At 62.0% G+C, this 115,343-nt stretch carries 81 protein-coding genes (1 of these 81 cut by a window edge); 41 read left to right on the forward strand and 40 right to left on the reverse strand.

Annotated elements, in window-relative coordinates; translation table 11 throughout:
• Nucleotides 1-374: 374 nt before the first annotated feature.
• Both J3361_RS14825 and J3361_RS14830 read right to left on the reverse strand, forming a co-directional pair.
• Nucleotides 375-12,836, reverse strand: coding sequence for a filamentous hemagglutinin family protein (locus J3361_RS14825; protein ID WP_207965213.1), 12,462 nt, complete (start codon nt 12,834-12,836; stop codon nt 375-377).
• A gap of 279 nt (nt 12,837-13,115) precedes the next feature.
• On the reverse strand, nt 13,116-14,297 hold the full coding sequence (locus tag J3361_RS14830) for a substrate-binding domain-containing protein (RefSeq protein WP_207965214.1): 1,182 nt from the start codon (nt 14,295-14,297) through the stop codon (nt 13,116-13,118).
• Between the two features lie 499 nt (nt 14,298-14,796).
• Here J3361_RS14830 and J3361_RS14835 point away from each other — a divergent pair, with 499 nt between their 5' ends.
• Both J3361_RS14835 and J3361_RS14840 read left to right on the forward strand, forming a co-directional pair.
• Nucleotides 14,797-15,303: a toxin-activating lysine-acyltransferase gene (locus tag J3361_RS14835; protein ID WP_207965215.1), complete on the forward strand. Its 507-nt coding sequence runs from the start codon at nt 14,797-14,799 to the stop codon at nt 15,301-15,303.
• Nucleotides 15,300-15,473: a hypothetical protein gene (locus J3361_RS14840; RefSeq protein ID WP_207965216.1), complete on the forward strand. Its 174-nt coding sequence runs from the start codon at nt 15,300-15,302 to the stop codon at nt 15,471-15,473. The genes J3361_RS14835 and J3361_RS14840 overlap by 4 nt, the downstream gene beginning before the upstream one ends.
• Before the next feature lie 325 nt (nt 15,474-15,798).
• Here J3361_RS14840 and gspF read toward each other — a convergent pair whose 3' ends face one another.
• The 7 genes from gspF to gspG all read right to left on the reverse strand — a co-directional run bounded on the left by gspF (nt 15,799) and on the right by gspG (nt 24,136).
• Nucleotides 15,799-17,010, reverse strand: coding sequence for a type II secretion system inner membrane protein GspF (gene gspF / locus J3361_RS14845; RefSeq protein ID WP_207965217.1), 1,212 nt, complete (start codon nt 17,008-17,010; stop codon nt 15,799-15,801).
• Nucleotides 17,010-18,428, reverse strand: coding sequence for a type II secretion system ATPase GspE (gene gspE, locus J3361_RS14850; protein WP_207965218.1), 1,419 nt, complete (start codon nt 18,426-18,428; stop codon nt 17,010-17,012). Before gspE ends, gspF begins: the two co-directional genes overlap by 1 nt.
• A gap of 169 nt (nt 18,429-18,597) precedes the next feature.
• Complete coding sequence (gene gspD, locus J3361_RS14855; RefSeq protein WP_207965219.1) at nt 18,598-20,964, reverse strand: type II secretion system secretin GspD; 2,367 nt, start codon at nt 20,962-20,964, stop codon at nt 18,598-18,600.
• Nucleotides 20,961-21,530 carry a type II secretion system protein GspM gene (gspM, locus tag J3361_RS14860; RefSeq protein ID WP_207965220.1) on the reverse strand — a complete coding sequence of 190 codons (570 nt, stop codon included), beginning with the start codon at nt 21,528-21,530 and terminating at the stop codon, nt 20,961-20,963. Before gspM ends, gspD begins: the two co-directional genes overlap by 4 nt.
• A complete protein-coding gene (gspL, locus tag J3361_RS14865) occupies nt 21,523-22,695 on the reverse strand; it encodes a type II secretion system protein GspL (protein ID WP_207965221.1) in 1,173 nt (390 codons plus the stop codon). Before gspL ends, gspM begins: the two co-directional genes overlap by 8 nt.
• Nucleotides 22,692-23,678, reverse strand: coding sequence for a type II secretion system minor pseudopilin GspK (gspK, locus tag J3361_RS14870; protein WP_207965222.1), 987 nt, complete (start codon nt 23,676-23,678; stop codon nt 22,692-22,694). The genes gspL and gspK overlap by 4 nt, the downstream gene beginning before the upstream one ends.
• Nucleotides 23,679-23,686: 8 nt before the next feature.
• Complete coding sequence (gspG, locus tag J3361_RS14875; RefSeq protein WP_207965223.1) at nt 23,687-24,136, reverse strand: type II secretion system major pseudopilin GspG; 450 nt, start codon at nt 24,134-24,136, stop codon at nt 23,687-23,689.
• Nucleotides 24,137-24,284: 148 nt separating this feature from the next.
• Between gspG and gspI the strand changes: the two genes are divergently transcribed.
• Nucleotides 24,285-24,659, forward strand: a complete 375-nt coding sequence (gspI, locus tag J3361_RS14880; protein ID WP_207965224.1) for a type II secretion system minor pseudopilin GspI — start codon at nt 24,285-24,287, stop codon at nt 24,657-24,659.
• 131 nt (nt 24,660-24,790) lie between these two features.
• On the opposite strand, the gene J3361_RS14885 is transcribed toward gspI, so the two are convergent.
• Complete coding sequence (locus J3361_RS14885; RefSeq protein WP_207965225.1) at nt 24,791-25,234, reverse strand: type II secretion system protein N; 444 nt, start codon at nt 25,232-25,234, stop codon at nt 24,791-24,793.
• 117 nt (nt 25,235-25,351) lie between these two features.
• Here J3361_RS14885 and gspH point away from each other — a divergent pair, with 117 nt between their 5' ends.
• Together gspH and J3361_RS14895 are read left to right on the forward strand one after the other, a co-directional pair.
• A complete protein-coding gene (gene gspH, locus J3361_RS14890) occupies nt 25,352-25,804 on the forward strand; it encodes a type II secretion system minor pseudopilin GspH (protein ID WP_207965226.1) in 453 nt (150 codons plus the stop codon).
• Nucleotides 25,801-26,412: a type II secretion system protein GspJ gene (locus J3361_RS14895; RefSeq protein ID WP_207965227.1), complete on the forward strand. Its 612-nt coding sequence runs from the start codon at nt 25,801-25,803 to the stop codon at nt 26,410-26,412. The genes gspH and J3361_RS14895 overlap by 4 nt, the downstream gene beginning before the upstream one ends.
• Nucleotides 26,413-26,760: 348 nt before the next feature.
• On the opposite strand, the gene J3361_RS14900 is transcribed toward J3361_RS14895, so the two are convergent.
• Genes J3361_RS14900 through J3361_RS14910 form a run of 3 tightly spaced genes read right to left on the reverse strand, consistent with a single transcriptional unit; the run spans nt 26,761 to nt 28,914 of the window.
• Complete coding sequence (locus J3361_RS14900; protein WP_207965291.1) at nt 26,761-27,702, reverse strand: FecR domain-containing protein; 942 nt, start codon at nt 27,700-27,702, stop codon at nt 26,761-26,763.
• Nucleotides 27,703-27,739: 37 nt separating this feature from the next.
• Nucleotides 27,740-28,285: a sigma-70 family RNA polymerase sigma factor gene (locus J3361_RS14905; RefSeq protein WP_207965228.1), complete on the reverse strand. Its 546-nt coding sequence runs from the start codon at nt 28,283-28,285 to the stop codon at nt 27,740-27,742.
• The gene (locus J3361_RS14910; RefSeq protein WP_207965292.1) at nt 28,282-28,914 is read right to left on the reverse strand and encodes a secretin and TonB N-terminal domain-containing protein; all 633 of its coding nucleotides are present in this window, start codon (nt 28,912-28,914) and stop codon (nt 28,282-28,284) included. Before J3361_RS14910 ends, J3361_RS14905 begins: the two co-directional genes overlap by 4 nt.
• A 205-nt stretch (nt 28,915-29,119) precedes the next feature.
• Here J3361_RS14910 and J3361_RS14915 point away from each other — a divergent pair, with 205 nt between their 5' ends.
• A complete protein-coding gene (locus tag J3361_RS14915; protein ID WP_207965229.1) occupies nt 29,120-29,470 on the forward strand; it encodes a hypothetical protein in 351 nt (116 codons plus the stop codon).
• A gap of 126 nt (nt 29,471-29,596) precedes the next feature.
• Here the strand turns inward: J3361_RS14915 and J3361_RS14920 are convergent, their stop codons facing one another.
• The gene (locus tag J3361_RS14920; protein WP_207965230.1) at nt 29,597-30,037 is read right to left on the reverse strand and encodes a carboxymuconolactone decarboxylase family protein; all 441 of its coding nucleotides are present in this window, start codon (nt 30,035-30,037) and stop codon (nt 29,597-29,599) included.
• Between the two features lie 195 nt (nt 30,038-30,232).
• Here J3361_RS14920 and J3361_RS14925 point away from each other — a divergent pair, with 195 nt between their 5' ends.
• The 3 genes from J3361_RS14925 to J3361_RS14935 all read left to right on the forward strand — a co-directional run bounded on the left by J3361_RS14925 (nt 30,233) and on the right by J3361_RS14935 (nt 32,786).
• Nucleotides 30,233-31,666: a PLP-dependent aminotransferase family protein gene (locus J3361_RS14925; RefSeq protein WP_207965231.1), complete on the forward strand. Its 1,434-nt coding sequence runs from the start codon at nt 30,233-30,235 to the stop codon at nt 31,664-31,666.
• 120 nt (nt 31,667-31,786) lie between these two features.
• Nucleotides 31,787-32,080, forward strand: coding sequence for an antibiotic biosynthesis monooxygenase family protein (locus J3361_RS14930; RefSeq protein ID WP_122566412.1), 294 nt, complete (start codon nt 31,787-31,789; stop codon nt 32,078-32,080).
• Nucleotides 32,081-32,381: 301 nt separating this feature from the next.
• The gene (locus tag J3361_RS14935; RefSeq protein ID WP_207965232.1) at nt 32,382-32,786 is read left to right on the forward strand and encodes a cupin domain-containing protein; all 405 of its coding nucleotides are present in this window, start codon (nt 32,382-32,384) and stop codon (nt 32,784-32,786) included.
• Between the two features lie 184 nt (nt 32,787-32,970).
• On the opposite strand, the gene J3361_RS14940 is transcribed toward J3361_RS14935, so the two are convergent.
• Nucleotides 32,971-37,839 (reverse strand): NAD-glutamate dehydrogenase, encoded by a 4,869-nt coding sequence (locus J3361_RS14940; RefSeq protein ID WP_207965233.1) that lies wholly within the window; start codon nt 37,837-37,839, stop codon nt 32,971-32,973.
• A gap of 428 nt (nt 37,840-38,267) precedes the next feature.
• On the opposite strand from J3361_RS14940, the gene J3361_RS14945 reads away from it, so the two are divergent.
• Complete coding sequence (locus J3361_RS14945) at nt 38,268-38,621, forward strand: hypothetical protein (RefSeq protein WP_186704901.1); 354 nt, start codon at nt 38,268-38,270, stop codon at nt 38,619-38,621.
• 206 nt (nt 38,622-38,827) lie between these two features.
• On the opposite strand, the gene J3361_RS14950 is transcribed toward J3361_RS14945, so the two are convergent.
• Complete coding sequence (locus J3361_RS14950) at nt 38,828-40,981, reverse strand: WG repeat-containing protein (protein WP_207965234.1); 2,154 nt, start codon at nt 40,979-40,981, stop codon at nt 38,828-38,830.
• A gap of 233 nt (nt 40,982-41,214) precedes the next feature.
• Here J3361_RS14950 and J3361_RS14955 point away from each other — a divergent pair, with 233 nt between their 5' ends.
• The 7 genes from J3361_RS14955 to J3361_RS14985 all read left to right on the forward strand — a co-directional run bounded on the left by J3361_RS14955 (nt 41,215) and on the right by J3361_RS14985 (nt 50,008).
• Nucleotides 41,215-42,240: a LacI family DNA-binding transcriptional regulator gene (locus J3361_RS14955; RefSeq protein WP_347709631.1), complete on the forward strand. Its 1,026-nt coding sequence runs from the start codon at nt 41,215-41,217 to the stop codon at nt 42,238-42,240.
• Nucleotides 42,241-42,391: 151 nt separating this feature from the next.
• Entirely contained in the window at nt 42,392-43,174 is a 783-nt protein-coding gene (locus tag J3361_RS14960) for an AP endonuclease (RefSeq protein ID WP_207965235.1), read from the forward strand.
• Nucleotides 43,167-44,177, forward strand: coding sequence for a sugar kinase (locus J3361_RS14965; protein ID WP_207965236.1), 1,011 nt, complete (start codon nt 43,167-43,169; stop codon nt 44,175-44,177). The genes J3361_RS14960 and J3361_RS14965 overlap by 8 nt, the downstream gene beginning before the upstream one ends.
• A gap of 55 nt (nt 44,178-44,232) precedes the next feature.
• The gene (locus J3361_RS14970) at nt 44,233-45,528 is read left to right on the forward strand and encodes an MFS transporter (protein ID WP_207965237.1); all 1,296 of its coding nucleotides are present in this window, start codon (nt 44,233-44,235) and stop codon (nt 45,526-45,528) included.
• A 15-nt stretch (nt 45,529-45,543) separates the two neighbouring features.
• Nucleotides 45,544-46,521, forward strand: a complete 978-nt coding sequence (locus J3361_RS14975) for an NAD(P)-dependent oxidoreductase (protein ID WP_207965238.1) — start codon at nt 45,544-45,546, stop codon at nt 46,519-46,521.
• 565 nt (nt 46,522-47,086) lie between these two features.
• Nucleotides 47,087-48,259: a YcaO-like family protein gene (locus J3361_RS14980; RefSeq protein ID WP_243458883.1), complete on the forward strand. Its 1,173-nt coding sequence runs from the start codon at nt 47,087-47,089 to the stop codon at nt 48,257-48,259.
• Nucleotides 48,260-48,292: 33 nt separating this feature from the next.
• Entirely contained in the window at nt 48,293-50,008 is a 1,716-nt protein-coding gene (locus J3361_RS14985) for an ATP-binding cassette domain-containing protein (RefSeq protein ID WP_207965239.1), read from the forward strand.
• Nucleotides 50,009-50,255: 247 nt separating this feature from the next.
• On the opposite strand, the gene J3361_RS14990 is transcribed toward J3361_RS14985, so the two are convergent.
• Nucleotides 50,256-50,624 (reverse strand): DUF6124 family protein, encoded by a 369-nt coding sequence (locus J3361_RS14990; protein ID WP_207965240.1) that lies wholly within the window; start codon nt 50,622-50,624, stop codon nt 50,256-50,258.
• A gap of 586 nt (nt 50,625-51,210) precedes the next feature.
• On the opposite strand from J3361_RS14990, the gene J3361_RS14995 reads away from it, so the two are divergent.
• The 9 genes from J3361_RS14995 to J3361_RS15035 all read left to right on the forward strand — a co-directional run bounded on the left by J3361_RS14995 (nt 51,211) and on the right by J3361_RS15035 (nt 63,818).
• Nucleotides 51,211-52,170 (forward strand): MoxR family ATPase, encoded by a 960-nt coding sequence (locus J3361_RS14995; protein WP_039589986.1) that lies wholly within the window; start codon nt 51,211-51,213, stop codon nt 52,168-52,170.
• Nucleotides 52,171-52,179: 9 nt separating this feature from the next.
• Entirely contained in the window at nt 52,180-53,124 is a 945-nt protein-coding gene (locus J3361_RS15000; protein WP_207965241.1) for a DUF58 domain-containing protein, read from the forward strand.
• Nucleotides 53,121-53,615 carry a DUF4381 domain-containing protein gene (locus J3361_RS15005; RefSeq protein WP_207965242.1) on the forward strand — a complete coding sequence of 165 codons (495 nt, stop codon included), beginning with the start codon at nt 53,121-53,123 and terminating at the stop codon, nt 53,613-53,615. Before J3361_RS15000 ends, J3361_RS15005 begins: the two co-directional genes overlap by 4 nt.
• Nucleotides 53,608-54,687 (forward strand): VWA domain-containing protein, encoded by a 1,080-nt coding sequence (locus J3361_RS15010; RefSeq protein WP_207965243.1) that lies wholly within the window; start codon nt 53,608-53,610, stop codon nt 54,685-54,687. The genes J3361_RS15005 and J3361_RS15010 overlap by 8 nt, the downstream gene beginning before the upstream one ends.
• Complete coding sequence (locus tag J3361_RS15015; RefSeq protein WP_207965244.1) at nt 54,684-56,420, forward strand: tetratricopeptide repeat protein; 1,737 nt, start codon at nt 54,684-54,686, stop codon at nt 56,418-56,420. The genes J3361_RS15010 and J3361_RS15015 overlap by 4 nt, the downstream gene beginning before the upstream one ends.
• Nucleotides 56,417-58,054: a BatD family protein gene (locus J3361_RS15020; protein WP_207965245.1), complete on the forward strand. Its 1,638-nt coding sequence runs from the start codon at nt 56,417-56,419 to the stop codon at nt 58,052-58,054. Before J3361_RS15015 ends, J3361_RS15020 begins: the two co-directional genes overlap by 4 nt.
• 282 nt (nt 58,055-58,336) lie before the next feature.
• Entirely contained in the window at nt 58,337-59,581 is a 1,245-nt protein-coding gene (locus J3361_RS15025) for an exonuclease SbcCD subunit D C-terminal domain-containing protein (protein ID WP_207965246.1), read from the forward strand.
• Nucleotides 59,578-63,219, forward strand: a complete 3,642-nt coding sequence (locus J3361_RS15030) for an AAA family ATPase (protein WP_207965247.1) — start codon at nt 59,578-59,580, stop codon at nt 63,217-63,219. The genes J3361_RS15025 and J3361_RS15030 overlap by 4 nt, the downstream gene beginning before the upstream one ends.
• On the forward strand, nt 63,216-63,818 hold the full coding sequence (locus tag J3361_RS15035; protein WP_207965248.1) for a glutathione S-transferase: 603 nt from the start codon (nt 63,216-63,218) through the stop codon (nt 63,816-63,818). Before J3361_RS15030 ends, J3361_RS15035 begins: the two co-directional genes overlap by 4 nt.
• Before the next feature lie 144 nt (nt 63,819-63,962).
• Here the strand turns inward: J3361_RS15035 and J3361_RS15040 are convergent, their stop codons facing one another.
• From J3361_RS15040 to J3361_RS15075, 9 genes are all read right to left on the reverse strand, one after another.
• Nucleotides 63,963-64,220, reverse strand: coding sequence for a hypothetical protein (locus tag J3361_RS15040; protein ID WP_207965249.1), 258 nt, complete (start codon nt 64,218-64,220; stop codon nt 63,963-63,965).
• Complete coding sequence (locus tag J3361_RS15045; RefSeq protein WP_207965250.1) at nt 64,217-64,420, reverse strand: hypothetical protein; 204 nt, start codon at nt 64,418-64,420, stop codon at nt 64,217-64,219. Before J3361_RS15045 ends, J3361_RS15040 begins: the two co-directional genes overlap by 4 nt.
• Before the next feature lie 115 nt (nt 64,421-64,535).
• Nucleotides 64,536-64,661: a hypothetical protein gene (locus J3361_RS29710; RefSeq protein ID WP_256587218.1), complete on the reverse strand. Its 126-nt coding sequence runs from the start codon at nt 64,659-64,661 to the stop codon at nt 64,536-64,538.
• A 175-nt stretch (nt 64,662-64,836) separates the two neighbouring features.
• Entirely contained in the window at nt 64,837-65,016 is a 180-nt protein-coding gene (locus J3361_RS15050; RefSeq protein ID WP_018611529.1) for a hypothetical protein, read from the reverse strand.
• A gap of 159 nt (nt 65,017-65,175) precedes the next feature.
• Complete coding sequence (locus J3361_RS15055) at nt 65,176-66,348, reverse strand: lactonase family protein (protein WP_207965251.1); 1,173 nt, start codon at nt 66,346-66,348, stop codon at nt 65,176-65,178.
• Entirely contained in the window at nt 66,335-66,631 is a 297-nt protein-coding gene (locus J3361_RS15060) for a DUF5629 family protein (protein WP_207965252.1), read from the reverse strand. Before J3361_RS15060 ends, J3361_RS15055 begins: the two co-directional genes overlap by 14 nt.
• A 218-nt stretch (nt 66,632-66,849) precedes the next feature.
• Nucleotides 66,850-68,430 (reverse strand): aldehyde dehydrogenase (NADP(+)), encoded by a 1,581-nt coding sequence (locus tag J3361_RS15065; protein ID WP_207965253.1) that lies wholly within the window; start codon nt 68,428-68,430, stop codon nt 66,850-66,852.
• A 13-nt stretch (nt 68,431-68,443) separates the two neighbouring features.
• Nucleotides 68,444-69,436, reverse strand: a complete 993-nt coding sequence (gene araD1 / locus J3361_RS15070) for an AraD1 family protein (RefSeq protein WP_207965254.1) — start codon at nt 69,434-69,436, stop codon at nt 68,444-68,446.
• A 159-nt stretch (nt 69,437-69,595) separates the two neighbouring features.
• Complete coding sequence (locus tag J3361_RS15075; protein ID WP_207965255.1) at nt 69,596-70,918, reverse strand: MFS transporter; 1,323 nt, start codon at nt 70,916-70,918, stop codon at nt 69,596-69,598.
• A gap of 193 nt (nt 70,919-71,111) precedes the next feature.
• Here J3361_RS15075 and J3361_RS15080 point away from each other — a divergent pair, with 193 nt between their 5' ends.
• The 5 genes from J3361_RS15080 (at nt 71,112) to J3361_RS15100 (ending at nt 88,352) form a co-directional block, all read left to right on the forward strand.
• Nucleotides 71,112-72,848, forward strand: coding sequence for an IlvD/Edd family dehydratase (locus J3361_RS15080; RefSeq protein WP_207965256.1), 1,737 nt, complete (start codon nt 71,112-71,114; stop codon nt 72,846-72,848).
• A 221-nt stretch (nt 72,849-73,069) separates the two neighbouring features.
• Nucleotides 73,070-73,795: a FadR/GntR family transcriptional regulator gene (locus tag J3361_RS15085; RefSeq protein WP_207965257.1), complete on the forward strand. Its 726-nt coding sequence runs from the start codon at nt 73,070-73,072 to the stop codon at nt 73,793-73,795.
• Nucleotides 73,796-73,908: 113 nt separating this feature from the next.
• Nucleotides 73,909-78,591, forward strand: coding sequence for a DUF6543 domain-containing protein (locus tag J3361_RS15090; protein WP_207965258.1), 4,683 nt, complete (start codon nt 73,909-73,911; stop codon nt 78,589-78,591).
• Between the two features lie 164 nt (nt 78,592-78,755).
• Complete coding sequence (locus J3361_RS15095; protein WP_207965259.1) at nt 78,756-83,471, forward strand: DUF6543 domain-containing protein; 4,716 nt, start codon at nt 78,756-78,758, stop codon at nt 83,469-83,471.
• 156 nt (nt 83,472-83,627) lie between these two features.
• Entirely contained in the window at nt 83,628-88,352 is a 4,725-nt protein-coding gene (locus tag J3361_RS15100) for a DUF6543 domain-containing protein (protein WP_207965260.1), read from the forward strand.
• A gap of 123 nt (nt 88,353-88,475) precedes the next feature.
• Here J3361_RS15100 and J3361_RS15105 read toward each other — a convergent pair whose 3' ends face one another.
• From J3361_RS15105 to J3361_RS15140, 8 genes are all read right to left on the reverse strand, one after another.
• Nucleotides 88,476-90,851, reverse strand: coding sequence for an RND family transporter (locus J3361_RS15105; RefSeq protein ID WP_207965261.1), 2,376 nt, complete (start codon nt 90,849-90,851; stop codon nt 88,476-88,478).
• A 43-nt stretch (nt 90,852-90,894) separates the two neighbouring features.
• Nucleotides 90,895-91,947 (reverse strand): YCF48-related protein, encoded by a 1,053-nt coding sequence (locus tag J3361_RS15110; RefSeq protein WP_207965262.1) that lies wholly within the window; start codon nt 91,945-91,947, stop codon nt 90,895-90,897.
• Between the two features lie 358 nt (nt 91,948-92,305).
• A complete protein-coding gene (pepN, locus tag J3361_RS15115; protein ID WP_207965263.1) occupies nt 92,306-94,963 on the reverse strand; it encodes an aminopeptidase N in 2,658 nt (885 codons plus the stop codon).
• Between the two features lie 13 nt (nt 94,964-94,976).
• Nucleotides 94,977-95,807, reverse strand: a complete 831-nt coding sequence (locus tag J3361_RS15120) for a DUF2797 domain-containing protein (RefSeq protein WP_207965264.1) — start codon at nt 95,805-95,807, stop codon at nt 94,977-94,979.
• On the reverse strand, nt 95,804-96,064 hold the full coding sequence (locus J3361_RS15125; RefSeq protein ID WP_207965265.1) for a DUF1315 family protein: 261 nt from the start codon (nt 96,062-96,064) through the stop codon (nt 95,804-95,806). The genes J3361_RS15120 and J3361_RS15125 overlap by 4 nt, the downstream gene beginning before the upstream one ends.
• 45 nt (nt 96,065-96,109) lie before the next feature.
• On the reverse strand, nt 96,110-96,982 hold the full coding sequence (locus J3361_RS15130; RefSeq protein WP_207965266.1) for a rhomboid family intramembrane serine protease: 873 nt from the start codon (nt 96,980-96,982) through the stop codon (nt 96,110-96,112).
• Nucleotides 96,979-97,953 (reverse strand): metallophosphoesterase, encoded by a 975-nt coding sequence (locus J3361_RS15135; protein WP_186704978.1) that lies wholly within the window; start codon nt 97,951-97,953, stop codon nt 96,979-96,981. The genes J3361_RS15130 and J3361_RS15135 overlap by 4 nt, the downstream gene beginning before the upstream one ends.
• A complete protein-coding gene (locus J3361_RS15140) occupies nt 97,950-98,840 on the reverse strand; it encodes an NAD(+) kinase (protein ID WP_003180647.1) in 891 nt (296 codons plus the stop codon). Before J3361_RS15140 ends, J3361_RS15135 begins: the two co-directional genes overlap by 4 nt.
• Nucleotides 98,841-98,945: 105 nt before the next feature.
• On the opposite strand from J3361_RS15140, the gene J3361_RS15145 reads away from it, so the two are divergent.
• Nucleotides 98,946-99,911, forward strand: a complete 966-nt coding sequence (locus J3361_RS15145) for a DUF1853 family protein (RefSeq protein WP_207965267.1) — start codon at nt 98,946-98,948, stop codon at nt 99,909-99,911.
• A gap of 105 nt (nt 99,912-100,016) precedes the next feature.
• On the opposite strand, the gene J3361_RS15150 is transcribed toward J3361_RS15145, so the two are convergent.
• Nucleotides 100,017-101,300 carry an arsenic transporter gene (locus tag J3361_RS15150; protein WP_207965268.1) on the reverse strand — a complete coding sequence of 428 codons (1,284 nt, stop codon included), beginning with the start codon at nt 101,298-101,300 and terminating at the stop codon, nt 100,017-100,019.
• 226 nt (nt 101,301-101,526) lie between these two features.
• Nucleotides 101,527-102,084 (reverse strand): NAD(P)H-dependent oxidoreductase, encoded by a 558-nt coding sequence (locus tag J3361_RS15155; RefSeq protein ID WP_207965269.1) that lies wholly within the window; start codon nt 102,082-102,084, stop codon nt 101,527-101,529.
• 185 nt (nt 102,085-102,269) lie between these two features.
• Here J3361_RS15155 and J3361_RS15160 point away from each other — a divergent pair, with 185 nt between their 5' ends.
• Together J3361_RS15160 and J3361_RS15165 are read left to right on the forward strand one after the other, a co-directional pair.
• A complete protein-coding gene (locus tag J3361_RS15160) occupies nt 102,270-102,521 on the forward strand; it encodes a hypothetical protein (protein ID WP_186704870.1) in 252 nt (83 codons plus the stop codon).
• An 85-nt stretch (nt 102,522-102,606) separates the two neighbouring features.
• A complete protein-coding gene (locus J3361_RS15165) occupies nt 102,607-103,500 on the forward strand; it encodes a LysR substrate-binding domain-containing protein (protein WP_207965270.1) in 894 nt (297 codons plus the stop codon).
• Here the strand turns inward: J3361_RS15165 and J3361_RS15170 are convergent.
• The 4 genes from J3361_RS15170 to J3361_RS15185 all read right to left on the reverse strand — a co-directional run bounded on the left by J3361_RS15170 (nt 103,466) and on the right by J3361_RS15185 (nt 106,706).
• Nucleotides 103,466-104,080 (reverse strand): GNAT family N-acetyltransferase, encoded by a 615-nt coding sequence (locus J3361_RS15170; protein WP_092145943.1) that lies wholly within the window; start codon nt 104,078-104,080, stop codon nt 103,466-103,468. The two genes, J3361_RS15165 and J3361_RS15170, sit on opposite strands and share 35 nt — an antisense overlap.
• 323 nt (nt 104,081-104,403) lie before the next feature.
• On the reverse strand, nt 104,404-105,168 hold the full coding sequence (dnaQ, locus tag J3361_RS15175; RefSeq protein WP_207965271.1) for a DNA polymerase III subunit epsilon: 765 nt from the start codon (nt 105,166-105,168) through the stop codon (nt 104,404-104,406).
• Nucleotides 105,169-105,404: 236 nt separating this feature from the next.
• On the reverse strand, nt 105,405-105,857 hold the full coding sequence (rnhA, locus tag J3361_RS15180) for a ribonuclease HI (protein ID WP_003180633.1): 453 nt from the start codon (nt 105,855-105,857) through the stop codon (nt 105,405-105,407).
• 90 nt (nt 105,858-105,947) lie between these two features.
• Complete coding sequence (locus J3361_RS15185) at nt 105,948-106,706, reverse strand: methyltransferase domain-containing protein (protein ID WP_207965272.1); 759 nt, start codon at nt 106,704-106,706, stop codon at nt 105,948-105,950.
• A 65-nt stretch (nt 106,707-106,771) separates the two neighbouring features.
• On the opposite strand from J3361_RS15185, the gene gloB reads away from it, so the two are divergent.
• The 7 genes from gloB to J3361_RS15220 form a co-directional block, all read left to right on the forward strand.
• The gene (gloB, locus tag J3361_RS15190; protein ID WP_207965273.1) at nt 106,772-107,539 is read left to right on the forward strand and encodes a hydroxyacylglutathione hydrolase; all 768 of its coding nucleotides are present in this window, start codon (nt 106,772-106,774) and stop codon (nt 107,537-107,539) included.
• A 99-nt stretch (nt 107,540-107,638) separates the two neighbouring features.
• Nucleotides 107,639-109,087: a transglycosylase SLT domain-containing protein gene (locus J3361_RS15195; protein WP_207965274.1), complete on the forward strand. Its 1,449-nt coding sequence runs from the start codon at nt 107,639-107,641 to the stop codon at nt 109,085-109,087.
• 269 nt (nt 109,088-109,356) lie between these two features.
• Nucleotides 109,357-111,186 carry an extracellular solute-binding protein gene (locus tag J3361_RS15200; RefSeq protein WP_207965295.1) on the forward strand — a complete coding sequence of 610 codons (1,830 nt, stop codon included), beginning with the start codon at nt 109,357-109,359 and terminating at the stop codon, nt 111,184-111,186.
• Entirely contained in the window at nt 111,183-113,036 is a 1,854-nt protein-coding gene (locus J3361_RS15205; protein ID WP_207965275.1) for an extracellular solute-binding protein, read from the forward strand. Before J3361_RS15200 ends, J3361_RS15205 begins: the two co-directional genes overlap by 4 nt.
• A gap of 4 nt (nt 113,037-113,040) precedes the next feature.
• The gene (locus J3361_RS15210; RefSeq protein WP_207965276.1) at nt 113,041-114,114 is read left to right on the forward strand and encodes a microcin C ABC transporter permease YejB; all 1,074 of its coding nucleotides are present in this window, start codon (nt 113,041-113,043) and stop codon (nt 114,112-114,114) included.
• Between the two features lies 1 nt (nt 114,115).
• A complete protein-coding gene (locus tag J3361_RS15215; RefSeq protein ID WP_207965277.1) occupies nt 114,116-115,135 on the forward strand; it encodes an ABC transporter permease in 1,020 nt (339 codons plus the stop codon).
• 1 nt (nt 115,136) lies between these two features.
• Nucleotides 115,137-115,343, forward strand: partial view of an ABC transporter ATP-binding protein gene (locus J3361_RS15220; protein WP_207965278.1) — the 5' end (the start) only. It continues 1,404 nt past the right edge of the window; the window shows 207 of its 1,611 coding nt (coding positions 1-207); the start codon lies at nt 115,137-115,139; its stop codon lies off the right edge, out of view.

Consider the following 115,343-nt stretch of genomic DNA (forward strand, 5'->3'; position numbering starts at 1 on the left):
TGTGTCGTACCCAAAGCTTGAGTCCACCCAGTAACCCTGTGGGAGCGAGCCTGCTCGCGAAGGCGGTGGACCTGCTGGCATATATGTTGGCTGTGCCGCCGTCTTCGCGAGCAAGCCCGCTCCCACAAAGGGGGCCTGTGTCGTACCCAAAGCTTGAGTCCACCCAGTAACCCTGTGGGAGCGAGCCTGCTCGCGAAGGCGGTGGACCTGCTGGCATATATGTTGGCTGTGCCGCCGTCTTCGCGAGCAAGCCCGCTCCCACACTGAGACCTGCGGTGCATGCAAAAGCTCATGAACACCGCAGCCCCCCTTGTGGGAGCGGGCTTGCTCGCGATGGGGCCAGCACTGCCAACATCACCGCAAGCTGAATTCCCCTACAAACTCAACCGCCCCCGCTCCTCCTCCGTCAGCCGCTGGCGGCTCTGTTCATCCAAAGGCCCCGCGCCCAGGACCTGGACCGGGCTGGTCGGGTCGTAGGCCCGTGGGGATTCGCGGCTGGCGCCATCGCGGGACGGGGCCAGTTGCTCGGAGCCAAAGCTCACCACCTGCACGGTGAACACCGACGCCTGGTTCTGCCGCGCGGCGTTCTGTTGCTGACGGGCCACATCCTCAGCCGCCTGCGTCGCCGAAGACGCCGCCGAACTGGCCGAGGTGATGGCCCCGGTGTTCACCGAAGCCGCCAGCGGCACGCCAGAGGATTTGCCCTGGGTCTGGATGTTGGCCGCGTTCACCACGGTCAAGGCCGCGATGTTGACGTTGCCCGACACCCGGATCCCCGCCTCGCCCGCATCGATGGTGCCCAACGGCGCGATCAGGTCGATGTCTCCCGGCGTCACCTCGGCGATCGGATTGAGGGTGGCAATACCCGCGCCCGTACTCGGCACCGATGGCGACAAGGTGACGTTGCCCCAAGTGTCATACACGCGCCTTGGCGGCGTGTAGACCACCGTCGTCTTCGAACCACGCCCGGCGTTGATATCGCCCCCGGCCGACCAGCCGAGGATCGAACCGCCAAAGGTGGTCATGATCCGGCTCTGGCCCAGCAAAATGCTGCCTTGGGCGTACAACTGAATGTCACCCTGGCCCTGGGTGATGACCCCGGCCGAGGCCGGTGGCGCGTCACCTTCGATCCCGAATACCTGCTGCCCGCCCGGGGTCAGCACCTGGATATCGCCGCCAAAGTCGGTGTGGATCCCCGAACCGCCGTAGAGCGTGATGTCACCGTCGTAGCGAATGGTGTTGCCCGCCACATCCTTGCTGGGGAACAGCGCGGCAATCGCCTCGCGCCCCCGGCGGTAACTGCCACTGCGCTCGCCACCGACGGTGTTGTATTCGCGCCCCCCGGCCTTGAGTTCGGCGAAGTAGATCTGCCGGGCGAAGACGTTCTGCTGTTCCGTCGGCAGGCCGGCGAAAAACGCCAGGGCCTGGTCTTCGCCAGCGCTGTAGCCGAAGCGTTGACTCAGCCACTGGTTCAGTTCGCCGCGATAATCTTTCAGCGCCGCGCCCGGCTGCAGGTAACGCGCCAGCAAACCCCGATAGTTCGGCCCCTGGGGGCCAGCCCCGGCAATCAGCGCGATCGAGGCACCACCGTCACGGACCTGCGCCCCCGGGTCGACATTGCCAATGCTGTTGAAGCCGCTCTCCTGGTATAGCTGCCCCACGCCCGGGCCCGACCCGTACAGGTTACGCCCGGCACTGACCTCCAGCAGGCCGGGACCGGCAATATTAAAGGTGCTCAGGCGGATGTCGCGCCCAGCGGAAACCTGGGAAATTTCATCGCTTCGACTGTGCACGATCAAGTTACCGGTGGATTGCCCGCCAGCCGAACCACTGACGGCAGCAGGCACATCAGTCGCGGTGTTCAACGGCAAGCCGGAGTTGACAATGTCACGCCCGGCCATCACCCGCAGCGGGCCACTGCCCTCGTAGCGCACCTCGTCACCCGACGCTGGATAACGAATCACTTCGCCGGTCCGCAGGCCGACGATATCGCCCTTCACCGCATAAAAACGCACCGGCTCGCGCCGGGTATACGGCTGGACGCTGAAGGTATTGGCGCCAAAACTGAATAACGGGAATTCGCTCGGCGCGACATAGACACCTGTGCCGTAATTATCATAGTTCGGATTGCTGTTGATCCCGCTGTAGCCGGCGAAGGCCGGGCGCAACGGACTGGACAACAGGGCCGGATCGGCCCCCGACTGCGTGACCGCATAACCGCCGGCATAAATTGAATCGGCGGCGATCAGCTGCAACTCGGCATTGGCCGAGGGCGCGGTCATCAACGAGAACCCCGATGCCACGTCACTGACGCCACGGGCCGATGGTCCGTAGTAAAGGCTGCCATTGGCGGCGACGGCCCGCAGGATCGAGGGGTAGACAAAACGTCCGCCGGAGACTGAGGCATTGAGACCGGCCAGTTTTTCAATGGCGACGATGGGCGTCAGGTTACCGCCGACACTGAACAGGTCGATGGCGGTATTGCCGGTCCACAAGGAGAATTGGCTCAGGCCGCCGCCACTGCGATAGGCACCTTCGCGGTCGGTGTAGCCGGTGGAGTTCTGCATCAGCACTCGTCCCGGATCGCCCACTCCCTGCAACACCAGGTCGCCACGGCTGTCCAGGCTGACGCCGGCATCCCCCGGCATCAGGGTCACGCCGCCGCGAGCGGTGGCCATGGTGGAAACGTAAGCGTCATAGGCCCGAGACTCTTTCGGATCCTGGAAAACGCCATAGCTGCCGTAGGTCAGGCCCAACGCTCCGATCGCTCCAGCCTGCAACTGCAATGAACCGCGCAGGTTGGCCAGCATCCCGTTCAGATCAGCCGCCGCGCTGACACTCTCTCGTGCCGCCTGGGAAGGGTTGAGTTCACCGCCGATGCGCAACCGCAGGTCGCCGCCACCGGTCAACACCAGGCTGCCATCGGCGGCAACCCGGCCACTGCTGCCCACGGCCAGCACCAGCCCCTGGCTGCGCTCCACATCGGCGCCCAGGACACCGAGTTGTTGGGAAATCAAGCCGGCGTCGCCGCCCACATCGACGCTCAGGTTGCCGCCGCCCAACGTGCCGATCCCGGTAAAGCCCGTCAGGTAGGGATCCCCTGCCTCGGTGGAAGGCTGCTGGGCGAAGGTGCCGAAGTTGATCCACCAGGCGGTGGGGATTTGCGTGGCCGGATCGGCCGTGGTGCCTGTGCCTTGGCGCCATAACCAGTTGCCCATTGCCGCAGACGTGTTCTGTGCCCCACTGCCGACGTTTCTCTTGGAGAACGAATCGCCGTGCAGGTCACCGCCCACCGTCAGCTTGAGGTTACCGCCTTGCTCCGGGTACCAGGCCTGGTAAGCGCCATCGGTGGTGAGCGATTCATAGGCCGCACCCGCAGCACCCAGCACACTGCCATCGGGCTGTCGGCCACGGGCCTGCTGATAGGGGTCGTTGGCGCCCGGCGCCAACGAGGCCGACTGGGTGCCGGCGGTGTAGACCCCGAACAGCGACCGCATAGTGAAATCACCGGCACTGAGCAGTTCCAGATCGCCGGTCCCGGTGCGCAAGACACTGAACAGCTGGCTGCCGGGAGTGACCTTGGTGCGGATCGGCTCCGGAGGGTTGTCGGGAACCACAGCCAACACGCACCAGTCAGGAAACCAGGTGCAGAAATCCAGCGCATCAGGCGGCACAGGCTCCCCTGGTACACCATAATTGTTGGTCGGAGACCAGACCAAAACCGTTTTGGGCGGTGCTGGGATACATTCACCTGGAATCCAGGTGCAAAAATCCAACATATCGGGTGGTACGGGCTCTCCTGGCACGCCGATATTGCTGCCTGGCGCCCAAACCAACCCCGTTCCGCCACCCCCTCCGCCACCGCCACCGGTCTGCTCGCGCTTGGCCAGGTAATGCCCATCGGCCAATTGCAAATTGCCCGCCTCTGCATGAGGGCGGGTGATGCGGGTATCAGCCGCCTCGGTATCGGCCCCCGCCACCCAACGCATCGACCAGGATTGCGAGCCGTCCGGCAGCAGGCTTGCGACCGCCCAATTTCGGCCCTGGATACCGTTATCGACCGGGCGCAATTCGATCAGGTCGACCCCCTCGGCCAGCTTGACGTCGGTACCGGAAGGAATCAGCGCGCCGGAGCCCAACGCCAGGGCGCTACGCAACGTCAACCCGCTGCCCGGCACTGCGACCCCCTTGGGCCAGGTGCCGTCCTGGACGGTAATGCCCATCGGCAAACGGGTACCGGCTTCCAGGCGCGTGTCGACCGGCAAGCTGACCGCCTCTTTGAGCAAGGTGCCGGCGGCATACAGGAGGTTGCCGCTGGCATCGCGGATGGCGGCCTGCAACAGCGTACCCGCCGGCAGGTTCAGTGCCTCGCCCAGGCTCAGCGTGGTCGGCAGCTCGAGCCCCGCCGGCAGGCTGACGCCCTTGAAGGGCACGTCATAGTTGAGCAGGCTACCGGCCGGATACAAGGTGCCCTCGGCCAATTCGACACCGGCCCCCGGCACCACCAGGTCGGCACCGAACGGCTGTTTCCCAGCGATCAGCAACCAGCCATTGCCATCGGTGCGCACCGTCGGGTCGCCAGCCTCCGGCGGCGCGAAACCATCGTTGATGCTGCCATAGATGTTCAGGTTGCCGCCGGCACGCACGACCAGGTTGCCCGCCTCGCCTGAGCCATAGACATCGGTCTTTTGCGTATGGCGGTTGAGGCTGGCGTAGCGATAACCGGACAGGTCCAGGTCACCCTCCACCACCAGGTCGCCGTCCGGTGTCTTGCTGAGGATTTCCACGCCGGGCCGCAGGTGCAGCGCATCGGCGTAGGCGGCATTGTTCAGCCCGGCCAGTTTGCCATTGAGCAGATTGCCATTGACCAGCGCGGCCTTGATGAACGCCTCGCTGTCATTGTGTTTGTCGTTCAGGTATCGCTGATCGATCACTTGATAAGGCCACCCATCCACCGCCGGCGCGGTGCCGTCACGGGCATCGGTATAACGAGCAATCGCATTGACGTTGATGGAACGCGCGCCGAGCACCGACACGTTGCCGGAGGCATCGATGGCGATATCGCCGTACCGTGGATCATCGACCCGCAGCCGCGGGGCATTGAGCTCCAGGGTGCCACGGGCCCGGCCGTCATATTGTCCCGGGCCATTGCCCAGCGGCGCCCCGGTGCCGTGGCGCAGGTCCAGGCGCGCACCGCGGGCCAGGGTCAACTGGCCGTCCCCGGAGTTGAGTTCGATCAGCGCCCGGTTGGGGCTGTCGATGATTTTGCCGTAGCTGTCGACCCGCAAGATGCTGCCGTGGGTATCGAGCAGCGCGCTGCCGGCGACGGTCAGCCCGTGTTTCGCCGCCAGACGGATACTCCCGACCGCTTGCCCGCTGGCATCGACAGTGCCGAGCACGGTCAGGCTGCCGTTGTCCACTGAGACATTGATGGCATTGGCCTTGAGTTCGTTGCCGATCACCAGGTCGCCTTGCTTGAGTTGGAAGCTGCGCGAGCCAAACACTTGGTCACGGTTCAGCCGCCCGTTCAGCGCAGCGAAATCCCCCAGGGTTTGCCCGCGCAGGTCCACCGCGCCGCTGGCATAGGGCACCAGGGTGCCGCCGGCGTTATAGGTGCCGGTGGCGGAACCGAGGATGCGGCCTTGCAGGTCGATCAGGCCGGCATCGGGGTCGAGGGCGATCGCACTGAGCAGGCCGGCGCGGTTGTTGCGGGCGCTGAGGTCGACGGTCGAACCGGCGGCCTGACGGATATTGCCGGTGCGGCTGTCGAGGAACAGGTCACCGCCCCAACTGTATTTGCGCACATCGTTGAGCACCACCTCGCGCCCGGCCAGGTCGATCCGGGCGTTGTCACCCAGCACCACGTCACCGCTGGCGCCGAGGGTGAGCTTGCCGCTGGGCAGGCGGACCGTGCCGTCGAGCAACAGGCTGCCGGCCTGTAGCTGCAACTCAGCCCCCAGCGCCGCGTTGTCGACGGCTGCGGCCGACACCCCGGCAATGCCCGCCACCGTCAGCGCGCCACCGGCGGTGATGCGGTTGACCGAGCCTGCCTCGCCGGTCCACAGCGGTGTGTTCACCCGCAGGTCGCCGCCGCTGTAGCTGTAGCCTTTGCCGCTGACATAGTCGCCACGGGACTGGTACACCTGCAACGCGCCTTTGTGGTTGGCGGTGATGCGCTGGCTGGCGGTGAGGTTGACCTGGCTGAAGCCCAGCGTGAGGCGCTGCGGGTTGTCGAGGTTGTTGGCCTGGGCATTTGGGCCGTAACCGAATTCCAGCACCTGGGCCTGGATATCCAGCACCCCGCTGCCGTTGCCAGGTCCGGCCAGCAGCGGCGCGCCGGCCGGCGTCAGCGCACCGTTCCACACCAGGGTGCCGGTGCGAATGCTGGCATGGTCACCGGCCGCGCCGTAGCCGTAGATCGCCGGCGTGCCGAGGACCAGCCGCTGGAGGCTGGACTTGCCCGTCAAGGGGTCCAGGGTGCTGAGCTCGACGCTTTCGTAGAAGTTCACCGAATCCCGGGCATTGAGCACCAGGTTTTCCAGGGCGGGCGCGCCCTTGAGGCGATCGCCGCGCAGCAGGCGGTCAAGCACCTGCTGGTTGAGGGTCAGCCCCTTGGGCAGCGCCTGGCGTTGTTGGGCCGCCGCCAGCGCCTGGGCCGAACCGATGTTGATCGCGCCCACCGCCAGCGTCAGGTTGCGCGTGCCGAAGCGCACCGACTCATCGAGGTTGAAGACATTGTCGGTCGCCGCGGTGATGGTGCCTTGGGAATAGAGTTCGGTGGTGCCGCTGCAATGGCCGGTGTCGCATTGGCCGATCAGGATCGAGCCCGGACCTCTTCCCGAAGCGCCCGCAGAGGGCGGCAGCACATCGAGCCAGCCGTTGGACACCGCCAGCAAGCTGTTCAGGCCCGGATCGTAGACGAAACCGCTGCGGGAATCGAACGGTGCGCTGCCTTGGCCCAGGGTATTGATGCTCGCCCCCTGCTCGACCACGATGGCACCGGCCTTGACGTTAGTGGCTAGGAACACCTCACCGGCCTTGAGGCTGCTGCCCTGGCGCAGAACGATGTCGGACAGCGTCGAGTTGAAGGTCACCAGATTGCCGCCCTGGCCGTAGATGACGCCGGGCAGCATCCCGATCGACAGGCGCGGAGCCTGTAGAGCATTGAGCGCCTGATCATGGAGCGAGGCACCGGCGAACCCCGCCGTGGCCTGTTGGCCGACCGGCAGCACTTCGAGGCGGGTGGCGTCGGCGAAAATGCCGACGCTGCCGCCCAGGCCGCCCTCGGCCGGTTTGAAACGGGCTGTTCCGTTGAATCGGAATGTCTCGGCAGGGTCGCCCACCCCTTTGAACTTGAGCTTGAGGGTCTTGCCATCGGCCTCGATCATCGGCCGCGGCACGCCTTTGAGCGTGGCGTCGGCCTTGGCGAACGCTGCGTAGCCGGTTTCGTTGTATTGCGAATAACGCCGCAGCACGGCCGCCGAGGTCAGAATCACTTGGCTGGACAGCGCATCGCGAATATTGCTGTGGGCAATCGACAGCCCTCCCGAGGTGGCCCAGGAGCCGTTGCGCATGGCCAGGCTGCTGGCCATTTTTCCGCTGCCAGCCAGGCCATTGAGTTCGACCCGGAACGCTCCCGGCAACAAGGCATAAGTCGAGGGCAGCAAGGTGTAGGTGCCCGCCGGCAGGCCTGGAACACCCGCGTCCAGGGTAATGCGCTGGCCGATCAGCGGATCGCGCGCCCCGGTCTCCCCTGACGGCGGCGCATAGCCGCGCTGGTCGCCGGGGACGATGGCGTACACCGGGTTGGTGTCCAACCCCGGCAGTACCAGGCTACCGTCCGCACCGATCTGCACCAACGGGTTGTAGCGCGCGTCGGTAGAGCCGCCCCGCCCGGAAATGAAACCGGCGCCGGCCAGTTCGCCGCCACCGGACAGATCCAGCACGGCACCGGGTTGCACATCAATGCTGTGGCCGGTCATGGAGACGCCCACCGACAACACGTTGACCGACGTGCTGCCCCCCGCGCCGATCAATTGGACGTCCTTGCCGTTGTAGCGATAGGACAAGCCGTCGACCGTGCCGCCATAAGGCATGTTCAAACCGGCCCCACTGACCGACGTGACACTGCCCGGCAACAACTTCAAGGTCTGGATATCGCCCCCTTCTTCGCCCAGGCTGAGCAGCCCCAACGGCGCCCGCAGCACGCCGCCCTGCAATAAGGTGCCGGCGTCCAGGCTCAGCGAACCGAACACCGAATACGGTTGGGCCGGCAACGTGTCGGTGGTACGCCCGATCCGCAGGGTCGAGTCGGCGGTGGTCTTGACCCGCGCCGTGGCCCCCGTGGTCGGATAGATCTGCGCCGCCAGCAGGGTCAGGTCGGCGTTGCTGAGCAGTTGTGTGGCCGTACTCTCGATATTCAGCGGCGAGCCGCCAAGAAAACGCAGGTCGCCCCGGCTGCTCAACTGCGCCTGGGCAAAACCGCGGCGATCGATCTCCAGGGCCGGGCCCTGCTGGCGCGCCAGCACGCCATGGGCGCCCAGGGTCAGGACGTCGCGCAGGTCCAGCAGATCGGCATTGACCTGCAATTGGGCGGCACTGTCCTGCACCGACAGGCCACCCTGGATGGTCGGGCGCACATGCACGTCGGCGCCTCGCGCCGCGGCCCCGGCCAGACGCACATAAGGGGCGTTCAAGGCTATCCGGCTGTCACCCGGCGCGCCCTCGGCCAGCGCCAGGGAGCCGGTATAGATTTGCAGGCTCTGCGCCAGGTTCAGGTTCACATCACCGGCGAACGACAGGATGCCGTTGCTGAGCAAGGTCAGGTTGGCGAACCCGCCGCGGCTGACTTTATCGACGTCCAGGCGGCCCTGGCCGTAGCTCATCAGGCCATCGGTGGCAGCGCTGCCGGTGCCCCGGGACAGGATCAACTCACGCGGCACCCGCACCTGATCGTCCACCGTCGAGCGATCGTACAGCGGGGTTTCCAGCGCCACCGACAGGCTGCCACCGGCAGCGCCGACACCGCCGGAAGCCGCCTGGAACTCGCCGTCCAGACGCAAGCCATTGTTCGAACTCAAGGCGATGCTGCCGCCCGCGCTGCTCAGCGTCGTGGCGCCTTGGCCACGGATATCCAGCTCGGCCTGGGCGCCGTTGGCCAACAGCCGCGCGCCCTGCTTCACCACCACGAACAGGTCCGGCGCGCTGGCCGTGCCTTTGTCGGTGTCGACGCTGCCACCGATGACAATGCTGCCGGCGTCATCCACCCGGCCGTAACGCCGGTCCTGGGCATCCACTGCCGTGACCGCGCGGGCCGAGACGTCCAACAGTGCATGCTCACCCAACAGGATCGAACGCTGATGGGGACGTTCGACCACCGGAATATCCGCCAACCCCGCCGGCTTGATCTGGGTCAGCAGGATTTTCCCGCCCCAGGCATCGAGTTGCCCGTCGACGCTCAACTGACCGACGCTGGCCAGGCTCAGAGTGCTGCCTGGATCGACACTGATCCGCGCGCCCGTACCGACCACCAGCGCCGCCGTTTCCCGCTCGCTGGCGGTGGACAGGATGCTGCCGGCCTGCAGGCTCAGGTTCGCGCCCTTGCGCTGGCTCAACACGCCTTTGATCGCATCCTGCTGGTACAGCTCAGGGGTCCAGAGCGACAACAGCGTCTGCGGGTCACTGCCGGTCGCTGCGTCCTGAAGGTTATCGCCAAAGTGGTACACCGGCATGCTGACGTCCAGCTGGGTGCCATCGCTGACGGTCAGTCCCTGGTTACCGGTAATGTCGTAGGCCGAGAAGCCCTTGTTGAAGAAGTCATTGCCCAACACCAGGCCGGCGTCGGCGTCCGCCACTGGGTGGTCGCTGAGGGTCACCTTGCCGGCCTGCACGCTCAGGCGTCCGCCGCCATTGACCCCATGGCCGCGCAGCTCACCGTCGAGGCTCAGCACCCCGTCGCCGGCGGACGTATTGGCGTTGGCCGCCAGGGTCAGGTTACCGCCCTTGCCACCCCGTTGCTTGCCATCGGCCAGCAGCGCGGCGCCCGATGAAACATCGATCAGGCTGCCGTCCGCCAGCGTCAGGTCGCCGCTGCTGCGCAGGGACACGTTGCCGCCATTGAGGAACGGCAGCGCGCTGCTGTCATTCGGATTGTGCAGTTGATTGCTCCAGAGGCCACGGGTATCGAGGGTCACGCCGTTGCCCAGGCGAACGGCGGCACGACTGCCGTCAACGGCATCGATCCGGGTGTCCTCGATTCGGGCGCTCTCACTGATTTGCTGCAACACGTTGCCCAGGGCAATCTCGCCGCCCCGCGCCGTCAGGTTGGCGTCGACCTGGACCTGCGGCCCGTACAGGGTAATGCTGCCGGCCGGCGCGACCTGCAGGTCTCCTTCGACCTTTATGCTGCCGGTGGCGGCGATCTTCACGGCGCCCAGGCCGAAGCCGTTGAGCTGTTCACTGTTCAGGTACAGGCGGCCTTCGCGCCCCTCGGCCACGGTGTCCTGGAGCCCCACTCCGGCCGCAAGGGATTGATCCTCGGTCCCGAGGACGATGTCCTGCAGCGTGCCGGCATTGGCGCGCAAAGCGTATTGCAGGGTACCGCTGCTTTTCACGTAGTAAGGCACGTAATTGCCAACGATCAGTTGCGCGCCACGGGCCACCGCCTTCGCCGACTGGTTGTAACCGTCCAGCCCGACCTGGGCGGCCTGCACCTGGCGGTCGCTCTGGAAGGTGTCGCCGACCACCTGGCCTTCCAGCACGGCGTTGCGCGTGCCGATCACCAGGGAGCCGGCATCGCGACCGACGCTGTAGCCCTGCTCGAAACGCTCCCGGGGGGCGATCAGCGGACTGTAGTAGAACCGGCTCTGGCCCCAACGCGTACTGTGATCCTCGTAACCCTGGTACACCCCTTCATAGAGGATGTCGCCAGGGGCTCTGGAGATTTCATACAGTCGCCCGTTCGCACCCTTGAGCCAGCTTTGCTTGACCATGCCGGACTGCACATCGAGGGTGCCGCCGGACAGGTTGATCTGCGAGCCCTTCTGCGTCACCACATCGTTACCGCTGAAGGACACCGTACCGCCCTGGGCCATCCACTCACCCACGCTGTGCACGCGGGTGCCCAGGTAGCCGCCGACCTCCAGCAGGCCACCGGCGGTGTACCAGCGATCCGTCGCGTAGCCGTTGGTGCCGGCGGGCACGAACACCAGGTCGCGGGTGTCGACCCACACGTCCTTGCTGTTCAGGCCGCCCTTGTCGCGGTTACCGGGGGCGTCGCGCTGTTCGTTGCCCTGGACGTTGATCTTGATGCTGTTGGATTCCATCGCCACCTTGACGCCCAACGCACCGGACACGTCGATGACCGCGCCATCGCCGACCCGACTGCGCTGGGTCGCGCGGACGCCGACCTGGCCACCGCTGGCGAGGGTGATCGAGCCTTTCTGGAAGTCGACGGTGCCGGCGCTGTCGATGGCGATCAACGACTGGTCGCGGCGATAGCCGTCGACCGCGACGATAGGCGAAGTGTTGGCACTGGGCGGTTGCAGCAGACCATTGCGCTGGCTGTCCAGGGCACTGCTGCTATCGAGCAGGATCGCACTGGTGGCGCCCTCGCCCAGGGTCACGCTGCGACTGGCGGTCAGGTGCAGGGTGCCGCGTGAATCCACCGAGGTACTGGCCAGCGCCACGCCGTTTTGCCGCACGTCCTGGCCGGTCAGGCTCACGTCGCCCAATGCTGCCTGCAGCAGGCCGCTGTTGCTGACTTCGCCCGTGCCGCTGGCGACCACTTGATTGCCGCGCACCGATGATTGCGCGTTACCGTCGGTGCCTTGGCCTTTCTTGATCACGAAATCACTGCCGGCGGCCAGCGCGACCTGGCCCTTCTGGGCGCTGATGGTCCCGGCATTGTCCACTTCGTTGCCCAGCAACAGCACATAACCGCCACCGGCGGTGGAGCTGGCAGGCGCGTGGGTTTCGATCCGCGCGCCCTGCTCGACCCGCACCTTGCCGCCGGCGTTGGTGAAGGTCGGCGCCGCGCCGGGGCTGTACAGGCCATTGTTCTTGAACTGGTTGTCGTCGAACGCGGTGGCGGCCGCCACCAGGTTGCGCACGTTGATCTGGCTGCTGCCGCTGAAAACGATGCCGTTCTGGTTGAGGATCAACACCGTGCCATTGGCCTTGATCGCACCTTGGACCTGGCTCGGCGCGGTCGCGTTATTGACCCGGTTGAGCACCGCCCAGTCGGCGTTCTGCTGGAAATTGACGGTGGTATCGCGCCCGACGTTGAAAGTGTCCCAGTTGATGATCGCCTTGTCGGCCGTCTGCTTGATCGAGACCTGGGTCTTGCCGCCCGCCTCGGTCTGCACCGGCGCCTCGACGTTGCTGAAGACCGGTTTGCCATCGGCGCCGATCACCAGGTTCAGGCCATTGCCACCCAGGCCGTTATGAATGGTTTGCGGGTTGGCGAAGGCTGACGCACGGCCCGCCGCCTGCAAGGCCTGCTGCGCGGCGATCGCCGCCACCGTGTTGTTGAGGTTGCTCAGCGAACGCTGCAATTGCTGGTTGGCGGTCTGCTGTTGCGCCAACGGTGGCGGCGCGCCTGGAACCTGCCCGCCCGGGCGAGCGGCATGGGTGGCCTGGGCCGCGCCCTTAGCGGCAAACCAGCTCGAACTGAAAGCCGCCGGCTGCGCGGCCTGGGCCGTGCCCGTGAGCACCAGCAAACCAATGGCCTGGGCCAGGGGAGTCAGGTACAACGCGCCCTGCTCCAGTACCGAGCGAGAGGATCCAGGGGCGAAGCCGCGAGGCGTCGGTTTCGAAGTTTTTTTAGACAGACGCATCACTATCCGATCCTTTTCCCAAAGCACAGAGTTAGGTCACACAGCCGCCCCGAGGTGGCCGTATCGATACCTGATAGGCGGTTACAACGGTGCGCGACCGAACGCTTGTCATACAAAGTTCATCTGCGTGCCGGCCGGGCAGCGAAATCATCTGGAACAGCGAAGCGCGCAAGGTTTCCAGGCGCAGAAAAACAACATCGGCAGCGCCAACCTGGCCGCTACCGATGCTGTTTTCAGAGTGGCCACATCCTGTGGCCTGAGCGGCTCCCTGCGTGCGGCTTACAAACGACCTTTGCCGTTGCAGACGCTGATGTTGGCGATATCCAGGCCGTCGCCATAGGCGTTGTCGAGGAAGGTTTTCTTGATTTCGCCAGCCAGGTTGGTCGGTGTTGCGCTGGTGCCTGGGACGATGGCAAAGGCGTGGGCGTTGATGACGGTGTTTTTGGTGCCGGTGTACAGGCTGGTCAGGAAGTTGCGGATGGCGGTGGCATCGGCAGCGGTCTTGTAGCACTGACCCACGAGCAGGTTGGTGTAACCCACGATCGGGTACTGGTTGGCGCCTGTGGGAACAGCGGTGTCATTGGCGGCGGAACCGAAGGTAGGGACCCACTTCAATGGGTTGGCACGATCGGCAGCGGTAGCCGGGACTGGAGCGGTACCCAGGGCGGCGGTGGTGTTGGCCAGGCTTGGCAGTGGCGCGGTGCCGGCGGCTACGGCGTTTTTGCTGACGCGAGCAACCACGGCGTTGTTGTTCGGAGAAACAAAGTCAGGGCTGACATAACCGATGGCGCCATTGGTGGCGTTGACCGCGGTCACTACGTCAGCACTGCCGGCAACGGCTTGCCAGTTGGCAGGCTCGGCACCCAGGTTGGCCGAGGTAAAGGTGCTGCTGACGCCGAACTTGGTAGGGCAGGAATCATTCAGGAAACGGGCGAACAATTCAGTGGTGCCGCTGCTGCCGGAACGGTAGATGACCTTGATCGGGGTGGCGTCGCTGTTACCCAGGATCGGGCCCCAGGTGGTCACGGTGCCGGAGAAGATGTTGCACAGTTGGGCGCCGGTCAGTTGCAGGGTGGTGGTGCCGGTTTTCTTGTACGGGACGGTGACCGAAGTGCCTACCGATGGAATCTGGATCAGTTTGCCGAAGGTGGCACCGAAGGCGTTGTTGTAGTTGGTCAGTTCAGTCTGGCTGATGACCGAGTCGCTACCGGCGAAGTCAACCGGGGTACCGGCAGGCTGGCTGATCGAAGCGGGTGCGTTGGTCAGGAAAGCCGTCTTGCCGGCGCCGCTGCCGACACCGGTGTAGCTGAAGTCTGTCGGCAACAGACGTGGCAGAGGCGAAGCGCCGTTGTAGAGTCTCTCAGGCAGGGTGGCACCGCCACCGACAACCGCGGCCATCGATTGGGCCGAAGCCAGGGCGGCTACTGCCAGGGACGCTGCGATCATAGTGCGCTTAAACATGAAGAATCTCCTTTCATCGTGTTCGTACGTAGGTTGAGTGACGCATGCTTGCCGTCATGGCGCTCGGTCCTGTGCCGATGGCGATGGGGTGAGGCCATGGGTTAGAAATTCGCAGCTTCCGGTGACAGATAAAGGAAAAAACCTCGGGAGTTGAGGGCTGTTTTCAGGATGTTTTTCTCGGGTGTTCGAGGGCTCTGGACCGTGGGTTCAGGCGGATTTTTCAGGGGGACGGCAAGAGCTGGCCGTGGAGATGGCGGCGCAGGGTTGCCGGGCGGCGGAAGATGACAGAACGAGGAACCCGAGTTTGGCAACGGGGAGGCTCGGGAGGTGAGGCTATACAGGAAAAAACTTAACGATGAACCCCTACACCTGTAGGGTCGTCAGCAATCGGTTTTCGACGCTAATGTATCCATCAATAGTTCCCACCATGCTTGTGCAGCTGGAATTCTCGTGGCATCCGGGAGCGTCGGATGGAGTCACTAAGGCTAGGAGCCTTTTCATGTCAATGACAAACCGTTTTCGTCTGGTTACTCAGTGCCTAAACAACACTATTGAAAAGAAGGCCGCAGCACTCGGCTATGCCAACTTGATTATGTTCATGTGTAGCCGTTCTCATACGTTTCAGATGCGTACACTGCATTTTTGGTTGGTGCCCGCGATTGATCATCAGCAGATTGTGTTTTTCTTTGACTCCACAGCAAGGCCTATGGGCTATGTTACGTGGGCATATCTGGCACCGGATGCTGAGCAGCGAATGCTGACGGATCCCAACTTTCTGCTGCACCCGTCGGAATGGAATGAAGGGGGGCGGACGTGGATAATCGATTTTTGTTTTCCCAGTGGCGGCGCTAAAGATGCCATCAGTACCTTAAAGACAATATTTCGAAGGAACAATATTCCTCAACTGTTTTGGGCACGCAGGAATTTTGATTTCACAATCAAGAAAACCGGATGCTATAGCCTGTCGAAATCATCGACGGACGGGCTGAGCGTATCAACCTCATGAAAAAAATAATTGCCATCCTAGCTTCATTATTGTTCGGCATTTCTATAGGTGTGATCGCTGATCACTGGGAGTTAAATTTATATATTAAAGGCTTGGCCATTGGACTTGCAGTACATGCATCATTTCGTTTTTTTGGAATTAATCAAAAAAGATTAAACAAACACAACTGAAATTTATTCATTTAAAGGCAGGACATCGACATGAGAGATCTCACCGAAGAAGAACAACTTATGATTTTCGGCGCAGGCGACACCATTGTCTCAGCAGAAACGGTAGGAGCGTCAATCGGAGCAGGTGTTGGAAGTAGATTCGGAGGCGCAGGCGCCGCAGTGGGTGGCATTGTAGGCGGGGCGGTGGGTAACTTTGTGGGTGGTCTCTCCAACGTCAAGCCGATGCCTAGGAGTCAGATTCCTGTCGCTGGAATACCTCCAGCAGGAAGTTTTGGTGGTTTTGGTGGTCTTGGGGCAACCGGAGCGTAGTTTCAGCGTTGACGATTCATTGAACCAACTGGTTGATCTCAATGATCGGCAACAACACCGCCATGACAATGACCAGCACCACGCCGCCCATGACCACGATCATCAGCGGCTCCAACAGTGCGGTCATGCCCATGGCGCGGCGTTCGATGTCGCGGGACAGGGTTTGCGCGGCGCGTTCGAGCATCGGTGGAAGGCAGCCGGTTTTCTCGCCGCTGGCGATCAGGTGGATCAGTACCGGGGGGAAGACTTTTTCCACCCGCAGCGCCGCCGCCAGGTTGACCCCTTCGCGGACCTTGGCCGTGGCCTCGCTGACGCTCTGGCTCAGGCGTTCGTTGGACAACGTCTGGCGTGCGGCCTCAAGGGCTCGCAGCAACGGCACCCCAGCGCCGCCGAGAATCGCCAGGGTCGAGGCAAAACGCGCGGTGTTGAGGCCCAGTACAAAACGCCCGATCAGCGGTAGGCGCAACACCCGTGCGTGCCAGTTCAACCGTGCCGTCGGTTTGCGCAGGTACAAGCGCCAACTCCAGAAGCCTCCGGCCAATACGCTAAAACACAACCAGCCCCAGGCACGGATGAAGTCACTGGCGGTGAGCATCGCCACGGTCAGCCCGGGCAGATCCTGGCGGGCCTGGGAGAACGCACTGACCACCTGGGGCACCACATAGCTGAGGAGGAAAATCACGATGGCCACCGACACCAGCCCCACCACCCCGGGATAGATGAACGCCGTGAGAATCTTGCCCCGCAAGTTGTTGCGCTCTTCGATGTAATCGGCCAGCCGCTCCATCACCTGGGCCAGGTCACCGGACTCTTCGCCCGCCGCAATCAGCGCCCGATAGATTTCCGGAAAGTCCCGCGGCCGCGCCGCCAGGGCTTCGGCCAGGCGCATGCCGCTGCGCACATCGGCGCGCACCGCGCTCAGGGTCTGGGCGATGTGCTTGCGCTCGGCCTGCTCCACCGTGGCGCTCAACGCGGCTTCCAGCGGCAAACTGGCACCCAGCAGGCTCGCCAGTTGCCGGGTGGCCCAGGCCAGGTCGTTGTCCGAGAGCTTGGCGCTGAACAAACCACCGCCGCTGGCCTGCGCCGTGTTGCGCTCGAGCTGCACCTGCAACGCGGTCAAGCCGCGACTGCGCAACAGATTGAAAGCGGCGCCCTGGCTGTCGGCTTCCAAGTGCCCAGACTCGATTTTGCCCTGGGCGTCGGCGGCCTCGAAACGGTAGCGATTCATCAGGCGTCCCGTGTTACGCGCAGGATTTCTTCAGGGGCCGTGGTGCCACTGCGCACCCAACGCTCGCCATCCTCGCGCATGCTGAACATGCCAGCCTGGCGGGCGGCGGCGCGCAGTGCCTGCTCCCCTGCCCCTTGGTGGATCAGCGTGCGGATGTCGTCGTCAATGCAGAACAACTCATGGATGCCAGTGCGTCCGCTGTAGCCGGTCTGGTTACACGTTGGGCACCCCACCGGACGCCAGGTGCCGGGCGTCGCCGGGTCGGGTTGCTTGCACTGCGGGCAGAGCCTGCGCACCAGTCGCTGGGCCAGCACGCCGAGCATCGACGAGGCCAGCAGGAATGGCTCGACGCCCATGTCGATCAAGCGGTTGATGGCCGACACCGCGTCGTTGGTGTGCAACGTCGCCAGCACCAAGTGACCGGTCAGGGAGGCCTGCACGGCGATTTGCGCGGTTTCCAGGTCGCGGATTTCACCGATCATGATGATGTCCGGGTCCTGGCGCAGGATCGCCCGCAACGCCAGGGCAAAAGTCATGTCGATCTTGGCGTTGACCTGGATCTGACTGATGCCCGGCAGGTCGTATTCCACCGGGTCTTCCACGGTGAGGATGTTATGGACGCTGGCGTCCAGCCGGGCCAGGGCGGCGTAGAGGCTGGTGGTCTTGCCACTGCCGGTGGGGCCCGTGACCAGGACGATGCCGTGGGGCTGGCGGATGAGGTGATCGAGCTTGCCCAGCACGCCCGGGTCCATCCCCAGGGTCTCCAGTTGCAGGCGTCCGGCCTGTTTGTCCAGCAAGCGCATTACCACCCGCTCGCCATGACCGGTGGGCACCGTCGAGACGCGGATATCGATCGGTCGCCCGGCCACCCGCAGGGCGATCCGGCCGTCCTGGGGCAGGCGTTTTTCGGCGATGTCGAGCTGGGCCATGATCTTGATCCGCGACACCAGCGCGCCGTGCAGGGCCTTGCGCGGCGAAACCACATCCCGCAGGGTGCCGTCGACCCGGTAGCGCACCACTGAATGGCTTTCGTAGGGTTCGATGTGGATGTCGCTGGCCTCGTCCCGGGCGGCCTGGGTCAGCAAGGCGTTGATCATGCGGATCACCGGCGCGCCGTCCTGGGTGTCCAGCAGGTCGGTGATCTCGGGGATGTCCTGCATCAACCGGTCGAGGTCGACTTCGTTTTCCGCCGCGCCCACGACTGCGGCAGCGCTGCCGGTGTCGGCATAGGCGCTGTTGAGCAAGCCGTCGAGTTCCTCGTCGCGCACCCGTTCCAGCCGCACCTCGCCGAACTGACGGCGCACTTCACTGATGGACCAGCCCGGCGTGGACGGGCACACCATCAACACTGCGCCGTCTTCGGACTGGCGCAACACCAGGCGCTGGGCCTTGGCCCAGGCGTATGGGAGAGTGTTCATGGGGACAACCCCTCTATGACTGATATGCACCCCGTGGCGAGGGAGCTTGCTCCCGCTGGGTTGCGAAGCGACCCCAAACAGGTTGAATGCGATCTGCCTGACGCACCGAGGCGCCAGGTTTCGGGTCTGCTGCGCAGCCCAGCGGGAGCAAGCTCCCTCGCCACGGTGCTCATTGACCAACCGGCTCCGTTGCCGGCACCGCCTTGATCACCGCCCTGGGCGTTTGCAAGCTCACCGGCGCGGCGGCGGGGATCGCCCGGGCCGAGGCTGGCAGTTGCGGGGTTTGCACGTCCGGCAGTGCCCAGCTGCGCTCCGGTTGCAGCAAGCCTTGGGCACGGCGCATGAAGTCGTAGCGGTTGAGGGTGATGCCGCGGCCCGCCGCCGTGTCGCGGATGATATAGGGCCGCAGGAACACCATCAGGTTGGTCTTGGTCACTTGGCGCCGTTCGTTGCGAAACAACGCACCGATCCCAGGAATCGTCGACAGCCACGGCACCGCGTCGTTGCTCTGGGTGTAACCGTCCTGCAGCAGCCCGCCCAGGACCATGATCTGCCCGTCGTCGAGCAGGATGCTGGTGTCGATGGCGCGCTTGTTGGTGACGATGCCCGTGGTGCTCGAAGCGCGGTTGTCGACGCTGCTGACTTCCTGATAGATATCGAGCTTGACCGTCCCCCCTTCGGAAATCTGCGGTCGGACGTTGAGCTTCAAACCCACCTCCTCACGGGTCACGGTCTGGAACGGGTTGTTGCTGGTACCGCCCCCACCGGTGACGTAGCTGCCGCTGACGAACGGAATGGTCTGGCCAACGAAAATGCTCGCCGCTTCGTTGTCCAGGGTCAGCAGGTTCGGCGTCGACAGCACGTTGGTGCCGCCCTTGCTCTTCAAGGCCCGGGCCAGGACCTTGAGGTCGAGGATCTTGCCGATGCCGGGAATGTCCACGGTGCCGTTGACCAAGCCCAGGTTCAGGCCCTGGGGCAACACGTCGATGCTGGTCTTGCCATTGAGGTTGAGCCCCGTGCCGCCGAGGTTGACCCCGCCGATCACGCCGCTGCCGCCAAGGTTGCCGGTCTGCCATTGCACACCGAACTCGCTGGCGTCGTCCTCGCCGACCTCGACAATCAGGCTCTCGATCACCACTTGGGCGCGACGCTGGTCCAGCAGGTCGATGACTTCCCGCAGGTTGCGGTACAGCGGGTCCGGCGCGGAGATCAGCAAGGTGTTGGTGGTGGCGTCGGCCTGGATGGTCACGCCGCCGGCGCTGAAGGCGGTGCCCTGCTCACTGTTCGTCGACGTCGTGCTGGGGGAGCCGTTGCTGCCCTGGGCGTAGCCATTGCCGCTGCTCGACACACTGCCGCTGGTGGTGCTGCTGCTGCCGTCGCCACTGCTGCCCTGCCCGCCCTGGCCGTTGGTGCTGGCGCCCATGCCGCTGAGCACCGAGCGCGAGTTGTCGTTGCCCTCGCCTTCGCTTTCCCCGGTGAGCAAGCCGCGCAGGGCCTGGGCCAGTTTGCCGGCCTGGGCGTTGCGCAGGTACACCACGTGCAGGTTGCTCGGGTTGTTCTGGGCGTTGTCGAGTTTGTAGATCAGGTTGCGCGCCAGCTCCGTGCGCTCGGGGCTGCCGGCGCGAATGATGATGGAGTTGGAGCGCGGGTCGCCGATCACGTTGATCTTCTGAGTCTGGTCGCCGCCCTGGGTTTCCAGCAGGTCAGAGACCATTTGCGCGATGTCGACGGCGATGCCGTTGTGGATGGGCACCACGTCGGTGTCGATGGCACTGGGGGTGTCGATGCCTTCGATGAGCTGCGCCACCCGCGACAGGTTCTCGGCGTAATCGGTGACGACAATGGTGTTGTTGCCCGGGTAGGCATTGATCGGGTTGTTCGGTGACACGATCGGCCGCAACACCGGGATCAGGTTCACGGCGTTTTCGTATTGCAGGCGGAAGGTGCGGGTCAGCATGCCGTTGCCGGCCGGTTTGTCGGCGCTGTAGATCGGCCCACCCAGCAGCTTGGCATCCGCCTCCGGCACCACCTGGGCCACACCGCCGACGTCGACCACGCTGAAGCCTTGCATGCGCAGCGCGGCCAGCAGCATGTCGTAGGCCTGGTGGGCCGGGACCTGGCCCTCGGAGACCAGCGTCAGGTTGCCCTTGACCCGCGGGTCCACCAGGAACTGTTGGCCGGTGGAACGGGACAAGGCCCGCACCACCGCCTGGATGTCCGCCTCGACGAAATTCAGCGTCACCGGTTGATCCCCCAGGGGCGTGCGCGCCGACGCATTGCCGCGCGGCTCTCGGGCACGGGCGGTGAGGTCGACTTGATGCCGCACCGCCGGCTTGCGTTCACGCAAGTCCTGGGCCCGCTGGCGATCGAGCAATGCATCGCCGCTGCGCTGGGTACTCCCCAACGGAATCCCCAGTTCGCTGTCCACCAGCAACGGTGGCTGCGACGCGGGCGGCGTGCTGTTGCAGGCACTCAACGCCAGCAACAACAGCGGTGCAGCCTTGCGCCAATGACGTGGGTATCGGGCCCCTTTCATGAAGCTTCCTTAGCGCTGTGCGCCTGATCCATGCGAACGGTTCCGGACAATGTGCCGGTGTTGTTGTCGTGGTTGTCGAGGGTGTCGGTATTGGCCGGGACGGAACGCTGCAAACGAGCCTCGATCACCTCCAGGGAGAATTGCCGTGGGTTGCCCAGCAGCCAACTGATGACCGCCTCCGCCGGGGCCTGGTCGAACGTGAGCTGCCAAGCACCGGGGCCCTCGGACGTTTGCAATTGGTAGTGCTGGCTCAAGCCGCTGGCGTCCAGGCTCTGGCGCAAGGCGGCTTCGAGGGGCTGGTCTTGGGCTGGCCCCGCGACGTCACGCAACAGCACCTCAAGGGCTTCGGTCTGTGAGCGCAGCTTCGGGGTTTCGGCTTGCCAATAGGCGATGGTCTTCAGCGGCGGCTGGATCAGTGCGAGCCAGACCAGACAGCCACCCAGCACCAGCGCAGCCAGGGCCACGGCGGCTTGTTCGCGGGCGGCAAGCCCCTGCCAGAAGGTGCGCAATTGCGTGCGAAAGGTTTGCCAACGGACCCGCGCCAGGGCCAGGGTGTGCTTATTCATCGTCGGCGTCCGGGGTTTCGTCGGGGGCGTCCTGGCCCGCTGGCGCCACGCGTAGGACCCAGCCCTGGTCGACGGCGGCGATGTCGATGCCGGCCTGGGCCAGGGGGATTTTCCAATCATCGTCGGCGGCGGGCTTCTGCGCCTCGGCCACGACATTCAGGCGCAACTCACCGTTATCGAACGCCAGCGCCTGGACATTGCCGCTCATGAACGGCATGGCGCTGCCAGCCTGCTGCACCAGGCTGGCAAAGCGTTGGGCCGGGTCAGTCGCCGCGCCGCTCTGGCGCGCTGCGATTTGCTGGCGCGCCTGCTGCAGTGGGTTGAGGATCACCGGCAATTCGGGAAACGCCTGCTTCACCCGCTGGCTCATCTGCGCCTTGAGCCGTTGGCCCTGGGCCGCTTCGCGGGCGGCGTAGAGGTTCAGCCCGACCACCCACACCGCCAGCGCTGTCGCGCAGATCGCCGCCGCCCGGCCCCAACCACCGCGCTCGGCCGCGCTGCGGGACAGGCCGGCATGCAAGCCCCAGCCCGGCGTCGGGCCAATCCAGCGTTGGCTGTCGGCCAAGATGTCGAGGGAAGATTGCGGTGGAACTTTGCCCACCCAATGCAGCCCGCTCCCCATTTCCAGGAGCCACTCGTCCAGCGCCGCTTCCTGCAACGGTTGCACCACGGCGTGCTGAACGCCATAGCGCACCAGCAAATGATCGTCCTCGATGCAGGCCACCGGCCCCGACAGCACCGGCAAGGCGTAGGCCGCCGGGTAGAGGCCGCGCAGCTTCATGCCGGCCTGGTGCACAAGCCGCCCGAGATTGGCGAGGGATTCACGGTCCAGCCAGGCGATCTGCACCTGCCCATCAACGTCGCGCGGGCTGTGGGCCACCTGCATGTGCTCACTGGCACCGAGCATCAGGGCCTGGGCCGCGCACGTCACCGCTGCGGTGATCTTGGCCGCCGGCAACAGCGGCAACTCCAGGCGAGTCAGCAAGCTGTCGCGGGGATGAAGGAAGCATTCCACTGATAGATTTTTACTGCCCTGGCCCAACGCCCGCAGGCTGCTTTGGCCTTGCTCACGGACCTGGCCCTGGCGATCCAGCCAGGCAAACGCCACCACACTGTCGAGATCCAGGCTGCCCAGCGGCGCCAGGCCGATGCGCAAGCGCGTCATACGCCCACCCTTGACCAGATCACCTGGGGCAAGCGGTCCTCGCTGCGTTGCAGCAACGCCTCCAGTTCGACCCGGCGCTGACCACTGCGCGCCTGGCCCCGCAGGCGAAACCAGTCGCTGGTGATACCGACCTTGACGTTGGCGGTGTCCAATTCGGGCATGCGCAGGCGATTGACGAAATCCCCGCGGTTGATAAACCAATGGCCACCGTCGCGTTCCCTGACCAGCGCCTCGGCCCGTTGCAGCGACAGCCCCGGCACGTAGGCGGCCAACACCGGGGCGCTGGCGGTGTTGCCGTTGATCCAGGTGTTGGCCGGCAAGATCGTCACGTACGGCGCCAGGGTGTCCAGCAACCGAGGGGTGACGCCCTTGACGCTGCGCAAGTCTTGCAAGGTGCGCAGCATCGGGCGCGTTGGTGAAAGCGGCTTGTTGGCGGCCAACGGCGACGTTTCGCGGCCACTGTCGAATGTGTTGCTCTCTGGCGCCTGGTCCGACCGCTGCGGATTCAACAGCCGCGGATACGCCTCGACCACCCTTTCGACGATGCGCGTGCGGACCGTCGCGGCCACCCCAAGCTGCGCACACAGGCGCTCGAAGGCGCGCACCTGCTCCTCATCCACGCGTTCATTGGCAACGAGGTTGCGCAGGTTGAACTTGCCTTGTTCGTCCTCCAACTGGCCTTCGAACGGCGTGTCGATCTGAGCCGAACCGGGCATCACGATGGGCTTCGCCCAGGGCTGGCCGAAACGCGTCAGGGGATCGCGTTGACGGGCGTCCCAGAGCAACTGGCGACTCAGTTGCAAACCACCCTGCAAGCGCGCCGTACCTTGGACGCGCAACTGTTCGGCCTCCAGACTGCGGGTGAACAGGGTCTGGCGGGTCAGCATGCCGCCGGCGATCACCGCTACTACAGCAGCGATCAGCAAGGCACTGATCACCGCCATGCCGCGCTGCTTCGCCGCGAGGGGCGAATCCGTTCGCATCACGGCCCTTATAACTGCCAGGAGCCAATATCGGCATTCACGCCGTCGCCGTCAGGCTGGCCATCGGCCCCCAGGGAAAAGATATCGACTTCGCCGTTGGCACCGGGGTTGAGGTAGTTATAAGGGCGACCCCATGGGTCGTTGGGCAGGCGTTCGAGATACGAGCGCCAGGTGCCGTTTTTCGCATCGGCCGGTTTCTCCACCAGCACCTTGAGCCCCTGGGTCATGTTCGGGTAACTGCCGTGGTCGAGGCGGTACAGCTTCAAGGCTTGCATCAGGCCGCCAATGTCTTGCTTCGCCGCCGTTGCCCTTGCCTGGTCGGGACGGTCAAGCACCTTGGGCACCACCATCGCCGCCAGGATACCGAGGATCACCACCACGACCATGATTTCGATCAGGGTGAAACCCAACTGCCCGCGAGGGCCTTGGGAACGGGCGTTGTAACGGGCGATCTGCATCTCGACGGTCCTTCGCTGGATTCGATTCGAGGCGCAGTGTTGCAAGAAAATATGTCAGTGATATTGAAATTGCTCAGGAGCTTGCGTCGTCAATCGGTCACGAACGCTGGCTAGCCTTGAAGGCTGCCCTCGCCCTCGAGCCCGTGCCATGCCACGCCCTGCTCCGCAAGCCGGCTTCACCCTGATCGAAGTGCTGGTGGCCCTGGCGATCATTGCCGTGGCCATGTCGGCCGCCGTGCGCGTGGCTGCCGTGATGACCCAGAGCAACGGTTTGCTGCGCGACAAGTCCATCGCCCTGCTCACCGCCCGCAGCCAACTGGCGCAGTTGCGTCTGGAGGGCGGTTTTGCCCCCGGCTCCACAGTGTTCGAATGCGACCAGGGGCGCTTGCTGCTGCGCTGCGAACAGACCCTGCGCCCGGCGAAAAACGGCCGGTTGCTGCGGGTTGAACTGAGCGTGTCGGACCGCGCCCGTGAAGCACCGCCGTTGGCGCGGTTGGAGACGTTGGTCAGCCGGGAGAAATAAGGAGAGGCAATGCGATCCCCTGTGGCGAGGGAGCTTGCTCCCGCTGGGCCGGTCCGACGCCTCGGGCGAAGCGGCCCCAAGATCCTGCGGTCGCTGCGCAACCGAGCGGGAGCAAGCTCCCTCGCCACAGGTCAGCGCTGATTTTCGGGGTGGGTCAGCGAGGGCAAACTCACTGAATCCGGCAACCGCGCCAGGACCAGCCGGGTCTGTTCGTTGCCGCGCTCGATGACCACCGCCTGCGCCTCGATCGCCACCAAGCGTACCCCCTGGGCCACACGCTCACCCACCAGGAAACTGCGCGGCGGTCCGTCGTTGAGGCTGAGGATCGCCACGTCGGCGCGGCTGCCGGCCATCACGCCGCTGACCTTGATGTCCACCGGTGCCGGTTGGTTGGAGAACCATTGCAGCGCCGGATTATCGGAACGCTCGGCCATGCGTTGCGGGGCGACGTCCGGCGTGCGCGACTCGGCCGACGTGAGCAGCAGCGACGACCAGGTCGCCACCCCGGCCAACGCCGCCAACACGCCCACGACCTGGACGATTTGCGCCGGGGACACACGTTCGATGAACGCCATGGCCTGAATCTCCTTGTCTTGATTCCAGCTTGCAGCGTACGTGGCAATTCTCTCCGTTTTATTTCACATCCTTATCATCTTCACCGTGCAGGATGACGCTCACGCAAAGGAGCGCCCATGAACCTCGGCAAGCAACGCGGCTTCACCCTGATCGAACTGATGGTCGTGCTGGTGATTGTCGGCATCGCCAGCGCCGCCGTGAGCCTGAGCATCAAGCCGGACCCGTTGAAATTGCTGCGCCAGGATGGCGAACGGCTGGTGCAGCTGTTGCAACTGGCCCAGACCGAGGCTCGCAGCGATGGGCGGCCGATTACCTGGCGCTGGGACGCCAAGGGCTTTGGCTTCAGTCGCCGCGCCGATCGAGGCGCCGGGCTCGATCGCTTCAAAGATGACCCGCAACTGCGTCCACGGCGCTGGCAGAGCCCGTCGATGGAGGTTCGCGTGGAGCCCAGGCAGCGGGTGGTGCTGAATGCCGAATGGATCGGCGAGCCCTTGCAGATCCGTTTGTCGGACGGCCAGAACAGTCTCACCGTGCAACGCAGTGCCGCCGGGCGGGTGCAGCTCCAATGAGCGCGCGGGAGACCGGCTTCACCTTGCTGGAAGTGATGGTGGCGATTCTGCTGATGGCGGTGGTCAGCCTGATCGCCTGGCGCGGGCTGGACAGCGTGACTCGGGCCGACAGCCATTTGCAGGCCAGCACCGAGCAGACCGAAGCGTTGCTGCGCGTCTTGAATCAACTGGAACGCGACGTTGACCTGCGCGCCAGTATCGAGCTGAGTGAACCAGTCAAGCCCGGCGTCGACGACCAGCCCTCCACCGCCCCGCCTGCCCTCACCGTACGCAGCACCGAGGGCCGGGGCTTTCGCTTGGATGTGATCCGCGTGGCGGCGGCCCAGGAAGGCGAGTTGCAACGGGTGCGCTGGTGGCTCAAGGGCGACACGCTTTACCGCGCCCAAGGCCAGGCCCGCAATCGCTACCCCCTGCCCGCACCCGGCCCGGGCGTGGCGGTGCTCAGCGACGTCAGCGACGCCGGGCTGCGGTACTGGGACACGGAAAAAGGCTGGCGCAAACTCAGCGGCAACCGCCAGGAAAACCCCGCGGGCATCGAGATCAGCCTGACTCGCCAGACGCCTCAGGGCGTAGAAAAATATCGACAGGTGCTTGGACCGCTGGAGTAGGTAGTTATTGGACCCTAGCACTGGTCCTTGTGGGAGCGGGCTTGCTCGCGAAGAGGCCTGTAGGCTCGACATCAATGTCGACTGTGATGCCGCCATCGCGAGCAAGCCCGCTCCCACAGGGTTAATGGGTGATCTCAAGCCCTGGCCACCACACAAATCCACTGTGGGAGCGAGCCTGCTCGCGAAGAGGCCTGTAGGCTCGACATCAATGTCGACTGTGAGGCCGCCTTCGCGAGCAAGCCCACACACAGGGTTAATGGGTGATCTCAAGCCCTGGCCACAACACAAATCCACTGTGGGAGCGAGCCTGCTCGCGATGAGGCCGGCCCAGGCACTGCGGGGCGAGGCTCAGCTCAGCACCACCACCCCACCCGGCAATTCGGTGCATTTGGCGCCGTAGGCATCGCGGATCAACAGCGCCACGCCCGCCAGTTGGTCGAGGCGAAAGCGTGCCTGGACCTTGCGCTGGCCCAACTCGCGGTTGAGCAGCAGCAACATGCCGGGGCGATAGCGGTTGATTTCATCGATGACGCTGGTCAGGGTCGCGTCGTTGAACACCAAGACCTGCTCACGCCAGGCAACGGCCGCCGACACATCGGCACGCTCGGGAGTGCCCACCTGGCGCGGGTCATAGGTCAACTGCATGCCCGGCTCCAAACGAAACCGCTGGCCTTGCACCTCGACCTGCACCACGCCCTCCAGGCAAGTCGCGCAGACACTCTGATCGGTGTAGCGGATGTTGAAGCGTGCCCGGGCGGCGCTGATCCAACCGGCGCCGGCCTGGACGCTAACCACCTGGGCACCGCGCCCCTGCACTTCAATCTCGCCACTGAGCAATTCCAACCCTTGCCCGCCATCGGCCAGCGAACGGTAGCTGAGGCGAGTCTGGGTATTGAGTTCCAGGCTGACGCCCTCGGCCAGCTCCACCCGGCGCTGTTCGCCGACATCGGTGATGTAGTCGGCCCCCAGCCCGGAGATACCGCCGGGCACCGTGGCGCGGATCAACAGGAACGCCGCCGATGCAGCGATTGCCCCACCCAACAACGCCCGACGGCCGAAATGCCGGGGCGCCTGCAATGCGGTGGCGGCGGGTTGCAGCCCATGCCACAACGCCTTGGCCTGTTCAAAAGCTTGCGCATGTTCGGGGCTTTGCCCGCACCACTGGCGCAAGGCCCGGGCGTCGGCCACGGTGGCGCGTCCCGAGGTCAGCAGGATCAGCCAGTCTCGGGCCTCGCTGGCCAATCTGGCCTGGGGCGTGGCGTCAGGGGAAACGATGCTGAAGATGTTCAAGCGCACACACACTCATGAAAGGGTCGGGTCTCTACTCTCAAGACGGTTTTCCCGCGCCGGGACCGAACCGCTGAATGACTTTTCTTTCCAGGCGCAGGGCACAATGCCCCAACGCCGCCTTGATTTCCTTCTCCACCATACGGGTGGAAATACCGAAGCGCTGGGAGATTTCCAAGTGCGGCGCTTCTTCCAGGCGGGCGGCGATGAAAATCCTGCGACGCCGCGCCGGCAGTTCATACAAGGCCTTGAGCAACGTCTGCAACTCCTTCTGCCCACCCACCACTCGTGCCGGGTCCAACGCTTCATCCGAGACCTGCAGCAACTCCTCGACTTCATCCCCGGTGAGCAAGCGTGCATCGGCCTGCCGACGGTCAGCGGCAATGTTCAGGGCCATGCGATACAAATAGGCATTGGGCTGGGCAATGTCCGACGTGTCGACCATGCGATCGACCCGCAGGTAGGTTTCATGCAGCACATCGTTGGCCAGTTCCTCGGAGCCCAAGCGCCGGCGCAAGCGCACCCTGAAATCCTCATAAGAGGTGAGGAACAGCTTCACCAACGGGCTGCGGCCGATGTCTTTCATCGCCCGGACACCCCTTCCCCTGTTGTGCATTCCATGCTTCTTCCTGATGAGTCGGGTAACAAAAGCAGGGTCACCGGCTGGCGTAGCGAACTGGGCGCCGGGCGGTCGATCCTGAGGTTTTGCAAACTGTTGACCAAGGCCTTGTCACGCAGCAGGTCGCCCGTGGAGCTGACCAGGCGGCTGTGCTGGACCACGCCGTCCCGGCCGATCCACATTTGCAACACCGCCCGGAAGCTGCCTGGGCGGGTCAACGGTGAACGACATAAATTGCGCTGGATGACCATCTGGATGGCTGCCGCGTAGTTACCGTCACTCAAGCCCGGGCCAACGCCGGGAGGCAGCGGCACCTCGCGGACCCGCACCGGCTGCAACGTGAACGCGTCCGCCCGGGCATAATGCGCCGCCAGCCCGGTGCCGCTGAGCAACACCCGCAACCCTTCGGAGGGCGTGAACCGCCCCTGCACACCCAATGTATGACGCTGGTCCGATAGCTGCTGGTCGACCAGCACGGCCATGCCGGTAAAACGACTGAACTGTTCCAACGCCGTGGTCAATTCCTGGGGCGCGATGTCCAGGTCTACCCAGTCGACTGCCTGGGCCGGCCCGGTCAGCAGACACAGCAACACCACCAGCCACCCCAAGGGCGCCCTGATCAATCCACGCCCGCGTCCGCCCCCGGCTCTGCCCTGCTGCACGACTGACGTATCCGTTGAAAATCGTCATCCTGAGGGGTGTTTATGAATGTCGTATGACAACTGATACAAATCCTCCAGGCCGCACTAGACTGATGCCCTGACAACGAACCGTCTTGCATGGCGGGCCAGGAGGTCGGTGATGAAACAGTGGACGAAAAGAGTGGCGGGCCTCGGGTTGCTCATGGCCATGCCCTGGGCCCAGGGCGAAGAGGCCCCGGGCTGTATCGAGGTGACCATCGGTGGCTACAAGACGCCCGACTACAACTGCCTGAGCCGGCAGATGGGCAATGACCCCGAGGCCGCAACCGCAGCGCAACGGGCCCAGGAGGCCATGAACGTACCGGTCAACGAACGCGCGCCGAACAGCGTCGGCCTGGCGACCCCGGCGGCCACGGGGGTGCGCATGGGCAATACGTTTGGCACCTCGGTCAAGCCCCAGCGGCCGCCGGTACCGGCCAACACCTCACCGCTGCCCAATGGAAATAAATAGAGGGACACGACAGACCTGCTCTGTGGGAGCAAAGCTTGCTCGCGATCCAGGCAACACGGTCCGCCAGATTCACCTCATCATCGTTCATCGCGGGCAAGCCTTGCTCCCACAGTTGGCTTTCGCGGATCACCCCCCCGGGCTCTGGCGAAAACTCACCGCCAACCGGTTCCAGCTGTTGATGGTGCTGATCGCCAGGGTCAGGTCCACCAGTTCCTCCTCGCTGAAGCAGGCCTGGGCCTGGGCGTAGACGTCGTCGGGGACCTGGCTTTGGGCCAACAGCGTGACCGCCTCGGTCCAGGCCAGGGCGGCGCGTTCGCGGGCCGAGAAGAAACCGCTGTCGCGCCATACCGCCACCGCGTAGAGCCGTCGTTCGGTCTCGCCCTGGCGTCGCGCCTCCACCGAATGCATGTCGGTGCAGAAGGCGCAGCCATTGAGTTGCGAAGCGCGGATCTTGATCAGGTGCAGCAGCGCCGGTTCAATACTCAGGCGACTGGTCAGGGCTTCCAGGCCGATCATGGCCCTCATCGCCCCAGGGGATGCAGCGTAGTAATCCAGACGCGGGCTCATGGCGGGCTCCGTGGCGTTCGAGCGTTCCACGGTAGGCCCTGGGGTCGGTCAATGACAGGTCCAATTCGGCGAAAAAAACGGAGACAAGTCCAATCGACGGGATTTTCCCCACGCAACTTCTACGCAATCGCACAATGCGGGTAATCTTGCGCTTTTGACGCTGGCCGCCGACCAATCGCCCAGGAGCTTGCGGGTATGGAACTTCATGTTGTCATCAACGGCCGCAAGGACCTGTCGGGCCAGTTGTATCAACAATTGCGCAGCGCCATCGAGAGCGGCCGCCTGGCCGCCGGCACTCAACTGCCGCCCAGCCGCCTGCTGGCCGAGCAACTGGGTGTCTCGCGCAAGACCGTTTCCGACACCTACGCCCAACTGACCTACGAAAACTTCCTCACTGGCATTATCGGCAAAGGCACCTACATCAATGCGCGGCCGGCCAAAGTGGTACGCAAGCAAAGCCACCGCGAACTGGCCGGTGCCGATGTCGTCGAGGCCTGGCGCACCATGCCCGACCTGATGCGCCATCCCACCCTCGAAGGTGCGCTGCGCTACGACTTCATCGGTGGCGCCACCGGCAAAGGGCAGTTTCCGCTGGACGACTGGCGGCGCTGCACCGCCCACGCGCTGCGCCAGATCGCCAGCGCCAAGGGCTTCTACAGCCAGCCCGAAGGCCTGCCGGCGCTGCGCAATGCCATTGCCCGGCATATCGCGTTTTCCCGCGGGGTCAATTGCCAGGACGAAGACGTCGTGGTGTGCAACGGCGCGCAGCAAGCCCTGGACTTGATCTCGCGGGTATTGACCCGTCCCGGCAGCCTGGTGGCCATGGAAGACCCCGGCTATCCGCCGGCGCGGTTGCTGTTTGGCTCCCAGGGCGCCACGGTGGCCGGGGTGCCGGTGGACGATCAAGGCCTGCGGGTGGACCTGATCCCCGACGGCACGCGGTTAATCTACGTGACGCCTTCCCACCAGTTTCCCCTGGGCATGCCCATGAGCCAGGCCCGCCGCGAGGCGTTGCTGGCGCGGGCCTATGAGTTGGGGGCGATCATCATCGAAGACGACTACGACAGCGAATTCCGCTACGAGGGTCGGCCCGCCGACTCACTGCAAAGCCTGGATGAGCGTGGGATCGTGGCGTACGTCGGCACCTTCTCCAAGACCCTGTTGCCGGAGCTGCGGCTTGGCTACGCGATCCTGCCACCGGCGATCCTTGAAGCCGTGATCCTCGCCAAGCGCCTCACCGACCAGCACACCTCCACCCTGCCCCAATGGGCGCTGGCCAAGTTCATCGCCGAAGGCTGCCTGCTCAAGCACATCCGCCGCTGCCACACCCTGTATGCCGGGCGCCGCGAGCGGATCCTGGCGCGCATGGCCGGGGACTTGTCACCCTGGTTCGAGGCCGTGCCGACCACCGCGGGCTTTCATATGGCGGTGTTGTGCAAGGTGCCGATGGACCTGGCGCTGGTGATCGAGCTGGCGAAAAAAGCCGAGGTCGGGCTCTACAGCCTCGAGGGGTTTTTCAATGATGTTCCCGTACGACCGGGCCTGTTCTTCGGTTTCGGTGCGATCGAAACCCTGGACATCGATATCGCCCTGGACCGTTTGCGCAACATTCTGCAGCAGGTGGCTTGAGAATTGGACTGGGCATTTATCCGCCCATTGGCTGTTTGAGCCTTGCGCCGCCAGGCCTATCCTGCACGGGTGTCATTGAGAATGAGCAACCCCGTCCGACTTGATTCAGGAGCCTGAACAATGTCTCGCCAAGTGATCAATACCGTACAGGTGCAAGCCGCCGCCGGTCGCTCGGAAGAACTGGGCCGGCAATTGCAGCAAATCGTCGAGACCCTGCGCGCCCTGCCCGGCTGCGATGCCTACCTGGTCGACCGTTGCCCCGACGATGGCGACCGCTGGAACGTCAGCGCCCGCTGGCAATCGGAAGCGGCCATGCAAGCCCACTTCAACTGTCCTGAAGTGCAAGGTTTCATCAGCCTGATCGACAACCGCCTGGCTCGAAGCGTGGATTTCAATAGTTTTCCGATTGTTTGAGCCCACGGTCCTATTCCCGCCAGGCACTTCACCTGTGGCGAGGGAGCTTGCTCCCGCTCGGCTGCGCAGCAGACGCAAGACTCTGATTGAATGCGCCGCCTGTGTTGGGGCGGCTTCGCCACCCAGCGGGAGCAAGCTCCCTCGCCACAAAAGCTCCATCGGCCAATGGCTTCATCGACCCAGCCAATTGGTCTACCCACCTTCCGAAAGATTGGACGTTTGCTTGCCCCGCCCTGGGGCTTAGGGTGAGTCCATCGCCGCGCCAGCGCGAAATCACTCGAAACCCAATAGGCCATACCCCATGAAAACACTCTGTCTGATCGCCGCCCTCAGTCTGCTGCCCATTACCCAGATCTATGCCCACGAAGCCGCGCCTTCGGAGAAGGTCACGGTGTTGCAGGAGCAAATGCTGAAAAACGTTCCAGGCAAAAAAACCATGATGCTGACCGTCAACTACGCCCCGGGCCAAGCGTCCATCGCCCACAAACACGAAGGCACGGCCATGGCCTACGTACTCGAAGGCGCCATCACCTCCCAGGTCAAGGGCGAGGCGGCGAAGACCTACAAAGCTGGGGAATTCTGGTATGAAGCGGCGGGTTCCGAGCACCTGGTGTCGAAGAACGCCAGCGCGAGCCAACCGGCTAAATTGCTGGTGTTCATGGTGATGGGAGAGGATGAGGCGGTGTTGATTCCGTTGAAAAACTAACTTAATCGTACTTCATTCCTCTGTGGGAGCGAGCCTGCTCGCGATGGCGGTGGGTCAGCTACATTGAACTTGGCTGATACACCGCTATCGCGAGCAGGCTCGCTCCCACAGGGGTCCGCAGTGAATTTTGAACGCAAAAAAGCCCCGCATCTCTCAATGCGGGGCTTTTTCATTCAACGTCGGATCAGTTGGCCGTCACGACCGCCTGACCACTCATTGCCACGTCCAGCAACTCGCGGTTGGCGACCGCGTACATGGCGTAGTCGGTGCCGCTGGCAGCACGGATGTCCACCAGCATGGCACGCCAGCGCTCGACCATTTCGTGGTGCTGCTCCAGCCACAGTGCCAGGCGCGTTTCCACGTCCTGGGCGCCATCACCCTCTTGCAGGACCGAGATGGTGATCGCCCGCTGCTGCCAGTCGACGTCATCACGGAACGCTTCACGGGCCAGTGCCTGCCAGTTGTTTTCCACCGGCAGTGCGCTGATCTGTTGCAGGTACCAGGTGATGTCCAGGGCGCTGCCCACGGCGAAGTAAGCCTTGGCCACATCGGCGGCGTTCTGACCGGTAACGTCGGCCGCTTCGATGATCGGCAGCAAGGTGTACAGGTGCGTCGTGCCGGCAACCATGCGCGCCAGCAACTCCGGCACGCCGGCGGCCACATAGGCCTGGTAGCGGGTCTGCCAGCCTTCGCGGGTCGGACCTTCCAGCAGTTCGTCGAGCTTGAGGCCCAACGCAGCCAGGTGCGGACCGAAGTGAGCAACGTCACGGGCAGCGTTCTGCTCGTTGCGGCGGCTGCGCAGGAACCAGCGCGTGGCGCGACGGCCCAGGCGCATCAGTTCGTCCATCAGCTCCAGTTGCACGTCGGCCGAAACCTGGTGGTCCAGGGCTTCAATCTGACGGAACCAGTGCGGGAGATGGAAGATGTCCCGAACGATCACATAAGCACCGGCCACGTTCGCCGGGCTCATGCCCGTCGACTCTTTCAACCGCTGGACGAAGGTGATGCCCATGTGGTTGACCAGGTCGTTGGCGATCTGGGTGCTGACGATCTCGCGTTTCAGGCGATGGCGACGCATGGCCTCGGAGAACTTGCTCACCAGCGTCGGCGGGAACGCGGTCTCCATGTCACGGGTGAGGTAGTCGTCATCCGGTACCAGGGAGTTGAGCAGCGCTTCCTTGAGGTCGATCTTGCTGTAGGAGATCAGCACCGACAGTTCGGCACGGGTCAGGCCATGGCCCGCCGCGACACGTTCGGCCAGTTGCTCTTCCGTCGGCAGGAACTCGATGGCACGGTCCAGCTTGCCCCGGGCTTCCAGATCGTTCATCAGGCGCTTGTATTCGGCGATCCGCACGAAGGCGCGACGGGCCGCCAGGGACAGGGCCTGGGTCTGCTTGTAATTGTTGCCCAACACCAGGCCACCGACTTCGTCGGTCATGCTCGCCAGCAACTGGTTGCGTTGCTTGTCGGTCATGTCGCCGGCCTGCACCACTTCGTTGAGCAGGATCTTGATGTTCACTTCGTGGTCGGAGCAGTCCACGCCACCGGCGTTGTCGATGAAGTCGGTGTTGGAACCGCCGCCATTGAGGCCGAACTCGACGCGACCCAGTTGGGTCATGCCCAGGTTGCCGCCCTCGCCCACGACCTTGCAGCGCAGTTCGTTGCCGTTCACGCGCAGTGCATCGTTGGCCTTGTCGCCGACATCGGCGTGGCTTTCAGTGCTGGCCTTGACGTAGGTGCCGATACCGCCGTTCCACAACAGGTCCACTGGTGCCTTGAGCAAGGCATTCAGCAGTTCGGTCGGGGTCAGCTTGTCAGCCTTGATGTCGAAGCGTTCTTTCATCTGTGGCGAAATCGCGATGCTCTTCGCGCTGCGCGAGAAGATACCGCCGCCTTCGGACATGATGCTGGCGTCGTAGTCGGTCCAGGCCGAACGCGGCAGGTCGAACAGGCGCTGGCGCTCGGCAAAGCTGCTGGCCGGCTCCGGGTTCGGGTCGATGAAGATGTGCAGGTGGTTGAAGGCCGCGACCAGTTGCAGCTTGTCGGACATCAACAAGCCGTTGCCGAACACGTCGCCGGCCATGTCGCCGACGCCCACCACGGTGATGCTGTCTTCCTGGACGTTGATGCCGCGCTCGCGGAAGTGACGTTGCACGCCGACCCACGCGCCCTTGGCGGTGATGCCCATTTTCTTGTGGTCGTAGCCGGCCGAACCGCCGGAGGCGAACGCATCGCCCAGCCAGAAGCCGTAGTCGATGGCGATGCCGTTGGCGATGTCGGAGAAGGTCGCAGTGCCCTTGTCCGCCGCGACCACCAGGTACGGGTCATCGTCGTCATGACGCACGACATTGGCCGGTGGAACCAGCGCGCCGTCCTTCAGGTTGTCGGTGATGTCCAACAGGCCCGAGATGAAGATGCGGTAGCAGGCGATGCCCTCGGCCGCGATCTCGTCCCGGCTGCCGCCCAGGGGCAGGCGACGCGGCAGGAAGCCGCCCTTGGCGCCCACCGGCACGATCACCGAGTTCTTCACTTGCTGGGCTTTTACCAGGCCCAGCACTTCGGTGCGGTAGTCTTCTTCACGGTCGGACCAGCGCAGGCCACCGCGGGCAACGTTGCCGAAGCGCAGGTGCACGCCTTCGACCCGTGGCGAATAGACGAAGATCTCGAACTTGGGTACCGGTTTCGGCAGTTCCGGGATCAGGTGCGGGTTGAACTTGAAGCTGAAGTAGGACTTGTTCTGGCCGTTGGCGTCGGTCTGGTAGAAGTTGGTCCGCAGGGTGGCCTTGATCAGGTCCAGGTAGCGACGCAGGATGCGGTCTTCGTTGAGCACCTGGACGTCGTCCAGGGCCGAGAGAATCGCTTGCTCCAGGCGCAGCTGCTTGTCTTCCAGGTCATCGCCAGTGAGTTTGCGCGCCAGGTAGAAGCGGGTCTTGAACAACCGGGTCAACTCGCGCGCGATGTCGGTGTGGTTGTTCAGGGTGCTGGCGATGTAACCCAGGTCGAAGCCCAGGCGAATCTGCTTCAGGTAGCGGGCGTAGGCACGCAGCAGCGCCACGTCGCGCCATGGCAGGCCGGCGGTCAGCACCAGGCGGTTGAACGCATCGTTCTCGGCATCGCCACGCACGATGTGGACGAAGGCGTCCTGCAAGGTGTCGTTGAGTTGCTGGATGTCGAGGTCCAGCCCTTCGGCGGCGGTGAAGGCGAAATCATGAATCCAGAATTCGCGACCGTTGGTGTGGCGCAGGCGGTACGGGAATTCACCCAGCACGCGCAGGCCGAGGTTTTCCAGGATCGGCAGCACGTCGGACAGCGCCAGCGGCGTGTCGGCGTGATACAGCTTGCAGTGCAGCTCGCGCTGGCCGGAAACCTGGCCCAGCGGCTGGTAGAAGCTCATGACCAGCGGATTTTTTTCGTTCAGGCTCAGCAGGTGCTGCATGTCGACCACGGCCGAATGCGCGGCAAAGCGCTCGCGGTAGCCGGCCGGGAAGCCTTTCGGGAAATCCGACAGCACGTTGGTGCCCTGGGCTTCGCCGAAGCTCTCGATGACCAGGCTGGCGTAGTCGTCCTTCCAGCTGCGGCAGGCCTGCACGACTTCTTTTTCCAGCAGCAACGGGTCGATGTCGAGGCGGTTCTTCGGGTCCACCCGCAGGATCAACTGCACGCGAGCCAGTACGGACTCGGAGAAGAAGGTCCAGAACTCGCAGTCCGAGGCCTTCAGGCGATCCATCAGCACTTGCTGGATCTTCTGGCGCACTTCGGTGGAGTAGATATCACGCGGCACGTAGGCCAGGCAGTAGCAGAAACGGCCATACGGGTCTTTGCGCAGGAACACGCGGATTTTGTTGCGTTCCTGGATCTGCACGATGGACATGACGGTGCTGAACAGCTCGTCCACCGGGGTCTGGAACAGGTCGTCACGGGGCAGCACTTCGACCACCTGGGCCAGTTCCTTGCCCAGGTGCGCCTTGGCCTGGAAGCCCGAGCGACGCTCGATTTCCGCGACCTTGCGGCGGATGTACGGGATGACCCGCACGCTTTCGCCATACACCGAAGAGGTGTACAGGCCCATGAAGCGGCATTCCTTGATGACCTTGCCGTTGGCGTCGATTTCACGGATCGACACGTAGTCCGGGTAGGCCGGACGGTGCACGCGGCTCGGGTGCGCGGCCTTGGCGAACGACAGCGGCGTCGGTTCGCGCAGGTAATTGACGGCGTAGTCTTCGATGCGCAGGTCCTCGGCGGTCAGGCCGGCGCGCAGCAACTTGGTCAAGCCGAGGAACGAATCGGGGTTGTACTCGATGTGGCCGCCATCGGCCTCGTCGCGCACCACGAACTCTTCGTAGCCCAGGAAGGTGAAGTGGTTACCCACCAGCCATTCCAGGAAGCTCTTGATCTCGCTCTTTTCATCAGCGTCGATGGCGTAGGCGCTGCTGTCCAGGCTGTCGAGGATTTCCTGGACCTTGGCTTTCATCGGTTCGAAATCGGCCACGGCCACGCGCACTTCGCCCAGCACTTGCTCAAGTTCCTTGCTCAGGACGTTGAGTTCGGCGGCGTTGGCGCAGCGGTCGATTTCCAGGTACATCAGCGACTCTTGCAGCACGTCGTCGCCCTGGGTGCCCTTCGGCAGGATCTCCAGCAACTCGCCCTTGCTGCCGCGACGCACGCTCAGGACGGTGGTTTGCAGGGTATGGATGCTATAGCCGCGACGGTTCAGTTCGGTGCGGACCGAGTCCACCAGGAACGGCAGGTCGTGGTGCAACACTTCCACGGCCGTGTGGGTCGACTGCCAGCCGTGGCGTTCGTAATCGGGGTTGTAGACGCGCACCTGCGGTTGCGTGTGGTCGAAGCGCTCAAGCAGGCGCCAGGCAGACAGGGTGCAGCCGGCGAGGTCGGACAACCGGCGCTGGGTAAGTTCATCGAGGGAAATGATGCCGAAGAATTGTTCAGCGAACAGCGCCACTTGTGGCAGTGCCTGTTCACTGATGTGCTGCGCCAGTGCCGCTTGCAGTTGGTGCTGGAAGTCGGCTTTGCTGGCTGCGGTGAAGAACGCCATCTGTGGTACTCCGCTTGGGCTTGTTATTGATGGTAGCGTCGCGTGCAACCCCTTTCGGGGCCGTCGGCCATCCCGTTCCTGATTCTCGGGCAGAGGAAACAGGATGACAGGTGGGTGAAGCTGGACAGGACCCGCAGGTCACATCCTTTTCCAAGTAATTACATGTCATGGACACCTGCAAAAACCACCACGGGTGGACTTTGCAGGTATACATCCGTTGCGCAGCTTAACGAGTGCGACATCCTGCCTGCTTGCAGCGCTGCGACATATTCGGTCATCGGCTAGCTAAACAGCCGGTACGCACCGAACAACCCTAGCAGGCTGGGGACCAAACGGCACCCCGAGGCGGTAAACCAGCAGAAAATCCTTCAGGCTGGCAAAATCCACTTTTTGCACCCCGCCGGTGCACTCGATCCTGGAGCATCACCATGCAAATGACCACCGCCCTTCTGATCGCCAACCCGTGCGACGACGAAGAAGACAACATGGCCATGCTCTGCTGCCACAGCGCCCAGGGCGAAATGTTCCTGATGACGCGCTACCCCGACGAAGACGAACTGGAAATCGCCCTGGATGGAGAGCCGTCGACCCTGGACGGCGTCAAGGTCACCCTCAGCCCGACCCGCTTGCTGATTGAGATTGCCCCGGCGGATGCCGATGCGTTGAATGGCGACGATGTGCTGGAGATCATCCATGGCACCGATGCGGCGGACCTGGCGGAGGTGGAACTGACGTTGCAGAACATCCTCAAGGGAACGGGGACCTATATAAGCCAGCTCTGAGATCCGGACACGAACACGCTCCTGTGGCATCAGCCACCCCTGATCCAAAGGCACCCCGTGGCGAGGGAGCTTGCTCCCGCTGGGTTGCGCAGCAACCCCAAAACCAGGCACTGCGATGTGATGGGCAAGCTGCATAGGCCGCCTTGCGACTGCTGCGCAGTCGAGCGGGAGCAAGCTCCCTCGCCACGGGTTCAGCGTAGTTGCCGCTATTGCTCGTTCTTCACGAGATTGCCATCGGCGTCATAGACCAGGTGCTCGTCATCGTTATTCGGATCCCTCACGTAGTAACGGGCCTCATTGCCGTTATCCGGCACCTTCATGCTGGTGTAGGAGCCCAGCTCCTTGATCACCTTGTTGTTCTGACTGATCAGGACCAGCCCGGAACCACCACCGGCCCGAATGGCCGCTGCGTACCGAGTCTGGAACGCGTTGATCTGCTGGTAATCCAGTGGCACTTGCAAGCGGCCCGCCAAGTCGATGGCACCGTAGCTGTCATCGCGCCCGACCACCGCCATACCGTTGGAAAACGGCGTCACTTCGTCATAAGGCAACTTGATCGGTAGTCGCGCGCCCTGGCGATCGATAAAAGCGAACTTCCTGCTTTTGGTGTCCTGCACCAACAGCGGCTGCTTCCCCACAAACCGGCCTATCACGTTGTAACCTGGGAGGTTGATCCGTTTGCCTTCCAAGTCGAAAACATCCTCACGACTCCGATCGGCGGAGCTGGCGTAGAGCAGACCCGCGCTGTGCTCAATGCCCGAGAATTGCGTCGGCAGGATCTCCTTGCCGTCCAGGGTATAAGCGCCGTACAGGCCTTCCATGAGATCAGTTCGCTTGCCAAGACGGGCGATGAACAGGTTATCGGTCACGGTGGGGTTGACGAATTTCATCGGCAGGACGAACCGATGATGCGCGGCATCGTAGAGCCCATAAGGGCCGTTGGTTTCACGCTCCACCAACAACAGGTCGTTGCTCAACACCTCGGTGATGTGTTCGAACGGCAGGTCGACGAGCTTGTTGCTACCAGCGGGAAAATAGGCGAGCTGGCTGCGCAGCGCCTGCCACTCCGATTCCGGGTTGCTGGACTTCTCCGGGAAAAACAACGCGTAGGTATCGGCCACTTCGCTATCTTGCACCTGCACCCAACGGGGCCTGATCACCCACTGGCCAGCCTGGTCGATGAAACCGTAGCGCTCGGCCTTGCGGTCCAGGGCGATGTACCGTGCTTGGGCTGCCAGGACATTGTCGACCTGGGTGAACTCAACGCGGTTGTCTTCCATCGGATCGAGTACATGGATGACGATGCGTTGCGGAGTGGCCTCGAATCGATAGTCGACCTCGGTGTTTTGCAACGGCCCCGCCTGAGCGGCCAGCGCTTCGGTCAGGCGCTCCACCTGCTGTTGCACCGCCTGGCCGGTCTTGAGCTGATCGAGATCGTCCTTGGTCTGCAGCAGCGCGTTGTAATAGTCCTGCAACGCCGCGATATCGCCCTCGGTGGGGAACGCCCGGGCGCTGTTCCCGTTGCTGTAGAGCGCCCTGCCCCCATCGTCCAGCCCCTGCACCACGAAGGTCGACAGTTTCGGCGTACTCAAGCGCACGGACGCGCTGCCATCACCCAGGGCCGTGAGCTGGAAGGTCTGGCCGTCGTCCAGGGTCACTTTCGGCTGATCCTTGTCCAACACCACTTTCCTGAACGCCGGATAGCTGCGGTAAGCGACCGTCAGGCCGAGACTCGCCAGCGGTTTGTTCACCGCAAGTGCGAAGGCGTCATGTGACGCGATCATGTCGTCGGATTCGACCTTGGGCGGCGCCTTGAGCTCGGCGAAGGTTTTTTCGCTGCCATCGCGAAAAACCAAGCGCTGCGGCAGATACTGCTCGGCCGTCGGCTCCTCCGGCGTGGCGGCGCGCTTCCAAAGGGGATCGAGGCGACTGGTATCGAGCCGCACTTCGGAACCGTCAGCGAACAGTTTCTGAGCAAAACCCAAGTCCTGGATCGACGCCAATTCAGCTTTCAACTGCGCGCTGGTGAACGGAACAAACAGCGGCTCGTATTGCAACGGCTGCTCGCCGGCAGGCTCGGTCGTCTCGACAGTCAGGCTCAATTGCACATCACTGAGCCGTTCCAGGGACCTGAGGGTTTCACCGGTGTCTTGAATCAAGTAATTGAGGCGTTTCTCCACCTCGGGCAATGCCAGCGTGGCGATGTCTTCCACGCTCCCTTCGTTCAATTGCTCGGCAGCGAAACCTTCATCGGCTGGCGCGCCGCTATGGCGAAGCAGGATGTAGGACGTAAAGCCCACCACCAACAAGGTCACACTCAGTATCGACAGCAATCTCAAACGAGGCTGGGTAAAGGTCATGGTGGGTTCGGTCGTCAAAGGGCTGGGGAAGGCAGGCAGCTAACCACACGGCCTGGCGTGCTGCAAATCGGCTGGGTGGCGCGGCGCTGATGAACCGGCGTCACCGTGCGACTGATGTGAAACAGCCGCCGGTCGTGCCTCTGACATTTCGCTCTTGACGACTGATTGGGTTCTGGTGTTTCCTGAAACCGGTTTCAGAGCCGCTAATAAATCCAATAAGCAGGTTTCAATCCGTGAATTCTTTCTCTGCCGCCCAGCGCAGCCGCGTGACCATGCTCGACGTCGCCGAACGCGCCGGGGTCTCCAAGGCCAGCGTCTCGCGTTTCATTGGCGAAGACCGTGCCCTGCTCTCCGAAGCCATCGCCCGGCGCATCGAGCAGGCCATCAACGAGCTGGGCTACCGGCCGAACCAGATGGCCCGCGGCCTCAAGCGCGGGCGCACACGCCTGATCGGCATGCTGGTGGCCGATATCCGCAACCCTTATTCGATTGCCGTGATGCATGGCGTGGAAACCGCTTGCCGTCGCCATGGCTACAGCCTGGTGGTGTGCAACACCGACCGCGATGACGAGCAGGAACGCCAGCATCTGGCGCTGCTGCGCGCCTACAACATCGAAGGGTTGATCGTGAACACCCTGGGGCATCACCGCGACGAGCTGTTCGAGTTACGCAGCGAAATGCCGCTGGTGCTGGTAGATCGCAAGGTCGATCGGCTCGACAGCGACCTGGTCGGGCTGGACAACCCGGCGGCCATCGAAATGGCCCTCGATCACCTCGAACAACGGGGCTACCGCGATCTGTTGCTGGTAACCGAGCCGTTCGACGGCACCAGCTCGCGGATCGAGCGGGTCGAGAGTTTCAAGGCCGGCCTCCAACGGCGCCCTGCCCTGGCCGGCACCGTGGTGGAAACCTCTGATCAGTTGACCACGCGTATCAAGACCTTTCTTGCCCAGCCGGGCCCAGGCCCCAAGGCATTGTTCTGCGCCAATGGCATTGCCGCCCTGGCCGCCACGACGGTGTTGCGGGAGTTGGGTTGTCACTTGTTCGACGATGTGGGCCTGCTCGCCCTCGATGACTTGGATTGGTACCCGCTGGTAGGCAGCGGCATCACGGCCCTGGCCCAACCGACAGCGGAGATTGGCGCCAGCGCGTTCGAATGCCTGCTCAAGCGCTTGCGGGGTGACAACGGGCCGGTGCGGACCCTGGATTTTGCGGCGCGGTTGATTGAGCGTGGGTCGACACTTGGAGGTTTTCGGTGATCGGGCCGGCCCTTTCGCGAGCAAGCCCGCTCCCACATTCGCCCTGCGCAAACCGTTCCAGTGTGGGAGCGGGCTTGCTCGCGAAGGGGTTTTCAAAAGCACTGAAAATTTTTTGAACAAAACTGAAACCGGTTTCAGAGGAACAATCACCATGCACACCCCACCCGTTTCCATCAGTCTTTCCAGTTACGGCGCCGACTTGGTCCGGCGGCATGGCCAGGGCAACTTTATCGAGCTGTTGGCCGCTGCCGGTGCTTCGCGCATCGAATGGCGCGAAGAATTGCTCACCACCGAACAACCTGCGGAACTGGCCGTCGCTGCCCGGGCCCGGGGCCTGCACAGTATCTTCTCATCGCCTCTGGAGCTGTGGCTCGCCGGCCAGCCCAGGCCCAACCCTGCCCTGGCACTCGCCCTGCAACGCGCCGAGGCGTTCGGCTCGACCTGGCTGAAAGTCTCCCTCGGTCACTTCACCGACTCCAATGACCTGTCGGCATTGGCCCAGGTGCTCGCCGCAAGCCCGGTGCAGTTATTGGTGGAAAACGACCAGACCTTGCAAGGCGGGCGGATCGAACCGTTGCAACGGTTCTTCACCGCCGTCGAATACCAAGGGTTGCCCGTTGCCATGACCTTCGACATCGGCAACTGGCAATGGCAGGACCAATCGGCCGCCGTGGCCGCCCGACAACTCGGCCGGTATGTGGCCTATGTGCATTGCAAGGCCGTGGCCCGGCGCGCCGACGGCAAACTCGTCGCCGCGCCTCCAGCCATGACCGACCTGCATCTGTGGGAACAACTGCTCAAGCACATGCCTGCCGGCGTCATGCGCGCCGCCGAGTACCCGTTGCAAGGCGATGACTTGCTGCAATTGACCACCCGCCATGTCGCCACCCTGTCCCGTCTCGGGCAATCGCGCCGGGAGCCTGTCCATGTCTGAATTCGATGTGTTGTCGTTCGGCGAAACCATGGCGATGCTGGTGGCGGATCAGCGCGGTGACTTGGCCAGCGTCGACCAGTTTCATAAGCGTATCGCCGGGGCCGACAGCAACGTGGCCATCGGGCTGTCGCGACTGGGCTTCAAGGTCGCGTGGCTGAGCCGGGTCGGCGCCGATTCCCTGGGACGTTTCGTGACGCAGACGCTGGAGAACGAAGGCTTGGATTGTCGCCATGTGGCGGTCGACCCGGAGCACCCCACCGGCTTCCAGTTCAAATCCCTTACCGTTGATGGCAGCGACCCGCAAGTCGAGTATTTCCGGCGCAGTTCGGCGGCCAGTCATCTGTCCATCGACTCCATCGCCCCGACGTTGCTTGACGCCCGCCACTTGCACGCCACCGGCATCGTCCCGGCGCTGTCGGACAAGGCCCGCGAGATGTCATTTGAGTTGATGACCCGTATGCGCGAGGCCGGCCGCAGCCTGTCGTTCGACCCCAACCTGAGGCCAAGCCTGTGGCGCAGCGAGTCGATGATGATCACTGAAATCAATCGCCTCGCCGCCCTCGCCCACTGGGTCTTGCCGGGACTCGGCGAAGGCCGGCTGCTGACGGGTTTCGACGATCCGGCTGACATCGCCGCGTTCTACCTGGACCAAGGCGCCGAAATCGTCGTGATCAAGCTCGGCGCGGACGGTGCTTATTACCGCACGCCGCTGGACGAAGGCGTCATCGCCGGCGTGCCCGTGGCCCAGGTGGTCGACACCGTGGGCGCCGGGGATGGCTTCGCCGTCGGCCTGATCAGCGCATTGCTCGAAGGCCAGGCCATCACCGCGGCCGTGCAGCGCGCCAACTGGATTGGCAGCCGCGCGGTGCAGAGCCGTGGGGACATGGAGGGCTTGCCGACGCGCCTTGAGCTATTGGCCGAATTCAATGACGCCGATCGCGAGCAGGCTCGCTCCCACAGGGTCAGCGCAAATCCATGTGGGAGCGAGCCTGCTCGCGATTGAAGCCACCACAAACGCACCTGCTGCAACAAAAACAACAAGCTCAGGAGTCAACGACATGCAAACGCTCAACCTCGCCACCCGCCGCTGGTGGTACATCATGCCCATCGTCTTCATCACCTACAGCCTGGCCTACCTCGACCGGGCCAATTATGGCTTCGCCGCCGCCTCGGGCATGGCCGAGGACCTGATGATCACCCCAGGACTATCGTCGCTGCTGGGCGCACTGTTTTTCCTCGGCTACTTTTTCTTCCAGATACCCGGGGCGATCTACGCGCAAAAGCACAGCGTGAAGAAGCTGATCTTCGTCAGCCTGATTCTCTGGGGGTCACTGGCCACCCTGACGGGCATGGTCTCCAACGCCTACTGGCTGATCGTCATCCGCTTCATGCTTGGGGTGGTCGAGGCCGCCGTGATGCCCGCGATGCTGGTGTACCTGTGCCACTGGTTCACCCGGGCCGAACGTTCGCGGGCCAATACCTTCCTGATCCTCGGCAACCCGGTGACCATGCTGTGGATGTCCGTGGTCTCGGGTTACCTGGTGCAGCAATTCGACTGGCGTTGGATGTTCATCATCGAAGGTTTGCCGGCGGTGCTCTGGGCCTTTGTCTGGTGGCGCCTGGCCGATGATCGCCCGGCCCAGGCCAAGTGGCTCAACGACCAGGAAAAACACGACCTGGAAAGTGCCTTGGCGGCCGAACAGGTCGGCATCAAAGCAGTGAAGAACTACGCCGAGGCCTTCCGCTCGCCCAAGGTGATCATCCTGGCGTTGCAATTTTTCTGCTGGAGCATCGGCGTCTATGGGTTTGTGCTGTGGTTGCCGTCGATCCTCAAGGCCGGCCTGCAGATGAACATGGTCGAGGCCGGCTGGCTGTCGTCCTTGCCGTACCTGGCGGCGGTGATCGGCATGCTGGTGGTGTCCTGGGCGTCGGACAAGGCGCAGAAGCGCAAGCGTTTCGTCTGGCCGCCGCTGCTGATCGCCTCCATCGCGTTCTACGCCTCCTACCTGCTGGGGGCCGAGCACTTCTGGTGGTCCTATGGCTTGCTGGTGATTGCCGGCGCTTGCATGTATGCGCCGTACGGGCCGTTCTTCGCCATCGTTCCGGAAATCCTCCCGGCCAATGTCGCCGGCGGTGCCATGGCCTTGATCAACAGCATGGGCGCGCTGGGCTCGTTCGGCGGCTCGTACCTGGTGGGCTACCTCAACGGCACCACTGGCTCCCCCGGCATGTCCTTCCTGCTGATGAGCGGTGCGTTGCTGCTGTCAGTGGTCCTGACCCTCGCCCTCAAGCCTGGCACCAGCGACCGGGTCGTGTCCAAAACCGTGACGCGTCACACGGCGCCTGTCCGCTAACGAATCGGAAATCCCATGAAAAAGCACGTGGTGTTGTACAAGAAACTTTCAGCGCAACTGATGGAACGCCTGCAAGCGCAGGCCCAAGTCACGCTCATCGAACGCCTCGACGCCCAGGGCTTGGCACAACTGCGCGACGCCCTGCCCAGCGCCCAAGGCCTGCTGGGCGCGAGCCTCAAGCTCGATGCGGCGCTGCTGGACCTGGCGCCGAAACTGCAAGCCATCGCCAGCGTCTCGGTGGGGGTCGACAACTACGACATCGATTACCTGACCGAACGCCGGATCCTGCTCAGCAATACCCCCGACGTGTTGACCGAAACCACCGCAGACACCGGGTTTGCCTTGATCCTCGCAACCGCTCGCCGCGTGGTCGAACTGGCCAACCTGGTCCGTGCCGGCCAATGGCGGGAAAACATCGGACCGCGGCATTTTGGGAGCGATGTCCATGGCAAGACCCTGGGCATCATCGGCATGGGACGCATCGGCGAAGCCCTGGCCCAACGCGGGCATTTCGGCTTCGGCATGCCGGTGCTCTATCACAGTCATTCGCCCAAGCCCGCGGTCGAGCGGCGGTTCGGCGCACGTTATTGCAGCCTCGAAACGCTGTTGCAGCAGGCGGATTTCATCTGCCTGACCTTGCCCTTGACCGCTGAGACTCAAGGGCTGATCGGCGCCCAGGCGTTCGCGCAGATGCGCCCCGAGAGCATCTTCATCAATATCTCCCGGGGCAAAGTGGTGGATGAAGCGGCGCTGATCGAGGCCCTGCGCAACGGGCAGATCCGTGGCGCCGGGCTGGATGTGTTCGAGCGCGAACCCTTGAATGCCGATTCGCCGTTGTTGCAGATGGACAACGTGGTCGCGACGCCGCACATGGGCTCGGCCACCCACGAGACCCGGGAAGCGATGGCGCGCTGTGCGGTGGACAACCTGCTGGCGGCATTGGCGGGGGAACGGCCGGTGAATCTGGTGAATGCGGGGGCGTGGAACGGCTGACATATTGCCGCCATCGAATATGCCATCGCGAGCAGGGTCGCGATGGCAGCTGTGTTCATTTAGATGTGCACGCAACACGACTTTTCCGAGCACACCCGCATTAGAACGCCGCTGCCTGATTACTCTTTTGATCCTTGCTTAAAATAATATAAACATCCCAAACGGCGAGAACAGTAGAGAGAAACCGCACTTTCAACAAAACAGCTACATTCCTACACCCCCCTCCTACTCAACGGCAAGAACGAACCTACGTCAGCCTCGGAAGTCGCGCAATAGCCTTCACCCAACCCCAATGTTATTAATTAATCACTTGCGAACACACGCAAGTTGGGCGCTCGCGTCGCGACGCTCATTAACTACATTGGAGTAAATCGACATGGGCAGAAAACGCTCTGAAATAAATAACACCTTTTTTGGCCTGCCACAGGCATTAGGGCTTTCTAAGAATCTCCTCGCAACGGAAGCCGATTTTTTTGCGTCGCTGACTAACTAAGTCAGTGACCGATTAAATCGGCGAACAGATGCCGAAAGGATCTCCTTTCGGCATCCTTTAAAGGAGACGCACATGTCAGAACGAGAACTATCACCCACCGAAGCGCTATTCAATATAATGTCCACGCTCCATGCACTGGGCCTCAGTGCCGTAACACGGTACACGACACCATCCAAGCTAGTGGCGACTGCCGAACTGTTTGATGGCCACGATAAACTCGTTGAATCGGGGGCTGGCAAGGGACCTGACTCACTAATAGGCGCACTGGCAGAAAGCATTGAACACTTCAGCACGTTTCAGCCTCTTGCCGATGCTCCCATACGATACCGCTCCGACAAGATAGCTACTCAAAAAGCAGTTACAGACGATGGAATCTTTACCAGCCTGCCTCACACCGAAAAATTAATCGAGTGTTTCAGGCTGACCTCGCTCAACAACGATGAAGAGCTATTCGCGCCGTGCGCCCTTCTATGCCCTGAAACGACGAAAAACATCCACGAAGATTCGAATTCCGCACTGCGCTTTCTATCTCGCTACTCATCAAACTCAGGAACTGCCTTTGGTTGCACAGAGAACGAAGCACTGTTACATGGTACCCACGAAACAATCGAGAGGCATATCCTGTCTCTTTTCTATATGGCTGTCTGTGGCCTCGGTCCGGCAATTGAACTGTTCACACCTTCTACCGCCTTGCTTGAAACAGCGCTGACGAGCCACCCCGCTGCCTTGGCGTCAGCAAACAGACTGCAAGTGATCATTATCAAGGACGTGCTGTCAGTTTATTTTGCAGTGGCATTTCCCAAGGCGGGCCCGGGAGGTCACCATCTTTCACCCATCGGTTCCGGATGCTCGCTTGAAATCCATACCGCAATTCAGAGGGCAGTGACTGAACAGTTCCAGTCCGAGGAATTATATGATGCCACTGAAGAATCCATAGATAGAGAAACCTTTGACCTACTATCTAAATCAAGGCATCTGAAACACCTGATTGACTTCGCACCACTCATAAGAGCGACACTTCCTACAATTGATACCCCTGCATATATCGACTCCCTGACAGTCTCCGAACAATTAGAAAAACTGCAAAAAAACCTATCAAGCAAAAGAATGAAAATATTCCACCGAACGGTAGCTCGCTTTTCAGGCAACAGCATCGTCACTCAAATTTACATCCCAGGACTTGAGCGCTTCAATATCATTAGAAATGGTCGCCTGGTGGTGCCTCAGTACGTATTACGCGGTTGAACTATCGAACACAAAACAACCAGGAGCGAGTACATGCACAGCATCCGGGCAATGATAGAAAACGCCTATAAAAAACACACCAAACTTCTGGTGATAACTATAACCACCATCATCGCACTTAAACTGATTACACTTGCCCCTCCGCTGTTACTCGGAACCATCATCGACACGCTGCAAGGCAATGTAAATCCAGCTTCCAGCACCCTGCTCGCACTGACAGCAGGCCTGATTGCCGCGGGATGCATTCATGCCGCCATCACTCCTCTACAAATCCACGCGCTGTCTAAGCTGGTACAGAACATTATCATGAACGCTTCCGTTGAGTGGATCACCGAACTCATCGGCAAAGAGTTTTCGTCATTCAACTCCTGGAGAATCGGCCATTTCATCAAATCGGTCGAGCGCGGAATTACTGCTCACGAACAACTACTCACTTTCATAGTGACCATTGCACTTCCCGTACTCGTGGAGTTCATAGTTGTTGGGGCTGCTTTTATTTACATAGGAGGCGGTAAAATTTTTTTGAGCATGACGGCGCTTGGAATTATTTATCTAGCTGTCACCCATAAAATTATCAGATGGAGGAGGAAGCACATCGATGCAGTCAATGAACAGGAAGATGAGTTAAGTGCCCACCTCTACAACACCCTCAACGCGGGAAAAACCATAAAACTGGAAGGTGCGATACCTACCGCCCTGCACCCGTTAAACGCGGCGTTCGGACGTTATGCCAGCGCTGCGGTGACTACGGCATCCTCTGGCGGCCTGCTGAGCACGGCCAAGATACTATTCATAAGCCTTTCCACTGGGGGATTGCTCTACTGGGGCGTCGTGGACCAGCTTTCGGGCCTGCCCAGTATCAGTGTCGGGCAGCTGGTTGCCATTTTTTCAATCGCGGGGAGTTATCTGCTCAGTATTTCAACCTTGACTGAAGGGTATCGTGTTCTGGATCAGTTCCTTGCAGACCAGCGTCAATTCCAAGGCCTGCTATCACTTCCAGATTTCGATCACAGCAATCGGCTGGCGCGGGTTGATTTCCAGCGTTCCTCAGTCTTGCAACTCGGCCCCTGCGAAGTCGCAGGACCGGGACCGCTTCGCCTGTCGATCAAGCGCTCCCTGGCATTTGCTCAAGGGCAGTCAGTCGCCGTTACGGGCCCTAGTGGCGCAGGCAAAACCACTTTTCTGGAAGTCCTCGCCGGGCTTGATTCATCAATGCGGGACCAACTGAGTATCGACTCGGTACCGGTCTCACTTTTGACCGGTCAAGCTCACTTGGACGCCTTGAGATACTGCCCCCAACAACCACGGTTTCTGGAAGGCTCTTTTGAACAATCGGTGCTGTTCGGAAGCAGCGCATCGCCGATTTTGTCTAGAGCCATACGACAATTGGAGCTGGATGAGATCGTGGCTACACGGCAGGTTAGCGAAAATGCATCGAATATCTCCGGAGGCGAAGCCAAACGCCTATCGCTACTGCGCCTGATCAACAAGCCTGGAAAATTCAATATGTTCGACGAGCCAAGCGCGTCCATCGAACCTAGGCTGACCACGCCCCTTTGGGACCTGTTATTCGAGGTTTTTGCCGGGCAGGGATTGATATGTGTCACCCACGACGTTGATCACCTGCATCGGTTTGACCGGGTCATTGTGATGCATGCTGGGGCAATCGTGGAGGATGGTCCGTGGCGGGATCTTGTCGACAGGCCAGCAATCAAGCTGCTCGTGGATGAAATTCGGACGCAGAACTAGCGAAATAGGGTGCTGGATCTGCTGCCGTCATCGTCGGATCGCCGCCTGAGCAGGCTCGCTCCCAAGGTTTTGCCGTTTGCCCAGGATTTAAGGAATGACACAAGTCCCTTGTGGCGAGGGAGCTTGCTCCCGTTCGGCTGCGCAGCAGTCGCAGGCCCCGGCGGGCGCGGTGTGTATGGGGAACCGCGCCGGCTCGGTTTGGGGCTGCTGCGCAGCCCAGCGGGAGCAAGCTCCCTCGCCACGGGGGTTATGTCGGCTGACGGGTTTCGATGTTGTCCAGTGCACGGTTCGCCAGCAGACTACCCAGTTCGATCAGCTGCTGAATGCCCAGGAGGAAATGCCGGCGTGAACCGTCCAGGTCGAAAGCCAGGTCATTGGCCATGGCATTGGCCGAAGCCAGGGTTTCGCTGAGGTAGGCAAGCAAGCTTTCGGTGTCGATGTCTTTGTTGACGGTAAAGAGTTGGCCGGGGGCAGGTTCTGCTTCGGGTTTGTCCGGTTTGGGGTTCAGGTAATGGTCGAGGACTCGCTCGGTGACTTCGTCGTGTTTTTGGGACTTGGTTTTTGGGCGCGGCGAGGTCGGATCGGTGTCCGGGGGATTGGGGGTAGCTTTGAACATAAATGGAACCTCATGTGGGATAGGAGGAACCACCACCTCGCTACCAAACGAGGGTGGCGGCCATACGAAGGTTGGTAGACCGGCCCACATGAACTCCGGCGCGCTCGAGAGCGCCCTACGCATGGCCACCATCAATACAAATGCTGAGATGCACTTGTAGCAAGTGACGCTTGCGTCATGTGGAGAGCCGGGCTACCAAACCCGATCGCTGATTCATCAGCGACCCGGAAACGATAGAACCTGCCTCCCAAGCGCACAAGCCGGCGGATTCTGGCGCAGTTGTAGGCAACGGCGCAAGACAACGTAGCCTGTTCCAGAGCACTCCTACGTCCGGATAAACACCCCTACATTTTGTGAGTGCTTCGCACTCAAGCGGGAGCAAGCTCCCTCGCCACGGGGTAAGTGCGCCTGTCCGAGTGGGATTCATGGCAAGCAAACCCACCCCACAATGTTTCCAAGCCGATCACAATTCACACGGCCGATCAAAATCCCGTTAGTCGCCACCCCCTGCCATGCATTAAAGTAACGCCCCCAGCCCCGGCGTTATCCGAACGCCTGGGGCCACCCTTTCCAGGAACAGTCACCGATGGAACATCGTGAAGCGCTGCTGGCGCTGCGAACCTTTCTTTCTACGCAGATTCTCGGCCAGGAAAAACTCATCGAGCGCCTGCTCATCGCCCTGCTCGCCGATGGCCATATGCTGGTGGAAGGTGCGCCCGGGCTGGCCAAGACCAAGGCCATCAAAGAGCTGGCCGAGGGCATCGAAGCGCAGTTCCATCGTATTCAGTTCACCCCCGACCTGCTGCCTGCCGACATCACCGGCACCGAAATCTACCGGCCGGAAACCGGCAGTTTCGTGTTCCAGCAAGGACCGATTTTCCACAACCTGGTGCTGGCGGATGAAATCAACCGCGCCCCGGCCAAGGTCCAGTCGGCCCTGCTCGAAGCCATGGCCGAGCGTCAGGTCAGTGTCGGGCGCAGCACCTATGAGCTGTCGCCGCTGTTCCTGGTGATGGCCACGCAGAACCCGATCGAGCAGGAAGGCACCTACCCGCTGCCCGAGGCCCAACTCGACCGGTTCCTGATGCACGTCAAGATCGGTTTTCCCGATGCCGCCGTGGAACGCCGCATCCTCCAGCAGGCCCGGGGTGAAGCGCTGAACGGCGAGACCAAGCCCGAGCGCCGCGTGAGCCAGCAGGCGATCTTCTCCGCACGCAAGGAAATCCTCGGCTTGTACATGGCCGACGCCGTGGAGGAGTACTTGGTGCAACTGATCATGGCCACCCGCAACCCGGCCAAGTTCGACCCGGAAATGGCCGAGTGGATCGCCTATGGCGCCAGCCCGCGGGGCTCCATCGCCCTCGACCGCTGCGCCCGCGCCCATGCCTGGCTGGCCGGACGCGACTTTGTCAGCCCGGAAGATATCCAGGCCGTGCTGTTCGACGTGCTGCGCCATCGCATCATCCTGTCGTTCGAAGCCGAGGCCGCCGGCATCGACCAGGACCGGGTCGTGCAGCGGATTCTCGACGTCGTCGCTGTCGCTTGAGCATGCGTCATGAATAACCCCCTGGCGCCCGCACCGGGCATCCGCGTCAGCCTTTCGGAGCTGATCGAGATGCGCCATCGCGTGCGCGAGGTGCAATTGTTCTCGACACCGGGCCAACGCAGCCCGCTGATCGGACTGCATCACTCCAAGCTGCGTGGGCGCGGGGTGGATTTCGACCAGGTGCGGGTCTACCAGGCCGGCGACGACGTACGCACCATTGACTGGCGCGTCACCGCCCGGACCCAGGAGCCCCACACCAAACTGTTCCACGAAGAGCGTGAACGGCCGATATTCATCATGATCGAGCAAAGCCACCGGCTGTTCTTCGGCTCGGGGTTGATGTTCAAGTCAGTGCTCGCCGCCCAGGCCGCCAGCCTGATCGGCTGGGCCGCGCTGGGGCACAACGATCGAGTCGGCGGCCTGGTGTTCGGCAACAACACCCATTACGAGGTCAAGCCACGGCGCAGTAAACAAAGCCTTCTGCAATTGCTCAACCGGCTGGTGCGGGTCAACCAATCGCTGCACACCGAGGGAGAGCCGGACCGCGACTCGTTCGGCATCGCCCTGCGTCGAGCCCGGGAAGTGCTGCGGCCCGGCAGCCTGGTGATCGTGATTTGCGACGAGCGTGCCTTGTCCGACAGCGCCGAGCAGCAACTGAGCCTGCTGTCGCGCCATTGCGACCTGTTGTTGCTGCCGCTGTCGGACCCACTGGACCACGCCTTGCCCGCCGCCGGCTTGCTGCGCTTCGCCCAACGCGGTGCCCAACTGGAACTCGACACCCTGAATGTCGAGTTGCGCCAGGCCTATCGCGCCCAGGCCGACGCTCGCCAGGAACGTTGGGAGCTGCTGGCGCAGAAGCTGCGAATCCTGATGATGCCCCTGAGCACCCAGGGCGACATGGTCGAGCAACTGCGCGAATACCTGAACCCCAAGCGGGCCGGGAAAAGCCGATGAGCAATCTCGATCAACTACAACCGCTGATAGCGCCATCGCCCATCGGCTTCTGGCCACCCGCGCCGGGCTGGTGGTTACTGCTGGTGCTGTTGCCACTGCTGGGCCTAGGGCTGTGGCAGTTGCGCCGATTCATTCCTACCAAGCGCAGCACTGTCCGCAGCGAACAACCCCTGGACCCGGTGCGCGTGGCCGCCCTGGCCGAACTCGCCCGGCTGCCCAAACCCTACGACGGCGCGCCGGCCGGCGCCTGGCTGCAGCAGCTCAACGGGCTGCTCAAGCGCCTGTGTCGCAACCATTACCCCTACAGCCAGAGCCACACCCTCAACGGGCGCAAATGGCTGGCCTTCCTCGACAACCGTTGCCCGGCCGCCGGCCTGACGCGCTGGATGGTACTGGTGGAAGGCGCCTACAAACCCGAATGCAAGCTCGACGACAAAGCCATCGCCGGCCTGACCCAGGCGGTGGAAATCTGGATTCGCAAACATGTTTGAATTCGCCTGGCCGTGGGTGTTCGCCCTGGTGCCGTTGCCCTGGCTGATGCGCCTGGTGCTGCCGGCGGCCGACAGCGGCGAGCCGGCGCTCAAGGTCAGTTTCCTCGGCGACCTGGAAGGCCTGGTGGGCCGTCGGGCCCGGGCCAATCTGCCAACCTGGCGACAACAGGCACCTTTTATCCTGCTCTGGCTGCTGTTGCTGATCGCCGCCGCCCGGCCGCAGTGGTTGGGGGAACCGTTGCCCATTGCCGCCAGCGGTCGCGACCTGCTGGTGGCGGTGGACGTCTCCGGTTCCATGGACTTTCCCGACATGCAGTGGAAGGACGAAGAAGTCAGCCGCCTCACGCTGGTCCAGCACATGCTCGGGGACTTTCTCGAAGGCCGCGAAGGTGACCGGGTCGGCCTGATCCTGTTTGGCAGCCAGGCCTACCTGCAGGCGCCGCTGACCTTCGACCGGCGCACCGTGCGGCGCTGGCTCGACGAGGCGCGCATCGGCATCGCCGGCAAGAATACCGCCATTGGCGACGCCATCGGCCTGGCCCTCAAGCGCCTGCGCCAGCGTCCGGCCCACAGCCGCGTGCTGATCCTGGTCACCGACGGTGCCAACAATGGCGGCGAAATCGATCCATTGACTGCCGCGCAACTGGCCGCCGACGAAGGCGTGAAAATCTATCCGATCGGCATCGGTGCCGACCCGGAACAAAGCGGCACGGCGGGCTTCCTCGGCGTCAACCCGAGCCTGGACCTCGACGAGCCGACCCTCAAGGACATCGCCCAGGTCACGGGCGGCCGCTATTTCCGCGCCCAGGATGGTGAGCAACTGCTGGCGATCAAGACCACTCTCGACCAGCTCGAACCGGTCACCCAGCAACCGACCCAGGCGCGCCCTGCCCTGGCGCTGTATCACTGGCCCTTGGCCGTTGCGCTGCTGTTAAGCATGCTGCTGGTGGCCCGGACGCGCTGGCCGGACAATCCACTGCAACGCCTGCTCAACCAGGCCCTGTTCAAGCCGACCCAGCATACTGAGTGGCGGCAACGGCTCAAGCGCCTGCGCTTGCGGAGGCGCCGATGATCGCCCTCTGGCCACATTGGCTGCGCCCCTGGTTCGTGTTGCTGCTGCCGTTGCTGGGCTGGTTGCTCTGGCAACTGTGGCACCGGCAGAAGCGCGTGGGCCGCTGGCAGATGATCTTGCCGCCGGCCTTCCACGCCGTGCTGCTCAGTGGCGGCAGCGGCCGGGAAAGCCGGCTGCCGTGGATTGCCCTGGGGCTGGGTTGGCTGTTGATCGTGCTGGCGTTGCTGGGGCCGAGCTGGGCGCGGGTCGAGCAGACCAGCCAGAAACCCGCCGATCCGCTGGTGGTGATACTGGAGCTGACGCCGGAAATGCTCGCCACCGACGTCCCGCCGACGCGCCTGGAACAGGCCCGGCGCAAGTTGCTGGACCTGCTGCAAAACCGCAGCGATGCCCAGACCGCGATCATCGTCTATGCCGGCAGCGCCCACACGCTGGTGCCGCTGTCCGACGATCTGGCCACCAGCGCCAACCTGCTCGAAGCCCTTGCGCCGTCGATCATGCCCCAAGGCGGTCATCGCGCCGACCTGGCGGTTCATAAGGCCATGACGCTGCTGGACCAAGGTGAACTCGGCCACGGTCGGATCCTGCTGATCGGTTCGTCGTTGAACGAACAGGAACGTGAAGGCATCCGCCAAGTCCTGGACGGTTCCGCCACGCAATGGTTGATGCTGGGCATCGGCACCCGGGAAGGCGCACCGGTGGCCCAGGAAGATGGCAGTTACCTCAAGGATGCCCAGGGTTCGATCCTGGTGCCGCGCCTGGACAGCCCGGGCCTCAAGGCCTTCGCCAACGAATTGGACGGTCGCTACCGCCCAGCGCGGCTGGATGACAGCGACCTGCGCGGCCTGGGCCTGCTGGACGGTCCTCGCCATCTGCGCAGTGACGGCCAGACGTTGCGCCTGGATACCTGGGCCGACCAGGGTTATTGGCTGCTCCTGCCATTGTTGCTGCTGGCCGCCTGCGCCGGTCGCAGAGGCTGGCTGTTCTGCCTGCCGCTGCTGTTCGTGTTGCCGCAAACCGGCCACGCCTTCGAATTCCAGGACCTGTGGTTGCGCGCCGACCAACAGGGCCAGCACTTGCTCAAGCAAAAGCGCCCCGCCGAAGCCGCCACCCGCTTCGAGGACAACCAATGGCAAGGCGTCGCCCTGTACGAAGCCGGCCAATACAGCGAAGCCGCCCGGCGCTTCGCCGAAGGCAACGACGCCCGTGCCCACTACAATCGTGGCAACGCCCTGGCCAAGAGCGGTGAGCTGGAGGCCGCACTGGATGCCTACGAACAAGCCCTGGAATTGCAACCCGACCTGCGCCCGGCCCAGACCAACAAGGCACTGGTGCAAAGCCTGTTGAAGGAGCAGACACCCCCGGCGCCAGAGCCCAAGCCCGCGGAAAACGAGGAGCCAGCCCCCTCCCAGCAAGCGCCGGATAGCACTTCGACGAGCCAGTCTTCCGAACCGGGACAGCCATCCACCGAGACCACCGCGACGCCGGACGAATCCCAGCCCCCACGGGCCGCACAGCCGCCCACCGCCCGGGATGTGCCGGGCAGCGAGTTGCCTGACGAACAGACCACCACGCCGCCACTGCGTCCCGCCGCTGGCCAGCGCAATGAAGAAGAACAACGCCAGGCCATGGAACAATGGCTGCGCCAGATCCCGGATAACCCGGGCGAGCTGCTTAGGCGTAAATTCTGGTACGAACAGCAAAGCCATCAGGCCCAGGGAAAAACCCCATGACCCGCTTCACCGCCTACCTCCTCGTCTTGCTGCTCTGGGCCTCTGGAACCCAGGCTGCACAGCTGACGGCCAGTGTGGACCGCAGCCGCCTGAACTCTGGGGAAACGGTGGAACTGACCCTGGAATCCAATGACGCCACGTTGTTCGGCAAACCCGACCTGGGCCCGCTCCAGGCCTTGTTCGATGTGCGCGGCACCCGCCAGGTCAATCAGTTGACGACCCTCGACGGCGAGAACCGCGCCACCACTCGCTGGATCATCACTCTGCTGCCACGTCGAAGCGGCACCGTGGTCATTCCGCCGCTGCAACTGGGGGAAGTGAGCACTCAGCCGATCACCCTGCAAGTCATCGAAAGCGAAACCCGCAACGCCTCGGGAACCCTGGCGCCGGTGTTCATCGAAGCCAGCCTCGACCAGCACGACGTGTATGTGCAGGCCCAGGCGATCCTGACCCTGCGCATCTACCATTCGGTGTCGCTGTATGACGACAGCAGCCTGACGCCGCTGCACATCCCCGATGCGCGCACTGAACAACTGGGTGAATCGCGCACCTACGAAAAAGTCATCAACGATGTACGCCATGGCGTCATCGAACTGCGTTATGGCATCTACCCGCAGCGCAGCGGCGAACTGACGATTCCAGCCCAGACCTTCAGCGCCACCCTGGTCGAACCGGTGGCCCAGGACGCCGCCCCTTCCGGCCCCAAGCCCGGCCAATTGATGCGGGTCAGCTCCGAGCAACTGCTGCTGAGCGTCAAGCCCAAGCCGGCCAGCTACCCGGCCGACGTGCCCTGGCTGCCGGCGCGCAGCCTGTCCTTGAGCGAGAGTTGGAGCCCGGAGCCGACCCACAGCCAGGTCGGCGACTCCCTGACCCGAAGCCTGACCCTAGAAGCCGAAGGCCTGGCCAGCGCCCAACTACCCCCGTTGCCGGCCACCGAGATCAGCGGCCTGCGACGTTATCCGGACCAGCCAGTCCTCAGCAGCCGCAGCAGTGAACGCGGACTGGTGGGCAGCCGCGAGGACCGCGAGGCGCTGGTGCCCAACCGTAGCGGCACGATCGATCTGCCGCCAGTGGAAGTGGTTTGGTGGAACACCCTGGAAGATCACCTGGACCGCACCAGCCTGCCGGCGCGGACCCTGCAAGTGGCGAACAATCCGAGCCTGATGGTGGATACGCCGGCCAGCACCACGCAGATCGTGACCACGGTGGACAGCGAGACCCTGTGGTATTGGCAACTGAGCAGCCTGATCCTGGCCTGCACGACGCTGCTCGGCTTCGGTTTGTGGTGGCGCGCCCGTTGGCAGCCAGCGATCCTGCGCTCGACCCAGGCCGGACCGAGCCCGCGCACCCTGCTGGACGACCTCAAGCGCACCTGCCTGGCCAACGACCCCCACGCCACCCGCCAAGCCCTGGACGCCTGGGCCCGCCAGCAACCGGAAACCCTGGCCGACATGGCCGCGCGTTTCGTGCCGCTGTCCGACGCCCTGGATGGCCTCAACGGCGCGCTCTACAGCGAGACCGGCCAGCATTGGCAGGGTGAAGACTTGTGGCGGGCCATTCGTACCATCCCATCCACCGAAGGGGCGCTGGATTCGGCCGGTGATTCCGGATTGCCGCCGCTTTACCCCAAATAACCCAAACTTCTGTTTTGCAGCTTTTGCGATGCAGGCCTCATGTGGAAGCAAAGCTAGTGGGAGCAAGGCTTGCCCGCGATGAAGGCGACGCGGTCCTTCAGAAAATCGAGTCGCCCTCATCGCGGGCAAGCCTTGCTCCCACATGAATCCTCTTGCCACAGGATCGCGCTGCAGCAAATCCAGCGAAGTTGAACACGTCCTCACCCCGGTTTCCCAGTAAACTCCCCTTCTTTTAGCCGCCCTCCTCTTCACCGCGGCCATCATCTGTTTCTGGAGTTCACCTTGCGTCTGTTTCACACCTCCGACTGGCACCTGGGGCAAAACCTGCACGGCCAGGAACGCGATTTCGAACACGCCTGCTTCCTCGATTGGCTGCTGCGTCAGCTGAGCCAGGAAAAGCCCGACGTGCTGCTGATCGCCGGCGACATCTTCGACACCGTCAACCCGCCGGTCAAAGCCCAGGAGCGCCTGTACGATTTCATCGTCAGCGCCCATGAACAAAACGCCAACCTGACCATCGTGATGATTGCCGGCAACCACGACTCCGGCTCGCGTATCGAATTGCCTGCGCCGCTGATGCGACGCCTGCGCACCCACGCCTTGGGCCGGGTGCTGTGGCTGGACGACGGCCAACTGGACGTCGAGCGCCTGTTGTTGCCGTTGCCCGACGCCAAGGGCAAGGTCAAGGCGTGGTGCCTGGCCCTGCCGTTCTTGCGCCCCGCCGAAGTCACCGGCGCGCAACTGGGTGACGACTACCTGCGGGGCATCGGCCAGGTGCATGAGTGGCTGATCGCCGCCGCCAACAGCAAGCGCAAGAAAGGCCAGGCGCTGATCGCCGTCAGCCATGCGCACATGGCTGGCGGTTCGGTGTCCGAGGATTCCGAACGCAGCCTGATCATCGGCAACGCCGAGGCCCTGCCCGCCAGCCTGTTCGGCTCGAGCATCAGCTACGTTGCCCTCGGCCACCTGCACAAGCCGCAGAAGGTCAACGGTGAAGAACGTATCCGCTACAGCGGCTCGCCAATCCCGTTGTCGTTCTCGGAGATTGGCTACCAGCATCAGATTCTCGACATCACCCTGGACGGCGAAACCCTGGTCAAGGTCGAGCCCCGCCTGATTCCCCGGGCCGTCAATCTTCAACGCCTGGGCCCGGCCCCCCTGGCCGATATTCTCGGGCAACTCAAGGAGCTGCCCGACATCGACCTGCTGGCCGACATCCAGCGCCAACCCTGGCTGGAGGTGCGGGTGCGCCTTGACGAACCACAGCCAGACCTGCGCCACCAGGTTGAAACCGCGTTGCAAAGCAAGGCCGTGCGCCTGGTACGGATCGGCGCCGAGTACGCCGGCAACGGTAGCGCCGGCGGGGCCGATGACGGCAGCGCGCTGGTGGAGCTGGATCAGCTCAGCCCGCAGGAACTGTTCAGCCGCGCCTGGCAGGATACCTACGGCAACGAAGTGGATGAACAAACCCTCAAGGACTTTGCCGTGCTGTTGCAAGACGTGCAGATGGAGAGCGAGCAGCCATGAAGATTCTCGCGATCCGCCTGAAGAACCTGGCGTCCCTGGCCGGGCCGTTTGAAATCGATTTCACCGCCGAACCCTTGGCCAGCGCCGGCCTGTTCGCTATTACCGGCCCAACGGGCGCCGGCAAGAGCACGCTGCTCGACGCCTTGTGCCTGGCGCTGTTCGGCGCCGTACCGCGCCTCAACAACACCGGGCGCGACGCCAAGGTGCCGGACGTCGATGGCGAGATCGCCACGGGCGACCCGCGCACGCTGTTGCGCCGTGGCACTGGCGACGGTTTTGCCGAAGTGGATTTTCGCGGCATCGACGGGCGCCGCTATCGGGCCCGCTGGGAAGCCAATCGCGCCCGGGAAAAGGCCGGCGGCAAGTTGCAAGCCAGCCGCCAGAGCCTGCGGGACCTGGACAACGATCAACTGCTGGCGAGCCAGAAAGGCGAATACAAGACCCAGCTCGAAGCCGCCCTGGGCCTGAACTTCGAGCAGTTCACCCGCGCCGTGTTGCTGGCCCAGAGCGAGTTCAGCGCGTTCCTCAAGGCCGATGACAACGACCGCAGCGAACTGCTGGAAAAACTCACCGACACCGCCCTGTATACCCGCCTCGGCCGCCGCGCCTTCGACAAGGCCAAGCAAGCCAAGGACAGCCACCGGCAATTGCAAGACCAGGCCAGCGGCGTCACGCCGCTGGCCCCCGAGGCCCGGGCCGAGCTGGACCAGCGCTTCAACGACGCCCAGCAGCAGCTCAAGACCCAGCAGGCGCAGCTCAAGCAACTGGAACAGCAACACACCTGGCTGCGGGACCTGCGCCAGTTGCAGGACGAACACGCCAGCGCCGCCGAGCAGTTGCAACAGGGCCAGGTCGATTGGGACGCCCTGGCCGACGAACGCCTGAAACTGACCCGCCTGGAACAACTGGCGCCCCAGCGCCATCAGTTCATCCGCCAGGCAGAACTGAGCCGACAGCTCGCCCCCTTGGCCGCGCAGATTCAGCAGCTCACCCAGCAGCAGATTGACCTGCATCAACAGCAGGCCGAGCTGGAAAAACACTTGGGCGCCGCGCAACTGGCATTAGCCGCGGCTCGGCAACAAAGCAACGACTGCGCACCGTTGCTGCGCCAGGCCTTTGAAGAGCAAAGCAGCCTGGCCCGCCTCGCCAAGGACACCAGCCAAGCCGCCGAGCGCCAGGAACAGGCGCAACAGGCGTGGAGCGAAGGCCAGCGCACCCTCGATACCTTGCTTGACCAGCAAAAACAGGTGGCCGAGCGCTTGCAGCACATCGCTGGCGAACTTGAGCAAAGCACGCACCTGGCGCCGCTGAGCGACGCCTGGAATGCCTATCGCGATCGCCTCCAGCAACTGATGCTGATTGGCAATCGCCTGAACCAGGGCCAGGCCGAACTCGCCACACTGGAACAAAGCGCCGCCCGTGCCGTCGAGGAACTGGCCAGCCGCCGGCAAGACCTCGAAGTGCTCTACAAAGAAGCCGACGCCGAGCCCGAGGCCGTGGCCGAACAGATCCAGTTGCTTGGCAATCTGCTGCAAGACAACCGCAAGCAACTGCGCGCGTTCGAAGAACTGACCCGGCTGTGGGCCAGTCAACAAGAGCTGGACAAACGCGGCGCCGAGCTTGAGCAACGCCAGCAACAAGCGTTGCAGGAGCGTGACCGCTTGGTGCGTGAGGGCGGCGAAGCCAAGGCCGAACTGACCATCGCCGAACAGACCCTGAGCGTGACCCGCGAACTGCTGGCACGCCAGCGCCTGGCCCGCAGCGAAAGCGTCGAGCAACTGCGCGCCCAGTTGCAGGACGAGCAACCCTGCCCGGTGTGCGGCAGTGTCGAGCATCCTTATCATCAGCCCGAAGCCCTGCTGGAGAACCTCGGGCGCTTTGATGAAGCCGAAGAGGCAAACGCCCGCCAGGCCGTCGACCTGCTCAATGAAAAAGTCATCGACCTGCGGGCGCAGTACAGCGGCGTCATGGCCCAGCTCAAGGAACTCAAACAGCAGCAGGAACAGCTAGCCAGCCAACAACAGGGCCTGGCCCCCAGCCTCGAAACCCACCCGCTGTGGGCGCAACTGACGGCCCAGGATTCGAGCAAGCGCAACGCCTGGCTCGCCCAGCAGAACAGCCAATTGCACCTGCGCATCACCCAGGACGAACAACGGCAAGCCGCCCTGCTCACCCTGCAGCAAGACGCCGCACGCATGGGCCAGCGCCTGCGCGAGGCCGAAGTCGCCAGCCAACAGGCGTCACAGCACTTGGGCAACCAGCAGCAAGCGCTGGCCCGCGACCGCCAGCGCCTGGACGAGGAATTGAGCCACTTCAGCACCCTGCTGCCGGCGGATACCTTGCAGGCTTTGCGCAGCGAGCCCGCCGCGACCTTCTTGCAGCTCGACCAGCAGATCGCCCAGCGCCTGGCGCAACTGGACCAGCAACGCGACGAACTGAGCGAACAGCTCCAGCGCCAGCAGACCCTGGAGAAAGAACAGGACCGCCAGCAGACTCGCGTCCAGCAACTGGAAGCGACCCGCGTGCAATTCAGCACCTTGAGCGAGCAACAGCAGGCCGGCCAGGCAAAACTCGCGCAACTGCTCGGCGAGCACACCAGCGCCGAGCACTGGCAGCAACAACTCGACCAGAGCCTCGAACAGGCCCGGGAAGCCGAGGCGACGGCCAATCAGCAACTGCAGCAATTGCGCAACAACCTCGTGCAACTGGCCGCCGAACTCAAGGCCCGCCAGGAACAGGCACAATCCCTGGACCATGAACTTCAGGCCCTGGATACGGGTATCGCGCAGTGGCGCAACGGCCATCCTGAACTGGACGATGCCGCCCTCCAAACCCTGCTCGGCCTGGACGAGCAACACGTCAGTCAGTTGCGCCAGCGCTTGCTCAACAGCGAAAAAGCCATCGAACAGGCCCGCGTCCTGCTCACCGAACGCGAGCAACGCCTGCATAACCACCAGGCCCAGCACAACGGCAACCTGGCCGCCGAGCAACTCGCCGAAGCCCTCACCGAACTGCAAGCGCAATTCGCCGCCAGCGAACAGCGTTGCGCCGAACTACGCGCCGAACAGGCCGAGGACCAGCGCCGGCAGAACGCCAACCAGGCCCTGGCCCAGCAGATCGACCAGGCCTACGCCGAATACCAGCGCTGGGCCCGCCTCGATGCCCTGATAGGCTCGGCCACCGGTGATCGTTTCCGCAAGCTGGCCCAGGCGTACAACCTCGACTTGCTGGTGCACCACGCCAACGCCCAACTGCGGCAACTGGTGCGCCGCTACCGGCTCAAGCGCGGCGGCAGCATGCTCGGGTTGCTGGTGATGGACACGGAAATGGGCGATGAACTGCGCTCGGTGCATTCGTTGTCCGGCGGCGAAACTTTCCTGGTCTCCCTCGCCCTGGCCTTGGGCCTGGCGTCGATGGCGTCCAGCACCTTGAAGATCGAATCGCTGTTCATTGACGAAGGCTTCGGCAGCCTCGACCCCGAATCGCTGCAACTGGCGATGGACGCCCTCGACGGCTTGCAAGCCCAAGGCCGCAAGGTCGCGGTGATTTCCCATGTGCAGGAAATGCACGAGCGGATCCCGGTGCAGATCCAGGTGCGGCGCCAAGGCAACGGGTTGAGCACGGTGGAAGTGAAATGAGCGGCGCCACGCTCTATTCCTTCCGCCGCTGCCCCTATGCGATGCGGGCGCGCATGGCCTTGCGCTACAGCGGTATCGCGTTGGATATCGTCGAAGTCAGCCTCAAGGCCAAACCAGCCGAAATGCTCGCGTTGTCCAGCAAGGGCACGGTGCCGGTGCTGCAGGTCGATGGCCGGGTGATCGATGAAAGCCTGGAGATCATGGGCTGGGCCTTGGCCCAGCATGATCCGCAAGATTGGAGACTACGGGACGACCCCGAAGGCCAAGCGTTGACGGCAGCGTTGCTCGAGGAAAACGACCAGGTGTTCAAGCTTCACTTGAATCGCTACAAATACCCCGAACGCCATCCCGAGTACTCGAAGGAACATTACCGTAGCGAGGGTGAACGCTTTCTGCGCAGGCTGGAGGCATTGCTTGAAGCCAGGCCATTCCTGGCGGCGGAGCACCCGAGCCTGGCCGACGTGGCCGTGCTGCCCTTCATACGGCAGTTCGCCCATGTCGACCGCGACTGGTTTGCCCAGGCGCCCTATCCCCGGCTACAAGCATGGTTGCAGGGTTTGCTCGATTCAGAGCTGTTCGAAGCGATCATGGCCAAATAGATAGTTATCCGGCGAGCGTGCTTCGTGGCGAGGGAGCTTGCTCCCGCTCGTCTGCGCAGCAGACGCTTTGGATGTAGCCCGAATGGGCCTGCTGCGCAGGCCAGCGGGAGCAAGCTCCCTCGCCACAAAAGCTCGACAACCTGTTCAAGCCTCGGTGCTGCACATGCGCACTCTGGCGCAGTCAATTTGAAACGGCCCTGACACCGCCACCCTTGGCTTGGCCGGCGGATTCCCCACCAACACCCCCAATGCCCGAGCGGTGAGGATGTTATGGGCGATGTTGTGGTTGCATTCGATGGTCCGCGCCAACGACCCCGCCGACGCCTGCCCCAATCCGAGTAATGAAAAACCATTGGTGATGAACGCCAGGAAGGCGATCACCCAGAATTTGCACCTGTTCATGCCCCGGCGGCTCCATTCACTGCGCCCTGTTCGGCAGCGACAGCGGAGACTTGATGATGACCAAGAGTGGAAGTGTGCAGAGAGGCTTCAACGGCGCTCTGATACTGGGCTCCAACACTGACCAGCAGCACCAAGGCCACATAGAAACCAATGGCTATGTAGGCGCCGTGTTTGGCAGAAGAAAGGATTGCGCTGGCCATGGGGTTCTCCGTGGGCATGTTTGAATGCCCACAGAATCAATCAAATAAACCGCTATGAGTAGCGACTAATATACATAGTCACCATCAGGTTTATTGATTGATAGAACCTACCCTCTCAGTCACTCAGCAAGCTCAACAATCGCTCACGCGCGACTTCCAGCTCGCCGGCATCCGGCTGGGCAGCCGAAACAATGGGTGTGGAATAGAGGAACAGCAGCATCACTGCCAGACGCATCGCCATGGTGTCGATCCTTATTGGTAAGGAGTCAATTAACTAGCGTCAAATTTAAACACATGGCCATGTGATATCACAACGAGGATTTTCACCCCTGCGCACGAAGCCTGCGATCTTTTCTCTCCATCTGGTACCCCAAGAAAGAAATGAAAAGATCGCAGGCTTCAATGGTCATCGTTATTCAGTGTTGGGTCTTGTGGTCCAGCGCCGCATAGAAGTTGGCGCTTTGTTGCAGGTACTTCTCGGTGTAGCTCTGGGTGCGGTTTTTCTTGTCGCTGATCTCGATGCTGGCACTGGCTGGCAATGCCACGGTGGCGGAAATGGCGGAAGCGGCGATCACGGAAAAAAGATTCAGGTTCATGGCGGTAATCCTCGGATTCAGTTGGCTGATTTGCCCGGTGGGGCCGTGAAGCAAACTTACGCGCCGAGGCGTCTCGCCTTGAAATGCTTTGTAATACTAGCGACTATCAGTCTCGTTGATACAACGGCGAAGGCCCCGAAAATCGAGGCCTTCACGTTATTAAGGCACCAGGAATTTCACATCGCTCGGCGCATCCATGGGCAGCTTCTGGACCGTTTTGCCCAGCAGTCCGGTCTTTGGATCGCGCTCGATGACCACGATCTGGTTGCTCTTCTGATTGGCGATCAAGACGAATTTTTCCCTTGGATCGAGGCTGAACTCCCGGGGGTGATCGCCCTCGACGGAGCGTCGCTGCAGTTCCTTCAAGGTGCCGGAGGCCGGGTCGACAGCGAACACCAGCATTTCGTTGGTGGTGCCACGGTTACTGACATACAGGAACTTGCCGTCCCTGGACGCATGCAACGCTGCCGCCGCTTTACCCGGCTGAGGTTTGCCGTCGGCCAGATCGACCAACTGGCGCTGGGTCAGGCGGCCGTCCTGGTAATCGAGTACCGCGACCTGAGCGGTCATCTCCATCGTCAACCAGGCATGCTTGCCATCGCTACTGAACAACAGATGGCGCGGCCCGCTGCCCGGTGGCAGTTGCACGAAGGGCGGATCGGCAGGGGTCAACGGCAGTTCGGGGTTGGCCTTGGGGTCGTAGCGGTAGACAAACACCTTGTCCGCCCCCAAGTCATTGGCGAACACATAGTTGCCGTCCGGTGACGGCACCGCGGAATGCACATGAGCGGACTTCTGCCGCTCGGGATTGACCCGACTCGGCTGATGGCTGCCCGACTGGACCACTGGCGCCAGCTTGCCGTCCGCCCCCACCGGCAGCACCACCAAGGTGCCGCCCGGGTTTTCCAGGACGGAGTAGTTACTGACCAGCAAATGCTGGCCATCGTGGCTCAAGCTTGAATGGGTCGGCTCGTTACCCAGGGATTGCATTTGGTTGATCAGGCTGATGGCATGGGTCTTCGGGTCGATGGCGTAGCTGCTGACCTTGCCCACCGGGTCTTTCTGGCCCGGCCCGTTTTCGTTGACCACGAACAGCCGGGTCATGTCCTTGGACAGGGTCAGCCAGGAAGGATTGTCTGTCTTGATCACTTGCAACGGGTTGGCGTCGATCTGGCCGGTGCGGCTGTCGAACTGCAACCGGTAGATGCCTTGGCTCTGGCCCGCCGTGTAGGAACCCACCAACAACTGGTGGTGCTCGCTGGTGTCGGCCTGGACGCCCATGGCGCCCACGCTGCCGGCCATCAACAAGGGCCAGAAACTACGCATCTTCATGATCGGAGTCCTCATCGTCGTGGCCGCTGGTGGCTTCCACGCATTCCAGGTGGTGATCGCCCGAATCGCTGGTGATGATCCAACGCTTCAGGGCTTTGTCGAAGGTCGCAGCCTGCATCTGCGTTGGTGTGAAACGCCAATGTTCGAGGGTGCGGCCATTCATGCACTCAACGTGCAACTGATCTTGCTCGTCGAGGGAGAAATCGAATGCATGCAGCCCATCGATAATCAGCATGTTGCAATGTTCGAGGGCGTGCAGCAGGGTGTCGGTTACGGCAGTCATGGTGATCAGTCGGTCATTGGGAAAGTGCCATGATAACCCAATGTGGGAGTGGGCCTTGGGCCATAAGGTTCGAAAGCGGTGTTGCCTGACATATCGCTTTCGCGAGCAGGCTCGCTCCCACAGGGGATTTACGCTCATCATCAATCTTCTGTGGGAGCGAGCCTGCTCGCGATGAGGCCGGCACATTCAACCTGAATGTAACGACCTCACCGCAACCCTCAGAGCGCCTCGCGCCCCGGCACCCCATCCACCAACCGCTGGATCCCCAGCGGGTTGGCGTTCTTCAGTGGCTCGGGCAACAGGCTGTCCGGGTAGTTCTGGAAGCACACCGGACGCAGGAAGCGATCGATCGCCAATGTACCCACCGAAGTGCCACGGGCATCGGACGTCGCCGGGTAAGGCCCGCCGTGCACCATCGAATCACACACCTCCACGCCGGTCGGATAACCGTTGAGCAGGATACGGCCGACCTTCTGCTCCAGCAACGGCGTCAGTTCGCCGAACTGTTCGAAATCCGCCGGCTCGCCAATCATCGTCGCGGTGAGTTGGCCGTGCAGGCCGTTCAGCGCCGCGGTCAGTTGCGCCTGGTCGGCGACTTCGACAAACACCGTGGTCGGCCCAAAGACTTCTTCTTGCAGCGCCTCGTCACCGTTGATCAGCAGGCTGGCGTCAGCCTTGAACAACTGTGGCTGGGCCTGGTTGCCCTGCTGCTCGCGCCCGGCCAGGTGTTCGATGCCCGGGTGCGCCAGCAGCTTTTGCAGGCCCTTGCCGTAGCTTTGCAGCGTGCCGGCGTTGAGCATGGTCTGGGCAGACTGGTCGCCGATCAGCGCGGCCACCTGTTGGGTGAAGGCGGTGAACTGCGGCGAGCGAATGCCGATCACCAGGCCCGGGTTGGTACAGAATTGGCCGCAGCCCTGCACCACCGAGGCGGTCAGGTCGCGAGCGATGCTTTCGGCGCGGGTTTCCAGCGCCTGGGGCAATACGATCACCGGGTTGATGCTCGACATTTCGGCGAATACCGGGATCGGCTGGGGCCGCGCGGCCGCCATGTCGCACAGGGCACGCCCGCCCTTGAGGGAACCGGTGAAACCCACGGCCTGGATCGCCGGATGCTTGACCAGCCATTCGCCGACGCCACCGCCATAGATCATGTTGAACACACCGGCCGGCATCGCGGTTTTCTCGGCCGCGCGAATGATCGCGTCGGCCACATGTTCTGCCGTGGCCATGTGGCCGCTGTGGGCCTTGAACACCACCGGGCAGCCGGCGGCCAGCGCCGCTGCGGTATCACCACCGGCGGTGGAAAACGCGAGGGGGAAGTTACTGGCGCCGAACACCGCCACCGGGCCGAGGCCGATGCGGTACTGACGCAGGTCCGGACGCGGCAGCGGCGTGCGCTCCGGCAAGGCGCGGTCAATGCGCGCGCCGTAGAAATCACCACGGCGCAGGACCTTGGCGAACAGGCGCATCTGGCCGCTGGTACGACCTCGCTCGCCCTGGATCCGCGCCGCCGGCAAGGCGGTTTCACGGCAGACCACGGCCACGAAATCATCGCCCAAGGCGTCCAGCTCATCGGCAATGGCGTCGAGGAACTCGGCCCGGCGTACCGCACTCAGGCTGCGATAAGTTGGATACGCCGTGGCGGCAGCCTTGGCGGCGGCATCGACTTCTTCGGCCGTGGCCTGGACGAATTCATGGGGCAAGGCCTCGCCGGTGGCGGCGTCGACGCTCTGCAGGCGGGTCTGGCCGGCCGCGCTGCGCGCCCCGCCGATGTAGTTGTGGCCAAGGATCTGGTTCATCGCAAGTCTCCTTTCAAAGTGTGCCGATAGTACCCGGATTGAACACCGCGTCCACCGGGGCAATACCGTTGACCAGCGGCGCGCCGAATTCAGCCTGGCTGATTTCGAACACATCCCCCGGCTGCGTGCGGATGCCATCGGCGAACGATAGGGTCGCGGTGCCGAAGAAGTGAACATGGACGTCCCCCGGGCGCAGGAACTGACTGTATTTGAAGTGATGGAATTCCAGGTTTTCGAGGCTGTGGCACATGTTCGCCTCGCCGCTGAGGAATTCGTTCTGCCACAGCACTTCGCCGTTGCGCAGGATACGACTGGTCCCGGACAGATGTTGAGGCAGTTCACCCACGCGAAGTTCCGGGCCGAAACTGCAACTGCGCAATTTCGAATGGGCTAAGTACAGGTAATTCTTGCGCTCCATCACGTGGTCGGAAAACTCGTTGCCCACGGCAAAGCCCAGGCGATACGGCTTGCCGTCGTGACCGATGACGTACAGGCCGCTGATTTCCGGCTCCTCGCCGGCGTCTTCGGCGAACGGCGGCAACGGAAACGGCTGGCCCGGACGGACGACAATGCTGCCGTCGCCCTTGTAGAACCATTCCGGCTGCACACCGGCCTGCCCGGCCTGGGGCTTGCCGCCCTCCACGCCCCACTTGAAGATGCGCATGGTGTCGGTCATGGTCGCTTCGTCGCCGGCCTGCTGGTGCATCTTGTCCCGGGCCGAGGCGCTGCCCAGATGGGTCAGGCCGGTGCCACTGACCAACAGGTGCGCCGGGTCCGGGTGATCCAGCGGCGGCAGGACGCGCAGCTCACCGAGCAACTGCGCGTAGTCATGGCTGGCACCCAGGCCCAGGCTGTCGACCTGTTGCTCAAGCTTCACACCCGCTTCGATGGCGGCCAGCGCCAACTCGCGCACGGTGCCGGCGCCCTGCACTTCGCGCACTTGATCGCCCTCGACCACACCGACGCGGCGTTCGCCGTTACTCAATTCGAACTGAACTAAACGCATGGGTTTTCTCCCTGTAAACAAATTTTGACCTCGGTGCAGTCCCCTGTGGGAGCGAGCCTGCTCGCGAAAACGGTCTGACAGTCGACATTATTGGTGGATGGAAAACCGCTTTCGCGAGCAGGCTCGCTCCCACAGTTTGATCAGCGTCAGCCCTCAGATTCAGGTACGTGTCGCTCCCCGGGCGCTGGCGGCAAACTGATCCGCCGGCAACACATGCTTGCGCTCCAGCAGGCGGTAGACCACGCCAGTCAACACCAAGCCAAACACCATCACACAGGACAGGAAATACAGCCCCGAAGCCAGGTTGCCGGTGTGCTCCTTCAGCGCACCGATCACGAACGGACCAATGTAGCCACCCAGGTTGCCCACCGAGTTGATCAGCGCGATGCCCGCCGCCGCACTGGCGCCGGCAAAGAACCGTCCCGGCAAGGTCCAGAACACCGCTGTGCAGGAAAACAGCGCGAACGCCACCAGGCACAGCGCCGCCAATTGCAACACCGGCACCGACAACCAGGCGCTGAGGAACAGGCCGATGGCGCCCAGCACGTACAACACGGCCAGGTGACCGTAGCGGTCGTTCAAGCGGTCGGAACTGCGGGGAATGATCAGCAGGCCGACGATGCCGAAAATGTACGGCACCGATGACACGAAACCGGTCACCAGATCGCTGCCGCCGAACTGCTTGATCAGCGTCGGCAACCACAAGCCCAGACCATAGATGCTCAAGGTCACCGGCAGGTAGAACAGCGCCAGCAGCAACACACGCTTGTCCTTGAGGGCATGCAGCGGATTGCCATGGCGGGTCTGGCCGTATTCCTGCAAATCTTTTTTCAGCTCACCGGTCAGCCAGTCCTTCTCGGCCTGGTCCATCCATTTCACTTGTTGCGGGCCATCCGGCAGGTAGCGCAGCACCGGCCAGGTCAACAGCACCGCCGGCAGGCCGATGACAATGAACAGCCATTGCCAGCCATGCAGGCCAAGGATGCCGTCCATGCCCAGCAAGCCGCCGGACACCGGGCCGGTGATCATCATCGCGATGGGTTGGGAGAGAATGAACAGCCCCAGGATCTTGCCGCGATGGCGCACCGGGAACCACTGGGTGATGTAGTAGAGCACGCCCGGGAAGAACCCGGCTTCGGCCGCCCCCAGCAAAAAGCGCATCACATAGAAGCTATGGGGCCCTTGCACGAACGCCATGCCAATGGTGATGGCGCCCCAGGTGATCATTATCCGAGCGAACCAACGCCGAGCACCGAAGCGCTCCAGCATCAGGTTGCTGGGGATTTCCAGCAGGAAATAGCCGATGAAAAACAGCCCTGCACCCAAGCCGTAGGCGGCGTCGCCGATGCCGATGTCGGCGCCCATGTGCAGCTTGGCAAAGCCCACCGCCGAGCGGTCCACATAGGCGATCAGGTACAGCAGGATCAGGAAGGGAATCAGTTTCAGCGTAATGCGGCGAATAAGCCGCAATTCCTGGCTCATGGGACCGGTCTCCGATTGTTGTTGTTATAGAACCTCGGGGGATTTCTCTCGCGAATGGCCGCCAGGACAATCCCTCCGTTGAATCGGACTATATAGTAATACTATTTACCCAACAACACTTCCAAACCGCACAAATTGCGCTTATGTTACGCTTCAGCTAGAACAATATAGTCATACAATAAGAGAATCGATCATGTCTGATAAGAAACCCTCCCTGCGCTCGGCCCAATGGTTTGGCACCGCCGACAAAAACGGCTTCATGTACCGCAGTTGGATGAAAAATCAGGGCATCGCCGACCATCAGTTCCACGGCAAGCCGATCATCGGTATCTGCAACACCTGGTCGGAGCTGACGCCGTGCAACGCGCATTTCCGGCAGATCGCCGAGCACGTCAAGCGTGGCGTGATCGAGGCCGGGGGTTTCCCAGTGGAATTCCCGGTGTTCTCCAACGGCGAATCGAACCTGCGCCCTACCGCCATGCTGACCCGCAACCTGGCGAGCATGGACGTGGAAGAAGCGATTCGCGGCAACCCGATCGACGGCGTGGTGCTGCTTACCGGTTGCGACAAGACCACCCCCGCCCTGCTAATGGGCGCCGCCAGTTGTGACGTACCGGCCATCGTCGTTACCGGCGGGCCGATGCTCAACGGCAAGCACAAAGGCCAGGACATCGGCTCCGGCACTGTGGTCTGGCAATTGAGCGAACAGGTCAAGGCCGGCACCATTACCATCGACGATTTCCTCGCGGCCGAGGGCGGCATGTCCCGCTCGGCCGGTACCTGCAACACCATGGGCACGGCCTCGACGATGGCCTGCATGGCTGAAGCCCTCGGCACTTCCCTGCCCCACAACGCGGCGATTCCGGCCGTGGACGCCCGTCGTTATGTATTGGCCCATATGTCCGGCATGCGTGCAGTGGAAATGGTCCGTGAAGACCTGAAACTGTCGAAGATCCTGACCAAGGAAGCCTTCGAGAACGCCATCCGCGTCAACGCCGCTATCGGTGGCTCGACCAACGCGGTGATCCACCTCAAGGCCATTGCCGGACGCATCGGCGTGCAACTGGACCTGGACGACTGGACCCGCATCGGTCGCGGCATGCCGACCATTGTCGACCTGCAACCGTCCGGGCGTTTCCTGATGGAAGAGTTCTACTACGCCGGCGGCCTGCCCGCCGTGCTGCGGCGCCTGGGCGAAGCCAACCTGATCCCTCACCCGAAGGCGCTGACGGTCAACGGCAAGAGCCTTGGCGACAACACCAAGGACGCACCGATCTACGGCCAGGACGAAGTCATCCGCACCCTCGACAACCCGATCCGCGCCGACGGTGGTATCTGCGTACTGCGGGGTAACCTGGCGCCACTGGGCGCGGTGCTCAAGCCTTCCGCCGCCACCCCTGAGTTGATGCAGCATCGCGGCCGTGCCGTGGTGTTCGAGAACTTCGACGAGTACAAGGCACGGATCAACGACCCCGAGCTCGATGTGGACGCCGACTCGATCCTGGTGATGAAAAACTGCGGGCCAAAGGGTTATCCGGGCATGGCTGAAGTGGGCAACATGGGCTTGCCGGCCAAGCTGCTGGCCCAAGGCGTGACGGACATGGTGCGTATTTCGGACGCGCGCATGAGCGGCACCGCCTACGGCACCGTAGTGCTGCACGTGGCGCCGGAAGCCGCAGCCGGCGGGCCTTTGGCCGCCGTGAAGGAAGGCGACTGGATCGAGCTCGATTGCGCCAGCGGCCGCCTGCACTTGGACATCCCCGACGCCGAACTCGCCGCGCGCCTGGCCGACCTCGCGCCACCGCAACAGCTATTGGTGGGCGGCTACCGCCAGTTGTACATTGACCATGTGCTGCAAGCGGACCAGGGCTGCGACTTCGACTTCCTGGTGGGCTGTCGCGGCGCCGAGGTGCCCCGCCACTCTCACTGACCCAGGTCTCCCTTATGGGAGCAAACTTTGTGGGAGCTGAGCTTGCTCGCGATAGCGGTGTAACAGACAACAGAGATGTTGACTGGAAGTGCCTCATCGCGAGCAAGCTCAGCTCCCACAAAGACTCTTCATCTGCATCAAAAACTCGCACTAGCGACCCGCCATCGCCGCGCCTGCTATCATGCGCAACACCCCCCTCGCACAGGATCGCGCCGCGTCCCATGGATTACCGCAAACCCTCCGACCGCAAAAGCATGCATGCGCGCATCGTCCAGGAACTGGGCATGCAGATCGTCTCCGGGCGCTTCAAGCCGGACGATAAATTGCCCGCCGAAGCCCTGTTGTGCGAAGAGTATGCCGTCAGCCGCCCGGTGCTGCGCGAAGCCACCCGGGTACTGGTCGCCAAGGGGCTGGTGTATTCGCGCCCGCGGGTGGGCACGGTGGTCAAGGCCCGTCGGGAATGGCACATGCTCGACCCGGACGTGCTGCACTGGTTGATGCAAAGCAGCCCGCAGAATGAATTCTTCGGCCTGCTCACCAGCGTGCGCAGCATCATCGAGCCCGCCGCCGCCGCCCTCGCCGCCCAGTTCGCCACCGACGACGACATCGCCGCCATCAGCGAAGCCTACCAGCGCATGGAAGCGGCCCCGACGCCCGAAGCGTTGCTGCAACCGGACCTGGACTTCCACAGTCGTATCGCCGACGCCACTCACAACGACCTGCTCGCCAATCTATGCAACATGTTGTCCGTGGCCATCGCCGAAGCCCTCAAGCACTCCAACCAGCGGCCCAACCTGCATGAACTGGCGATGCCGCGGCACAAGGCGATCCTCACCGCCATCGAGAACCGCGACGCCCTCGGCGCGCGCCACGCGACCCTGGTGCAACTGGACGATGCCCGCAGCGCCTTGAACGTGGTGCTGGGCAGCGATCCCGACCAAGCCTGATACAACCCGCGCCCAGCGGGTGGTATCTATATACCGCACGCGGGGGAAGGGAATCCCGACACTTGACCCTCGTCGTCATTCCGACGGCCGTGAGTTTTGGAAAAGGATTTCTTATGACCTCGCCCTCACACGCTGAAAGCGTCCCCACATTCGAACAGAACGTCAGCCAGCAATTCGCCGGTCGCCCGACTTTCGAGCAAATCGCACAACAAATGCTTGAACAAGCCATCAAGGCAAGGTACCCCTCGCTGATCATCGATCTGGCCCGCACCCACCTGGCGATGCCGGATGCAGCCGCCAAAGGCTGGAGTTTCAAGCCGTTCATGACTTCAGTGCTTGAATACCTGGCGTTCGGCACCCCGGTGGACTTCAGTTCCAGCGGTAGTTTTGACTGTTATCTTTCCGACACGATCCCACGTCGTCTTCGGTCGGATGTCGGCAACCTGGACATGAAGGTGATTGAAAAGCTGGTGCTTGAGCTGCCTTGGACGGTACCCATCGGCCTTGACGACGCACTGGCTCGCTATTGGAATACCGACATCGACAGCAGTCCCAAGCTCGACTCCGGTGTTCACAACAGCCGCTGGCAATGGCTCAGCGACTCACTCAAGAACATGCTGCATATCCAAGGACTGCAACAGCCAGGATTGTCCGAACCGGCGCGCGAAGCCCTGGACCAGATCGTCCGTTGGCCAGACCGTGAGCAACGCTTCAGCCACAACCCTTCTCCCGTCTATGCCTACAGCCTGGGGAGCACCCTCACCCAGGGCACTTCCAGCACCATGCTCTCCAGCAGCGACCTCCTGCTGCTCCACTACTCCCAGAGCGGCCTGGCCATCTTGTTGTGCAGCGCTGGTGGAGCCGTGCAGTCCTTCGACTCGATCGAGGACTTGAACAGCCGCTGGCGTGCTCAGATCGCTGACCGCTATGTCATCGACACTGTCACCTGCAACCGCTACGAGATTGACGGCAACGCCTTTGACACCCAGGCCGCCATGATCCTGGAGCAGCAATTGGCGGATATGAAAATGGTCAGGTTACCTTCCAGCATTGGCGTGCAGGGGCTCAAGGCGCTCTACCGCGAGCTGAGCGATCCGGCTCGATACTTGCGCGACACCCCCCCTCTCAGCGCAGACACCGCGACACGACTCAAGCCGTTACTTCCCGAATGGCTGAAGAACGCCCCCCTTGCCGATCAGACGAGATTCCAACGCTACAGCCTGGCGCTGGCCAGCGTGAAAAAACGCGATCAAGGCCGCGTCCATCTCAACGACATCCGGACGTTCACGGCTGACGCCCTGCTTGCAAAAATGCAGCAAACCAACGACAGCAGCCCGGCCAGGTCCCTATCTCGCTTGTTTCATCCCGACGATGTGGTACTGACGTTCACCGTCTCGGCGGGGTATCCCGGAACCGTGGGTATCAGCGAGAAGAGAACGATGAGTCTGACTCAGTTGGCCATCGACAATCTGATCGCACGGCCCAGTGGCAACCTGAAGCTCAGTCATCGCCTGGGCCTGGCTTTGCCAGCCTGGTTGACGCCAGATTTCATTACTCGCAGGGGCGGATTGATCGAGCAGGTGGACATCGGTACGACTTATCCTCGTTACCTGCAACAGGAACTGCTGGGCGACTCGTCTCAAGCGCAGCTACATCAGCAGATATTTGCCGAACAGGTCTCGGCGCACCTGCCGCTTGAAGCACTGCAAAACACGCTGAATAACGAGAACGGCATGACCCGCCAAGGGCTGCGCCTGGTAGAGGCGGTCCTGCAACCCAACGCCGAAGACCGTCAAGTTGATGGCCGTTCCGTGGTCATGCGGCACTTGGCTTTCCTGCGCACGCCCCAGGCCCGGCCTGACGTTGCGAGCAATATGTTCATCGTCGAGACGCAAGACGTCACGGCCGGTCCGCACGTGTTGTATCGCCCGCTCTATGCGCCCGCGTTGTTGCAATTCCCGACACGCCAGGCATTGTTGCAAGCCGTCGCCACCACCGGGGACTTGCAACACAGCGTCCTGACCTGGCTGTCCGATACAGCTCGGCCGGTGTATGCCAACGGCGGGTTCAAGGAACCGCATATCGTGCGCTTCTACCAGGGTGACGAATTCGACGCCCCCGAAAGGCCCGCGCCGGCCACGCTCGCCATCAACGGAGGCGATGACGAACTGTTGCAATATTTGGCCAATGGCAAGTTGTTGGAGTATCTCTACGGCTGCAATGCCCAAACCCTGATCATCCAGGCTGACCGCGACTCGGTCTCAAACAGCGAAAGCCGCTGGGCTGTGCTGCTCAAGGGCGGCAGCCTGCTGTTCAACACGCTGCTGTTTCCACTGTTGCGCGGCCCGGCCATGGCCAGCGTCTGGCTGTGGAGCCTGATGGCCAGCGCCAGCCAGGATATCCCTGCACTGATCAGCGAAGATCCGGCAACACGGGAGTTGGCCGCTGTTGATTTCCTGGTCAACCTGGCCATGCTGGTGAGCCAGCTATCGTCGATCCGTGCACCTTCGCCTGTGCCCGTGTCGGCATCCATCAAGAACCAAGCGATGCGCGCGCCCGCCCAGCGCGTTGTCCCTGAGCGATGGCCTGCCCCCGCTTTGCCAGACATCCTGGAAGGCTCCGTGGCCTTGCCAGGCGCCGGAACCCCAGGCGCGATCCTCGATTTCAGCTTCACCAATGCCCGTAACCGCCTGACGCCAGAGCAACGGACGCAATTGCGGCGCATGGAAGTGCGACCGCCTACTGCGCTACCGGCCCCCATAAAACTTGGTCCGCTCACGGGCCTGTACCTGATCGAGAACGCCTGGCACGCGCTGGTTGAAGGTCACCTCTATCGAGTCGAGACGGAATCGGACGGCAGCGTAACGGTCATCGACCCAATGACCAAGTCACGCCGGGGACCGCTGTTGCAATCGGATGGCCAAGGCACCTGGTCCCTGGACCTGCGCTTGCGCTTGCGCGCAGGCATGCCCCCCAAACGCACGGCCGAGCAGCGTCGCCTCAATGCGCAAAGAACAATCGATCTGATTAAGGAACTGGGAGACCTCACGGCACAACAAACTCAAAAACAAGATGCCTTGGATATCGCTCAGGCAGTCATGGCGAGAACGGAAGGAGGTCCTTATACCGAGGCACAACGTGCACCGAAACGCAAAGTGTTCTATGACCTGCTTGTCGAGCAGACCGACACCTATTTGAAATTACTGGACAGCGCACCCGAGCGCGCCAGGCTGGGAATCGAATTACCTTCAGGCACCATTCCTCAGCTGATGGAAAACATCGTCAATAATGCCCGTAAAGCGTTTCTCGTCAACCAAACGGAATATGTCGCCATTAATGCGGGCCACCCCCAATTCCAGGAGCCGTCCGCGGTGATGGAAGCCGTCAGGCAAGACTTTCAAGGCTACGTGAAATTCCTCGATGCGATAAGTGATAACAATGACCGCCAAATCCATTGGCTGGAGCTCAAGGACGAATACCTGGATAAATTATTGAACCTGAACACTGCGGGTGCTCAGGTGTTCGAACGGCTGACCAGAGACCGCCCAGTGGATGAACCCAGTGCAACGAGCGTCAAGGCCTTGCAGCTGGCCACACTTCCGGTGCTGGCGATCAAACATGGCGAAACTGATTTGCCCAACAGCCTTTATCGCATTGTCCGCCCCTTGGGGGAGCATGTGCGCACTCACTCGGATCTACGGCTGTACGATTTATCTCCCTCGGATCAACTTCGAATCCTAGAGAGCCTGACCGAGCATTATGGCGAAGCCTTGGACGCACTCCAGGGGATGAAAACCTTATATGTCGAGGATATTCAAGAATCCTATTTCGACAGGCTGGTCGAGGTGGTCAAGGGGCTCTATGAAGAGGTATCCGGGAAGCTCGCGGCAGAAGTCAAACCGGAGCCAAAACCGCGCAGGCGCCAGCCAAGACGTTCGCAACCACCGGCGGGGCGCCCCCGAAAACAAGTGATCAATACCCGTAACAGCGGCGTACTGATCGGCGACCTGAAACCAGCCGGCACGTCGTTGCCGATTGAAGTCGTCGAGCTGCGCTCCGAAGTCGATAACGAGGTAATCGCCACCTATTCACGCCACGATGATGTCTGGGACGTCGTCGAAGTCCAGCGACCGGCTCCCGCGCCCAGAACGAGAGCCGTCAAGACGATACAGGGCGACGCACAGAAGCTGCTCAAACAATTGGACAACCGTCTGCGCCGCGCCGAAGGCTATAAGAAACGCTGCCGCCATCCCCAGGAAATCGAGGAGATCATGAACAATGAGGCGAGTCGCTATCGCACGCTCATGGCGGAACTCGACAGGGCTTTCGCGGCTTCAGGGGCATCACCCTCGCCTGCGGATCAAGCGTTGAGCCAGCAACTGTCCAATGCCATTTCCAGCCTGGCCGCCAAGGGCGCCGCCCTGCGCACCGAATTGAGCCTGGAATTGCCGCCCACCGATGGCAATCTTCAATATTTGTTTGAAAAGAAACTGATCCAGGTCGCGCGACTGGGCGAACGCAAGGCCTTGAAAGGAACCCGCAAGGACTTCCTCCAGGAATACGCGATCAACGACACTGACGGCTTTCCCCTCTGGTACGCGCACTTTCATTACGAAACGGCCGACACACCGAAAGCCGACTACAGCGTCGCGCATTTGAAAACCAAGGAACAACGTCGGGAGCACTACCATTCACTGCTGGCCAAGGCTGATAACACCTATGCAGTGGTGAATGTACACCGTGGTCAGATCGGCAAATTCCTGGCACGCGACAGGTTCCTGCCGTTGGCGCCTTGATCAGGAAGCCGCCGTTCCAGGACTGCGGCTTTTACCTTCAATCATGCAGGCCCAACCACCCTGCGCCTCAACGAGGTGGTATCTATGTACCACCCGCACGAAAAAGGGCAATCGATACTGATTCAGTCGCCAATCCCGGCGACTGAATCAGAAAAGGATTTCCCATGACTTCGCCCACTCCGGCTGACAGCCCCGCTACGTTTACACAAACCATCAGCCAACAGTTTGCCGATCACCCGTCCTTCGAAACAGTCGCGCAGCAGCAACTCGAAAAAGCGATCAAGGCACGCTACCCCACACTGGTCTTCGACCTGCCCACGCTTCAGCTAGCAATGCCGAACGAGGCCGGCGATGGCTGGATTGCCCGGCCGTTCATGGCCTCGGTGCTTGATTATCTCGCTACTGGCACCCCCGTGGACTTCAGCTCAAAAGGCGACTATGACTGTTATCTGAGCGCCGACTTTCCCAAACGCCTGCGTGACGCGGGTGACCAGATCCCGGACGTCAGGATTATCGAAAAACTGCTATTCGAATTGCCCTGGATTCTGCCGATCGCACTGGAAGATGCGCTCATCCACTACTGGAACGCCGAGCTCGATACCCACAGCCACGCCAATCGCTGGCAATGGCTCGGCGATACGCTCAAGCACATCCTGCACATCCGTGGGCTCCAGCAACCGGGCCTCTCCGAGCCGGAGCGCGACGCCTTGGACCAGATCGCTCGGTGGCCAGACCGCGAATACCGCTTCAGCCACAACAAATCCCCGGTCTATGCCTATAGCCTGGAAAGCACCCTTACCCAGGACGGCAACAGCACCGTCTTGCCCACACCAGACATCCTGCTGCAGCACTACACGATTCACGGCCTCGTCATTCTGCTCTGCAGTCCCGGCAGCGCCGTGCGGTCCTTCGCGTCGATGGATGAGTTCAACGCGTATTGGGCGCAACGCATCGCCGACCGCTACATCGTTGATACGGTCAGTTGCCAACGCTACGAAATCGCCGGCAACGCCTTCGACACTCAGGCCGGCATGCTATTGGAGCAACAACTGACCGACCTGCGCTCGGTAAAGCTGCCCTCCACGGTCGGTTGGCCAGACCTGAAAAAACTCTATGCCGACCTGAGCGATCCCGCACGATACCTGACCGACACTCCACAACCCACACCGCAGGCAGCGAAGCCAGTGGGCGCCTTGCTGCCCCAATGGTTGAAGACAGCGCCCCTTGGCGACCAGACCAAATTCCAGCACTACAGCCTGGCGCTGGCCGGTGCCAAGCAACGCAGCGATGGACAGACTTTCCTCAGCGACATCAAGGACATCCGGACCTTTGCCATCGACGCCTTGTCCAGCCGCCTGCAACACACCAATGACGACAGCCGGACAAAGGTCCCGGCCAGCCATTATCACCCTGACGATGTGACGCTGACCTACACCGTCGCCGCAGGATATCCGGGCGCCATCGGCATCAGCGAACCCAGGGTGATGAGCCTGACTGACCTTGCCATCAATAACCTGGTTGCCCGGCCCAGCGGGCAGGTAAAACTCAGCCACCGCCAAGGCCTGGCACTGCCGCAATGGCTGACTAACGAGTTCATCACGCGCAAAAACGGCCTGATCGAACAGGTCGACATCGGTACGACTTACCCCAAATATCTGGAAAGAGCGCTTCTACGTGATAGCGAGAGGGAGAACCGCGAGCGGCGTTTCGCCGAGCAAATGCCGGCGCAGTGGGTGCTCGAGGCACTCCAACAGATGCATACCAAGACAAACGGCATGACCCGTCAAGGCCTGGACTTGATCGAGGCCTTGTTTGCCTCTTCCGCCGAGGAACGACAGGTCGATGGCCGGCCAGTGGTGATTCGGAACCTGGCCTTGCTGCGCAAACCCCAGGCCACACCCGACACGGTGGTCAACATGTTCATTATCGAGTCGAAAGATGCGACCACAGGCCCGCACCTGCTGTACCGACCGCTTGATGCCCCCTCATTGCAACAGTTCACTTCGCGCCAGGCATTGTTCGATGCCATCGCCACCACCGGTCCCCTGCAGGACAGTGTCCTGACCTGGCTGCCCGACACCGCCAGGCCGATCTATGCCAACGGCGGTTTCAAGGAACCGCATATCGTGCGTTTCTACCAAGGCGACGAGTACAGCGTTCCCGACAGGCCCGCTCCGGCCACGCTCGCCGTCGACGAAGCCAGCGGAGAGTTGCTGCAATATTTGGGCAAAGGCGAGTTGATGCAGTACCTCTACGGCGGCAATGCCCATGCCCTGATCGCCCAGGCCGACCGGGCGTCGGTGTCCAACAGCGAAAGCCGCTGGGCATTGCTGCTCAAGGGCGGCAGCCTGCTGTTCAATACACTGCTGTTCCCGCTGTTGCGCGGCCCGGCCATGAGCTGCGTCTGGCTGTTCAACCTGATGCTCAGTGCCCAGAACGACATCCCGGCCCTGACCAGCGAGGATCCGGTCACCCGCGAACTTGCGGCCGTCGACCTGCTACTCAACCTGGCGCTGCTGGCGGTCCAGGTGCCTTCCGTCCGAGTTCCTTTGCGTGTACCCGTGACGGAACCGGTCATGGAACAAGCGATGCGAACTCCGGCACCGCGCGCCGTGCCGCAACAATGGCCCGCACCGCCTACGCCGAAATATATCGAAGGCATCGTTGCCCTGCCCGGCGAACAATCCCACGCACCTACCAGGGCCCTGGATTTCAGCTTCGCCAGCGCCCGCCATCGCCTGACACCGGAACAACAGACCCAACTGCAAGGAATGCAAGTGAATCGGCCCGCCAAGCTGCCCGAACCCATCGTGTTCGGGCCGCTCAAGGGCTTGTACGTCATCGGTGCAAAATGGCACGCCGTGGTTGACCAAGCGCTGTACCCCGTCGACGTGGATGTGGACGACAACGTGAAGATCATCGATCCCCAGGACCCAAGCCGGAACGGTCCGATGTTGAAATCCGACGGCCACGGCAACTGGACCCTGGACCTGAACCTGCGCATGCGGGGAGGCATGCCGAAGAGCCGTATTCAAGAGCTCAAGGAGCGAAAAAAAAAGCTCAACAAGGACCTTGACGACTATCTTGCCAGCCAGGCAAGCCAATCCGCCGACCTAAAAAAAGCCGACCAGAAGGTCCGTGACGGTTGGCCCCGTGACGATGGCAAGCCTCCTAGAGACGAGACGGGTAAGGTGATCACGCCCGAGCAGCATCGACTCGATCGTCAAGCACTTTATGAGCTGCTGGAAAGGCAAATTGCCACTGACTTGAAAATGCTCGCAAGCCAGGACGAGCGCAAATCCCTGAATGTGGAGTTGAAGCGACCTGAGCTTGTGATGATCACCCAGAGTATCTTCCTGCGCGCAGAGATGGCCTATGGCGTCGTCTGCATGGACCTGGAGGCCCTCGCCAATGATTATCCTGGATTTAATACATACCCGACACGCGAACTCGCTCGAAGCAAGGGGCCGAGCTTCCTTGACTTTCATCGGAAAAATGTCTCGTACCGTGAACGGGCGATCCACTGGGCGAAAATAAAGGATGAGCAGCTAGAGAACCTGCTGAACCTCGATGCGACCAGCGTGGCGAATTTCAGCGAATCGCTGCTGACTTTCGATAAAAAACACAAGACAGTCTTAACGCTCCAGGACGCGCAATTGATTACCCTGCCGATAGTGTCAGTCAAGACTCTCGATTCCGACCTGTTCGAAACGTTGTTTGAAATAATCTACCCCTTGTCCATGCAGATCAGCGCTCATTCCAGTATCAAATACTACACCTTGCCACCGTCGGAGCACCTGGCGGTACTGGCAAGCCTGACCGAGCAGTACGGCAGGGCATTGGAAGCTCTCGAGGTGGCAAAAATCCTCTATATCGAGGAGCTCGAGGAAATCTATTTCGACAAGATGGTTTCGCTGGTCAAAGACTTGTACGACGAAGTCTCGGGAAAACTGGCGGCAGAGGTCAAGCCGGAACCGAACCCTCGAAAACGTCCGGCCAAGCCGGCGTTTGATCGCAAGAAAAAGCGCTTGATCATGACCCGCAAAGCTGGCGTTCTGATCGGCGATATCAAACCGGCCGGTACAAACGTGGACGTTGCAGACGGGTCAAGCTTGCCCATTGAAGTCGTTGAGATCCACTCCGAAATCAACGGGGAGGTCCTCGAAACCTACTCCCGCCACGATGATGTCTGGGACGTCGTTGAAGTCCGGCGACCGGCTCCCGCGCCCAGAACGAGAGCCGTCAAGACGATACAGGGCGACGCACAGAAGCTGCTCAAACAATTGGACAACCGTCTGCGCCGCGCCGAAGGCTATAAGAAACGCTGCCGCCATCCCCAGGAAATCGAGGAGATCATGAACAATGAGGCGAGTCGCTATCGCACGCTCATGGCGGAACTCGACAGGGCTTTCGCGGCTTCAGGGGCATCACCCTCGCCTGCGGATCAAGCGTTGAGCCAGCAACTGTCCAATGCCATTTCCAGCCTGGCCGCCAAGGGCGCCGCCCTGCGCACCGAATTGAGCCTGGAATTGCCGCCCACCGATGGCAATCTTCAATATTTGTTTGAAAAGAAACTGATCCAGGTCGCGCGACTGGGCGAACGCAAGGCCTTGAAAGGAGCCCGCAAGGACTTCCTCCAGGAATACGCGATCAACGACACCGATGGTTTTCCCCTTTGGTACGCGCATTTTCATTACGAAACGGCCAACACACCGAAAGCCGATTACAGCGTCGCGCATTTGAAGACCAAGGAACAACGTCGCGAGCACTACCATTCACTGCTGGCCAAGGCTGATAGCCCCTATGCCGTGGTGAATGTACACCGTGGTCAGATCGGCAAATTCCTGGCACGCGACAGGTTCCTGCCGTTGGCGCCTTGATCAAGAAGCCGCAGCCCTGAGCTGCGGCGCTACCCGCCCCAACCATCATTCGCCATCTCCGAGGGTGGTATCTATATACCACCCAAACGGGACAGGGAAACCAATACTCGATTCGTCGTCAATCCCGGCGATACGAATCAGGAAAAGGAACTCCCAATGACTTCGCCTACCCCGGCTGACAGTCCCGCTACGTTTACGCAAACCGTCAGCCAGCAATTTGCCAATCGCCCAACCTTCGAATATATCGCGCAACAGATGCTCGAAAAGGCAATCAAGGCAGCCTACCCGACGCTCACCATCGACCTATCCACGGTTCAGTTGGCAATGCCCGATAGCGCCACCATTGGCTGGGCCGCCCAGCCATTCATGCCCCTTGTGCTCGATTACCTGGCCCTCGGCACGCCCGTCGACTTCAGCTCGAAGGGCGAACGCGACTGTTACCTTTGCGCCGAATTTCCGAAACGGCTTCGTGATGCGGACGGAAAAACGCCGAACATTAAAGTCATCGAAACATTACTCCTTGAGTTGCCTTTGGCGCTGCCGATCGGCCTGGAACATGCGCTAACCCGTTATTGGAACGCCCAGTTAGCCGCCGATAGCCACACCAGCCGCTGGCAATGGCTCAGCGATACGCTCAAGCACATTCTGCACGTTCGTGGGCTGCAACAGCCCGGCCTCTCCGAGCCGGAGCGTGACACCCTGGAGCAGATCGCCCGCTGGCCGGACCGTGAACAACGCTTTCGCCATGCCGTGCCGCCCGTCTACGCCTATAGCCTGGAAAGCACGATCACCCAAGGCGACGCCAACACGGTGTTGCCCGCCCAACATATCCTGCTGCTGCACTACACCAGACATGGGCTCATCATTCTGCTCTGCAGCCCCGGTAGCGCCGTGCGGTCCTTCGCGTCACTGGACAGGTTCCACGCCTACTGGACCCAGCGCATCGCCGATCGTTACGTCGTCGACACCGTGACCTGCCAACGCTATGAAATCAGCGGCAACGTCTTCGAGACCCAGGCCGGCATGCTATTGGAGCAACAACTGAGCGATCTGCGTTCGGTGAAGTTGCCCTCCGATATCGGTTGGGCAGACTTGAAGGCGCTCTATAGTGACCTGAGCGATCCCACGCGGTACCTGACCGACATTCCCCGCATCTCGCCCCAGGCATCCAAGCCCTTGATGGCCTTGTTGCCGGATTGGTTGAGAACAGCCCCCCTTCTTGACCAGACAACATTCCAGCACTACAGCTTGGCGCTGGCCGGTGCCAAACAACGCGGCGACGGTAAGACTTTCCTCAGCGGTATCGAGGACATCCGAGCTTTCACCATCGATGCCTTGTCCAGTCGCATGCAAAAAATCAACGACAGCAGCCAAGAGAAGGTGCATGCCAGTCAATTTCACCCTGACGAGGTGACGCTGACCTATACGGTCGTGGCGGGTTATCCGGGCGCCGTCGGCATCAGCGAGACCAGGGAAATGAGCCTGACCGACCTGGCCATCGACAACCTCGTCGCCCGGCCCAGCGGGCATGTAAGACTCAGCCACCGCAAAGGCTTGGCACTGCCGCAATGGCTGACGAATGACTTCATCACCCGCCAGAACGGCCTGATCGAACAAGTCGACATCGGCACCACTTACCCTACCTACCTGCAACAAGCGCTGCTGCTCGACGACTCCGAAAGGCGGTCCCGCGAGCGACGTTTCGCCGAGCAGATTCCGGCACAGCTGGTGCTTGAGGCGCTCAAGCAAATGCATGATAAGCAATACCACATCACTCGCCAGGGCCTTGACCTGGTGGAGGCCTTGTTCGCTCTTTCCGCCGAGGACCGACAGGTCGATGGCCGGCCGGTCGTTATTCGGCACCTGGCTTTGCACCGCAAGCCCCAGGCCACGCCCGACACGGTGCTCAACATGTTCCTTATCGAGTCGAAGGACTCGACCACGGGCCCGCACCTGCTGTATCGGCCGTTCTATGCCCCGTCTTTGCAACAGTTCACTTCGCGCCAAGCGTTGATGGATGCCATCGCCACCGCCGGGGCGCTGCAAGACAGCGTCCTGACCTGGCTGCCCGACACTGCCAGGCCGGTGTATGCCAACGGCGGGTTCAAGGAACCCCATGTCGTACATTTCTACCAGGGCGACGAATTCAGCGTTCCCGACAGGCCCGTCCCGGCGACGCTCGCGGTAGACGAAGCCAGTGGTGAACTGCTGCAATACCTGGGGAAAGGCGAATTGATGCAATATCTCTACGGCTGCAATGCCCGAGCCCTGGTCGCCCAGGCCGACCGGGCCTCGGTCTCCAACAGTGAAAGCCGCTGGGCATTGCTGCTCAAGGGCGGCAGCCTGCTGTTCAACACGCTGCTGTTTCCGCTGTTGCGCGGCCCGGCCATGAGCTGCGTCTGGCTGTTCAACCTGATGCTCAGCGCCAAACATGACATCCCGGCGCTGACCAGCGAGGATCCGGTAGCCCGCGAACTCGCAGCCGTCGACCTGTTGCTCAATCTGGCGCTATTGGCGGTCCAGGTTCCCTCCGCCCGCGTTCCTGCGCGTGCGCCCGTGACGGAGCCAATCAAGGAGCAAGCGATGCGCGCCCCAGCGCCGCGGGCCATCCCGGAACAGTGGCCCGCACCGGCCGCGCCGAAATACATTGAAGGCATCGTTGCCCTGCCTGGCGAACAATCCCACGCACCTACCAGAGCCCTGGATTTCAGCTTCGCCAACCCCCGTCATCGCTTGACTTTGGCGCAACGGGCCCAACTGCGAGAAATGCAGGTGGGTCAACCCTCCAAGCTGCCTGAACCGATTTCATACGGGCCGCTTAAAGGCCTGTACGTAATAGACAACCAATGGCATGCCATGGTTGAGCACGTGCTGTACCGGGTCGACATCGAACCGGAAGGCAGCGCACAAATCATCGATACCCATGACCCGAACAGAAACGGTCCGATGTTGAAGTCCGACAGCCAAGGCAACTGGACCCTGGACCTGGAGCTGCGGCTGCGAGGAGGCATGGAAGAAACGCGTCTGGCCGACCTGCGAGCGAAAAACAGCAAGAGAAGGGAGAAGCTCGAAAACGAGCGGGTCGACTATCTCAATGCCCGTGTCGCAGAACTCGAAAGGGCAAAAAAGGCCTATCAAAAAGTCGTTGATAATACCCATGGTATCGACACGACAACGGGCGAGAAGTTTGATAGCCGACTAGGTCCCAAACTCTTTGCCAAGCAGCGTACGGAAAATAACACTGCATTTTATAAAGTGCTGAAAGAGCAAACCGCCAAGTTCCGGAAAATGTTGAACAGTATTCCCGAGCGCAAGGAGCTGAACATACCTTTAGAACGCGCGCTCGTTGCGGAATTGCTCATCAACGTGATTCAAAAAGCGGACCTTGCTTATCTACTCGTTTCACTGAACCACTCGGACCTCATGGATGCCTATCCTGAGTTTGTAAACGGGCCACCTGCCGATGCGTCCCACCGGAGCTATTCGCGCTTCGAAACGTATGCGAGCAAATCTGCTGAAATCCGGGAAATCGGCATCTACTGGCTGAAACTGAGGGATAGGTACCAAGAAGAGTTAATGGACCTCGACGCCGCCGGCACCCAGGACTACAAAAAAGTAATCCCGACGCTCAGGAATAACGACAGGAGTGTCATGGGTGAACAAGGAGGATTGTTAGCCGCATTGTCAACATTGACAATCCAGAATGGTGACTCGGATCTACTCGAATGCCTCTATCGGCTCATGAAGCCTCTGACTAAACAGATGCGCGCCCATTCCGATATCCAGCGATACACCCTGTCCCGATCGGAGCAACTCACGGTATTGGACAGCCTGGTCGAGCAGTACGGCAAGATCCTGGATTCCTTTGAGGTGATGAAGGTCATCTATGCCGAAAACATCAACGAAACCTACTTCAACAAAATGTTCGATCTGGTCAAGAGTTTGTATGAGGATGCATCGAAAAGGCTGATGGCAGAGGCCAAGCCCGAGTCGAAGCCGAAACCCAAGCCTCATCGGCGTCCGAATAAACCGTCTCTGAAGGCTTCGAACCGAAAGGTGATCAAGACCCGAAACGGCGATGTCCTGATTGGCGAAATCAGGAAGGTCGAGGCGAACCCACCGTTCGAACTCGTTGAGGTGCGCTCGGAAGATACGCAGCAAATCATTGAAACCTACTCGGAAAAACAAAATGACGTCTGGGACGTTGTCGTGGAAGAACGACCCACCCCCGTGCCGAAAACGAGATCATTCAACGCAATCAAGGGCGACGCGCTGAAACTGCTCGATCATTTGGATGAACATCTGAGCCGCGCCGAGGGCTACAAGAAGCGCTGCCGTCATCCTCAAGAGATCGAGGAAATCATGAGCAACGAAGCGGACCGTTACCGCAAGCTCTCCGCGGACCTCGACAGAACCCTGTCTGGTAGGCAGCCCACGGCGCAAGAAGAAGCATTGCGCACCGATCTGAATACCGCCATCTTGCGCCTGACTGAAAAGGGCCGGGAGCTTCGCACCCAATTGAGCTGGGACCTGCCGCCCACGGATGGCAACCTTCGCTACCTGTTTGAGAAAAAACTGGTCCAAGTCGCGCGACTCGATCAACGCATCGCCTCGAAAGGCGCCAGGAAGGATTTCTATCAGGAATATTCAGTCAGCAACCTGGAAGGCAAGATTGTCTGGTATGCGCATTTTCATTACGAAAAATTCGACACGCCGAAAGCCGAGTACGCCGTCGCACACCTGAAAAGGTATGCCGATCGCAAGAAAAACTATTACTCCGAGCTCGCCAACGCCAACAATCCCCACGCAGTGGTGGAGGTGTACCGAGGCAGTATCGGAAAGGCGCTCGCACAAGAAAAATTCTTGGTCCTGGCGCCCTGACTAAATGGCATAAGCCGCAATCCTCACGGTTGCGGCTTATGCCGGTCAGCCAAACGAACCGCGGCGAGGGGTGACCGTCATGCTCGACGAGCGCTCCTTGAACGACTCTTTCTGCGCGCCCCTTTAATGAGCGAACAATGAGTTGCCCTTCTGCCCCGCCAGCTTCTCAGGCTTGATCAGGAACCGCGCCAGCGCCGGCAGCAGCCACAGCGCACCAAACATGTTCCACAGCAACATGAACGTCAGCATCAAGCCCATGTCCGCCTGGAACTTGATCGCCGAGAAGATCCAGGTGCACACGCCAATCGCCAGGCACAGGCCGGTGAACAACACGGCTTTACCGGTGGATTTCAGCGTCTGGTAGTAAGCCTCCTGCAACGGCAAGCCGGCGCGCAGGAAACTTTCCAGGCGGCTGTAGATGTAGATGCCGTAGTCCACGCCAATCCCCACCCCAAGCGCCACGACGGGCAAGGTCGCGACCTTCACGCCGATGCCCATGAAGGCCATCAGGGCGTTGCCCAGCACCGAGGTCAGCACCAGCGGCAATACGATGCACAGCGTCGCCGCCCAGGAACGGAAGGTGATCATGCACATGGTCGCCACGCAGATGTACACCAGGATCAGGATGGTCAGTTCCGATTCCTTGATCACCTCATTGGTGGCGGCCTCGATGCCGGCGTTACCGGCGGCGAGGATGAACTCCAGGCCATCGCGGTTGTTGTCCTTGGCAAAGTCCTGCACCGCCTTCACCGCGCGGTCCAGGGTCTCGGCCTTGTGATCGTTGAGGAACACCAGCACCGGCGCCAGGGAACAGCTGTTGTTGTACAGGCCATCGGCCCGGGCGATGGAGTTGTTCAGCACGTCAGGGTTGCGCGACAAGGTCTCCCACTTCAGGTTGCCCTCGTTCATGCCCTTGATCATTTGCTTGGACACGGTCACCAGGGAAATCGCCGACTGCACGCCCTCGGTGTTCTGCATCTTCCACATCAGCTCGTCAATCGGGGCCATGGCCTCATAGCGCGAGCAGCCTTCGGCCTTGGTCTTGACCATCACCACCAGCACATCGGAGCTGGTGGAGTAATTGCTGATGATGAAGTTGTTGTCCTGGTTGTAGCGCGAATCCGGGCGCAGCTCCGGCGCGCCCTGGTCCAGGTCGCCGATCTTCAGGTTCTGGCTGTACCAGAGGCCACCGCCAAAGGCGATCACCGCCAGGGCAATGGACACCGGCGCGACCTTGGCGCTGGCGAAACTCGACAGCAGGCGCCAGAACGGGTGTTCACGGGTCGCGTCTTTCTTGCTGCGCTCGACCGCCCGCTTGCTGATGCCGACGTAGGAGATCGCCACCGGCAGCAGGATCAGGTTGGTGAACACGATGACCGCCACGCCGATGGAGGCGCCGATGGCCAGTTCACGGATCACGCCGATGTCGATGATCAGCAAGGTGATGAAGCCCACGGCGTCCGCCAGGATCGCGATCATCCCCGGCAGGAACAACTGGCGGAAGGTACGCCGCGCCGCCGTCAGGGCATTGTCCGCCTCGCTGGACTGCAAGGCGATGCCGTTGATCTTCTGCACGCCATGGGAAATGCCGATGGCGAAGATCAGGAACGGCACCAGCATCGAGTAGGGATCCAGGCCAAAACCGGCCGCATGCATCAGCCCCAATTGCCAGACCACCGCCACCAGGGTGGTGCTCAACACCGCAACGGTGCTGCGCATGCAGTTGGTGAACCAGTACAGCAGGATCAAGGTGATGACGAAGGCCACGCCGAAGAACAGCACCACCATGACCAGGCCGTCGATCAGATCACCCACTTTCTTGGCGAAGCCAACGATATGGATCTGCACATTCGGATTCTGGGCTTCGAACTTGTTGCGAATCTTGTCTTCAAGCTCGTGGGAGAACTTGCGGTAGTCGAGGGCAAGCAGCTTGCCCTGGTCCTGCGGGTCGGGGTAGGACTCCAGCAACGGAATGTCGATAATGCTCGATTTGAAATCGTTAGCCACCAGGCGCCCAACCTGGCCGGACTTGAGCACGTTGTTGCGCAGCAGGTCGAGGCTGTCGGCCGAGCCGTTATAGCTCTGGGGGATCACCTCGCCACCGGCGAAGCCCTCCTCCGTCACTTCGGTCCAACGCACACTGGGGCTCCACAACGACTTGAGCCCGGAACGGTCGACACCGGAGATGTAGAACACCTCGTCATGGATCTGGCGCAGGGTCTCCATGTAGTCCTTGGAGAAAATATCGCCGTTGGTGGCTTCCACGGAAATGCGCACCGTGTTGCCCAGGTTCGCCAGGTCGTTGCGGTGCTCAAGCATCTTCTCGATAAAAGGATGCTCGAGGGGAATCATTTTTTCGAAACTGGTGGAGGGCCGGATCAGCGTGGCCTGCCAGAACAGGAAAACGCTGACCAGCAGGCAAATGACGATCACTGCCGGGCGGTTGTTGAAAATCAGGCGTTCGAGGAACGTCGCCTTGTCTTGGTGATGACTGCTCATGGGGTCCGCCTTCTTGTTTTTATGCCCGTCTCGCAGGACTGACTCATTTGCTCAGTTCAGCGCCAGTGGACGTGGTGGCACGCACGCCGCCTTGCCCTGCCAGGATCAGGTTGCCATTGCCCGCCGCCGTGACGGCTGCCACGGAGATTCGGTCCGGGCGGTTGAACACGCTGAAGGTCTCGCCGTCGTCGGTGCTGCGCACCACGCTGCCGCCGTTGCCGACAATCACGATGGAACCGTCCGCCAGCAGCGTGGCGCCGGACAGGCCGAACTCCAGCGTTCCACGGGAGGCCTTGAGCTCGACTTGCTCCCAGGTGCCGCCAAAATCGGTGGAACGGTACAGGTTGCCGCGCAAACCGTAGGCCAGCAGCGTCGAAGGCTGGGCGGTGCCGATGACACCGAACAGCGAGCCTTCGTACGGGCCTTCGACCTTTTCCCAGGTCTGGCCCCAGTCGGCGGAACGGAACATGCTGCCGGCCTCGCCGACAATGAACAGCCCGGCGTCTTTCACGGCCGCGATGGCATTGAGGTGGAACTGGTCTTCGTTTTCGAGGCGGTCGCTGGCGTCTTCCCAGTGCTTGCCGCCGTCGGTGGTCTCGTACAACGCGCCATACGCACCCACGGCAAAACCATTGCCGGCGTCCTTGAACCAGACATCCAACAGCGGCGCTTCACGGGTGAGGTCTTCGAATTGCTTGGTCCAGGTGCTGCCGCCGTCATCGCTGGCGAGGATCTGCGCGTCGTGCCCCACCGCCCAGCCGTGCTTGTCGTCAACGAAAAAGACTGCGGTGAGCAGTTGGCGGGTCGGCACCTTGGCCTGGGTCCAGGACGTGCCCTGGTCATCGGAATAGACGATGTGCCCTCGATCACCGACCGCCACCAGGCGCTGCCCGGCATGGACCACATCGAGCATCAGGGTTTTGCTGGCCTTGGCCGATTCGACGGAATAGATGACATCGGACGTCGACGCCGCAACGGCCATCACCGGTGCCGACAACAGCGCAGAGCCCAGCAGCGAGAGCGCCGAAGCCAGCAGCGCGACTCTGCGCAGCAACGGCGGCCGGCAGCGGCCCACAGCCATGACAGGCTCATTCATAGACCTTTCCCCCATTATTATTGTTATGGCTTGGTACGTTGCCAGTCTTGGAGCAGCGTCCTGAAACCTGCAATCTAGAGCCACTTCTCAAGCTGGCCTTATCCTATCGGGGTTTCGAAAGGTCTGACAATCGACGTCGCGTTATCTTTTGTTAACCGGAGGGATATCGATCAAGGGTGAATCAGAAGACATTCGTGAGGGTGATGAATGTGGCGAGGGAGCTTGCTCCCGCTGGAGGCCGAAGGACTCCCTGATCTTGGCTCACGTGCCTTCTCTGGCGAAATGAATCAAGATCGGGCCTGCTTCGCAGGCCAGCGGGAGCAAGCTCCCTCGCCACAAAAGGCAGCGCCAAGCCTGTTTACGCCAGGCTCTTGCTCACCACCTCGAACACATCGGCCGAAAGCCCGCCGGACGCCAGGATGCGCTCCAGTTCGGCTTTCATCAGCGCCTGGCGGGCGCTGTCGTACTTGCGCCAGCGGGTCAGTGGGGCCAGTTGTCGCGAGGCGATCTGCGGGTTGAAACCATTGAGCTGGATGACCAGGTCCGCCAGGAAGCGATAACCGGAGCCGTCGGCCGCGTGGAAGTTGATCAGGTTCTGCCCGGCAAACGCCCCCACCAGCGCCCGCACCTTGTTCGGGTTCTTGATGTTGAACGCCGGGTGCTCCATCAGCGCCTTGACCCGCGCCAGACCGCCCGGCAACGGGCTGCCGGCCTGGACGCTGAACCATTGGTCCATGACCAGCGGGTTGCCCTTGAAGTTTTCCGCGAACACTTCCAGGGCCTTGGCCTTCTCGGCCTCGAACGGTGAATTGACCAACACCGCCAGCGCGGTCAGGCGCTCGGTCATGTTGTCGGCGGTATCGAACTGCTCCAGGGTCGCGCTCAGCACCTCAGGCTTGCCGGTGAGCATCAGGTACGACAACGCAATATTTTGCAGCGCGCGGCGGGCGAAATGCTCGGCCTCGGCCACGTATGGCGTGCGCTTGGACAGGTCGCGGTTGGCCTCATAGCGCAACCACAAGGCTTCAAACAGGTTCTCGGCCAACTGCTGGCGGGCGAACTCACGGGCGGCATGGATCGCCTCGACGTCGGCCACTTCGCTGATTTCGGTGAGGTAGGCTTCGCTTGGCAGCGAGAGCATTTCCGCGACCATGGCCTGGTCCAGGGATTCGTCCGACAGCACGCTGCGCAGCGCACTGACCAGGCGCGGATCCAGCGTCAGGTTGGCACCCTGCTGATGCTGGGCGATCAGTTCCTGCAACACCTGCACCGACAACTGCTGGCCGGCATCCCAACGGTTGAAGCCGTCGCTGTCGTGTTGCATCAGGAACATCAACTGGTCGCGGTTGTACGGGAAGCTCAGTTTCACCGGTGCCGAGAAACCACGCAGCAACGAAGGCAGCGGCTGTTCAGCGATATCGACGAAGGTGAAGGTCTGCTCCGCTTCAGTCACCGAGATTACCCGGGACGTACCGTCTGCCGCCGCTTCACCGGCCAGGCGCAACGGGATCTCGGCGCCCTGGCTGTCCAGCAGGCCAAGCTCCACGGGAATCACGAACGGCAGTTTTTCCATCTTGTCCGGGGTCGGCGGGCAGCTCTGGCGGAAGGTCAGGCTGTAGGTCTTGGCGGCGGCGTCGTAGGACTCGCTCACCGCCAGCCGTGGTGTGCCGGCCTGACTGTACCAGCGCTTGAACTGGGTCAGGTCGACGCCATTGGCATCTTCCATGGCCTTGATGAAATCGTCACAGGTCACGGCCTGGCCGTCGTGGCGCTCGAAGTACAGGTCGCTGCCCTTGCGAAAGCCCTCAGGCCCCAGCAGAGTGTGGATCATGCCGACCACTTCCGAGCCCTTCTCGTACACGGTCAGGGTGTAGAAGTTGGAAATCTCGATAAAGCTGTCCGGACGCACCGGGTGGGCCATGGGGCCGGCGTCTTCGGCGAACTGGTGGGTGCGCAGGTACGCCACGTCCTGGATGCGCTTGACGGTGGTGGAGTTCATGTCCGCCGAGAACCCGGCGTCGCGGAACACCGTGAAGCCTTCCTTGAGCGACAGTTGGAACCAGTCGCGGCAGGTCACGCGGTTGCCCGACCAGTTGTGGAAATACTCGTGGGCAACGATCGCTTCGACCCGCTGGTGGGCGGCATCGGTGGCGGTTTCGGCGCGGGCCAGCACGGCGCTGGAGTTGAAGATGTTGAGGCCCTTGTTCTCCATGGCGCCCATGTTGAAATCGTTGACCGCGACGATCATGAAGATGTCCAGGTCGTACTCGCGCCCGTACACCTCTTCGTCCCAGCGCATCGATTTCTTCAGGCTGGTCATGGCGTGCTGGCACTTGTCGATGTTTTCCGGCTCGACGTAGATGCGCAGCGCCACGGTGCGCTCGCTCAGGGTGGTGAACGTGTCTTCGACGCACCACAGGTCACCGGCCACCAGCGCAAACAGGTAGGCCGGTTTCTTGAACGGGTCTTCCCAGGTCGCCCAGTGCCGGCCGTCTTCGCCGGGGCCGCTGGCAATCGGGTTGCCGTTGGACAGCAGCACCGGATAGCTGTGCTGCTCGGCCACCACGGTGGTGGTGAACTTGCTCATCACGTCCGGGCGGTCGAGGTAATAAGTGATCTTGCGGAACCCTTCGGCCTCGCACTGGGTGCAGAACATGCTGCCGGACTTGTACAGGCCTTCCAGGGCGGTGTTGGTTTCCGGGTGGATCCGCACGGTGGTGTCGAGCGTAAAGGCCTGGGCCTTGGGGTGCACGGTCAGGTGACTGTCGTCCAACTGATAGTCGCTCGGGCCCAGGTCGGCATCGTCGAGCTTGAGCGAGACCAGCTCCAGGTGCTGGCCATCGAGCACCAGCGGCGGCAGCCCGGCGCCGCGCTCGGGGTTGCGGCGCATCACCAGTTGCGCATGGACCAGGCTGTGGTCCTCGAACAACTCGAAGGTCAGGTGTGTTTCGTCGATCAGGTACTCGGGGGCCTGATAATCCTTGAGGTAAATCATCTTCGGTTGTTCGGTGCGCATGGGTCGAATCCTTCTACTGATGCACGGCGAGCTGGTAGGCCGTGTATTTACGAATGTTGATCACGCCGGTGTCGAAAATCAGGTACTGGCCCTTGATCCCCAGCAGCGTGCCCTCGGCGATCGGGTTCTTGTCCAGGTTGAAGCTGACGATCTTGGTCGGGTATTGCTCCACCGGATAACGGATCTCGATGGGTTCGACGTCCGCTATGGTCTGGATCGCTTGCAGGCCGAATCGTTCCTGCAAGCCCTGCAATCCCTGGGCGCAGCTGTCGAACAGCGCGTCGCGGATCGCGGGCAGATCCACCGCCGCCGCGTCGCCCTTGAGCAAGGCGCGCCAGTTGGTCTTGTCCGCCACCTGGCTGCGAAACAGGTCTTCGACGAAGCCCGACTGCTGACGGGTGGCGACCCGCAGGATCGGCAATGCCTGGCTCGCGCCCTGGTCCAGCCAGCGGGTCGGCAACTGCGTGGCACGGGTGATGCCGACTTTCACGCCCGAGGAATTGGCCAGGTAGACCACATGATCGGTCATGCAGAACTGCTCGCCCCAGGCCGGATCACGGCACGTGCCGGCCTCGAAATGGCAACGCTCGGGGCTCATGATGCACAGGTCGCACTGGGCCAGCTTGGTCATGCACGGGTAGCAATAACCCTGGCTGAAGCTGGTCTTGGTCCGGCGTCCACAATGGGTGCAGTGGATCGCGCCGAGGTATTCCAGGCGGATCGTGCTGCCGATCAACGGATTGACCGGCACCTCGACCTCGCCCAGGCGAAAGGCGTATTGAACAGTCGGCCCGTCAAGGCGCGCCGACATCTTGCTGATTGCACCGCGGCCAATCTCGATCAATGGATGGCGTCCGACTTGAACAGGATATTCGGCACTTCGGTGGCTTTCGACTGGCACTCCTGCGGGCCCATGTAGCCGGTGCGCTCGTCTTCGGGCAGGTTCTGGATTTCCCAGGCGATCATCGCCTGCAAGGACAGCTCGCGCTGCTCAGCGGTGAGCTTGTTGCCATCGGCCCATTTACCGATTTCCACGGCCAGTTTCAGGCTCCGGTAGATGTCGGGGGTGATGTTCTGGATCATTTCGTTGAAGGAAGACATGGGTTCTCCGCGCAATCGCGCATTCTCAAAAGACACAGGCGCCGGTCAAAGGGCCATTTTACGGCGAGCGAACAGCCCGCCCAATAACCCAGTGAAGCAGCCGACGAGCAGCCCGCCGACGTGGGCCGCGTTGGCGATCTCACCAAAACCGATCAGCGAAACCAGCCCGGACAGGCACAGCAGCAACCACACCAGCATCATCACCAGCACCCCGCGGGGCAAGTGATACGCCGGGTTCGGTGCGAGCAGTTGGTAGATCCAGCAATGGCCCAGCAGGCCGTACAACACCCCGGACAACCCGCCGAACAGCGTCGCACCGCTGAAAAAGTACTGGGCGAAATTGGAGACAAGGCTGAACAACAATGTCAGTCCTAATAAGTTGATGCCACCCTGGCGCGCTTCGATCCGCCGCCCCAGCTCCCAATACCACATGCCGTTCATGGCGATGTGCAGGAAACCGAAGTGGATCAGCATCGGCGTCACCAGGCGCCACCACTGCCCCGCCGCCAGGCTGTCGGCCAATGGCGTGAACTGGATGAAGTCGCCAACGACGCGGAACTCGAGGAAGGTCAGCCAGCGCAGGGTTTCAAGATGATCTCCCAGCAGGGTGACCGCGCTGACGATCAGGCTCAGCAACAGCACCACGGCCGTCACTGGGCTGCGGATCAGTTGCTGGACGAACCCCGCGCGCCGGGACGTGCTGGCGGTGTCCGGCAGCTCCAGTTGCTGATCGGGATCGCCAGCAGGAAAACGCGCGTACAACGAACGCACGTCCTCACTGATCTCGTCCGGCACCCAGAGCACCTGCTCGCCCGCCTCTTCGCTGACGCGATGGGGCACCTGCATGCGTTGCAGCAGCTTGACGAAGCCGCTCAGGTCCACTGCCAGGGGCAGGCGCAAAACCGCGACAGCACTCATTGCACCACCTCCGGCCGTTCGACATCGACCCAGACGAACTTGTGCGGATCCAGGCGGGTCTCCTGGTCGAGGCGATAGGCGACCAGCTTGCCGTAGAGCACCGCACTGTAGTCCAGGCAGGCCAGGTTCGGGCGGATTGGCGCAGGTTTGCCGCTGCGCCAATAGTGTCCGACGAACAGCAGCGGCTCATCGACCCCATAACGCAGCAGGTTGTTTTTTTCGTCCGGCGACAGCGGCGTGCGGGCGACCGGCTCCGGCAAGGCGTCGGGCTGGAACACGATGTCGCCGTAGGTCTGCGGGTTGTCTTCCCAGAACTTGGTACGGAAAAACGAACGGGTCAGGCCATCGCCACCGGTCAGCGTCAGGCCGTGGGGCAGGCGCATGTCCGTGCCGCGCAACAAGCGATCGAACACCGTGCAGGCGAAACTGCCCGATTCGGCCGAGGCCTGGAGGAAATGCTCGTCGATGCAACCGTCCGGGAACAACCCCCGTAACGGCTCGATCAGGCCCGCATCCCAACAGGCATGCACCACTCGGAAACGGCCGGCGTCGACAAACAACGGCAGCTCATAGAACCATTTGAGAAAGTCATGCCAGTCGCCGGGATGCTGCTCGAACTGGGTCAGGGTCTCGTTGAGCAGGCGGGCATGGCGCGGCGTGTGTTCGCGCACGTAGCGCTGGCCGCTGCCCGGCAATGCCGGTGTGCTCCAGCCCAGGGCGTTGAACTCGTGGTTGCCCATGATGCACAGCGCCTGGCCGGCCACGACCATGTCATGGACGATGTGCAGCGCCTCGCGAATCCGCGGGCCACGGTCGATGATGTCCCCCAGGAACACGGCCATGCGCGACGGATGCCGCCAGACCCCGCCCTGCTTGTGGTAACCGAGTCGGTCCAACAGGTGTTCCAGGGTCAGGGCGCATCCGTGCACGTCACCGATCAAATCGTAACTGCGCGCAGGATCGAGCATCAGTCGCCTCCACCCCCCAACCGACTGCCCCAGCCGAGCTTGGTCCGGCAGACTTCGTAGTAATTGTGATCCAGCGGATGGATCAGGCGCAGCTTCTGCGCTTTTTTGCTGACGGTGATGGTATCACCCGGCGCGCAGGTGAAATGGTTCTGACCGTCACAGGACACTTGCGGGTAGATCTGCATATCCTTGGACACGACGATTTTCAGCTCACTGTTGCCATCGACCACGATGGGTCGCCCAGACAAGGTATGGGGGTACATGGGCACAATCACAATAGCGTCGAGCTTGGGGTGCATGATCGGTCCGCCGGCCGACAGCGCATAGGCCGTGGAACCGGTGGGGGTGGCGACGATCAGGCCGTCGGCCTTCTGGCTGCAGACGAACTGGCCGTCGATGTACAGCTCGAATTCGATCATCCGCGTGGACTTGCCGGGGTGCAGCACCACGTCGTTGAGGGCGTCGCCCTGGCCGATCGCCTCGGCGTGACGGCGGACCTCGGCTTGCAGCAGGAAGCGGTTTTCCACCAGGTAGTGGCCGTCCAGCACTTCGGCGACCTTGATCTCCAGCTCGTCAGGGCGGATATCGGTGAGGAACCCCAGGCTGCCGCGGTTGATCCCCAGCACCGGGATATTGTGCCGCGCCAGGGCCCGGGCGGCGCCCAGCAGGCTGCCGTCGCCGCCCACCACGATGACCATGTCACACACCTCGCCGAGCATCTTGCGCGATGAGGTCTGCAGGCCATGGCCCGGCAGGACTTCGGCGATGGTATCTTCAAGGATCACATGCAGGTGCCGCTCCAGGAGGAAACGTTTGAGCCGGCGAACGGTGTCCAACACCTGCGAACTGCCCAGGCGACCGATGATGCCGATATTACGAAATTGCTCCATGAGGCTCCTGCGAAGGTCTGCGGCGGGCGAAAAACACGATTATGGGCGAAAGCGCGCCGTAGACAAAATCCTTTAAGCCTTCAGCGCAACGGCTATGCTCGCAAGATGATCCTGTTCCCTGAATTGCTGGACCTGCCCCGTCGCCTGCGCCATCCCGAAGTGCGCGACCTCGCGTGGGCGATCATCGCCCCGCCGATGCTCATCGACACGCCCTGGCCCCAGCGCCATCCGCTGGCCGGCAGCGACTGGGTGCAAGCGCCTGGAAGACTGGAGCACTGGCTGCGGCAACTGGACCGTGACAGCTACCCGCTGCTGCATTGCCTGTCCCAAGGGCGGACGCGACGCCTGGGCCTGTATTACGAAAGACTGTGGCAGTTTGCCGCGCAACACGCCCCGGGCATCGAACTGATTGCCGCGAACCTGCCGATCCGCCGCGAAGGCCATACCCTGGGCGAACTGGACCTGCTGCTGCGCGATCGCGACGGTATCCACCACCTGGAACTGGCTATCAAGTTGTACCTCGGGCCCCAGCACGGTAACGGACTGGACGCCGCACAATGGCTGGGCCCGGGCTGCCATGACCGGCTCGACCGCAAGCTGGCGCACTTGCGCGAACACCAGTTGCCGATCTCGGCCCGCCCGGAAAGCCGAGAGGCCCTGGCGGCACTGGGCATCGAGCCTTCGGGTCTCGAACTGTTTCGTTCCGAGCTCTGGTTGGGTGGGTATCTGCTGTACCCCTGGCCGGGCCAAGCCGAACCGCCGGCCGGCGCCCACCCCAGGCATTTGCGCGGTCGCTGGCTGCACCAGCGGGACTGGTCTGAATTTATCGCCCAACGCCCGCCAGGCCGCTGGCAACCCCTGCCCCGCGCCGCCTGGCTGGCCCCGGCGCATTATCCGGCCGAGCAGACCTGGAGCAGCGCGCAACTGGACGCCTGGCGATTGACCCTGGACCCCATGGCGCCGGCGCAGTTGATGGTGCGCCTGAACGAAAACGCCGAGGGCGAATGGGAAGAAGCCGAGCGGGTGTTCCTGGTGGCCGATCTTTGGCCGAATGTGCCGGGTAATGGCTGATTTTTTGCGGCGCATGGACGACCGCCTTCGCGAGCAAGCCCGCTCCCACAGTGGAATGCGTTTTCCCTGTGGGAGCGGGCTTGCTCGCGAAGGGGTCGCTACGGTCTAGAAGGACAACCGCACAGCCAAAGCCGCCAACGTCACCAACAACACCGGCACCGTCAGCACGATCCCGACCTTGAAGTAATACCCCCAGCCGATCTGGATATTCTTGCGCGCCAGCACATGCAGCCACAGCAAGGTCGCGAGGCTGCCAATCGGGGTGATTTTCGGACCCAGGTCGCTGCCGATGACGTTGGCGTAGATCATCGCCTCCTTCACCACCCCGCTGGCCTGGCTGGCGTCGATGGACAAGGCACCGATCAGCACTGTCGGCAAATTATTCATGACCGACGACAGCAACGCCGTCAGCACGCCCGTGCCCATGGCCGCGCCCCACACGCCATATTCGGCGAAACCGTTGAGCCACTGGGCCAGGTAACCAGTCAGTCCGGCGTTGCGCAAGCCATAGACCACCAGGTACATGCCGAGGGAGAAGATCACGATCTGCCAGGGCGCTTCCTTCATCGCCTTACGGGTGGAAATCTTGTGGCCATAGGCTGCGACCCCCAGCAACAGCGCAGCACAGACTGCCGAGATCGCGCTGATGGGAATCCCCAGCGGCTCCAGGGCAAAGCAGCCCAACAGCAGGATCACCAGCACCACCCAACCGGCGTAGAACGTTGCCTTGTCGTGGATCGCCGTGGCTGGATCGTCCAGTTGCTCCGGATCGTAGTCCCGCGGGATGTCGCGACGAAAGACCCACATCAGGATCGCCAGGCTGGCCGCCACGCTGACCAGGTTCACCGGCACCATGACCGCCGCATAGCGATTGAAACCAATACCGAAGAAATCCGCCGAGACGATGTTCACCAGGTTCGATACCACCAGTGGCAAGCTCGCGGTATCGGCAATGAAACCGGCGCCCATCACGAACGCAAGCGTCGCCGTCGGGGAGAAACGCAACGCCAGCAGCATAGAAATCACGATGGGGGTCAGGATCAGCGCCGCACCGTCATTGGCAAACAACGCCGACACCAGTGCTCCCAGCAGTACCATGAAGGCAAACAGCTTGCGCCCACTGCCCTTTCCCCAACGGGCCACATGCAGGGCCGCCCAGGCGAAGAACCCGGCCTCGTCCAGCAGCAGGCTGATGATGATCAGCGCGACAAACGTACCGGTGGCGTTCCAGATGATCTGCCAGACCAGGGGAATGTCACTGACCTGCACCACCCCGCTCAACAAGGCCAGCAGCGCGCCCAGCGTCGCGCTCCAGCCGACGCCAAGCCCCTTGGGCTGCCAGATCACCAGCGTAATGGTCAGCAGGAAAATCAACGACGCGATCAGCATGTACAACAGCCTTGGAAGGAGGATTTAAAAGAGGGAGTCAGCCGTGACGAAGAACGGCCGGTGGTGCGAAGGGGCGAATATATCCCACTGTGGGAGCAAGGCTTGCCCGCGATGAACGATATCGCGGTTCAGCTGTTAAACCGCGGCGCGGCCATCGCGGGCAAGCCTTGCTCCCACAGAAAACTACTTCACCACAAAGGTGCTTTGCTTGAATTCCAGAGAGGTATCAAACCTTCTTATGCTGCTCGACCCACTGGCCATAGGCATCGATGAATTTCTGCAGGAACGGTCGCACCGAATCCGACAGGTTGCCCGCCTCGTCAAACGCCGTACCGGCGCCACTCAGGTAGGCTTCCGGCTGCTGCATGCAGGGCACATCAAGGAACACCAGCGACTGGCGCAGATGGTGATTGGCACCGAAGCCACCGATGGCGCCCGGCGAAGCACTGATCACCGCGCCCGGCTTGCCGCTCAGGCAACTCTGGCCGTAAGGGCGCGAGCCGACGTCAATGGCATTTTTCAGCGGTGCCGGCACCGAACGGTTGTACTCTGGCGTGACGAACAACAACGCATCAGCCGCGCCCACCTGTTGGCGGAATGTGGTGTAGGCTGCCGGCGGCGTGACGTCGATGTCTTCGTTGTAAAGTGGCAACTCGCCGATCTCGATGATATTCAGCTTGAGGTTGGCGGGCGCCAGGTCAGCCAGCGCCAGCGCGACCTTGCGGTTGATCGATGCCTTGCGCAGGCTGCCCACCAAAACGGCCACGGTGTAGACATTACTCATGAGAGGCTTCTCGACTGTCGGCTCAAAGGAGCCTGTAGTTATAGATGATCGGCGTGACAATTGGACCAGTGGAGCGACGAAAACCGGCCGGTTCGACTATTTTTTTCATGTAAGAAAACTTACCACGCTTGGGCAAGGTCTACAGAACCGCAAATCGAGTGATCTATTTCCAGAGGTTCTAAGCAATGGCAGCAGTACTTGTCGGACAATTTCATGCACGGGACGCCGAAGGTCGCGTCTATTCGGTGCATGAGTTCCAGGAATCGGAGCCGTCTGCGGACGGTAGCGGCAAGGATGTCGTCACTTATAAACTGGCTATCGGTGATCGCGTCAGCAAACTCGACGAAGACCGATTCCTCCTGGTTCAGTCAGGCATCGAACTGAAACGCGAAGCCGCAACGTTCACCAGCGAACCTGAAGCGCAGATAGCGCTATAACCGGTTGTTAGAGCAGAAGTCATGCCCGGACTTGGGTTAGGATTCAGCCACTCAATGGCTCACCCGCCGAACATGGATTTCTTGCATGCGTTTACGCCACATCGAAGTGATCCAGGCGCTCCTGCAGACCGGCCACCTCGGCACGGCAGCTGAATGGCTGCAATTGCCGGTCGCGGAGGTCGAGGCGATCCTGCGCGATGCCGAGGCTCAACTGGGCTTCATGCTGTTCGCCAGCGTGCGCGGGCGCTTGCAGGCCACCCGGGAAACCCTTGAACTGCGCGACGGCATCACGCGGGTCTACGACACCCTCGAACCGGTGCAACGCCTGGCCAGCAGCCTGAAACACCATCAGGCACAGCCCTTGCGCATTATCTGCACCCCGCCGCTGGCCCAGCAGTTGTTGCCCCAGAGCATCGCCGCCTTGCGCCGCCGCCATCCGGATGCGCCGTGCACCCTGCTCAGCCAACCGACCCGTGACATCGTCCACAGCCTGCTGTTGCGTGAAAGCGACCTGGGCCTGAGCCTGCACGACCCTGAACATCCCGACATCCATTGCCAGATGATCGCCCAGGGCAAACTGCAATTGCTCGCGCCCCACGGCTGGCTGCAACCCCGGCAAAAATACATTTCGATCCAGGACCTGGCGGGCCAACCGTTGGTAGGCCTGGATGGCCATGACCCGCTGAGCCCTGCGTTCGAGCATAAGTTGGCGGCGCTGCGTCCGGCGCCGATGATCCAGATCCGCGTCCAGACTCATCAGATGATGCGCGCCATGGTCGAGGCCGGCGAAGGCCTTGCCATCGTCGACCCGTTCACCGCCTCGGGTGCCAAGGGCGGCGGCCTCGATGTCTGCCCGCTGTCGCCTGCCATCGCGATTGGCCTCTATGCCCTGAGCCTCAACGGCGCCCCCTCTTCACCCGCCCTTCAATCGCTGCTGGAGCGGGTTACGGAACAAGCCGAGGCGTTGCTGAGCCACTGATCGACATGCCCAGTGGGTCGTCGAACAACCGGTACCAGAACAACGCCACTTCGGCGGTATGCCGGTCAATGCCGCGATAGCGTAGGTGGTCGATACCACCCAGCACGTAACCGCATCGCTCATAGAGCCGGCAGGCGCCCAGATTGTTGTTCTGGGTCTCGAGCATGATGCCCGGCAGTTTTTTCTTGCGGCTCCAGAACTGAGCGACGTCGAGCAACGCCTTGGCCACCCCATGGCGACGGGCCGGGGCGTGCACCGCCAACTCATCAATATGGGCATAGCCGTTCCAGTTGGTACTGACCACCAGATGCCCTACCGGCTGGTCGTCGAGATAGGCCATGAAGATTTCGCTGTCCGGAGCGTTGCGGAAACTGCTGAACTCCTCGGGATCGATGCCATAGCACTTGCGATAGGGAACAATCGGCGTCACCGGCCATTGACTGACAGGACGACCGATCTGCGCCGTCGCGTAGTCGCTGACTTCAAAACTGAAGTCACTGCCCCAGATGTAGGCGGCAAAGCCATCATCGACGACTCGCACCGACAATCCGGGGTGCTTGGGATTCATGACCGGTTGCATACTGGGGAAGGTCCTCATTCCTTGAGGCAACCAACGGCGTGGTGCCATCCATTGCCCGTGTCTTTCAAATCTTCACACATCAAGCGGGATCCGTAGCCTGCCCGTTCCCTCAGGGTAGAAGGTCGTGGCGATTGTGGCGAGAAATGAACGATGGATGCAGTAGCTCAATTAAGGCTGGCTGAATCAATGTGGCGAGGGAGCTTGCTCCCGCTTGAGTGCGAAGCGCTCACAAAAAGGGGCTGCTACGCAGCCCAGCGGGAACAAGCTCCCTCGCCACAGGTTCTTTACTTACCTTGGGTGAACAGCATGGCTCTCACAGGGTTTCATCCGTGCGTGGCGGCCTGCGACTCGGCCAGTTGCGTCCACAATGCCGGAGCACCCGCGGATTTGGCGATGGCTTCCAGACGCGCGGCATGCTCGGCCAGGTCGTTTTCGCTGGCGCGGATGATCCGCGAGGGCTGGCGGTCAGCGGGCAAGCGGCGGATTTCCGTGGCCTGGTTGCCTGAGCCTTCGCCAGTACCGTTGCCGTCCGAGGCGTTGCCGGCCAGGGACAGGCTGGTCTGGCCGCCGGTCATGGTCAGGTAGACGTCGGCCAGGATCTCGGAGTCGAGCAAGGCGCCGTGCAGTTCACGACCGGAGTTATCGACGCCGTAGCGCTTGCACAAGGCATCGAGGCTGTTGCGCTGCCCCGGGTGGCGCTCCCGGGCCATCATCAGGGTATCGAGGATGGTGCAATGCTGGGTGATGTCGGCCCGGTCGTGCTGGCCCATCAGGGCGAATTCGTTGTTGATGAACCCGACGTCGAACGCCGCGTTGTGGATGATCAACTGCGCGCCCTGGATGAATTCGAAGAACTCATCGGCCACTTCGGCGAAACGCGGCTTGCCCACCAGGAATTCGTTGGTGATGCCGTGGACGCCGATGGCGCCCTCGTCACTTTCGCGGTCCGGTTGCAGGTAAACATGGAAATGCCGACCGGTCAGGCGCCGGCCGATCAGCTCGACACAACCGATTTCAATAATCCGGTGACCATCGGTCACCGGCATGCCGGTGGTTTCGGTATCCAGTACTACAGATCTGTTGGCCATCAGTGTTCAGCTCTCAACGGGCAGTCTTGCAAAAGCGCGGATGTTAACACGCTCACGAAGCGCAGTACTGCACACCGCTTTTGTGGCGAGGGGATTTATCCCCGCTGGGCTGCGAAGCAGCCCCGAAGTCAGAACCTGTGGTGTGTCAGGCAGATTAATAGGGCCGCTTCGCGCCCCAGCGGGGATAAATCCCCTCGCCACAAAACCAACCTATCCAGATCCTAACGAGCTCCCGATCAAGCCTGCTTATAGCCCCGCACCTCATCCACCCCACGATTGGCCAACTGATCGGCCCGCTCGTTGCCGTGGTGGCCGATGTGGCCACGCACCCATTTCCAGGTGACGTTGTGGCGGTTTACTTGCTCATCCAGCAGCTTCCACAGGTCGGCGTTTTTCACCGGCTCCTTCGCCGCCGTCTTCCAGCCGCGCTTCTTCCAGTTGGCCATCCACTCGTTGATGCCTTTCATGACGTACTGCGAGTCGGTCACCAACAACACATCGCAGGACCGCTTGAGCTCTTCCAGGCCTCGGATGGCGCCCATCAGTTCCATGCGATTGTTGGTGGTATTGGCTTCGCCGCCCCAGAGTTCCTTCTCCACGCCCTTGCACACCAGCAACGCGCCCCAGCCGCCCGGACCGGGGTTGCCCTTGCAGGCGCCATCAGTGAAGAGTTCTACGCTATCGCTCATGCCAATCTATCCAGGAAAAAATGCAAAGGCCCGCCGATCGGGCCCGACAAAACCCGCAGCCCAATGCCGGCAAGAACCATCAGAAAAAGGTTACGGCTCGATGTGGCGACGATTGACCTTGGCCATTGGCAAGGGAATCAGCTTGCCCATCGGCTCGCGTCGCGCCTGACGTACCGGGCGCAACCCGACCGCGATCTTGCGCGCCACCAGCAGGTAGAACCCGCCGCCGGACAGCTGCCAGTCGCCAGCCTTGCGCTCCCAGCCGGCCAGGCGTGCCTGCCACTTGGGTGACGCAAGCGGCGGACGATAGCACCCGAAGCGGCGTTTCTCCAGCGCGAAGCCCAGCAGGTTGAGCCAGTCGCCAACCCTCGACGCCGAGATGCAGCGGGCCTGACGCAAGGCATCGTGGGCGAATACATGACGCAACCCCCAGCTGCTCCAGGGATTGATACCGATGATCAACAGATGCCCGCCGGGGCGCACGCTGCTGGCGGCCTCGCGGAGCAAGCCGTGGGGCGACAGGCAGAAATCCAGCCCGTGCTGCATGACCACTACGTCGGCGGCATGCTCGCTCAGCGGCCAGGCCTGCTCTTCGCAGACGATTTCCACCCCGGGCAACGGCGCACCCAGGCGAACGTTGCGCTGGACTTGCGGCGCCGACGGCGGCGTTTGCGCCGACGGCCCGTAATGCACCAGATAGCCGCCGAAAAACCGGCCCAACTCGTCTTCGAGCATGCGCCGTTCTTCATCCAGCAAAAATTGCCCCACAGGGCCGGACAGCCATTCACGGGCGGCGCTGATCAACGCCAGCCAGTCAGGATCAGCCTGAGCGAACGCTTCATCGGTCATTGCATTCTCCAACGCGTCAGGAAGTTCTAAGATGCGCCTTTGTTTTCCGCTTGGCGAATTCCACGATGATACAGATCAGTGCCCTGCCCGCATTCACCGATAACTACATCTGGTTGTTACAGGACCACGCCACCCAGCGCTGCGCCGTGGTCGACCCGGGGGATGCCGCGCCCGTACAGGCCTGGCTCGATGCCCATCCGGGCTGGGTCCTGAGCGACATCCTGATCACCCACCATCACCATGATCATGTCGGCGGCGTCCAGACACTCAAGAACGCGACGAACGCGACCGTCTACGGCCCGGCCAGCGAAGACATCCCGGCGCGGGACCATGCACTGAATGATAACGACAAGGTCCATGTGCTGGGCTGGGACTTCGATGTCCATGCCGTGCCCGGCCATACGCTGGGGCACATCGCCTATTACCACCATGGCCTGCTTTTCTGCGGCGACACCTTGTTCGCCGCCGGTTGCGGCCGACTCTTCGAAGGCACACCCGCACAAATGCACCACTCGCTCAGCCGCCTCGCCGCCCTGCCTGAAGATACGCTGGTCTACTGCACCCATGAATATACCCTCAGCAACCTGAAGTTCGCCGCTGCCGTGGAACCGGGCAACCCGGACATCGCCGCCCGACTGGAAAAAGTCAGCCGCCAACGCGACGAAGGCGTCATCACCCTGCCTTCGACCTTGGCCCTGGAGAAACTCACCAATCCATTCCTGCGCACCGCTGAAACATCCGTTAAACAAAAAGCGGACGAACGGAACGGCCAGCGAAACCAGACGCCGAGTGAGGTTTTTGCGGCCTTGAGGGCTTGGAAAGATAAGTTCTAAGGCAGCTATCGATTGATACAAAAATTCTGAAAGGTTGACCTGTTGGGGTGCGCTTCCTAGAATCGGCCGACATTTTTGCCCGGAACTTACTTCCAGCCAATGTCGTCATCTATACGTAGGTCCGTCCAGTCAGACACATTGACCCGCTTGGCTCAAGCCATCGCGGTGGCTGTGTCCGCCACCTTGGCGGGCTGCCAGAGCACGAGCCAGCTGCCGCAGACCGACGCGGCGCACACCCCGAAGATCGCCGCTCGCGCCAAACAGAAGCCGGTTTGGCTCACCGAGAAACCCACCCCTCAAGTGCCCCAGGACGTCTGGGAGCGCATGCGCCAGGGCTTCCAACTGCAGGAAACAGCTGGCGTCAACCCGCGTATCGAGCAACAGCGCCTGTGGTTCGCCAGCAACCCTTCGGTCATGGAAAACGCCGGTGAGCGCGGCAGCCTGTACATCCATTACATCGTCGAACGCCTCGAAGAGCGCAACATGCCGCTGGAGCTGGCATTGCTGCCAGTGATCGAGAGCGCTTACAACCCCATGGCCTATTCCCGGGCCCACGCAGTGGGCCTGTGGCAATTCATCCCGTCCACGGGGCGTTACTTCAACCTGCGCCAGACCCGCTTCTACGACGGGCGTCGCGACATCACCGCCTCCACCACGGCCGCCCTGGACTACCTGACTCGCCTGCACGACATGTTCAACGGCGACTGGCTGCTGGCGCTGGCGGCCTACAACGCCGGGGAAGGCACGGTCAGCCGCGCCATCGAGCGCAACGAGAAACTGGGCTTGCCCACCGACTACTGGAACCTGCCGCTGCCCAGCGAGACCCAGGCCTATGTGCCGAAGTTGCTGGCGCTGTCCCAAGTCGTGCTCGCGCCCGATGCCTATGGCGTGAACCTCAACCCGATCGCCAACGAACCTTATTTCCAAGTCGTCGAAATCAACCAGCGCATGGACCTGTCCAAGGTCGCGGCGGTGGCCAACATCGACGAAGACGAGCTGTTCCAGCTCAACCCGGCTTTCAAGCAGCGCACCACCATCGACGGTCCCCAGCATTTGCTGGTGCCGACGTCCAAGGCCCAGTTGCTGACCGCCAGCCTGTCGACCATGCGCCCGGAAGAGTTGATCAGCCAGCGCGCCCTCAAGCCGGTTTTCGAATCCGCCGACGACAGCGAAGTGGAAGGTGCCAGGCGCACCTACCGCGTCAAGCGCGGCGACAACCTGGCCCAGATCGCCAAGGCCAACAAGGTCCAGACCAAGGATCTGCAACGTTGGAACAGACTCAGCGGCAACAAGCTCAAGGTCGGCCAGACCTTGGTGATGCAGGACACCAGGGCCAGCAAGACCACCGGCAAGCGCATCAGCACCGTGGTGGCCGCCAACAGCAAGAACCAGAAGAAGCAAACCCAGTACAAGGTCAAGCAAGGTGATTCCCTGTACGTGGTCGCCAAGCGCTTCAACGTGGAAATGCAGCACCTCAAGCGCTGGAACCCGCGAATGGGCAAGGCGCTCAAGCCTGGGCAGATGCTGACGGTCTATTCCCCACACTAAGTTGACCGGAAAATTTTGTGTAGTGAAGGAACTCATCTGCAGGAGCAAGGCTTGTGGGGAGTTCTGTGGGAGCAAGGCTTGCCCGCGATGGTCGCACCGCGGTTTAACAGTCGGACCGCGTTATCGTTCATCGCGGGCAAGCCTTGCTCCCACAGGTATCCGCTTAGCTGACTGGCATCCCCTCTAAACCCCGCCTTTTTCCTGCCGATACAAGCTGTTACTGTACAGGCCATAAAAGCCCAAGCCGCCTGGATCGGATCTCAGACTTGATACGTCCCCTCCTCCTGCTCCTGATCAGCCTGGCCTTGAGCTCTCCCGCCAGCGCAACCCTCAGCGAAAGCCATGGTTATGCGCAGTTCGGCACGCTCAAGTACCCGGCCAGGTTCACCCACTTCGACTGGGTCAACCCGCAAGCGCCCAAGGGCGGAGTCTTGCGGGTCATGGCATTCGGCACCTTCGATACGCTCAACCCTTACACATTCAAGGGCAGCAGCCCGGCTTCCACCCCGAATTTCCTGCAATACGGCATCAATGAGCTGAACGAACCGCTGATGGTCGGCACCGGCCAGTACGCACCGTCCGGTGATGAACCGACGTCGAGCTATGGCCTGATCGCCCAGTCGGTGGAATACAGCGAAGATCGCAGCTGGGTGGTGTTCAACCTGCGCCCCGAGGCGCGGTTCCACGATGGCGTGCCCATCACCGCTTATGACGTAGCGTTCTCCTACAGGACACTGCTCAAGGACGGCCATCCGCAATACCGCACCAACCTGCAGGAAGTGCTGCGGGTCGATATTCTCAACCCACTGAAAATCCGCTTTGTCTTCAAGCGCGCGGGCAATCCGCTGCTGATCCTGCGCCTGGGTGAGCTGCCGGTGTTGCCCCAGCATTACTGGAAAGGCCGCGATTTCAAGGCGACGACCTTCGAGCCGCCCTTGGGCAGCGGGCCGTATCGCATCACCAAAGTGCAACCCGGTCGCCAACTGGTGTTCGAACGGGTCAAGGACTACTGGGGCAAGGATCTGCCGGTCAATCGCGGCAAGTACAACTACGACCGCATGGACGTGGAGTTCTACCGTGACAGCGAAGTTGCCTTCGAAGCCTTCAAGGCCGGTGAATTCGACATCTACATCGAGCATCAGGCCAAGAACTGGGCCAACGGCTATCAATTCCCGGCGGTCAACCGCGGCGATGTGATCAAGGCGCAGATCCCCCACCAGATCCCGACCCAGACCCAAGGCCTGTTCATGAACACCCGGCGCGGCACGTTCGCCGAGATCAAGGTGCGGGAAGCCCTTGGGCTGATGTTCGATTTCGAGTGGACCAACCGTACCCTGTTCAGCGGTGCCTACAAGCGCACCCTCAGCTACTACCCCAACAGCGAGTTCTCTGCCACCGGCTTGCCGGTGGGCCATGAATGGCTGCTGCTCAAGCCGTACCGCGAACAATTGCCGTCCAAACTGCTCACCGAACCCTTCAGCTTGCCCAAGACCGACGGGCGCGGCATTCCCCGGGAAACCCTGCGCAAAGCATTGGCATTACTGAAGGAGGCCGGTTGGAGCCTCAACGGCCAGCGCCTGCTAAACGCCGATAGCCAGCCCCTGAGTTTCGAGATCCTGCTGGTGAACCCGAACCTGGAGCGGATCCTGCAACCCTACGTCGAGAACCTCGCCAGCATCGGCATCCAGGCCCGGCTGCGCACGGTGGACCGCGCCCAATACAAGCAGCGCCTGGACCAGTTCGACTTCGACATGATCCTGCTCACGCTGGGCCAGACCCTCAGCCCTGGCCTGGAGCAATGGCAGTACTTCCACTCCAGCCAGGTCGGGGTCAAGGGCAGCAAGAACTACGCCGGGATCGCCAACCCGGTGGTCGACCACCTGTTGGAAAAACTGCTCGCCGCCCAGACCCGCGACGAACAGGTCGCCGCCGGCAAGGCCCTGGATCGCGTGCTGTTGTGGCAGCATTACTGCATTCCCAACTGGTATCTCAATTATCATCGCCTGGCGTACCGCAACCGGTTCGCCTTCGTCACCACGCCGCCCTACACCCTAGGCCTGAGCGCCTGGTGGCTGAAATCTTCGGAGAAAGATCAATGAAGCCTCTACGTGCCCTGCTCCTGCAGGCCAGTTGCCTGTTATTCGCCGGGCTGGCCTGCGCCGCGCCGCAGCACGCCTTGACGCTGTACAACGAGCCGCCGAAGTACCCGGCGGATTTCAAGCATTTCGACTACGTGAACCCCGATGCGCCCAAGGGTGGAATATTCCGCCAAGGCGGATTTGGCAGCTTCGACAGCCTCAACCCGTTCATCAGCAAAGGCGTACCGGCCGACGACATCGGTTTGATCTACGACACCCTGGCCAAGCAAGGCCTGGACGAACCGTTCACCGAATACGGGTTGATCGCCGAAAAAATCGAGAAAGCCCCGGATAATGGCTGGGTACGCTTCTACCTGCGCCCCGAAGCCCGTTTCAACGATGGCCACCCGGTACGCGCAGAAGACGTAGTCTTCAGCTTCCAGACCCTGACCAAGGACGGCGCCCCGATGTTTCGCGGCTATTACAACGACGTCGCCGAAGTCATCGCCGAAGAACCGCTCAAGGTCCTCTTCAAGTTCAAGCACACCAATAATCGCGAGCTGCCATTGATCCTCGGACAATTGCCCGTCCTGCCCAAGCACTGGTGGGCCAGTCGAGATTTCAGCAAGGGCAACCTTGAGATCCCCTTGGGCAGCGGTCCCTACAAGGTCACCGAAGTGAAGGCCGGACGCTCGATCCGCTATGAGCGCGTGAAGGACTATTGGGGCAAGGACCTGCCGGTCAACCGTGGTTTCTACAATTTCGACGTGCTGACTACCGACTATTACCGCGACAACACCGTGGCCGTGGAGGCCTTGAAAGCCGGACAGTTCGATTACTGGCTGGAAATGGCCGCCAAGAACTGGGCCAACGCCTATAACATCCCTGCCGTGACCGAAGGTCGGTTGATCAAGGAACAGATCCCCAACGGCAACCCTACCGGCATGCAGGGCTTTATCTACAACCTGCGTCGCCCGGTTTTCCAGGACGTACGGGTACGCAAGGCCCTTAGCCTGCTGCTGGACTTCGAGTGGACCAACAAACAGCTGTTCCATGGTGCCTATGCCCGCACCCGCAGCTATTTCGAGAACTCGGAGATGGCGGCAACCGGGCTGCCTGGCGAAGACGAACTGAAAATCCTCGAACCCTTGCGCGGCAAGATTCCCGAGCAGGTCTTCACCGAAGCCTTCCAGCCTTCCATGTGTGACGGCAGCGGCATGATCCGCGACCAGCAACGCAAGGCCTATCATCTGCTGCAGGAGGCCGGATGGCGCATCGTCGACGACAAGATGGTCGATGCCCAAGGCAAGCCCGTGGTGCTGGAGTTTCTGCTGGCCCAGACCGAGTTCGAGCGGGTCTTGTTGCCATTCAAGCGCAACCTGAGTGACTTGGGCATCGAACTGGTCATCCGCCGCGTCGATGTCTCCCAGTACATCAACCGTGTGCGCTCGCGGGACTTCGACCTGGTAGTGGGCAGCTTCCCGCAATCCAGCTCGCCAGGTAATGAACAGCGCGAGTTCTGGATGTCCGCCGCCGCCGACAAGCCCGGCAGCCGCAACACCATGGGCTTGAAGGACCCGGCCGTGGACCAACTGGTGGAGCAATTGATCAATGCCGATTCGCGCAAAAGCCTGGTGGCCCATGCCCGGGCATTGGACCGCGTCCTGCAATGGGGCTACTACGTGATCCCCAACTGGCACATCAAGACCTGGCGCGTGGCCTACTGGAGCCACATCGACCATCCGAAAGTTACCCCGACCTACGACATCGGCACGACCACATGGTGGGTCAAGCCGGACTTCAAGCCGGCTGATGAAGTGCTGCAACAATTCTCCGAGCAGCGAAACAGCGCCCCTGCGAGCATGGAGTAACAAGATGCTGGCTTATATCTTTCGGCGACTGCTGCTGATCATTCCGACCCTGTTCGGCATTCTGTTGATCAACTTCATCATCATCCAGGCCGCGCCCGGTGGGCCGGTGGAACAGATGATCGCCAAGCTCGAGGGCTTCGAGGGCGCCACCAGCCGCATTGCCGGCGGTGGTGCTGAAGTGTCGGTGGCCGGTTCCTCCTACCGCGGTGCCCAGGGCCTGGACCCGGCGCTGGTCAAGGAAATCGAACGCATGTACGGCTTCGACAAGTCGGCGCCCGAACGCCTGTGGATCATGATCAAGAATTACGCCCGCCTGGACTTCGGTGACAGTTTTTTCCGCGACGCCAAGGTCATCGACCTGATCAAGGAAAAAATGCCGGTGTCCATCTCCCTCGGCCTGTGGAGCACGCTGATCATGTACCTGGTGTCGATCCCGCTGGGGATCGCCAAGGCGACGCGGCATGGCAGCCATTTCGACGTGTGGACCAGCTCGGCAATCATCGTCGGCTACGCGATCCCGTCGTTCCTGTTCGCCATCCTGCTGATCGTGGTATTTGCCGGCGGCAGTTATTTCGACTGGTTCCCGCTACGCGGACTGACTTCCAACAACTTCGACGAATTGAGCATGGGCGGCAAGATCCTCGATTACTTCTGGCACCTGGCCTTGCCGGTGACGGCCCTGGTGATCGGCAACTTCGCCACCATGACCCTGCTGACCAAGAACAGCTTCCTCGACGAAATCAACAAGCAATACGTGGTTACCGCCAAGGCCAAGGGCCTGACCCGCCATCGGGTGCTCTACGGCCATGTCTTCCGCAACGCCATGCTGCTGGTGATCGCCGGTTTCCCGTCGGCATTCATCGGGATCTTTTTCACCGGCTCGCTGCTGGTGGAAGTGATCTTCTCCCTCGACGGCCTCGGCCTGATGAGTTTCGAAGCGGCCATCAACCGCGACTATCCGGTGGTGTTCGGCACCCTGTTCATCTTCACCTTGCTGGGCCTGGTGGTGAAACTGATCGGCGACTTGACCTATACCTTTGTCGATCCACGTATCGACTTCGAAAGTCGGGAGCATTGAGATGAACCTGTCCCCTCTCAATCGCCGTCGTTTCGAACTGTTCAAGGCCAACAAGCGTGGCTGGTGGTCGCTGTGGCTGTTTCTGGTCCTGTTCGGGCTGAGCCTGGGCGCCGAGTTGATCGCCAACGACAAGCCGTTGGTGGTGCATTACGACGACGGCTGGTACTTCCCGGCCCTCAAGCGCTACCCGGAAACCACGTTCGGTGGCGAGTTCCCCCTGGAAGCCAACTACAAGAGCCCCTACATCCGCGAACTGCTGGCGGCCAAGGACGCCTGGGTGGTGTGGGCACCGATTCCGTTCAGCTACCAGAGCATCAATTACGACCTGAAGGTCCCGGCCCCTGCTCCCCCTTCGTCCATGAATTGGCTGGGTACCGATGACCAGGGCCGCGATGTCCTGGCCCGGGTCATCTATGGCTTCCGCATCTCGGTACTGTTTGCCCTGACGCTGACCGTGCTCAGCTCGATCATCGGCGTGATCGCCGGCGCGCTGCAGGGTTTCTATGGCGGCTGGGTCGACCTGGCCGGGCAGCGCTTCCTGGAAATCTGGTCCGGGCTGCCGGTGTTGTACCTGTTGATCATCCTGGCCAGCTTCGTGCAGCCCAATTTTTGGTGGCTACTGGGGATCATGCTGCTGTTTTCCTGGATGAGCCTGGTGGACGTGGTCCGCGCCGAGTTCCTGCGCGGGCGCAACCTGGAATACGTGCGCGCCGCGCGAGCACTGGGCATGCAGAACGGCGCGATCATGTTCCGCCACATCCTGCCCAACGCCATGGTCTCGACCATGACCTTCATGCCGTTCATCCTCACCGGCGCCATCGGCACCCTCACCGCCCTGGATTTCCTCGGCTTTGGCCTGCCGCCAGGCGCGCCGTCCCTGGGCGAATTGGTGGCCCAAGGCAAGTCCAACCTCCAGGCGCCATGGCTGGGCATCAGCGCGTTCGCCGTGCTGGCCCTGATGCTGAGCCTGTTGGTGTTCATCGGCGAGTCCGCTCGCGATGCCTTCGATCCGAGGAAGTGATATGAACCAGGATAATCTGATCGAAGTACGCGACCTGTCGGTGGAATTCGTTGTCGGCGAACGCCGCCAGCGCGTGGTCGAGGGCGTCAGCTTCGATATCAAGCGCGGCGAAACCCTGGCCCTGGTGGGTGAAAGCGGCTCGGGCAAATCGGTTACGGCCCACTCGATCCTGCGCTTGCTGCCCTACCCCCTGGCCCATCACCCCAGC

It is taken from the genome of Pseudomonas sp. OA65 (assembly GCF_017498305.1).
GTDB lineage: Bacteria > Pseudomonadota > Gammaproteobacteria > Pseudomonadales > Pseudomonadaceae > Aquipseudomonas > Aquipseudomonas zanjanensis.

Bases quoted from the DNA above. Each gene is read 5' to 3' on its own strand.
- gspE (WP_207965218.1), bottom strand. From the start codon at position 18,428: ATGAACACTCTCCCATACGCCTGGGCCAAGGCCCAGCGCCTGGTGTTG.
- J3361_RS15085 (WP_207965257.1), top strand. From the start codon at position 73,070: ATGGATTACCGCAAACCCTCCGACCGCAAAAGCATGCATGCGCGCATC.
- J3361_RS14920 (WP_207965230.1), bottom strand. From the start codon at position 30,037: ATGAGCCCGCGTCTGGATTACTACGCTGCATCCCCTGGGGCGATGAGG.
- J3361_RS15060 (WP_207965252.1), bottom strand. From the start codon at position 66,631: ATGACTGCCGTAACCGACACCCTGCTGCACGCCCTCGAACATTGCAAC.
- J3361_RS14990 (WP_207965240.1), bottom strand. From the start codon at position 50,624: ATGTTCAAAGCTACCCCCAATCCCCCGGACACCGATCCGACCTCGCCG.
- J3361_RS15110 (WP_207965262.1), bottom strand. From the start codon at position 91,947: ATGAATGAGCCTGTCATGGCTGTGGGCCGCTGCCGGCCGCCGTTGCTG.
- J3361_RS15215 (WP_207965277.1), top strand. From the start codon at position 114,116: ATGAACCTGTCCCCTCTCAATCGCCGTCGTTTCGAACTGTTCAAGGCC.
- J3361_RS15155 (WP_207965269.1), bottom strand. From the start codon at position 102,084: ATGAGTAATGTCTACACCGTGGCCGTTTTGGTGGGCAGCCTGCGCAAG.
- araD1 (WP_207965254.1), bottom strand. From the start codon at position 69,436: ATGCGTTTAGTTCAGTTCGAATTGAGTAACGGCGAACGCCGCGTCGGT.
- J3361_RS15020 (WP_207965245.1), top strand. From the start codon at position 56,417: ATGACCCGCTTCACCGCCTACCTCCTCGTCTTGCTGCTCTGGGCCTCT.
- J3361_RS14835 (WP_207965215.1), top strand. From the start codon at position 14,797: ATGTCAATGACAAACCGTTTTCGTCTGGTTACTCAGTGCCTAAACAAC.
- J3361_RS14915 (WP_207965229.1), top strand. From the start codon at position 29,120: ATGAAACAGTGGACGAAAAGAGTGGCGGGCCTCGGGTTGCTCATGGCC.
- J3361_RS15210 (WP_207965276.1), top strand. From the start codon at position 113,041: ATGCTGGCTTATATCTTTCGGCGACTGCTGCTGATCATTCCGACCCTG.
- J3361_RS15205 (WP_207965275.1), top strand. From the start codon at position 111,183: ATGAAGCCTCTACGTGCCCTGCTCCTGCAGGCCAGTTGCCTGTTATTC.
- J3361_RS15150 (WP_207965268.1), bottom strand. From the start codon at position 101,300: ATGCTGATCGCGTCGTTGATTTTCCTGCTGACCATTACGCTGGTGATC.
- J3361_RS14960 (WP_207965235.1), top strand. From the start codon at position 42,392: ATGCACACCCCACCCGTTTCCATCAGTCTTTCCAGTTACGGCGCCGAC.
- J3361_RS14840 (WP_207965216.1), top strand. From the start codon at position 15,300: ATGAAAAAAATAATTGCCATCCTAGCTTCATTATTGTTCGGCATTTCT.
- J3361_RS15045 (WP_207965250.1), bottom strand. From the start codon at position 64,420: ATGGCCAGCGCAATCCTTTCTTCTGCCAAACACGGCGCCTACATAGCC.
- J3361_RS14895 (WP_207965227.1), top strand. From the start codon at position 25,801: ATGAGCGCGCGGGAGACCGGCTTCACCTTGCTGGAAGTGATGGTGGCG.
- gspI (WP_207965224.1), top strand. From the start codon at position 24,285: ATGCCACGCCCTGCTCCGCAAGCCGGCTTCACCCTGATCGAAGTGCTG.
- gspH (WP_207965226.1), top strand. From the start codon at position 25,352: ATGAACCTCGGCAAGCAACGCGGCTTCACCCTGATCGAACTGATGGTC.
- J3361_RS14925 (WP_207965231.1), top strand. From the start codon at position 30,233: ATGGAACTTCATGTTGTCATCAACGGCCGCAAGGACCTGTCGGGCCAG.
- J3361_RS15035 (WP_207965248.1), top strand. From the start codon at position 63,216: ATGAGCGGCGCCACGCTCTATTCCTTCCGCCGCTGCCCCTATGCGATG.
- J3361_RS15195 (WP_207965274.1), top strand. From the start codon at position 107,639: ATGTCGTCATCTATACGTAGGTCCGTCCAGTCAGACACATTGACCCGC.
- J3361_RS15130 (WP_207965266.1), bottom strand. From the start codon at position 96,982: ATGAGTGCTGTCGCGGTTTTGCGCCTGCCCCTGGCAGTGGACCTGAGC.
- J3361_RS14935 (WP_207965232.1), top strand. From the start codon at position 32,382: ATGAAAACACTCTGTCTGATCGCCGCCCTCAGTCTGCTGCCCATTACC.
- dnaQ (WP_207965271.1), bottom strand. From the start codon at position 105,168: ATGGCCAACAGATCTGTAGTACTGGATACCGAAACCACCGGCATGCCG.
- J3361_RS15165 (WP_207965270.1), top strand. From the start codon at position 102,607: ATGCGTTTACGCCACATCGAAGTGATCCAGGCGCTCCTGCAGACCGGC.
- J3361_RS14965 (WP_207965236.1), top strand. From the start codon at position 43,167: ATGTCTGAATTCGATGTGTTGTCGTTCGGCGAAACCATGGCGATGCTG.
- J3361_RS15065 (WP_207965253.1), bottom strand. From the start codon at position 68,430: ATGAACCAGATCCTTGGCCACAACTACATCGGCGGGGCGCGCAGCGCG.
- J3361_RS15140 (WP_003180647.1), bottom strand. From the start codon at position 98,840: ATGGAGCAATTTCGTAATATCGGCATCATCGGTCGCCTGGGCAGTTCG.
- J3361_RS14885 (WP_207965225.1), bottom strand. From the start codon at position 25,234: ATGGCGTTCATCGAACGTGTGTCCCCGGCGCAAATCGTCCAGGTCGTG.
- gspF (WP_207965217.1), bottom strand. From the start codon at position 17,010: ATGAATCGCTACCGTTTCGAGGCCGCCGACGCCCAGGGCAAAATCGAG.
- J3361_RS15105 (WP_207965261.1), bottom strand. From the start codon at position 90,851: ATGAGCAGTCATCACCAAGACAAGGCGACGTTCCTCGAACGCCTGATT.
- J3361_RS15050 (WP_018611529.1), bottom strand. From the start codon at position 65,016: ATGAACCTGAATCTTTTTTCCGTGATCGCCGCTTCCGCCATTTCCGCC.
- J3361_RS14905 (WP_207965228.1), bottom strand. From the start codon at position 28,285: ATGAAAGACATCGGCCGCAGCCCGTTGGTGAAGCTGTTCCTCACCTCT.
- J3361_RS14970 (WP_207965237.1), top strand. From the start codon at position 44,233: ATGCAAACGCTCAACCTCGCCACCCGCCGCTGGTGGTACATCATGCCC.
- J3361_RS15040 (WP_207965249.1), bottom strand. From the start codon at position 64,220: ATGAACAGGTGCAAATTCTGGGTGATCGCCTTCCTGGCGTTCATCACC.
- gspD (WP_207965219.1), bottom strand. From the start codon at position 20,964: ATGAAAGGGGCCCGATACCCACGTCATTGGCGCAAGGCTGCACCGCTG.
- gspK (WP_207965222.1), bottom strand. From the start codon at position 23,678: ATGCGAACGGATTCGCCCCTCGCGGCGAAGCAGCGCGGCATGGCGGTG.
- pepN (WP_207965263.1), bottom strand. From the start codon at position 94,963: ATGCGCACCGAACAACCGAAGATGATTTACCTCAAGGATTATCAGGCC.
- gspM (WP_207965220.1), bottom strand. From the start codon at position 21,530: ATGAATAAGCACACCCTGGCCCTGGCGCGGGTCCGTTGGCAAACCTTT.
- J3361_RS15000 (WP_207965241.1), top strand. From the start codon at position 52,180: ATGAATAACCCCCTGGCGCCCGCACCGGGCATCCGCGTCAGCCTTTCG.
- J3361_RS14980 (WP_243458883.1), top strand. From the start codon at position 47,087: ATGTCAGAACGAGAACTATCACCCACCGAAGCGCTATTCAATATAATG.
- J3361_RS15185 (WP_207965272.1), bottom strand. From the start codon at position 106,706: ATGACCGATGAAGCGTTCGCTCAGGCTGATCCTGACTGGCTGGCGTTG.
- J3361_RS14930 (WP_122566412.1), top strand. From the start codon at position 31,787: ATGTCTCGCCAAGTGATCAATACCGTACAGGTGCAAGCCGCCGCCGGT.
- J3361_RS14825 (WP_207965213.1), bottom strand. From the start codon at position 12,836: ATGCGTCTGTCTAAAAAAACTTCGAAACCGACGCCTCGCGGCTTCGCC.
- J3361_RS14995 (WP_039589986.1), top strand. From the start codon at position 51,211: ATGGAACATCGTGAAGCGCTGCTGGCGCTGCGAACCTTTCTTTCTACG.
- rnhA (WP_003180633.1), bottom strand. From the start codon at position 105,857: ATGAGCGATAGCGTAGAACTCTTCACTGATGGCGCCTGCAAGGGCAAC.
- J3361_RS14950 (WP_207965234.1), bottom strand. From the start codon at position 40,981: ATGACCTTTACCCAGCCTCGTTTGAGATTGCTGTCGATACTGAGTGTG.
- J3361_RS14830 (WP_207965214.1), bottom strand. From the start codon at position 14,297: ATGTTTAAGCGCACTATGATCGCAGCGTCCCTGGCAGTAGCCGCCCTG.
- gspG (WP_207965223.1), bottom strand. From the start codon at position 24,136: ATGCAGATCGCCCGTTACAACGCCCGTTCCCAAGGCCCTCGCGGGCAG.
- J3361_RS15010 (WP_207965243.1), top strand. From the start codon at position 53,608: ATGTTTGAATTCGCCTGGCCGTGGGTGTTCGCCCTGGTGCCGTTGCCC.
- J3361_RS15055 (WP_207965251.1), bottom strand. From the start codon at position 66,348: ATGAAGATGCGTAGTTTCTGGCCCTTGTTGATGGCCGGCAGCGTGGGC.
- J3361_RS15015 (WP_207965244.1), top strand. From the start codon at position 54,684: ATGATCGCCCTCTGGCCACATTGGCTGCGCCCCTGGTTCGTGTTGCTG.
- J3361_RS15145 (WP_207965267.1), top strand. From the start codon at position 98,946: ATGATCCTGTTCCCTGAATTGCTGGACCTGCCCCGTCGCCTGCGCCAT.
- J3361_RS14945 (WP_186704901.1), top strand. From the start codon at position 38,268: ATGCAAATGACCACCGCCCTTCTGATCGCCAACCCGTGCGACGACGAA.
- J3361_RS15080 (WP_207965256.1), top strand. From the start codon at position 71,112: ATGTCTGATAAGAAACCCTCCCTGCGCTCGGCCCAATGGTTTGGCACC.
- gspL (WP_207965221.1), bottom strand. From the start codon at position 22,695: ATGACGCGCTTGCGCATCGGCCTGGCGCCGCTGGGCAGCCTGGATCTC.
- J3361_RS14985 (WP_207965239.1), top strand. From the start codon at position 48,293: ATGCACAGCATCCGGGCAATGATAGAAAACGCCTATAAAAAACACACC.
- J3361_RS14975 (WP_207965238.1), top strand. From the start codon at position 45,544: ATGAAAAAGCACGTGGTGTTGTACAAGAAACTTTCAGCGCAACTGATG.
- J3361_RS15100 (WP_207965260.1), top strand. From the start codon at position 83,628: ATGACTTCGCCTACCCCGGCTGACAGTCCCGCTACGTTTACGCAAACC.
- J3361_RS15160 (WP_186704870.1), top strand. From the start codon at position 102,270: ATGGCAGCAGTACTTGTCGGACAATTTCATGCACGGGACGCCGAAGGT.
- J3361_RS29710 (WP_256587218.1), bottom strand. From the start codon at position 64,661: ATGGCGATGCGTCTGGCAGTGATGCTGCTGTTCCTCTATTCCACACCC.
- J3361_RS15090 (WP_207965258.1), top strand. From the start codon at position 73,909: ATGACCTCGCCCTCACACGCTGAAAGCGTCCCCACATTCGAACAGAAC.
- J3361_RS15125 (WP_207965265.1), bottom strand. From the start codon at position 96,064: ATGTCTTCCTTCAACGAAATGATCCAGAACATCACCCCCGACATCTAC.
- J3361_RS15170 (WP_092145943.1), bottom strand. From the start codon at position 104,080: ATGCAACCGGTCATGAATCCCAAGCACCCCGGATTGTCGGTGCGAGTC.
- J3361_RS15005 (WP_207965242.1), top strand. From the start codon at position 53,121: ATGAGCAATCTCGATCAACTACAACCGCTGATAGCGCCATCGCCCATC.
- J3361_RS14940 (WP_207965233.1), bottom strand. From the start codon at position 37,839: ATGGCGTTCTTCACCGCAGCCAGCAAAGCCGACTTCCAGCACCAACTG.
- gloB (WP_207965273.1), top strand. From the start codon at position 106,772: ATGATACAGATCAGTGCCCTGCCCGCATTCACCGATAACTACATCTGG.
- J3361_RS15095 (WP_207965259.1), top strand. From the start codon at position 78,756: ATGACTTCGCCCACTCCGGCTGACAGCCCCGCTACGTTTACACAAACC.
- J3361_RS15075 (WP_207965255.1), bottom strand. From the start codon at position 70,918: ATGAGCCAGGAATTGCGGCTTATTCGCCGCATTACGCTGAAACTGATT.
- J3361_RS15030 (WP_207965247.1), top strand. From the start codon at position 59,578: ATGAAGATTCTCGCGATCCGCCTGAAGAACCTGGCGTCCCTGGCCGGG.